Below are 115,343 nucleotides of genomic sequence, written 5' to 3'. Positions count from 1 at the left end.
GGCGAGCGCGCCGCCGCACTCGACGCCGCCGACCCGCTCGCCGCCCAGCGCAAGCTCTTCGTCCTCGACGACGGCGTCTACCTCGACGGCAACTCGCTCGGCGCGCTGCCCGTCCATGTCCCCGCCCGGGTGCAGGACGTCCTCACCCGCCAGTGGGGCGAGCTGCGCATCCGGTCCTGGGGCGAGAGCGGCTGGTGGACCGCGCCCGAGCGGATCGGCGACCGGATCGCCCCGCTCGTCGGAGCCGCCGCGGGCCAGATCGTCGTCTCCGACTCGACCAGCGTGAACGTCTTCAAGGCACTCGTCGCGGCGACCCGCCTCGCGGGCGAGGGACGCGACGAGATCCTGGTTGACGCGACGACGTTTCCCACGGACGGGTACATCGCCGCCTCCGCCGCCCGGCTGACCGGCCACCGCATCGTGCCGGTCGACCCCGCCGGCGTGCCGGGCGCGCTCGGGGACCGTACGGCCGCCGTCCTCCTCAACCAGGTGGACTTCCTGACCGGCCGGCTGTACGACCTGCCCGCCCTGACCGCCGCCGCTCACGCGGCGGGCGCGATCGCCGTCTGGGACCTCTGCCACAGCGCGGGCGCCCTGCCGGTCGGCCTGGACGAGCACGGGGTGGACCTGGCCGTCGGCTGCACCTACAAGTACCTGAACGGCGGCCCCGGTTCGCCCGCGTACCTGTATGTCGCCGAGCGCCACCAGGCCGCCTTCGACTCCCCGCTGCCGGGGTGGAACTCGCACGCCGACCCGTTCGGCATGACCCCCGACTACACGCCCGCGGACGGTTCCGCGCGGGGCCGGGTCGGCACGCCGGACATCGTCTCCATGCTGACGCTGGAAGCGGCGCTGGACGTGTGGGACGGGGTCTCCGTGGACGCGGTCCGGGCCAAGTCGCTGGCGCTGACGGACTTCTTCCTGGAGTGCGTCGAGGCGTACGTACCGGCGGGCCGGGTCACCTCGGCCACCCCGGCAGCGCACGCCGAACGCGGCAGCCAGATCGCCCTGCGCTGCGCCGGGGCCGAGTCCGTGATGGGTCGCCTCATCGAGAGGGGCGTCGTGGGCGACCTGCGGCCGCCGGACGTGCTGCGGTTCGGCTTCACCCCGCTGTACGTCGGGTTCGCCGACGTGGAACGGGCGGCGCGGGTCCTGGCCGAGGTGCTGGAGGAGACCCGGCGGGACTGACGGATCGTCAATGCGTCCACGGCCGGGCGGGGACGGTGCCGATCACTGGTACCGTCCCCGCAGGTCAACCCAGTTGGGCACCTGACACAGGCACAGGGCACAGCCACAGGACACAGGCATAGGACGGTTGAGCAGCATGTCGGATTCTGCCGCGCGTGATCGGGACGAAGCCGAGACCGGGTCGGCGTTCGCGCATCCGGCGGTCGCCCCCGACCGGACCGCCGCCTACGGCGACCACCCCGACCAGGTCATCGACTTCTACGCCCCGCGCGACGGCCGCACCGCCGCCCCCTCGTCGTCCTGCTGCACGGCGGTGCCTGGCGGGCCCCCTACGACCGGGCCCACGTCTCCCCGCTCGCGGACTTCCTGGCCCGGCGGGGGTTCGCCGTGGCGAGCGTGGAGTACCGGCGCGGCGGCGAGGACGGCGGTCAGGCGCCCGGTGCCGACCCCGTGGCGGGGCGCTGGCCGGAGACCTTCGACGACGTGGCGGCCGCGCTCGACGCCGTACCGGCCCTCGCCGCCCGGGAGCTGCCGGAGGCCGACGTGCGCCGGATCGTGGTCACCGGACACTCCGCCGGCGGGCACCTCGCGCTCTGGGCGGCGGCGCGCCACGTGCTGCCCGAGGGGTCGCCGTGGCACCTGCCCGCCCCGCCCCCGTTGCGCGGGGTGGTCGCGCTCGCCCCGATCGCGGACTTCGCGACATCGGTGGAGCTGGGGGTGTGCGGTGGTGCGATCACCCAACTCCTGGGAGCGGGCGTGGAGTCGGCGGATCGTACGGCCCAGGCCGACCCCGCCGCCCTGCTGCCCACCGGGATCGCCACCGCCATCGTCCACGGCGAGGAGGACACCGTCGTCCCGCTGGCCGTCTCGGAGGCGTACGTCGACGCGGCGGCGAAGTCCGGCGAGATGGTCGGGCTCACGCTGCTCGGGGACGTCGGACACTTCCCGCTGATCGACCCGGCGGCCGACGCGTGCGCGATCGTGGCGGAGGAGATCACGCAGCTGGCTTGGTGAGCTTCCCCGCAGCCCCCTTCGTCGCGGACAGTAGCTGACCGCGAGGGTCCCCACGTTGGTCGATGCCGAACCGAACGAAGGAGACCCGCAATGACGATCCTGGTGACCGGAGCCACGGGAACGGTCGGCCTTCGAGTGGTCGAACAGCTCCTGGAGCGCGGCGAGCACGTCCGGGCCGTGACCCGTGACCCGGCACGCGCGGAGTTCCCCGCGGGGGTCGACGTCGTCCGCGGCGACCTCGCCGACCCGGCCTCGCTGGAGAGCGCGCTGGAGGGAGTCGCCGGGCTGCACCTGATCACCTTCGACGGCGGCCTCTCCGCCCCGCTGACGACCGGCGAGGAGATCATGGAGCGGGCCCGCGCGGCGGGGGTGCGCCGGGTGACCGTCCTCAACGGGGGCGGGGACATCCCGCCGGAGGGGAGGGCCGTGATCGACACCGTCGAGAAGGTCACCGGCCGGCCGGCCCGGACGTTCGCGCGGTGGGCCGGGGAGCACGCGGAATTCTTCCGGTCGTGAGCCGGACGGAATTCTTCCGTCCGCGAGCTGGTGAGGGCCCCGTGGCGGCGGTCGGGGGGCGCCGCCACGAGGCGCGGGCAGGCCCCGTAGTCCTTGAGAGGGATGCCCCGGAATCCGCACCGGTAGGGACGACCCGCACTCCGCCCCCGCCTACCGTGTAAACGTGACCGAGACCCAGACGAAGACCAGTAGCCCGGAGCTCCGGGCAGCCGAAGGCGCGATGGAAGGCCTCCGGGAAGACCTCTTCCGCCATGTGTTCGCCTACCGCCCGCTGCCGCCCCTCTCGCCGGAGGGCCGGTTCATACGCCGGCTGCCCGAGGGGGTGCGGCGGCTCGTCGTCTGGACCCCGCACGCCCTGGTGCTGGGCGCCGCCCTGATCGTGCTGTTGGCGGGGCTCGCCAACTGGCACTTCCGGTTCCTCATGGGCCTCGTGCCCGCGATCGCGGTCGCGATGACCCTGGTCAGGCCGGTCGCCGCGTTCTGGGGGTCGATGCTCGCGGCGGTCTTCTGTGCGGTCCTGGGCAGCGACGGGCTGTGGGGGCCCAGCGCCTTCATCGCGCAGGTGGTGGTCATGGTGGTCGTGGCGGCCAGGACCCGGCCGCGCACGGGGGCCTGGATGTGGCTGATGACCCTGCTGTTCGGGCTGCTGCTGGAGGGCGGGGACCCGTCGATCACCGCGCCCATGGCCGTCCTCTCCGCCTTCGCGCTGCTCGTCGTCGCCATGCTCCAGGTCCGGCGCGACGCCGCGCAGGAGGTCCGCGAGGCCGAGCGTGAGGTCACCGTGCAGCGCACCGTCACCGCCGTGGAGCGCGACCGGCGCACGCTGCTGGAGGAGCGCACCACCATCGCCCGCGAGCTGCACGACGTGGTCGCCCACCACATGTCGGTCGTCGCGATCCAGGCGGAGGCCGCCCCCTACCGGGTGGAGAACCCGCCGCCGGAGCTGGAGCAGGCCTTCGTCACCATCCGGGAGAACGCGGTGGCCGCGCTCACCGAGCTGCGCCGCGTCCTCGGTGTCGTACGGGCGGAGGACTACGAGGCCCCGGACGCCCCGCAGCCGACCCTCGCCGTCCTCGACGGGCTCCTGGACAACGTCCGCGAGACCGGCCTGGAGACGGAGAAGGTGGTCACCGGGGCCGTCCGCGAGCTGCCCCAGGGCGTGGAGCTGTCGGCGTACCGGATCATCCAGGAGGCCCTGAGCAACACCCTGCGGCACGCGCCCGGCGCCACCGCACGGGTCGAGATCGCCTACGTACTCGGCGGGCTCGGGCTGCGGATCGTCAACGGGCCTCCGAGGGGGCTGGTGAAGCCGTCGCCGGGGGCCGGGCACGGGATCACCGGGATGCGGGAGCGGGTGGCGATGCTGAACGGCGAGATGACGGCGGCGACGACGGAGGACGGCGGGTACGAGGTCGCGGTGTTCCTGCCCGTACCGCCGGCGGAGGGTGAGCCGGACGCGCCGGCCGCCGACCTCCTGCCGTACAAGAAGGCGGACGGGGCATGAGCGACATCCGCGTCCTGATCGTGGACGACCAGATGATGGTCCGCGAGGGCTTCTCCGTCCTGCTCAACGCCATGCCGGGGATCACCGTCGTGGGGGAGGCGGTGGACGGCCGGGAAGCCATCGACAAGGTCACGGCCCTCTTCCCGGACGTCGTCCTGATGGACATCCGGATGCCGGGGATGAACGGCATCGACGCCACCCGCGAGATCGTCGCGCAGGTCGTGGACGCCAAGGTGCTGGTCCTGACCACCTTCGACCTGGACGAGTACGTGTACCAGGCGCTGCGGGCCGGGGCCTCGGGCTTCCTCCTCAAGGACGCCTCGGCCCGGCAGCTCGCGGACGGTGTACGGGTGGTGGCCTCGGGCGAGGCGCTGCTCGCGCCGACCGTGACCCGGCGGCTGATCACCGAGTTCTCCAAGCTCGCGGAGGCCCCGAGACCGCCCGCGCTCGCCCGGGTCGGGGACCTCACCGAGCGCGAGACGGAGGTGCTCGTCCTGATCGCCCAGGGGCTGTCCAACGCGGAGATCGCCTCGCATCTGATCGTCGCCGAGTCCACGATCAAGACGCATGTCAGCCGCATCCTGGTGAAGCTGGGGCTGCGCGACCGGACGCAGGCGGCGGTGTTCGCGTACGAGGCGCGGCTGGTCACACCGGGGTAGCGCGGCGGATGTGTGCGGGCCTCCTGCCCGGGCGGGGGTCGCTCGGTGGCCGGGGCTCCCGGGTCCCTTGCGGTGGCGAGAGGGATGGGTGCGTGCCCCTTGCGGTGGCGGCGGGCGCGGGTAGCGTCGGGTCATGCACGTGTCCTTCGATCCCTGGTCGCCCGCGTTCGTCGCCGATCCCTACCCCGCCTACGCCGCCCTGCGCGCCGCCGGTCGCGCGCACTGGTTCGAGCCGACCGGGCAGTGGCTGATCCCGCACCACTCCGACGTGTCGGCCCTGCTGCGCGACCGCCGCCTGGGCCGTACGTATCTGCACCGCTTCACCCACGAGGAGTTCGGCCGCACCCCGCCGCCCGCCGCGCACGAGCCGTTCACCACGCTCAACGGGCAGGGGCTGCTGGACCTGGAGGCGCCCGACCACCCCGCATCCGGCGGCTCGTCTCCAAGGCCTTCACCCCGCGTACGGTCGAGAACCTCGCTCCGACCGTACGGCGGCTGGCGGCCGGGCTGGTCGACGCGTTCGTGGCCGAGGGCGGCGGCGACCTGCTGGCGGAGGTGGCCGAACCGCTGCCCGTCGCCGTGATCGCGGAGATGCTGGGGGTGCCGGAGGAGGACCGGGGGCCGCTGCGGCCCTGGTCGGCGGCGATCTGCGGGATGTTCGAGCTGAACCCGTCGGAGGAGACGGCGAAGGCGGCCGTGCGGGCGTCGGAGGAGTTCTCCGCGTATCTGCGCGGGCTCATCGCCGAGCGGCGCACCGACCCCGGCGACGACCTGATCTCGGCGCTCATCGCCGCCCACGACGACGGGGAGCGGCTGACCGGGCAGGAGATGGTCTCCACGTGTGTGCTGCTGCTGAACGCGGGCCACGAGGCGACGGTGAACACCACGGTCAACGGGTGGCGGACCCTCTTCCACCACCCCGAGCAGCTCGCCGCCCTGCGGGCCGCGCCCGCGTCGCTGCCGACGGCTGTGGAGGAACTCCTGCGCTACGACACCCCGTTGCAGCTCTTCGAGCGGTGGGTGCTGGACGACATCGAGGTCGACGGGCAGCTGATCGGGCGCGGGGCGGAGGTGGCGCTGCTGTTCGGCTCGGCCAACCGGGATCCGGAGCGGTTCGCGGAGCCGGAGAGGCTGGATCTGACCCGGGCCGACAACCCGCATGTCACGTTCGGTGCGGGCATCCACTACTGCCTGGGGGCGCCGCTTGCCCGGCTCGAACTGGAGGCGTCCTTCGGGGAGTTGCTGCGGAAGGCGCCCGCGATGCGGCTGGTGGCGGAGCCGGAGTGGCAGCCGGGGTTCGTGATCCGGGGGCTGACGGAGCTGGTGGTGGAGGTGTAGGGGTCCGGCAGGGTGGGCCGCGGTCCTGCGGTGCCGGCCCCAGGGGGCAGCGCCCCCGGACTCCCGCTCCGCGAACGCCGGAGGGGCTGGTTCGGGGCCCCGGCTCTTCGCGTGCCACGCCCGCGATCTCCTCGCCCACCCGCTGCTGGTCCTCGTCCGAGGGTGGCGGCCGGCGCAGCCGTGGGCGCGTACCCCGCTACCCCTCCCGCAGCCCCGTCCGCGCTCGCGGGGGCCGCCGGGACCGGGCGGGATCAGCTCGCGGGCACCGGCAGCATCAGCCCCCAGGCACCCGCCCGCACCGTCCACGTCCGGGTCCGGACCGGGCCCCCGGTCTGTATGTCGGCCCGGTAGCGGAAGTCCGCGCCGGAGACGGTGACGGCCTTGGCCTCCACCGTGACGTCCTCGCCGTCCGAGGTGCGGACCACCACGTCGGCCAGGCCCCCGTCGCCCTGGGAGAGCACCGAGACGCCCCGCACCGGCGCGTCCAGGTCGCTCAGCAGCACCCCGTCCGCCTCGACCCGCAGCCGGTGCGTCCCCGGGGGCGCGGTGGCTCCGCCGGGGGCCGCGGGGCGGACCAGGGACGTCATCAGGGAGCGGCAGGTGTCCCAGACGGCGGTGACCCCCGTGTGCGGGGCGTCGGCGAGCAGGGTGGGGGCGGGGATGCGCAGCCGGCCGAGGACCACGCCGTCGCTGTCGTCCACCAGCAGGTCCAGCCGCCGCACCGCCCCGTCCAGCGCTGTCCGCGCGGCCGCCACCGCGCCCCGGGGCACCCCGAGCGCATGGGCCACCTCCAGGGCGTGCGCGGCGCCCACGGGGATCAGGGAGAGGACGCCCGCGGCGAGCTCGCGCTCCCGGTGGAGCTGGGCCACGGCACGCAGCAGCGCGTGATCGTCGCCGACCACCACCGGGCGGCGCGCACCCCGCCGGGACAGGGCCCGGGCGAACTCCTCCGGGGTGTCCGGAAGGCAGATCTTGGCGTGCGAACCGGCGCTCAGCACGTCCTTCGCGATCCGGACGGACTCGCCGTCGGTCCGGCGGGCGACCGGGTCGATGACCACCAGAAGCTGGTCGCCGCCGTCGCCGGGGGGCTCTGCAGCCGACACCTGGGTCCTTCCTCGGGTAGCATCTTGGTGCAAGAGCCCCTTGCGCTATTGCGCCAGGGGCTTCGTCTATTCCGGGGCACCCGGTTCGACGGCTCAGGCTTTGCCGTACATCGTCGTGCGGCAGGTACGACCTTTACGTACGCCCCCTGACCTTGGACATGCCCCGCCCGGAAGGGGTGTACGCCTGTGCCCGCACTTGTGCTGCTCGGTGCTCAGTGGGGTGACGAGGGCAAGGGGAAGGCCACCGATCTCCTCGGTGGATCCGTGGACTATGTCGTGCGATACCAGGGCGGTAACAACGCCGGTCACACGGTCGTCGTGGGCGACCAGAAGTACGCACTGCATCTCCTCCCCTCCGGAATCCTGTCGCCGGGCTGTACCCCGGTCATCGGGAACGGTGTCGTGGTCGACCCGGCGGTCCTGCTCTCCGAGCTGAGCGGTCTGAACGAGCGAGGCGTCGACACGTCCAAGCTTCTGATCAGCGGCAACGCTCATTTGATCACTCCGTACAACGTCACGGTCGACAAGGTCAGCGAGCGCTTCCTCGGGAAGCGCAAGATCGGTACGACGGGCCGGGGCATCGGCCCGACGTACGCCGACAAGATCAACCGGGTGGGGATCCGCGTCCAGGACCTCTACGACGAGTCGATCCTGGAGCAGAAGGTGGAGGCGGCCCTGGAGCAGAAGAACCAGCTCCTGGCCAAGGTCTTCAACCGCCGGGCCATCGAGGCCGGCAAGGTCGTCGAGGACATGCTCCAGTACGCGGAGCAGATCAAGCCGTTCGTCGCCGACACGACCCTGATCCTGAACGATGCCATCGACGAGGGCAAGGTCGTCCTCTTCGAGGGTGGCCAGGGCACGCTCCTCGACGTCGACCACGGCACGTATCCCTTCGTCACCTCGTCGAACCCGACGGCGGGCGGCGCCTGCACCGGGGCCGGTGTCGGGCCGACGAAGATCAGCCGCGTCATCGGCATCCTCAAGGCCTATACGACGCGTGTCGGCGCCGGTCCGTTCCCGACGGAGCTGCACGACGAGGACGGCGAGGCGCTGCGGCGCATCGGTGGCGAGCGCGGTGTCACCACCGGCCGTGACCGCCGCTGCGGCTGGTTCGACGCCCCGATCGCGCGGTACGCGACCCGGGTCAACGGCCTGACCGACTTCTTCCTCACCAAGCTGGACGTGCTCACCGGCTGGGAGCAGATCCCGGTCTGCGTGGCGTACGAGATCGACGGCAAGCGCGTCGAGGAGCTCCCGTACAACCAGACCGACTTCCACCACGCGAAGCCGATCTACGAGAACCTGCCGGGCTGGTCCGAGGACATCACCAAGGCCAAGACCTTCGACGACCTGCCGAAGAACGCCAAGGCGTACGTGAAGGCGCTGGAGGAGATGTCGGGCGCCCCGATCTCCGCGATCGGCGTCGGCCCCGGCCGGACCGAGACGATCCAGATCAACTCGTTCCTGTAGGCGGTACGGAGCGGTACGCGAAGGGCCCCGGACCCTCATCGGTCCGGGGCCCTTCCGCGTAGGCGCAGGCCGACACTCCGCTCAGTCCTCGCCGCAGACCCGCAGACCCTTCGGGGTCGCGCACGGCAGGTGGCCGTGGATGTGGATGACGTCCTGGCCGCGCCCCCGGCTCAGATAGCCGAGGAAGCTGGAGGCGAGGGAGTCGGCGGGCGGGCGGCCGTAGGTGTAGGCGTACTCGATCTCCCGGTACGGGTAGGGGCTGGTGCCGATCGTGTCGACGGACGGGTGGGCGCCGTCGATCGAGATCCGGTGCAGGCCGCGCGGCTCGCTGCCGGCGCGCAGTTCGCTGTAGCCGAGGGCGCCGTCCAGCCGGGCGACGGTGGCCAGGACCTGGTCGGTGCCGTCGAGTTCGCAGCGGACGACCGGGGCCCGCGGGTCGTCCTTGGTGGCGCAGTCGCGGGAGGACTGGGCGGGCTCGTTGCGGTCCAGCACCCGGCGCTGGAACACCTCGCGGGTGCCGGAGTTGGCGTCCCGGCTGACGAGCAGGATCTCCAGGTCCGGGCCGCCCAGCTCCCGCCAGTTGCGGATCTCGCCCGCGTAGATGCGGCGGATGTCGGCCAGCGCCAGGTCGCGCACCGGCACCCGGTCGTTGACGACCAGGGAGAACAGCGACACGGCGACGCGGGTCTCGCGCAGCTCCGGGTGGCCCGGCGGTTTCGGGCCGTCCGAGAGGGCCACCAGCGCCGGAGAGCCGCCCTTCGCGGACCGCGCGCCCTCGTCCGAGAGTTCGCGGATGCCGGAGTTGCTGCCGTGCGGGTCCACCTCGATGCGGGAGCCCTCGCACTCCTTCATGTACGTCGTGGCCAGCTCGCGTACGACGGGGGCGAAGGCGGTCGATCCGGTGACCCGCAGTTGGCCGCGTGCGCAGTCCAGCGGCGGCGGGGTGTCGTCCCGGACCAGGATGATCGCGGCGAGGACCACGACGCAGACGGTCAGGGTCACGGTGATGAGCCGGGCGGCCCGGCCGAACAGCGGCGGTTTGTCGTCGGGGCGGGCGGCGCGGTTGACCATCACCTCACCGTCCCGGATGCCGCCGGTGATCCGGATCGGGCTGCCGACGTCCCCGCCGGTCAGCAGCACCAGCAGTTTGAAGTGCTCGCCCCGGTTCAGCGGGACGCGGGGCAGCCGGATCAGCGAGCCGGTGTGCCGCACCCCGGCGGCCGGGGTGAAGTGCTCCATCAGGTGCACGGCGCCGGGGGGCTGGGTGACCGCTATGCCGCGTACCGTGCGCCCGGTGAACTCGGCGGTCAGTCCATGCAGTTCGCGCCCGGTGTAGTCGCTGTCGACGATGGACTGCGAGCCGTCGTTCTCGACGCGCAGCAGGACGAGCGTGGCGTCCGACATGTCGGGGGTCTCGCTGAAGAGACCGAGGCGTACGTTGGCCCGGCCCTGGCTCACATCGCTGCCGATGGGCGTGTCCATCTGGACGCGGTAGCCGACGCGTTTGCGGCGGGGCACCCGGCGCTCGTACCAGAGCACGCCGATCGAGGCGAGGACGCCCAGTACGGCGGTGAGCACCGCCACCACGTTCTCGGCGCTGAACCACTCCACGGCTGCCCCCCCGGTCCCCGTGCTCGCGCGCCCGGCCCCCGTGCCCGCGCGTCGGTGCGAGTCACCGTAGGCGGAGCGGGAGGGGCGGGAGAGGAGTGACGGCCGTTGTTCTCCCTTTGTTCAGGCAGCAGTTGGGCTCCTCGCTCGGCCTCGCGGCGAAGGGTCCTACCGGGGTCCCGGCACCGTCGCCGCCGGGGGGCTCCAGCGGCCGGTGCGGGCGGGCCCGGACGGGACGCCGTACTCCTTCTTCAGGTGCTCGGGGATCGCGTAGTGCATGACGCGCCCCCGGGTGAGGGAGGACAGCTCCAGGACGGTGGTGAGGTGGCCGATCCGGTCCAGGGCCCAGGCGCCGAGGGGGGAGCGGTCCTCGATGGTCTCCAGGACGCCGAGCAGGTGCGGGACGGCCTTGGCGACGGTGTCCCAGGGCGTACGGGGCACCTCCAGCCAGTCCGCGCAGGTGTCGCCGACGAGGTGGCGGATGAGGGCGGAGACGATCGGGTCGAAGAAGGTGCCGGGGACGACCTCCTCGTAGAGGTCGATGAGCTGCCGGGTCAGCAGCGCGCCCTCCGGGGACGGACCCATGTGCCGGATCATGTAGAGGTCCAGGAACTCCCGTGCCTCGGCGAGGGACTTGGGTACGGCCTTCTGGTCGACGCCCAGCATCGCGCCGACCACCCGCCATGCGTAGTAGTAGGCGTCCGCGCCCTCCTCGGACATATGGATGCCGAGCCGGTGCAGGCTGTCCAGCACCAGCATCGAGAAGAACATCTGCCCGCCGATCATGTCCTCCTGGCAGATCGGCATCCCCGCGCCCTCCGTGTCCCAGGCGCCCTCGCGCCGCAGGTGGTGGCGGATGGAGGCGTGCAGGAGGCGGACCTTCTGCGCGGCCGGGATGAAGCGGCTGCCGGCCTCGAAGGCGTCGGGCTGCATCAGGTGGACGGTGAACTGGCCGGTCTCCGCCATCCGTTTGGACGGGTAGTTCAGCCCGTGCGTCGCCGACAGCAGCTTCGCCACGTGCGGGACGACGTAACAGGCGGGCATGGCGGCGAAGGAGAGGGCGGTGGAGATGTGCACGTTGTTGTCGATGAAGAAGAGCCGGGCCTTCTCCATCTCGCTCCAGTCCACCCAGGACGGCGGTGCGGCGGTGGCGTTGAGGTAATCCCGGGCCACGTCGGGCAGGCCGTCGGGCAGCGGGGCACCGGCGGTGGAGACGTACCGCATCAGGGTGTTGAAGGTGCCGACCTCGCCGCGTTCGAAGAGGGTGGCGACTGTGGCGTCGGCGAGTTCGTCGCCGCTCTGCCGCAGGGCGTCCAACGAGGCCTGGGTGTAGGCGGGGGCGGAGGTCATGGCGGGGCCTTGCCTTTCTGCCGGGTGCGTGGTGGGGCCGGGCGTCAGTGGCGGCGGACGGCCGCCGAGTGCGCCAGGGCGGTGAGCGCGGTGACGGCGGGGGCGGGCAGGTCCAGCTCGTCGAGTGTGCGCAGCGCCTCCTCGGCCCGGGCGGTGATCATGGACTCGATCCGGTCGGGGGCCTTCAGGCGGCGCATGATGTCGCGCACGGCGTCGGCGGTGCCGGTCGTACGGGTATCGGTGCCCGGCGCGAGCAGGGTGCGCAGGCGGGCCCGGTCCTCCTCTCCGGCCAGCCGCCAGGTCTCCGCGAGCAGGGCCGTCGGCCGATGGCCGCGTACGTCGTCGGAGCCGTCCTTCCCCGTGAGCGCGGGGTCCCCGAACAGGCCCAGCAGATCGTCCCGCAGCTGGAACGCCTCGCCCAGCGGCAGCCCGTACGCTGAGCAGCCCGCGCGCAGCGGCCCACCCGCCCCGCCCAGCAGCGCTCCGATCAACAGGGGCTGTTCCACGGTGTACTTGGCGGTCTTGTAGCGGACGACCTTGAGCGAGGTCGCCGTATCGGGCACGGCGGCCCCGGTGTGCAGGATCTCCAGGCACTCGCCGGCCACCAACTCCCGGGCCAGTGAGGCCCAGAGCGGGCGGGCTCGGCCGAGATAGCCGGCGGGCAGACCGCTGGTGACGAAGAGCTGCCCGGCCATCGACATCAGCAGGTCCCCGGCGAGCATCGCCAACGAGCGAGCCGCCGACGTGGGTTCGGGATGGCCCCGCACCGCCTCGCGCAGGGCCAGATGGGCGGTGGGGCGCCCGTGCCGCAGCGGGCTGTCGTCGATCAGGTCGTCGTGGACCACGGCCGCCGCGTGCACGAGCTCCATCGAGGCCGCCGCCCGCACCAGGGCGTCGCTGTCGGGCTGCCCGGCCGCTCGCCAGCCCCAGTAGCAGAACGCCGCCCGCAGCCTTTTGCCCTCCGCCACGGCCGTCTCCACCGCGTCCGCCACCGGGCCCAAGGAGGCGTCGATCGCCGTGAGTTGCCCGGCCTCCCCGGCCGCGAAGCGGTGGAGCACCTGGTCCACCCGGGCCTTGAAGGCGCCGGGCTCCCACCCCTCAGACACGTTCGCCGTCGCGCTGGGCGATCACATGGCGGGCCAGCACCTCCAGGTGGGCCGGGGGCGTGGTGGCGTACCGGTCGAGTGCGAGGCGGCCGCGCGCGATCAGGTCCTGCTCGGCCCCGGCCGCCAGCTCGGCCGTGTCGGAGCGCCGCAGCAGCCCCCGTACGGAGGTGAAGGCGGCGCCCACCGTGGTCACGGCCAGATCCGCGAGGCCCGCCGCCAGCAGCACCGCCTGTCCGCCCGGTCCGCCGATGCCCTCGCGGGTGTCCGTCGCTCGTTCCACGCCATCCCCCAGCCGCAGTGTGTCCGGAACCGCAGGGGCCCGGTCGGCGCCGTCCGTCGGTCCGTCCGTGCCGTGCTGTCGAGTTTTGCCGGGGGTGTGTGCCGGTACCGGGGAAACTCACCAACGAGTGATCGGCGTCTTTCAAACCTGCGGACCGGCCGGCCCGGGTGTGTCCCGCATGGTGGACACACCGAAATCTTTTACCTTCCCGTCCAGGCCCTGCTCACGGCGTGATCCGGATCGACTCCTTCCGCAATCACGGCAGTTGAGGGCGCTGATGGCATCGTTGTCACGGGCGGGGGCGGGCCGCTCCGGGGTGGGCGGCATATTCACGGATGATGGTCTAGACCTTGACAGGTCCAGACCATCATCGCTTGAGTGTCGGCACCCCCACGGCGGCGCACGGCCGGACGTAGCGCCGCGCCTTAGGAGTGTGTTCACGTGATCAAACGTGCCCTCGGCCTGCTGGTCGCGCTCGCCGCTGTCGTCGCGGCGTTCGTCGTCCTCCCCGCCGCCACCGCACAGGCCGCCACCTGCGTCGCCGCCTGGAACTCCTCCGCCGTCTACACGGGCGGCCAGACCGCCTCGCTCAACGGCCGCAACTACACCGCCAAGTGGTGGACCCAGAACGAGCGGCCCGGCTCCTCCGACGTCTGGGCCGACAACGGCGCCTGCGGGACCGGCGGCGGTGACGGCCCGGGCCAGAGCAACGGGTTCGTCGTCAGCGAGGCGCAGTTCAACCAGATGTTCCCGAACCGGAACTCCTTCTACACCTACCAGGGCCTCACCGACGCCCTGAGCGCGTACCCCGCCTTCGCCAACAGCGGCAGCGACGAGATCAAGAAGCGCGAGGCGGCGGCCTTCCTCGCCAACGTCAGCCACGAGACCGGCGGGCTGGTGTACATCAAGGAAGTCAACGAGGCCAACTACCCCCACTACTGCGACGCCGGCCAGCCCTACGGCTGCCCGGCCGGCCAGTCCGCGTACTACGGCAAGGGCCCCATCCAGCTCAGCTGGAACTTCAACTACAAGGCCGCCGGTGACGCGCTCGGCATCGACCTGCTGAACAACCCCTACCTGGTCGAGCAGAACGCCTCCATCGCCTGGAAGACCGGCCTCTGGTACTGGAACACCCAGACCGGCCCGGGCACCATCACGGGGCACAACGCCATCGTCAACGGCCCCGGCTTCGGTGAGACGATCCGCTCCATCAACGGCGCCATCGAGTGCAACGGCGGCAACCCGGCGCAGGTCCAGAGCCGGATCGACAAGTTCACGCAGTTCACCCAGATCCTCGGCACCACCACCGGCTCGAACCTGAGCTGCTGATCCCCACCGCTTGATGCCCATCGTCTGATCCCCACCCGTACGGGGGGTGCGTCCGGCCACCGCCGGGCGGACCCCCCGTTTCGGCGTCCCGGGGCCGGACTCCGTACGGGGAAGTCCGGCCCGCCCCGGCCTACACCAGCGGCGGCCGCACCGACATCAGCAGGTGCCGGTGGGCCTGCGACCCCTCCCCACCCGTGATCATCGCCCGCTGCCCTGCCCCCATCATCAGCAGCCGCAGCGTCGGCTCCTCGAAGGAGGCCAGGGCGTCCGCGAGATACCCCGGGTTGAACGCCACGGTCATCTCCGGGGCGCCGTCCAGCGTCGCGGGCAGCCGCTGGGACGCCACGTCGTCCTCGTAACCGGCTTGCAGATGTACGGAGTTGTCGGCGGCCGAGAACGTCATCTGCACCGGGCCGTCCCCGTCGGCGACCACCGAGACCCGCTTGACGGCCTCCACCAGCCGCGGCCGGTCCACCACCGCCACGGCCGGGCTCTCCAAGGCGAACAGCTTGTCGTGGCGCGGGAGCCGCCCGTCCAGCAGCCGCACGGTGGTCCGCATCCCCGCGTGCTCGAACCCCGCCGAACCGGCGTCCAGCGCGACGCTCACCAGCCCGGACCGCCCCAGCGAGCGGGCGATCTCGGTCAACCGGCGGGCGGAGACGACGACATCGGCGCTCTCGTCATCCGCCGCCGCCTGCCACGGGAGGGTCCGCACGGCGAAGCGGTAACGGTCGGTCGCCGCGAGCGTCATCGTCCCGCTCTCCCCGTCGAGGCCCAGCCGGATTCCGGTGAGCGTGGGCAGGGTGTCGTCCCGCCCCGCCGCCACCGCCACATCGGCGACCGCCGCCGCGAACCGGTCCGCCTCCACCGCACCCCGCACCTGCGGCAGCGCCGGCAGCGCGGGGTAGTCGTCCAGCGGCAGCACGGAGAGCCCGAAGCGGGCGCCGTCCCCCGAGACGGTGAACCGGGACCCCTCCACAGCGCACTCCACCGGGCCCTCGGGCAGCACCTTGCAGATGTCCAGCAGCCGCCGCCCCATCACGAGCACCTTCCCCGGGCGCACCACCTCGGCGGCCGCCACGTCGATGCGCGCGGACGCCTCGTAGTCGAGACCGCTCACGCGCAGCCGCCCGCCCTCGGTGTCCAGCAGCAGCCCGCTCAGTACGGGAACGGGGGAGCGGACCGGCAGGACGCGGGCGGCCCACGCCACGGCTTCGGTCAGGGCACTGCACTCGATGCGGAACTCCACGCTGGGGCCTCTTCTCACAGGTCGTCCGGACCCGGACGACGTTAGAGGCCACCACTGACAACGCTCCCGTGGCGGGATGCCCCGGCCTCGGTGGCAGCGACCACCCCCGTGAGCCGCTGCGACCGGTACCGGAACACCACGTTCGGACCATAGATCGGCGGGTAGGGGCACGGGGAGGTTCAAGGCGCCCAGTGGGGCGCGGGTGGGGGTAACACTCCGCACAGTGATGCACAGTGATGATCGGGGGATCATGTGCGAACACCTCAACGGGCTGATGACCTGCTGCGGATGCAGCGGCTGGCGAGGAACGGCGGGTCGGCGGAGCTGCTGCGCTGGCTGGCGGGCCGCGCCGACGGCTGGGCCGGAATAGCCTCCTCCGACGGTACGTCGCTGAGCGCGTCGGGAACGGTGTCCGGCGGTGGGCCGGGAACGGTGTCCGGGGGAACGGGGTCGGCGACCGGTGGCGCGGGCGGGGCCGACGGGTTCGGCATCCCCGACGTGACCGCTCTCGTCGCCGAAGGCGTACAGGCGCTGACCGAGCGCGGGGCCCTGGCGTTCTCCCGCGACACGGGGGCGCACACCCTCCTTCTCTTCCCGCTGCCCGGGTACGACCCGCACGGCGAGGACCGCGCCGCCGCCCCTGTACTCGCCGTCGTCACGCCCCGCCCGGTGGCGGCCGGGCTCGCCACGCTGCTGGCCGATGCGCTGATGCCGCTCTCCCTGTGCTGGGAGGCCGAGGCGGTGGAGCGCAAGCGGCGCCGGGTGGACCTGGCGGAGTCGCGCGGCCGGGAGGCGGTGCTGCACCTGCTGATGACGGGCCAGCTCCCCATCGCCCAGCAGATGGCCGGAGCGCTCCGGCCCCGGCTCCCCGACCCCGTACGGGTGGGTGTCGTGGAGTGCCCCGGGGACCGGCGCGACGAGGTGGCCCGGGTCTGCGCCCGTGCGGACGGCGGGCGGTCCTGGATCGTGCGGTGCCCCGTCTACGCGCGCCACCTCATCCTCGTGATGCCGGCGGAGGACGGCCCGGACCAGGGGGCCGCCACCGACGAGGCCGTTGCCGCCCTGGTGGAGGGCTGTGTGGTGGGCGTCAGCGAACGCGTGCCGCTCGCCGACACAGCCACCGGCTACCGCCAGGCGTTCCACGCGCTGGCGGTAGCCCGTGAACTCCCCACCCGGCACGCCCGGTTCGACCTCGCCCCGGAGCCCGCCCTCGTCGTCGGGCACGTCGGGCGGCAGTGGGCCGAGGGCCTGCTGACCCCGCTCCTGACGCATGTCCCGCGCCGGGCGCAGGACCCGGGAAGCCAGGAGCTGGCGGCAACGGCGGCGTCCTGGCTGGCGTTCTCGTCGCACGCGACCGACCACCTCAAGGTCCACCGCAACACCCTGGCCGCCCGCCTCAGGCTCATCGGCGAACTGCTCGGCCTGGACCTCCGCCGGCTGGCCGACCAGTCGGCCCTCGACCTGGCCCTCCGGATCCGGTCCACCCCCGCCCCGGTCTGCACGACGGCCCCCGGAGAGACGGAACGTACAGCGTCCTCCGGACAGCGCGACGGCGGGGCGGCACGGGCCCTCGATCTCGATGAGGTCCTGCGCCGCCCCGCCGTCCAGGGGTGGGCCGCCCGCCAACTGGCCCCGCTGGCCGCCCCGGTCGGCGGACCGGCCGAGGAGACCCTGCGGGCCTGGCTGCGCTGCGAGGGCCGCCTCGGCCCGACAGCGGCCGAGCTGGGGATCTCCGTCCCCGGCGCCCGCAAGCGCCTCACCCGGCTGGAGACCGTGCTGCGGCGCTCGCTCCTCCGCCCCCGAGCGCCCGCTACGACCTGTGGCTGGCGTTGCGGGCGCGGGAGCTGGCGGCTGCTCCGTGAAGATGACGTCGCGGCCGCCGTCGTGCTCGTAGGCTGCCGGAGTGCCGAATCCACGACGGATGAGCCGCCGCGCATGGGTCCTCACATGGGCGGTGCTCTGCGTGGCCGGCCTGACCGCGACCGTCTGGCTTCGGGCCGCACCCGAGGTGCGGCCCGAGAGACACATCAAGGCCGAGTGCCGCGCGTACATCGCGGAGATCGAGGGCCGGATCCGCGCGGCCAGGAGCGGCAGCAAGGGGGAGGGCGGCATCGTGGCGTTCTCCCGCGACCGCACGGACTGCGCCGACGAACTGGACGACCTCCTCAGAGACGGTGGGTGACCGGCCCGGGCCTGGTGATCCGGGGACTTCGGCCCGTCCGAGTTGCCGGGCGGCCTGCCCTGCGACGGATCCGGTGCCGGCTTGCCGTGCGTGCCCATGACGGCCTCCGAGTCGGACGCGTACGTGGACGTCTCATCGTCCCGCTGAGCTCGCGTCCTCCGGGCCTGATCAGCGCAATCGACCCCATGGCCGTTTCGGTGGCTTGTCCGCTCACAGAGTGGTGATCCGGGCGATCGCCTCGACCGTCAGCGCGCGGTCGTGCGGCTCGGTCTCCAGGGCCCGGTGGATGGAGAGCCCCTCGATGAGCGCGTCCAGCTGGCGGGCGGTGGCGGGGTCGAAGTGCCACTCCAGGGCGCGCCGGCTGCGGCTCATCCAGGTGCGGGTCAGTTCGCGGTAGGCGGGCTTGCGGGCGGCGAGGGTGTACAGCTCGTGAGTGAGGATCAGCTCGCGCTGGTTGCCGCCGGAGAGGTGGTGGACCAGGTCGGCGACGGCCTCGCGGGCCTCGTCGGGGGTGGTGGCGGCACCGAGGCGGTCCTCGAAGACGGCGACGATCGTGCCGGAGAACCGGGTGAACGCCTCGTGGAGCAGCTCGTCCATGCTGGTGAAGTGGTACGTCATCGACCCGAGCGGAACCCCGGCACGGGCGGCCACCTTCCGGTGCGACATGCCCGCCACACCCTCGTCGGCGATGAGGTCGAGTGCCGCGTCGATGATGCGGTCCCGCCGGTCGGGATCGGTGCGCCCTGTCGCCACCCGGCGCCTCCTCGTTCGGCCTGGTCTCGCGTCGTATCTCGCAGCATAGAGCGCGGGGTGCGGGCGCGTGGTCGGTGGACGAGTTCGCTGAGTTCCACGTTGAGCTGCACTTTTCCGTCGGTCTCGGTCACGCCGACGCGGCTGGGGAATCCGCAACCGGAGCCCTCGTACCGCTGGTCCGGTACACCTGGGGCCCGGCCCTTCGGCCCCCCGGCCCCGGCCTCGCGTCGGGGTCAGGCGAACGTGCGGCGGTACGCGCGCGGGCTGACGCCGGTCGTTCGGCGGAAGCGGTCGCGGAAGGCGGTGGGGGAGCCGAACCCGACCTGGGAGCCGATCCGTTCGACGGAGTGGTCCGTGGTCTCCAGCAGGTGCTGGGCCTGGCGGATGCGGGCGCGGTGCAGCCACTGGAGCGGGGTGGTGCCCGTCTGTTCGCGGAAGCGGCGCATCAGGGTCCGCGTGCTCATCCCGGCGCGGGCCGCGATGTCGGCGAGGGTCAGCTCGGTGGCCAGGTTCTCCTGGAGCCAGGCCAGGAGGGGTTCCAGGGCGTGGCCCTGCGGGGCGGGCGCGTAGTCGTGGACGATGAACTGCGCCTGGCCGCCCTCCCGTTCCAGCGGCATCACCGACAGCCGGGCCGCGTCGGCGGCGACGGCCGAGCCGTAGTCGCGCCGGATCATGTGCAGGCACAGGTCCAGCCCGGCGGCGGCCCCGGCGGAGGTGAGGAGCCTGCCGTTGTCGACGTACAGGACGTCCGGGTCCACCTCGATCTCCGGGTGGGCGGCGGCCAGCAGGTCGGCCGCCAGCCAGTGGGTGGTGGCGCGCAGCCCGTCCAGGAGGCCGGTGGCGGCCAGCGGGAAGGTGCCCGAGCAGATGGAGGCGATCCGCGTCCCGGCCCGGGCGGCGGCCAGCAGCGCGTCGCGGACGGCGGGGGAGAGCGGGGCCGTGGGGGTGGCGGTGCCCGGCACGATGATCGTGTCAGCGCCGGTGAGCCCGTCGAGTCCCCAGGGCGCCCGCAGGGTGAAGGCTCCCGCGTCGACCTCCGGCCGCTCGGCGCAGACACGGATCTGGTAGCCGGGCCGGCCGTCCGGGAGACGGGTGCGGGTGAAGACCTCGATCGGGGTGGACAGGTCGAACGGGATCACCTGGTCCAGCGCGAGGACGGCGACGGTGTGCATGGCGAGAAGATACCTCCCCGGCGAGCGGTTTCTGTAGGGGTGGAGGGTGCGGTCTGCCTGTGGGCAGGCCTCTGATCAGCGACGATGGGGCCGCTGTGAGCCCTGGCGATATTCCGTTGAAAGCTGGCACTCCTGCCGCTGGGAGGAGGCCCGGCAGCCGCATAGCGTCGGAGCCGTGCCCGGTTGCTGCGACCGGGACCACCGCCCTCGTAGGAGCCCCGCCATGCATGCCCAGATCGTCCTGTTCGACGGCTTCGACCCCCTCGACGTGGTCGCGCCCTTCGAAGTGCTGCACGCCGGGGGCACGGCCTCCGGTGGCGCGGTGACCGTGAAGCTGGTCTCCGCCGAGGGCGCCCGTGAGGTGGTCAGCGGCGCCGGCGGCCTGACCCTGCGCGCCACGGCGGCCCTCGACCCGGAGCGGGCGGATCTGGTGCTGGTGCCGGGCGCTTCGGGGCGGGTGGGTGAGCCGGAGGACGGGGAGGTGTCCGGTGAGGCGCCGACGTACGGCGGGGTGGCCGCCGCGGCACCCGGCGAGGTGATCGACCAGCCCGTCCCCGTCCTCCTCGGCCGCACCCTGGCCACCGACCTGCCCGCCCTCCTGCGTGCCGCCATGGACGACCCCTCCGTGACGGTCGCGACGGTGTGCGGCGGCTCGCTGGTCCTGGCCCTGGCCGGGCTGCTGGAGGGCCGCCACGCCACCACGCACCACCTGGGGATCGACCTCCTCGACGCCACCGGCGCCCACGCCGTCCGCGCCCGGGTCGTCGACGACGGCGACCTCGTCACCGGGGCTGGGGTCACCTCCGGACTCGACCTGGCCCTTCACCTCCTGGAGCGCGAGGCCGGTCCGCGGATCGCCCACGCCATCGAGGAGTTGTTCGCCCACGAGCGGCGCGGCACGGTCTGGCGCGCCCAGGGCCCGGTACCGGCCGCGCTCTGAACCCCGGGCCCCGGACCCCCTCCGGTTCGCGGGCCCGCCCCACCCACCCCCGTAACGAAGGAAGAAGCACCCGCATGACCACCACAGGACCCGTCACAGGGATCTGGGACCTCTCCATCTCCACCCCCATCGGCAGGATCGCGGCGGTCGTCGAACTCCACGACAACGAGGGCTCGTTGACCGGTTCGGCCCGGGGCGCGGGCGAGGAGGTCCCCCTCGACGGCCTCATCCTCACCGGCGACCGGCTCACCTGGAAGCAGGCGGTCACCCGGCCGATGCGCCTGAACCTCGCCTTCGACGTCACGGTCACCGGCGACACCCTCGCGGGCACCTCCCGGGCCGGGCGGCTCCCGGCCTCGCGGGTCAGCGGCGTACGGCGTACCGACCGGGCGGCGGAGACGGTTCCGGGGCCCCGCTCGTGACGAAGTTCTTCCTCTCCCTGCACGTCATCGCCGCCGTTCTGGCCATCGGCCCGGTGACCGTCGCCGCCAGCATGTTCCCCAAGGCCCTCCGCCGCGCCCATGCGGCGCCGGAGGACCGGGAGGCGTACGCGGCCCTGCGGCTGCTGCACCGGATCTGCCGGGTCTACGCGGTCGTCGGGACCGCCGTACCGGTCTTCGGGTTCGCCACGGCGAGCAGCCTCGGCGTGCTCGGCAGCGCCTGGCTGGTCGTCTCGATCGTCCTGACCGCCGCGGCCGCCGCCGTACTGGCCCTGCTGATCCTCCCGGCCCAGGACCGCGCGCTCACCGCGGCGAGCCCCCCGGAGGCGGACGTCTCCGTGCACCGGGTCGCCGGCCGACTGGCCATGCTCACCGGTGTGTTCAACCTGCTGTGGGCCACGGTCACGGTCCTGATGATCATCCGGCCCGGCTCCACGACGGGAGCGTGAGACGGGGTGTGTACGAACGTACGCTTTAGGCGTACGATCGTACGCTCCACGTCCCGTCCGCCCCCTCCCCGTCTGCCGAGGCACCCTGCTCATGAAGGCCACGCCGGTCATCGACGCCCGCACCCGCCGCTGGCGCGCCGCGCTCTTCCTCTTCATGCTCGCCACCGGGGTGAGCATGGCCTCCTGGGTGGCCAGGACCCCCGCCGTACGTGACGCGCTGGACGTGTCCACGGGGTCGATGGGCCTGGTGCTGTTCGGGCTCTCGATCGGTTCGATGGCGGGCGTGCTGGTCTCCGGCGGCCTCGTGCGCAAGCACGGCGGACGCGCGGTGATCACGCTCGGCGCGGCGCTGCTCGTCGCCGGGCTGCTGGTGGTCGCCGGGGGCGCGGCGCTGGAGGTCTCCGGCGGGGTCTTCGGCGGACTGGCCCTGTTCGGGGCCGGGATGGGGCTTGCGGAGGTGGCGTTCAACATCGAGGGCGCCGCCGTGGAGCGGACCGTGGGCCGCCCGGTCCTGCCGGTGCTGCACGGCTGCTTCAGCCTCGGGACGGTGGTGGGCGCGCTGCTCGGGATGGGGCTGACGGCGGTGGGTTTCCCGGTCGGCTGGCACCTCGCGGCGGTGGCCGCGGCGGTCACGGCGGCCGGGGTGTGGACCGTACGGGCGGTTCCGGCGGGCACAGGCCGCGAGGCGGCGGACACGGCGGTGGGCGAGCGGGCCGGGGGCGGTGGGTGGCGCGCGCAGGTGGAGGTCTGGCGGGACCGGCGGCTGGTGCTGATCGGGCTGATCGTGCTGGCCATGGCGTTCGCGGAGGGGTCGGCCAACGACTGGCTGCCGCTGCTGATGGTGGACGGCCACGGGACGAGCGCGACGGCCGGTTCGCTGACGTTCATGCTGTTCGCCGTCGCGATGACGACGGGCCGGTTCGCGGGCGGGCCACTGCTGGTGCGGTACGGGCCTGCGGCCGTGGTGCGGGCCAGCGCGCTCGTGGCGGCGGCGGGTGTGGCGCTGGTGGTGTTCTCCTCCAGCGCGCTGCTCGCCGGGGCGGCGGTCGTGCTGTGGGGGCTCGGCGCCTCGCTGGGCTTCCCGGTCACGGTCTCGGCGGCGGGCGAGGGGAAGGGGGAGCGGGAGGCTTCGGCCCGGGTCGCGGCGGTCTCGACGGCCGGGTACGCGGCGTTCCTGGTCGGCCCGCCCTCGCTGGGCTTCCTGGCCGACCGCGTGGGGCTGCGAGCGGCGATGATCGTGGTGCTGGTGCTGCTCGGGGGCGCGGCGCTGATCACGGGGGCGCTGCGGCGGCGGACGGCCTCACCGGTGGCCGAAGTGCCCGCGCCTCACTCCGACCTGGTGTAGATCAGGCTCTCGCCCGATCCGGTCGTCGACCGGCGCAGGGTGCCGTCCGGGAGGAGGGTCAGCCGGGTGGCCTTGCCGGGGGAGCAGGAGGCGGCCGGGCGGCCCGCGGAGACGGTGGAGGGGCCGATGAGGACGGGCCCGCCGTCGTCGGGGCGGGTGGCCAGGGGTGCGGTGAACTCGCAGTGGTACGTCGCGCCCAGGGCGAGGGGGCCTTCGGCGGTGAGGGAGAGGACCTGGTCGCCGACGTCGCCCTGGCGGATGGTCAGCTTCCGGCTGGACGCGCCCCGGTCGCCGGGGATGGAGGCGGTCCAGGTGCCGAGGTAGTCATCCGGTACGCCGCCCTCGTCGGTCCCCGCCGGGTCCCCCGAGGCGGAGGAGGACGGGCCGGGGGTGGGGGTGTCGCCGCCCTTGTTGTTCATGAACGCGTACACGGAACCGCCCGCGCCTATCGCCACGACGAGCGCGACGGCGACGAGCGCGATGGTCGCCCCGGCGGAACGGCGCGCGGGGGCGGGGGCCGGGGCCGGCGTGAAGTAGGCCGGTGGGAGGGGGGTGTTGTAGGTGGGGCCGGTGTGGGGGGCGTAGCCCTGGTGGTGAGCCCGGCTGTAGGAGGGGTGGGGGTGGTTCTGTTGCTGGGTCTGTTGGGTGTACGGGTGCGGGGGCTGTTGGGCGTACGGGGGTGGGGTCGGGGCCGGGCCCGGCGCGGGAGTCGCGGGGGCGGCCTGGGTGGGCAGGGCGTGGACGGGGGTGTCGGGGTGCTGGGGGTGGGCCGGGCGGGACGGGGTGGTCGGCCGCTGCGGGGTCTGTGGCTGTCCCTCCGGGGTCTCCGGGCCTTCCGGGTCCTCCGCGTCCAGCAACCCCACCGCGTGGCGCCCCAGTTGGGCGATGAGGGTGGCGGGGAGCCAGGGCTCGTCCGCCCGCGCCTCGCCCAGCCGGTCCAGGAGCTCGTCGGTGGAGGGCCGCGCGGCCGGGTCCTTCGCCAGGCAGTCCCGGACGACCCCGGCCAGCTCCGCCGGGACGTCGGTCAGGTCCGGGTCCTCCTGGGTGATCCGGAACATCAGGGCGTGCACCCCGCCGCTCTCGGCCGCGCCGAACGGGAGGCGGCCGGTCGCCGCGTACGCGAGCACGGAGCCCAGGCAGAACACATCGCACGCCGTCGTCACACGCTCGCCGCGCACCTGCTCCGGGGCCATGAACCCGGGCGAGCCGATCATCGCGCCCGTGCGGGTCAGGTCGCCGTCGGCCAGGGACTCCAGGGCGCGGGCGATGCCGAAGTCGATGACCCGGGGGCCGTCGATGGTGAGCAGGACGTTGGACGGCTTCAGGTCGCGGTGGATGAGCCCGGCGCGGTGGATGTGCTGGAGGGCGTGGGCGAGCCCGGAGCCGAGGAGCTGGACGGAACGTATCGGCAGGGGGCCGTACGCGCCCGAGTCGGCGAGGGGGGCGCCGGGGCGGCCGGAGACGATGCGGTGGAGGGAGGGGCCGGCGACGTAGCCGGTGGCGACCCAGGGGATCGGGGCCTCGGTGTCGGAGTCCAGGACCGGGGCGGTCCAGGCGCCGCCGACCTGGTGCGCGGCGCGGACCTCCTGGCGGAAGCGGGCGCGGAACTCGGGCTGCTCGGCGAGCTCGCGGCGGACGAGCTTGAGGGCGACGGTGCGGCCTCGGTCGGAGCGGGCGAGGAAGACCTGGCCCATGCCGCCTTCTCCCAGGCGGGCGCGGAGTCGGTACGCGCCTATGCGGTGCGGGTCGTCGGGCCCGAGCTTGTCCATGTGCGCTTCCTCCCCTGCGGCCCGCACGAGAATAGCCCCGCCGCCGCGCCTTTCCAGCCGGTCCGGCGTTCGAGGACGGAACCGTTGTGGTGGTGGGGGGCGCACTCTCCCCGCCTGGCTCCTGGGGGGCGCCGCTCATGCCCGCGCACCCGACCCGTGCTCGCCGCTTCCGCCCTCCGTCGCCGGGCGGCCTCGAGCGGGCGCCCAGCACCCCCACCGGCCGTGCGGCGACTTCGCGTGGGGCGGGTCTGTCCGGGACACCGCCTCGCGCCCCGCCCCCGGGGAGCACGAGCAGCGCGCTCTCCCCGGGCCGCGGCTCGGCCGGCGCGAGACCGGGCTGGATGCGCAGCCCGCCCAGGGGGGTGACCGCCTCCCGCTCCGGCCCCACGGTCCGCACGGTGCAGCCGCTCCGCGCGAGGAAGGCGCCGGGACCCGACACCCTGCCGACCCCCGCGCCCCACGCCGTACAACATGGCCATGGAGACCAACCCCCACCAGCACCTACGCTCCCCGCATGACCCCTCATGCCCCTCATGCCCCGTACGCCGACCCCGCGGCCGGTGCGGCCGTGAAGGCCGCGGACCGCGCGCACGTGTTCCACTCCTGGTCCGCCCAGGGCCTCATCGACCCGCTCGCCGTCGCCGGCGCCGAGGGGTCCTACTTCTGGGACTACGACGGCAACCGCTACCTCGACTTCACCAGCGGACTCGTCTACACCAACATCGGCTACCAGCACCCCACCGTGGTCGCCGCCATCCAGGAACAGGCGGGCAGACTCGCCACGTTCGCGCCCGCGTTCGCCATCGAGGCGCGCTCCGAGGCCGCACGCCTCATCGCCGAGCGCACCCCCGGTGACCTGGACAAGATCTTCTTCACCAACGGCGGGGCCGAGGCCGTCGAGAACGCCATCCGCATGGCCCGGCTGCACACCGGCCGTACGAAGGTGCTCTCCGCCTACCGCTCGTACCACGGCGCCACCTCCACCGCGATCAACCTCACCGGCGACCCCCGCCGCTGGCCCTCCGACAACGGCTCGGCGGGCGTCGTACGGTTCTGGGCGCCGTTCCTCTACCGCTCGCCGTTCCACGCCCAGACCGAGGCCGAGGAGTGCGCCCGCGCGCTCCAGCACCTGGAGGACACCCTCGCCTTCGAGGGCCCGGCCACCATCGCCGCGATCATCCTGGAGACCATCCCGGGCACGGCCGGCATCATGACCCCGCCGCCGGGCTACCTCGCGGGCGTCCGCGAGATCTGCGACCGGTACGGGATCGTCTTCGTCCTCGACGAGGTCATGGCCGGCTTCGGCCGCACCGGCGCCTGGTTCGCCGCCGACCACTTCGACGTCGTACCGGACCTGCTGACCTTCGCCAAGGGCGTCAACTCCGGTTACGTACCGCTCGGCGGTGTCGCCATCAGCGCGGAGATCGCCGCGACCTTCGAGACCCGCCCCTACCCCGGCGGCCTCACCTACTCCGGCCACCCGCTCGCCTGCGCGGCCGCCGTCGCCACCATCGGTGTGATGGAGGACGAGAAGGTCATCGAGAACGCGGCCCGGATCGGCGAGACCGTCCTCGGCCCCGGCCTGCGCGAACTCGCCGAGCGCCACCCCTCCGTCGGCGAGGTGCGCGGCCTCGGCGCGTTCTGGGCGCTGGACCTGGTCCGCAACCGGGAGACCCGCGAGCCCCTCGTCCCGTACAACGCCTCCGGCGAGGCGAACGCCCCGATGGCTGCCTTCGGGGCGGCGGCGAAGAAGCAGGGTCTGTGGCCGTTCATCAACATGAACCGCACCCACGCCGTCCCCGCGTGCAACGTCACGGAGGCCGAGGCCGAGGAAGGTCTCGCGGCGCTGGACATCGCGCTCGCGGTGGCCGACGAGCACACGGTGTAAGCGAACGGACACTCTCGCGCACTCCTCCCGCCCCCGCCGTGCCCGAAATCGGGCACGGCGGGCCCCTGGCTTAAGGTGACCCGAGCCGAAAGACGGCTGAAGCCGGACCACGGCTGAATACGGCCGCTGACATACGGCTGACGAACGGGAAGGGTCGTCCATGGGTCCGAGCGGAGGCGTGACCCGCAGTACGCTGCGCCAGCAGATCGCCGACGCGCTGCGCGACGAAGTGCTGGCCGGGCGGCTGCGTCCGGGCCGGGAATTCACCGTCAAGCAGATCGCGGAACAGTACGGAGTCTCCGCGACCCCCGTCCGCGAGGCGCTCTTCGACCTCTCCGCGCAGGGGCTGCTCGCCTCCGACCAGCACCGCGGCTTCCAGGTCCACGAGTTCACGATCTCGGACTACCGGGCGATGGTCGAGGCCCGCTCCCTCGTCGTCGAGGGCATCTTCCGCGGCTCCGCCGACCAGGTGGCCGTCCGGCCCGAGGCACTCGCCCCGATCCGGCGCCGGGCCTCGGAGGCCGTCCGCGCGGCGAAGGGCGGCGATCTCGACGTACTGATCGGGTACGACCTCCGCTTCTGGCGGGAGCTCGGGGCCTTCGTCGCCAACCCGTACATCACCGCCTTCCTCGCCAAACTCCGCGTCCAGGCCTGGGTGTTCGCCGTCCACCGGCTGCGCGGCGAGCACGCGGACGAGCATGTGCTGTGGTTCGGCCACGAGGAGCTGGTCGAGGCCATCGGGGCCGGCGACCGGGACGGGGTGCTCACGGTGATGCAGTCGTACTACGCCCACGCGCTGTCTTGGGCGGACCACCTGGAGGCGCAGGAGGCGGGGGAGACCCGGGGGCGCCCGCAAGAGTAGGAACCCACGCACTGTGCGCGGGGTTCGCCTCGCATTACGCTGTTCCGACGATCGCCGAACCCCGTTGGAGAGCGAGACTTCGTGGCCTGTGACCTGTGGCTGGTCCCCCTCGTCGATGTGCTGTGCCACAGCCCCGACAATCCGTTCGCCGAAGAGATCGCCGTCTACGACCGGGCGCTGAACGACGCGGGCCTGCCGCCCGTCCCCGTCTTCGCCTACATGCCGGGCCTCAACGGAGACGTCGCCCCGGTGGCGGGCTTCGACTACGACGCCCTGCACTTCCTGCGCCGCGCCTACCTGCTCCAGCTGAGCGGTCTGGCGGTCACCCCGGTCGAGGGCCTCGGCGGCGACTACGAGCAGCTGCTGGAGATGTTCGAGCAGACCGCGCAGCAGTCGCACCTGGTCTGGCACTACGACCACGCCGGGGCGTACGTCCCGGTGGACTTCCCGCACCCGCTCTCCAACGACGCCCTGCTGGAGGGCGGCGGCCCGCTGGGCTCCTCGCACGGCCTGCTGCGCGAGCTGGAGTACGTGGCCCCGGCCATCGGTATCGACCCGGCCAACCCCCCGGCCGCCCCGCAGCCGCCCCCGGGCCCCACGACCCTGGAGGAACCGGCGACCCCGGTCCCGTACGACGACGGCCCCTTCGCCAGGGAACGCCACGTCTGGCTGGGCCTCCACGCGGCAGCGACCCGCTCCCTGGCCCAAGGCTCCATGATCATCTTCAGCTGACCCCCCCCGAGAACCCAGCCCGCCCACGCCCACTTCCAGCCCGTGCCGCGCCACTCCCTGCCCAGGCCGGGCGACTCCTAGCCCCAGGCCGCGCCACTCCTAGCCCAGGCCGGGCCACTCCCTGCCCGACCCGCGCCACTTGCGTCCGTCTGCGGCGCTTCCTGCCCGCTCGCGTTCCACCCGTCCGGCACCATTTCCCGCCCGCCCGCGGCACTTCCAGCCCGGGCCGGGCCACTCCCAGACCAGGCCGCGCCACTCCCAGCCCGTCCGGCGTTTGAGGACGGAACCCTCGCCGGGGGGCTCCCGGGCCGGGCGGGCACTCCCAGCCCGTCCGGCGCTTGAGGACGAAACCCTGACGGGGGCTCCCGAGCCGGCGGAGCAACCAACCCCAGCCGGTCCGGCGCTTGAGGACACCCGCCCCAGGCCCACCTACCGCGGCGCCTCCGGAGGCCGCTGCCGAGGCATATTCGGCCGAGCGGCAACGGACGGCATCGAGAACCGCCCCGGCACACCCCCCGGCTCGGCCCGCCCTCCCGCACTCCCCGACACCAACGCCTGCGTCCCCATGGGCGCGGGCCCCGCCCGGAACTCCACCATCCAGTCCGCCGTCTCCGACCGCACCAGCTCCGTCACGTCCTCGGAGAACCGCCGCAGCACCCCCAGGCACCGCTCCGCCGCCTCACTGGCGGTCCCCTCGGTCGGCCCGAGCATCTCCCGTACGCACTCCGACGCCCAGTCGAACTGGAGCACCTGGAGCCGCCGCTGCACGGCCTGCGCGGTGGCGAGGTTCCTTATCCAGCCGGAGGTGAGCCCGAAGTAACGGTCGCAGGCCATGCAGGCGGCCCCCAGCAGCAGCGACAGATACCCCCACCCCGCCGACCCGCTCAACGTCCCCGTCAGGTCCAGCAGCGGCAGCGCGGCCCCCGCGACGACCCCGAAGGCGGTGCCCAGCCGCAGGGCCCTCGCTCCCCGGCGCTTCCAGACGCGGTCGTTCAGATACCAGTCGGCCGTCGCGAGGGCGCCGGACTCGACCCAGCGGTACAGCTCGTCGAGCCGCTCGGCGGGCTCGCCCCAGTCCCCGAGGGGAAAGGGCCGCCCGGTCAGATCGCGCCCACCGGCCCCGGACCCGCCCCAGGCCCCACCGGCCCGGGGAGCCCCACCGCTGCCCCCGGACCCGGCTCCGGTCCCGCCGCTCCCCGCCCCGTCACGCCCCGCGGCGCCACCGCTACCCACCCCACGCCCCCCGTTGCTCCCCCCGGGTCCACCGACTCCACCGGCATGGGAGCCAGAAGCGGAACGCTCCACTCCGATCTCACCGGAACCCGCATCGGACTCCTTGCGGGGCGGCCCCTCGGGCTGCATCTCCGGCTGACTCACCGGGGCACTCCTTCGCACTCTGACGGACGGAACGGACGCTCGGGGCTTCCTCACGGGCGATGCGGGTAACTCTGCGTCACCACGCATGCGCGCAGGCGTACCGATGTGCATGCCCTTCCTACCGCCGAATGGTGGGCCGCGGAGTCGAAAACGCGGGATTCCCGCCTGCGCAGGGCCCCTGGTCAGGTATAGGAGCCTTCACGGCGGTTGACGAAACTCACCCGAAAGAGTTGGCCCCCGGCGGGTGGAGCGCGGTGACCGGGGAGCACGTAGGCTCGGCTTACCGAAACATTCGTCGTCGAAATGCCAGGAGTGACCGTGATTCCCGGTGGTGGCCAGCCCAATATGCAGCAGTTGCTCCAGCAGGCCCAGAAGATGCAGCAGGACCTCGCCGCGGCCCAGGAGGAGCTGGCGAGGACCGAGGTCGACGGACAGGCGGGCGGAGGCCTCGTGAGGGCCACCGTGACCGGCTCCGGCGAGCTGCGGTCCCTGGTGATCGACCCCAAGGCCGTGGACCCGGAGGACACCGAGACGCTCGCCGACCTCGTGGTGGCGGCCGTCCAGGCGGCCAACGAGAACGCGCAGGCGCTCCAGCAGGAGAAGCTCGGCCCGCTGGCCGAGGGCCTGGGCGGCGGCGGCTCCATCCCGGGCCTGCCGTTCTGATCCTGCCCGTCCGATCAGGCCCGGGGGCCTACTGGTACCGACCCGTACCCACTACGGTACGGAGCAGGAAGCGAAGAAAGGCGTTCCGTTGTACGAAGGCGTTGTTCAGGACCTCATCGACGAACTGGGCAGGCTGCCCGGCGTCGGTCCCAAGAGCGCGCAACGGATCGCCTTCCACGTCCTGCAGGCCGAGCCCACCGACGTACGCCGTCTCGCCCATGCCCTCCTGGAGGTCAAGGACAAGGTCCGGTTCTGCGCCGTGTGCGGCAACGTCGCCCAGCAGGAGGAGTGCGGGATCTGCCGCGATCCGCGGCGCGACCGGAGCGTCATCTGCGTGGTCGAGGAGCCCAAGGACGTCGTGGCGATCGAGCGGACGCGGGAGTTCCGCGGCCGGTACCACGTCCTGGGCGGCGCGATCAGCCCCATCGAGGGCGTCGGCCCGGACGACCTGCGCATCCGCGAGCTGCTGGCCCGGCTCGCGGACGGCTCCATCACGGAGCTGATCCTGGCGACCGATCCCAACCTGGAGGGCGAGGCCACCGCGACGTACCTGGCGCGGATGGTCAAGCCGATGGGCCTGAGGGTGACCCGGCTGGCCAGTGGCCTGCCGGTCGGCGGCGACCTGGAGTACGCCGACGAGGTCACGCTGGGCCGCGCGTTCGAGGGAAGGCGGCTCCTGGATGTCTGACACCGTCTCCCGTCGCCCCCACACGCGGGCCCTGTCGGCTGCTTCCCCGTCCGCTTCACCGTCTGTGACCGCGCCCACGGGAGGTCCCCTCGATGTCTGACGCCACGCTGAACTCCGTCACGCAGGACCCGGGCGACTTCGCCGTCCAGATCGCGGACCAGATCAAGACGTTCATCGTCGCGGTCACCGAGGTCTCCAAGGTCGAGGAGCCGGAAGAGGCTGTTCCGGTCCTGCTCCTCCAGGTCTCGCAGCTCCTGCTGGCCGGCGGCCGCCTCGGCGCGTACGAGGACGTCCTCCCCGACGAGCGGTACGAGCCGGACCTCGGCCCCGAGCCGGACGCGGACGGCCTGCGCGAGCGGTTCGCGGCCCTGCTGGAGCCGATCGACGTCTACTCCGAGGTCTTCGACCCGTACGAGCCCCGCAAGGCCCCGGTCCCGCACCGTATCTCCGACGACCTCGCCGACCTGGTCACCGACCTCGGCCACGGCCTCGCCCACTACGAGGCGGACCGCACGGCCGAGGCGCTGTGGTGGTGGCAGTTCTCCTACTTCTCCAACTGGGGTTCCACCGCCTCCGCCGCCCTCCGCGCCCTCCAGTCCCTGGTGGCCCACATCCGCCTCGGCCAGCCCCTGGAAGAACTGGACGGCCTGGACACCGACCAGGACCCGGGCGAGGACGACCTCGCCGAGGAGGCGGGCCGCGTGATGCTCCAGGAGATCGCGGGACCGCTGGGCCTGCGACCGGTGAAGTAGCCGGTACGGGGCTCCGCCCTCGCGAGCCGGCGCCGGTCACCGGAAGACCCGACCGCCGGGACCGGTCACCGGAAGACCCGACCGCCGGGACCGGTCACCGGAAGACCCGACCGCCGGGACCGGTCACCGGAAGACCCGGCCATCGGGACCGGTCACCGGAAGGCCTGGCGTTCTCCTCGGCCCACCGTCGGTACGGGCGGGCGGGCGAGCCGGTGATCGGGGCCACGGTGTGGTGTCACGTACGGCCGGAAACTCGTCGTTGACATCGCCGCCCATGAGGTCGAGGACACCGTCCGCGACCTCGGCCCCCGTCATCGCGGCCGGTGACCCGTACGCCGCCTCCCGCCCGACCCCGACGCAGGCCACCTTCCGCCCCAGCTCGCCGGCCAGCTGCCGCGGGGTGATGCGTTCCGGCCCGGTGAGTGGGTACGTCCGCCCCTGGTGACCCGGTCCGGTCAGCGCGACGCGGACCCCGAAGCGTTCCTCAGCGGCTTCCGCGATGACGCCATCTGGACCACGGCCCACGGGAAGAGGCTGACCGGGCTGCCGGAGATCGGCGCCTTCACCCGCAAGGCGCTCCCGCCGCGGGCGGGGTCACCGGTGGTCGCGACGTACACCGTCGACCTCATCCTCTTCATCCGCCCCGACGCGGCGGCGGTCAAGATCCGCCAGCGCCCGGCCACCCGCGACGGAGGGGAGTGCCTGGAGGAGGTCTTCCGCGGCCAGGAGAACCCCTCCGAACTCGTCGCCGCCCACCCCGTGTCGGTCTCCGGCGCCCCGACCTACGCCCTGGCGAAGGACGACGGCGTCCGGCGTCGCGGCCGCGCAGAACACCTTGGTCACCGACCCGGAGACACTGGCGGCGGGGTGAGGCCGGCCGTGTGCCGCATCGTCACCCCGGACGGTGCAGGCGACGCGGAGCACCGTACCGGCGGCCCCCGGGGCGGCGGTGGCGCACAGTGGTGCGTATGACGACGACGCCACCCGCGCAGCCGACCCCCGCAGAGCTGCTCCGCTCCCTCGCCCGCACCCGCGCCTCGCTGGACGGTGAGGAGGTCACGTACTGGTGGTCGGGAGACGTGTACTCCTGGGCCCCCGACGAGCCCTACCGGCGCGTCTTCGGCTTCGAGGGGCTCAACGTCGCCCGCCTGGTCCAGGACGCCGATGCCGGGCCGGACGCGTACCAACTGCTCACCCGGGAAGCCGCGTTCTACCTGGACCCCACCAGCCGCGAGATCCTGGAGACCTGGGAGGACCGGCCGGTGGTGCACGTCTGGAACGACCCGGCCAACCAGAAGTGGCGCCCCTTCCCGGTCCCCACGACCGAGCTCGGCGGCCAGGTCTGCTTCAGCCTGGAGATCCCGCTCGCCTACCCGTCGCCGTTGCCGGTGGCCCAGTACCCGGAGCACTCGGCCGGCGACACCTACAAGGCGCTGGAGCTCTTCCAGTTCTTCGCCGACCGCGCCGACCTGGCCGGACCGGCGCCCGGTGTCCCCGCCACCATGTCGTGGTCGCGGATGTCGCCCTGGCTGCCGTGGATGGCCCAGGGGCAGCGGCCCGGCGGGCTGACCTTCCACTGCCGGGGCCGCAAGCTGGGCTCGTACGACGAAGTCCCGGAGCGGACCCGCACGTACATCGCGGACCACCACCCCGAGTTCGCCCACGCCCCGGAGAAGTGGAGCGAGCCCAACGAGACGAGCTGGACGTACTTCCGCAAGCTCCACCCTGTGCCGTGAGTCATCAGGCCCTGCGCTATAAGCCGACAGGCCCTGCGCCGTGAGCCGACAGGTCCTGTCCCGTGCCGTCAGGGGGCGTCCCCCGGCCGGTGCCCCCCGGCTCGCGCATTCCGCCCCGAGGGTGTGGGCTGGGACACAAAAGGGAGTGCGGTCCTCCGGGATGGGCAGCAGCCTCGTACGAGCAGTTCGGGTCGACACGCCGTATCGGGTTGTGAGCGGGACATCTCACCATCTGGTAAGGACGGGTCGATTCCGGACTGCTCGTTAAACTGAGCCGACCGCAGTAATGACTGAGCGAGGAGCGCACGTGGGCCTTGTCGTGCAGAAGTACGGAGGCTCCTCCGTAGCCGATGCCGAGGGCATCAAGCGGGTCGCCAAGCGAGTCGTCGACGCCAAGAGGAACGGCAACCAGGTGGTTGTCGTGGTGTCCGCGATGGGCGACACGACGGACGAGTTGATAGATCTCGCCGAGCAGGTGTCCCCGATGCCTACCGGCCGGGAATTCGACATGCTGCTGACCGCGGGTGAGCGGATCTCCATGGCGCTGCTGGCGATGGCGATCAAAAACCTGGGCCACGAGGCCCAGTCGTTCACGGGCAGCCAGGCCGGTGTCATCACCGACTCGGTCCACAACAAAGCGCGCATCATCGACGTCACGCCGGGCCGCATCCGGACCTCGATCGACGAGGGCAACATCGCCATCGTCGCCGGGTTCCAGGGTGTGAGCCAGGAAGGCAAGAACATCACCACCCTCGGCCGCGGCGGGTCGGACACGACCGCCGTCGCGCTGGCCGCCGCCCTGGACGCCGAGGTCTGTGAGATCTACACCGACGTCGACGGCGTCTTCACCGCGGACCCCCGGGTCGTGAAGAAGGCGAAGAAGATCGACTGGATCTCCTTCGAGGACATGCTGGAGCTGGCCGCGTCCGGCTCCAAGGTGCTGCTGCACCGCTGCGTCGAGTACGCACGCCGTTACAACATCCCGATCCACGTCCGCTCGTCCTTCTCCGGACTGCGCGGAACCTGGGTCAGCAACGAGCCGCAAGGGGACCAGAAGGTGGAGCACGCGATCATCTCCGGAGTCGCCCACGACGTCTCGGAGGCCAAGGTCACCGTCGTCGGCGTCCCGGACAAGCCGGGCGAGGCGGCCGCGATCTTCCGCGCCATCGCCAACGCCGAGGTCAACATCGACATGGTGGTGCAGAACGTCTCCGCCGCGTCGACCGGCCTGACGGACATCTCCTTCACCCTCCCCAAGTCCGAGGGCCGCAAGGCCATCGACGCCCTGGAGCGGGCCAAGGGCCCCATCGGCTTCGAGTCGCTGCGCTACGACGACCAGATCGCCAAGATCTCCCTGGTCGGCGCCGGTATGAAGACCAACCCGGGCGTCACCGCCGGCTTCTTCGAGGCGCTCTCCGACGCGGGTGTGAACATCGAGCTCATCTCGACATCCGAGATCCGCATCTCGGTGGTCACGCGTGCCGACGACGTCAACGAGGCCGTGCGCGCCGTGCACACCGCCTTCGGCCTCGACAGCGACTCCGACGAGGCCGTCGTCTACGGGGGCACCGGCCGATGACCGCACGCCGCCCTTCGCTCGCGGTCGTCGGTGCGACCGGGGCGATCGGCGGCGTCATGCTCCGGATCCTTTCGCAGCACGCGGACGTCTGGGGCGAGGTCAGACTCGTCGCCTCACCGCGCTCGGCCGGCCGGAAGCTGGTCGTGCGCGGTGACGAGAGTGAGGTCCTCGCGCTGGGCGAGGACGTGTTCGACGGCATCGACGTGGCCCTCTTCCTGGTGCCGGACACCGTGTCCGCCCACTGGGCGCCGATCGCCGCGTCCAAGGGTGCCGTCGTCATCGACGACTCGGCGGCCTTCCGGCTGGACGACGACGTACCGCTGGTCGTCCCGGAGATCAACCCGCACGCCGCCCGGCTCAGACCGCGGGGGATCGTCGCCTCCCCGAACTGCACCACGCTCTCGCTGATCGTCGCGGTCGGCGCACTCCACGCGGAGTTCGGGCTGCGTGAACTGATCGTCTCCTCCTACCAGGCGGTCAGCGCCGCGGGCCGCGACGGCGTGACGGCCCTGCGCGAACAGCTGTCGCTGGTGGCCGGTACGGAGCTGGGCACCCACCCCGGTGACGTACGCCGGGCCCTGGGCGACGACGCGGGGGCGCCGGCAGTCCGTTCGCGGCGCCCGTGGCCTTGAACGTCGTGCCCTGGGCCGGTACGGACGCCGGGGACGGCTGGTCCTCCGAGGAGCTCGCGATCCGCGAGGAGACCCGCAAGGTGCTGGCCCTGCCGGGGCTGAAGACCACCGCGACCTGTGTGTACGTCCCCGTCATCGCGACGCACTCCATGTCCGTCCACGCGCGCTTCGAGAACGAGGTCGCCGTCGACCGGGCCCACGAGATCCTGGCGACCGCACCGGGCGTCGTGCTCTTCGACAGCCCGGCGTCGGGGGATTTCCCGACCCCGTCGGATGTGGTGGGCACCGATCCCACCTGGGTCGGCCGGGTACGGCGTTCCATGGACGACCCCCGGGCCCTGGAAATGTTCATTTGCGGCGATAATCTCCGTAAAGGTGCGGCTTTGAACGTCGCACAGATCGCGGAATCGGTGGCTGCGGAAATCACCGTGTCCTGAGCAAAACCGCTTCTGCCCTGCTCGCCCCGCGGATTGATCGAACCTGTTTTGTAGGATTCGTGAACGCCCTGTGAGCAATTACCTGGTCTAAACCTCTTGAGCTGGGGCGTTGTCATATCCGACGATGATCTCCCGGCCTTCTGCAACCGCACGTCGGCCGGGCGGCGTCTATGCCGTCACTTCTTGCGTGACGGGGACGCATTTACGGGGCATTTGGGGAAGAGCAGGTACGTATGAGGGCATGTCGCACAGCGCCGAACGTGGCGCCGTACGCGTACAACCCTGACGGGGGGCAGCGTGTCCAACAGGCGTGGCAGAGGTTCTCGACATCACAGTGGTGGGCCCGTTGCGAGGCGCGACCGTGCGTCCGCTCCGGCGGCCCCGCGCACCCGGCGGCATGCCGGTGATCGCGCCCATGCCCGCTGCACGCCCGGCCCAGCTGCCGTCGCAGCGCGGGGGTGCTGACGAGACGGTGGCAGCAGGAACCACAGTCGACCATCTCACCGAGACCTACCGCGCCCACTACCGCTCACTGCTCGGCCTCGCTGCCCTGCTGCTGGACGACACCGCGTCCTGCGAGGACGTGGTGCAGGAGGCGTTCATCCGCGTGCACTCCGCGCGCAACCGCGTCCGGGAGCCCGAGAAGACCCTCGCCTACCTCCGCCAGACCGTCGTCAACCTCTCGCGCTCCGCGCTGCGCCGCCGCATCCTCGGCCTCAAGCTGCTCTCCAAGCCGATGCCGGACATGGCGAGCGCGGAGGAAGGCGCCTACGACCAGCTGGAGCGGGACGCCCTGATCAAGGCCATGAAAGGGCTCCAGCGGCGCCAGCGCGAGGTGCTGGTGCTGCGCTACTTCGCGGATATGACCGAGGCCCAGGTCGCGGAGACGCTGGGGATTTCGCTGGGTTCGGTGAAGGCGTACGGGTCGCGCGGAATCGCGGCGCTGCGCGTCGTGATGGAGGCCCAGACATGAGCGGGCCCGAGCTGGACCGGCACGAGCACAGGCACGAGAACGACCCGACGGGAAACGGAATGGTGAACCACGGGCCGGAGAAGACTCCGCGCAGCGATCCGGACCGACCGGACGGTCCGGGCACCCGACCGGACGGGCTGGACGGCCCGGACGGTACGCAGGACGAGGGCGTCTCCAGCGAGCCGGACGAGAGCCTGGAACCCGGGCCGTCACCGGCGCCGCCGAGAGCGGACGGGGACGGGGACGGGGACGGGGCTGAGGGGGGCGCCGAGGGCAGCGCCGACCGGGATGCGGACCGGGCCGGCCGCGTCGGGGGCCTGGCCGAGGGCAGCGCCGACCGGGACAGGGGCAGCGCCGGCGGCGACGGCGGCGCAGACGGGGAGAGGGCTGGCGGCGACGGAAGCGTCGCCCACGCCGGGGGGAAGGCTGACGCCGACACGGAGCTCCGGGCAGCCGACGCGGGTCCTGCCGACCCCGCCGACCCGGCAGGTACGCTCACCGACCTCTTCGGCGGCGGCAGGGGCACCCGAGGCGGATCGGGTGACGGCCCGGGGAGCGGTGACGGCTTCGGGAGCGGCAACGCCCCTGGTAACGGCTACGGCTTTGGCGACGGCCCCGGCGACGGCTTCGGCCCGGCTGGCGGCCCCGGCTTCGCCGGTACGGGCGACGAGCTGGACGAGGTCACCCTGCGCCGGATGCTGCACGGCGCCGTGGGGGACCTCGAACCCTCCGACCGGACCCTGGAGCATCTGCAGCGCGCGGTGCCCGCCCGGCGCGCCCGCCGGCGACAGGCCGTCGTGGGGGCGGCCGCGGCGGCACTGCTGATCGGCACCGCCGTACCTGCCTTCGTGCACGTGGCGAACTCGGACGGCACCTCCACCGCATTCCCCGCCATCGCCGGACACGGCGAGCAGGCGCACGGCGGTAACGGGGAGGAGCCCGGCCCCCAGACACCAGACGGCCGGAGCATGGAGCCCACCGACCACGAGAGCCGGGGCGGCGTCGGCGAACCGGACCCCTCCGGCTCCCCCTCGTCGAACCGCGCCGAGGACCCGGAGGGCGGCGGCGCGACGGGCGGTGCCTCCGCGCCGCCGCACGTCGACCTCGCCTCCCTGCCGGCCTGCGACCCGGGCCAGCTCGGTGTCGCCTCCGCGGGAGCGGGTTCCCGGGGCGCCGACGGCACGGTGTACGGCAGCTTCAGGATCGCGAACGTCTCCGGTACGGACTGCACGGTCAGCAGCAACGGCACCGTCAGCTTCACCGCTCTCGGCGCGGCGGACCCGCTCAAGATCAATGTGGTCCAGCACACGGCGGGCGACGCCGCCCCCGGCCTGCCCGACCCCTCGCAGGAACCGGGCACGGTGCTGCTGAAGCCCTCCATGGCCTACGAGGTGCAGTTCGCCTGGGTGCCTGCCGACACCTGCCCGACCGTGCCCCCGTCACCCACCCCCACCCCGTCGTCGGACGGCACCGGGGGATCGACGGGTGACAGCTCCGGCCAGTCCGGCACGGACACGCAGTCGCTGCACCAGGACGGCGGCACGGCGGACGGCAGCATCGCCGTGACGCACACACCGGAGACGGGCGCACCGACGGCCGAGACAAAGATCAACAACGCCTGCGCGGGCACGATCTACCGAACGGGAGTCCTGCCCACCTCGTAACTCAGCCGAACCCGGGACGGCAACAGCCCCGAATCAGTGCGAGTGACCGTCCCGCCCAGAAACATCCAGAGGCCGGTCGCCCCGCTTAGGAACCCTGCGCGGCCGACGAAGAAGCCCCTGCTTTGGAAGAACCAGGAGCACCGGCGGCATCGGGAGCGCCGGGGGCACCAGCGGCACTAGGAGCACCGGGAGTACCAGCGGCACCGGGGGCACCAGCGGCACCAGGAGCACCGATGGCATCGGGAGTACCAGAAGCACCAGCGGCATCGGCAGCGCCGGTAGCCTCCGGAGCATCCTCGCCGCTCCCACGGCCCCCGCCGTCGCCATGGCCCCCACCATCCCCGCCATCTCCACCGTCCGCGCCGTCCGCGCCCTCCGGGACCAGCCCGAGGGCGACATCGCGGACGGCCTCGGCCTCGCGGCGGACCAGCCGGAACCACATGAAGAGCACGAAGCCGGCGAAGACGAACCACTCGCCCGTGTACCCCAGGTTCTGGAACGCCTTCAGATCCAGTCCGCTGCCCTGCGGGGCCGCAGCGGGCACCGGCTTCATCGCGTCGTCCGGGCCGGTCGCACCGCCCGCCTCCGCCTCCGTCTCCGGAAGCGTCACCCAGGCGTCGTACACGTCATAGTCGACCAGGTTCACCAGGGACGCGGCGCTGATCATGCCGAGCTGGCCCTCGGGGAGCCCGCCCCGGGTGTTGACGCCATCGCTGTGGATGTTCTCGGAGGCCTGGAGGTCCCCGGTCACGGTGACTTCGCCTTGCGGTGCGGCGGGCACCCGGGCCTCGCTCGCGGAACCGGGCAGCCAGCCCCGTACCACCGGCAGAGCCTTGCCGCTGTCCGTACGCAGGAGGTTCAGGACATAGAAGCCTCGGCGGTCGTCCAGTTCACGGCCCGGAACCAGGAACTGATCGGCGTACGTCCCGGTCGCCGTGGCCGGCCGGCCGGACGTCACCTTGTCGACGGGCAGCAGCTCGTCCAGCGGTTCGGCGGCCCGGGTGCTCGGATCGGGCTGCTTCGCAGCCTGCTCGTGCGACTGCACACGGTCCTCGAAGCGGCCGAGCTGCCAGGTGCCCATGAACACGCAGAACGGGATGGCCAGCACGACGAAGAGGTTGATCCCCCACCATCGCGGGGTCAGCAGGAACCGATACACCCCACCAAGGTACGGTTCCCCGCTCCGCCCCCACGGAGCGGGGTCACCCCTTTATCCGCCTCTTACGCCCCCAGGGGCGCCCCACCCCCCAGATACTTCAGGGCGAACTCCAGCTCCAGCCGGACCTGCTTGATGCGCTCCTCCACCACGAGCGAGCCGTGACCTGCGTCGTACCGGTAGACCTCGTGCACCGCGCCGCGCGCCGCCAGACGGTCCACGTAGTTCTCCACCTGACGGATGGGACAGCGCGGATCGTTGACGCCCGCCGAGATGTAGACGGGAGCGCGCACCGCGTCGACGTACGTCAGCGGGGACGAGGCCTCGAACCGCTCGGGCACCTCCTCCGGCGTACCGCCCAGCAGCGTGCGGTCCATCGCCTTCAGTGCCTCCATCTCGTCGTGGTACGCCGTGACGTAGTCCGCCACCGGCACGGCGGCGAGCCCCAGCGCCCAGGCGTCGGGCTGGGTGCCGAGCCCGAGCAGGGTCAGATAGCCGCCCCACGAGCCCCCGGCCAGGACCAGGCGCTGCGGGTCCGCGAGCCCGGACTCCACCGACCACTCCCGTACGGCGGCGATGTCCTCCAACTCGATCAGGCCGACCCGGTGCTTCAGCGCGTCCGTCCAGGCGCGGCCGTATCCGGTGGAGCCGCGGTAGTTGACCCGCACGACGGCGAACCCGTGGTCCACCCAGGCGGCGGGCCCGGAGGCGAAGGCGTCGCTGTCGTGCCAGGTGGGCCCGCCGTGAATCTCGAAGACGGTGGGGAACGGGCCCTCCCCGGCCGGCTTCTGCACGAGGGCGTGGATCCGTCCGCCCGGCCCCTCCACCCACGCGTCCTCGACGGCGACCGAGGCCGGGGCCTTGGCGCCCGGCGGGTCCAGGACCACCGCGCCGCTCGTCGACCGCACCACGGGCGGCTGCGCGGCCGAGGACCACAGGTACTCCACGGTGCCGTCCGGCCGGGCCGTGGCACCGGACACCGTCCCGGCGGGCGTCTCCACGCGCACGGGCTCCGGAGCCCCCGGCTCGTACCGCCACAGCTCGCTACGGGCCTCGAAGCTGTGATCGATGAGCAGGGCGGAGCCGTCCGGATACCACTCGGCGCCCACATCACCGGGCAGGTCGACGGGGAGCGCGGTCTCCGTCCTGGCGACCGGGTCCCAGATCATCGGCTCCCAGCGGCCACGGCGCTGGTGCCCGATGAGGAGCCGGGTGTCACCGGCCACCGGCGCGAAGCCCAGCACGGCGAGTCCTAGCTCCTTGCTACCGCCCTCGGTGTCGTCCAGCTCGGCCACTGTGGAGCCGTCCGGGCGCACCACGCGCAGCGCGGAGTGCATGGCGTCGCCGTGCTCGGTGTGCTCCAGCGCGATGAGGGTGCCGTCATAGGACAGGTCCCCGACCCCGGCGGACTCGCGATGCCGGTAGATCTCGACGGCTTCGCCCCCACTGCCGTCGCCACCGCCCGCAGGCGGCACCAGATGGATGGTCGTCCCGTCCTCATCGGTGGAACGGCCGATCACCGCGGACCCGTCGCGCCCGATGGCGAGGCCCGCCGGATACGAGGGCGCGAGGCCCGGGGCGGCGGGCTCGTCCTCCCCGCCGCCGAAAGGCTGGCGCATCCACACGCCGAACTCGTCGCCGTCGGTGTCGCTGAACCACCAGATGGCTTCACCGTCCGGCGTCAGGACGCCGTCGGTGGTCCCGTTGGGCCGGTCGGTCACCTGGCGCTGCCGCCCGCTCGCCCGGTCCCATGCGTACAGCTCGTAGGTCCCGGTGGCGTTGGAGACGAAGAGGGAGCGGTCAGGTGCGTCCTCGGCCCAGTCGGGCAGGGACACCCTGGGCGCGCGGAACCGCTGCTCCCAATCCGGCATGGTCGAGACGTTCTCTGATTCGCTCATGCCCTCCATCCAACCCGATCGCCCTTCCGACCGGAGAAACCTGTCCACAACCCCGGTGTGATGATCGGCCTGACACTGCCCGCCTGTGGATAACGGCTCGCGCCCTTCTCGCCCCCTGGGTAGCTTTCCGGATATGTACTCCCCGACTCCGCACGACTGGCAGGACGCCAACCGCGCGCGCTGGGACGAGCGCGTGCCGATCCACGTGGTGAGCGACTTCTACGACCTGGAGGCGTTCCGGGCGGGCAGGGACGTGCTGCGCCCGTTCGAGCTCGCGGAGGTCGGCGAGGTGACGGGAAAGACCCTGCTGCACCTCCAGTGCCACATCGGCCTGGACACCTTGTCCTGGGCGCGGCACGGCGCCACGCAGGTGGTGGGCCTGGACTTCTCCGAGCCCGCCGTGGAGACCGCCCGCGGCCTCGCGGAATCGCTGGGCCTGGGCCCGGAGCGCGCGGCGTTCGTGACGGCCGACGTGTACGACGCCGCAGCGGCCGTCCCCGACTCCTCGTACGACATCGTCTACACGGGCACCGGCGCGCTGAACTGGCTGCCCGACATGGAGCGCTGGGCCGAGACCGCGGCCTCGCTGGTCGCGCCCGGGGGTTTTCTCTACGTGGCGGAGTTCCACCCCCTCACCGACACTCTGGACGACGGCACGGGGTCGGTCGTCACCCACGACTACTTCAGCCGTGACGCCTGGGTGGACGAGACGCCCGGGACGTACGCGGACTTCGACGCGCCGACCATGCACAACCGCAGCGTCGAGTGGCAGCACCCGGTGAGCGAGGTGGTGACGGCGTTGGCGGCGACCGGCCTGCGGATCGAGTTCCTCCACGAACACGAGGCCACGCTCTTCCCGCGTTTCGGCACGCTGGAGCGCCACGCGGACGGCCACTACCGCTTCCCGGCGCACCGCCCGCGCATCCCGCTGATGTACTCGATCAAGGCGACAAAACCCAAGCCGATCCAGCCGTAACAGCAGCTCAGCAGTTTCTCGGGGGGCGATTGTCAGTGCCACGGGCCACACTCCTCCCATGACGTACGACACCAACAGAATCATCACCACAACAGGCCTGCGCACAGCGGTTGAGACGTACTGGGCGACGGCCGACGCCCGGGACTGGGACGCCTTCGCGGCGACCCTGGCGGACGAGGTGGTGTACGAGCTTCCGCAGACCAGGGAACGCATCCATGGCAAGGACCGCTACGTCCGGTTCAACCGGGAGTACCCGGGCGACTGGCATGTCCGGATCGAACGGATCGTCGCGGACGCGGAGGGCCGGCAGGCCGCCGCGCGGACCGAGTTCGCGGTCGGCCCGGAGGAGATGAACGCCATCCACTTCTTCACCTTCGACGACCGGGGCCTGATCACCGGAGTGACGGACTTCTGGCCGGAGAGGTACGAACCCCCGGCGGGCCGGGAGCACTTGGTGGAGAGGTACTGATCCGCCCGCGCTCCGCAGCACACGAAGACGGCCCACCGGACCACCGGTGAACCGCCTCCCCGTAAGCGGGCAGTGCCTTGTCTACACGACCGACCGGAAGGCAGGCAGATACCCGCCCGACTGTCCGGCGGCCGTCGGGTGGTACGAGTTGTAGACGGGCACGGTCACACTGTGGAGCCAGGAGTCACCGGAGCACAGCTCATGCCCGGTGAACTCGTCGACGACACTGGAGAAGGTGAACCCGGCATCGGCGGCGCGCTTGGCGAGAACCCCGTTCAGCACGTCCGAAGCGTCGTTGATCGCGGCCCGCTCGGCCTCGGTGAGCCCGGCGATGCAGTTGCCCGACAGCTGGTAGAAGCGCGGATACCCGAGGACGACGACCTGGGCGGCGGGAGCCCCGGCGCGAATGCTGCTGTACAGCGAATCGAGGCTGGCGGGAAGGGTGTTGTTCATCTCGGCGACCGCGGCGTTGACGCTGCTGATGCAGGTGGCCTCGCTCCCCAGCACGCAGTCCTGCATGACATCGGCGAACCCGACATCGTTGCCTCCGGCCGTAACGCTGACCAGCGCGGTGGACGCGTCCAGCGCCCCGAGCTGACCACTGGCGACGGAAGCGGTGGTAGCACCCGAGCAGGCGACGAAGGCGAACGAGGTGGGGGAGTTCGCCGCCGCCCACAGCTGTGGATAGGCGTTGGCGCTGCGACGGCAGTCACCACTGTCAGGAAGGTAGTCCCCGGCACCGACACCGGAGGAATAGGAGTCACCGAGCGCGACATAGCCGCCGGCCGCACCGGAGTCCGCCGCGACGGCGACCCCGGAGACACCGAGAGCGGCCACGGCGGCGAGTGCGAGAGTGGATAGGGATGCCCAGAACCTACGTACGGACATGGCTGCCGACCTTCGAAGTGTGGGGGGTGGGTGGGGGGTTGAAGGAGCGATGCAGTTTCTAGCAGCTCCCGGTACCCACCGGTAATGCCCGCGTAAGAAGTCGTCTGATATGCCCGGATGATCGCGCGAAGCCCCATGCTCCGCGCGTAGATAAACGCCCAACTACGTGTCGACCCAGCCAAGTTCACGAAAATGTTGTGTACCTGAACGCCCCTGTCCCGACGGCGATTCGACGTCGATGCAGGCCCGCTGGAGCCCCCTCCCGGAACCCAAGTCCAACCGAACGGCTCAACCGGGCCGCCCCCTGATTCGACGTGATCGCGGGGGGTCTGCACTGCGAGCCGGGGCGATGCGCGGGGGAGGAACCTGTGACAGATCCGTCGCGTGGTGATCACGTCGGCGGACGGCCCGCATGCGCCCCGGAGTAGTAGTCGCCGGAACAGTAGTCACGCGAACACGCATGCACACAAACGAAGCCAGAGGGCCGGTACTGAAATCAGTACCGGCCCTCTGACCTGGTGCTTAGCTGTCGGGGTGGCGGGATTTGAACCCACGACCTCTTCGTCCCGAAGCAACTTGGAACGCTCTCTGTCCTCGGGCTGCTGCGGCCATCACCTGCACGGTTGGTCCGCTGACGTCCACGGTTGTTCGTGGTCGTGCGTCGCGGTTGTCACGCACTTAGACACTCACCCCGCCGCATGCCCGGGGTCCATCGGAGGCTTAGCCACTAGTGGTGTAGTCCGTGTCGTCACGAACCGTTTTGTAGGTGTCCTCTCCCACCCAGTGGCAGTAGAGGTTTCTGCCCCTGATGGCGAGGCGTCGGCAGTGCTGGCCGTCGACTGACCATGCTGCGACCTCGGCTCGTGGCCTACCGCGGGAGGCCGTGAGCTCGGCCACATACTCAAGCGCAGGCTTGAGATCGGTGTCGGCCGACACCAAGATCCCGACGTCAAATTCGCCCCGGGTGGCCATGACGGCAAAGTCCATGCTCAGCTGGACATCTATGCCCTTTTCCTGGGCTCGTTCCTGAGGCCATGCGGACGGGTAGCGCAAAGGGCGAGTGACGAGTTTGACGAGTGGGTTGCGCTCCCACTGGGCGTGCTGCCGCCGCGAGGCCCCGTAGGAGCCGGGCTGTCTGCTTGCGTCAGGCTGGCCACGATAGATGCGTACCTGATGCAGGTGGCGATCATAAGGGCTGTCTGCGGCCAGGTGCTGGGCGAGAGCAACAGGGTCGAACTGTCCCTTGTTCCACCCCTCCCAGTGCTCGTGGTAGAGCCGTCGGGCTTGCATGTAGGTGTTTTGGTAGTCGTAGAAGACGACGACGCGATCGCTCAAGGTCCCCCCACGAACGAATAATCCCCGCCAGTGCGGGCTAGGCCCGGACGGCGGGGAGGAGTAGTTAGAAGCTAACGCGTCGCACCGCAGATAGCAACCCGACAGCTCGCAATTTAGTAGTTACCTTCTGTGACGGTCTCCATGGGTGAGACGTGTGCGCCAAGAGTTGCTCGGGATGTGAGCGCTCTACTGTGGAAGGGCCTTGGGGTTGGTGCTGGTGAAACCCTTGCCCTCAGGCCAGATGACGGCGCAGCCCTGCGTCTTGGCCAGGGCCAGGAGGTCTTCCCGCGGTTCGGAGGGGAGCAGGACGGCGCGGATGGTGTGGTCGACGAACCTGCTGTAGTCCGCGAGCTGTCCGATGGCCATGCGGACGTTCTCGCGGGTGACGCTGCCCTTGGCCTCGATCAGGAGTCCGAGTCCCTTGGCGTGGAGGTCGGTGAAGAGGGGACGGCTTTCACCGGGGGGCAGGATGCGCTGCCGGCCGGACTGGTGGCCGTTGCTGGTCAGGTAGTCGGCGAACGCCTTGACCAGGCGGGCTTCCTTGCGGTCGGCCTCGTAGGGCTCCTGGTTCGGGTTGACGAACGTGGTCTCGCTCTCGTTCCTCTCCAAGGGGAGATCGTCCACCTGGTTAGGGTGCGAGACGAGCAGCCGGCCGAGCTTGGTGGCGGGCTCCTGGGGTGCGGTGTCTACCGGGTTGAGCCGGAAGACGATGACCTTACGGAGAGGGCCGTCGTTGGTCTCGGGAGCATCCGCGGAGTACCACGGGTTCTCCTGGTCGACGGTGAACTCGCCGCGGTAGGTGACCGTTCCGCGGGCGCCCTGGAAGACGCGGAGCGCACGTCCTTCGGCCTGGTGGTTCAGGATGCTGGCGTTGCCGGAGATCATCCGCTGGTCGCCGTACTGGCCTTCTCCGCTGTAGTGGAAGCGGCCGTCCGGCATCCAGTCGTCGTAGTAGCCGTGCTTCTCGCCGGCGACGGGGTCCGTGAAGACGAAGACGTTGGGCGTCTTGGCCGACGGCCCAATGCCTCCCTGCGTCCGCCCCCCGAACTTGCTGTGCAGCGCCTTGCGTTCGATCTGATCGCCGGGCTTGAGCTGCCACTCCACGGTGTCCGATGCCGTCTCGCTCATGGGCCTCCTTCGAGAGCTGCCGCACCTCCGAGCGAGATGCGATCGTAAGAATCATGCGCGCGTGCGAATCGGATGTCAAATTTCCACATCCAATTTGGACCTACGACTCATCTGTACGCCGGCTCCGTGCATAGATGCGCCCCTATGTGCACTACCGCGCTGAGGTCTGGGCCGGGACGGTGGGCACGGTGCTGCTTTGGCGGGCGAGACGCCGGGGGAAGGGCGGTAGGCGATGAACGTGGTGACTCCGTGGGCCAAGGAGACATTCGGCGAGGTGGCGGGGGTGCTGGCTGACGCCATACCGGCGTGCCTGACGCGGGCCCACGAACGGGCTCGGAACGGTCACCAAGGTGTGCACACCCAAACGTTGGAGGCGTACGGACACGGTCTCCACGCCGTGCAGTACGAGGAGCTCGCCGCCGGCCTCGAACATCTCCCCGGCGCGACCGCGGTCCGCCTCCAGGCCCGAACCGTCATGATCGTCGCGGACCACGTGATCTACCCGATCCGCTACGCCAAGACGGACGTACCTGTCACCGCGGCGAGACTCCGACGAGCCACGGGCCTACGTGCTGACCTCATTCGACGCCACGGGCCGGAACCTATGCAGGGAGAGCTGGACCTCGGGCTTGAGGAACTCGAAGAACCCGAAGCCCACCGGGACCTCGGTCAGCTCCCTCCGGAAGTCGGCCTGGTCCTCGTCGCCTACGCCTGCTCCATGAACGCCGGCGTGATGAGAATGGAGTGGGGCGCCGCCGAGCTGCGCCGAGAAGACCGATACCTCATCTGGCATCACCACGAGCCCCTGACAACCGGTCCGGCAATGCCTTAACGGCTGAGTCATACCAAATGGGGCGCCACCCTGAAAACGAGCGGCGCCCCATTCGGGCTACCTAGAGCCTCATCCTTATCAGGTCAATCCATGAGCCCTCAGCGCAACGACAGCCCTTGCCCCGTCATGCGCCAGCCTGCTTTTGGTGTACGGCGAAGCTCGCCCGAGGCCGGCGGTGTTGGTGTCAGCCGCTGATGTCAGCGACAGCCGAGGGTCTGTAGAACCTGCCAAGTGCATGTGGACGGTACGTAGTTCGGTATAGCCATGGCCGGTGCGGTACCTCGTCAGCTTTGATGCTGGTGTGGATCCGAATCTAGTAAAGGCTCTGGTCGGCGGCATCGCTGTGGTGTCTGCCGCTGCTGTTACCGCAGTCCTTCAGTACGCAGCAAAGGTTCGAGAGGAACGTCGACTCCTTCGCGTCTCCCTCGTCGAAGCGGACACGAAGGTTGCAGGCGCATTTGGGGAACTCATCGGCCGATCCCATGGTCGTGGTAAGTCTGAGATGAGTGAAGCCTTGGTCCAAGCACTCTTCACGGAAGGAGAACTAGCCGACACCGTCAAGCAGACCTACGCAGAGTTGATTCGGACGGCCCCTGACAAGCCAGCGGCTCTCCGCGAGGTGCTCCGTAGCCTTCCGGTCACCCACCCAATCGGCACCGACGACATGGACGCCACTCTGCAGGTGTTGGCCGCCTTGGGGAGGAAGCACGACATCCTGACCCGCGCAGCGCTCGGAGCTGTCGAAGGCAGGGCTACTTGGAAGCCGCTACCAGGTGCTCCCGAGCTGATCGCAGACTTGAAGAAGCACGAGAAGTGGAATCGCATGGGCACAATCAAGCGGCTGTTGAATCCGCGCAGCCGCCCATAACCTGCCCAACCCACCACCCGCCCCGGCTCCCATCCCGTCCGCCTTCGACCCACACACCGTGGAGCGGTCGTGGTTCAGGGCGTCAAGGTGGAGCGCGCCACTGTACGAACGACCTTGACGCCCTGGGCCGCGACCGCTCGGCTCTGCCTGGGTCGAAGGTGGTCGGGATGGGAGCCCCACGACGCTCGCCCCGCTCCGGCCGGCACTCGCGAACGGTGCCCCGTCCATCCCGGAGTCTGAGCGCCCCCGCCGGAGGCATCGTCTTGGAGCCGCGGGCTTGGTTCTCGTCTCATGCCCTACGGGCCTATCCACTGCGGGCGCGCGTCGGCGGCGGCAGCGCCGAGCGGGCCGAAGGCAGGAGCGCGGGCGCAGCCAGAGCCGGGAAGCGCGCCCGGCGGAGCGGAGCGCAGCCGGGTGCCTTGATGAGGTAGAGAAACCTGTAACAACTCCGGGCGACGCGAGTATTCAGGTGCCCGGCTGGGGGCTGATCGCCTGGGCGATGGCTTGCATGGAGTCGGTAACCGCTTCGGCTCCTGCCTCGACGAAGAGTTGGTGCTTGCGCGGTTTGTTGGCGAAGCCGATGGCTGTACTGCCGATCGCGTGGGCGGCCTGGATGTCTGTCAGCGAGTCGCCGATCAAGGCGCACAAGGAGACGTCGACGTCCAAACGTTCAGCCGCTGCGATCAGCAAGTGAGGGTTCGGCTTCATCAGCTCCGGATGCCCTTCGGGCCTTCCAACGACTGTGAGCACGTGTTCCGACAACCCATGTCGATCAAGGAATGCCCTGACGGCCTCCGCGGAGTTGTTACTCACCACCGCCGCTCCCCTCCCCGACGCTCGAACTGCCTTTAGAGAGGCAACGGCCCCGATAACCGGGTCTCCAGCCACCCCTACAGCCTCTACCTCGGCTGTGGTGAGCGCTCTCTCGATTGCCAGTCCAGCGGCATCATCCGCTTCGTGCGTCAGCCGCAGGACCTCCAGAGGGTCATCGATGCCGGACAGCTTCCCTTCCAGCTCCGGGTTGCTTTCGGTTGCAAGCTCGGTGAGGTCCCTTGCAACCTGGTCCGCCGGGCGCCCCGCGAACACATCGCAGATGGGGCCGTCGAAGTCGAAAAGCACCACGGTAGTGCTGGCAAGCGCTGCGGCCAGGTCGTCAGTGTCCATCAAGGTTGAATCCCCTCGCGATGCTGTTCCACACGCTGTCGAACCACATTCCAGCCTGCTGGACCTGCTGCGTGCCGCTAGACGACTCGCTGTCGTTGACGGAGTGGTGGAAGAGGACGGTGTCCTTCCCAACCAGGTCCCAGATTTCGATGGGATCGCCCTGCGCCACAACCTTGTTGGGCTTGATCGGGTAGTAGCCGAAGAAGGCGTCTGCTCCATTGATCACGTACAGCTTGAAGAACTGCGTACCACTGTGGACTCGCACGTCAACGCTCGTCTCGGGGACCAAGCCCAGGTGACTCAACTCCGCCATTGAGTCACGGATGCTGCGGGCGTACCCGACCATGATGTCGTGCATGCGGGACCGGAGCCGTTCATCATCTCCGCAGTCCTCACGGCGGACTGGAGCTGCCTGGGGGATAGCCATGTCCGGAACGAGTATGCGGACCGTGATGCTTGCCGGTGTCAGCCTGCCGATCCGGATTTTGTCCAACGGCTCTTGCAGTGCTCCGTGCAGGGTTTCGCTGGAGAACCCGGCGAAGTCGATGGTGACGTCCGCGGAGGCAAAGGCCTGCTCTACGTAAGGGCGTAGCCCCGCCGGCCGTTCTGTCCGGCTGCGGACGAAGACTCCGCTTCCCTTGCGGGAGACCACTAGCCTTTCGTCTTCGAGGTCCCGCAGTGCGCGTTGAATGGTCGCGCGCGCGAAGCCGTAGTGCTCCGTCAGCTCCTTCTGCGACGGCAACTTCTCCCCTGGTGCGATCTTCCTCGTCCGGACTGCTGCTCCGAGGCTGCTCGCAACCTGCTCGTAGGGCGGCCGGTCATCGTCTGGGTCGAGGGGATCGGGAACGAAGGTCATAGGGCGATGGTACGCGGCGGCCCCGACATTGGGACAGCCAACAGTCAGGTGTTGACATGACGAGCCATGTTGCTTACGTTGGTCATGCAGCCAAGAAGGCTAGCCAAGTCAGTCACCTCTGTCTGAGGAGCAAGCTCATGCCGTCCTTCAAGATCGATGTTTCGACCGCTGTCGTGTTCGTGGCGACGCCTCCGACGCCGAAGCTCGTGAGCAAGCAGACCGGTGAGATCGCGATCGACCGGGAGACCGGTGCCCCGCTCGCGACGGTGGGTCTGCTGGTCGCGGACGAGGGAGAGGGCAACCTGTACCAGGTGACCGTGCCGAACACGGGCGTCCCGGAGAGCCTGGCCCCCGGCACCCCGGTCACGGTCGTCGGGCTCAAGGCCCGGGACTGGGAGAACACCTTCAACGGCCAGACTCGGCACGGCATTTCGTTCCGCGCGGTCGCTGTGACCCCGCTGGGGGCCTGATCATGTCGGACCTGTCCACGGTGATCGAGGTGGCGGGGGCCTTATCGGCCGCCGGTGGCCTCGGTTACGCGAAGGCCCGGTCTCCGCGGGTGTTCTGGTCGCTGGTGGGTGCCCCGGTCGCCCGGGTCCGGTTCTCGGTGACGTATCGGGCGACGATGGATGTGTGCGGGCTGACGGTCCAGCCGTCTCGCCTGAGGGCGTTCATGGTCCGCAACGTGGCCCGCCAGGAAGTCCAGCCCGTTCCCCCGCAGGTCCGCCGGGTCCGCTACTCCACCACGGGCATGCGGGCGACGCTTCGCCTTCCCGCCGGTCTGGAGCCTGCCGGCGTGTCCGCCGCTTCCGAACGGCTTCGCCACGCCTGGGGCGTCCACTCGGTCCACGTGGTGGAGGTGAAGCCGGGGTTCGTGGAACTGCGGATGACCGGCTACGACGTCCTGCGCCGCGTGAAGATGCCCCGCCGCCTCCCGCGCAATGTCACCGCTGGTCCGCTGGTCGTGCCGGTGGCGCTGAGGGAGGACGGTTCGGCGTTCGTCCGGGACTATCAGAAGGTCCCGCACGCCCTGACGGTCGGTGCGAACCAGTCGGGCAAGTCGATGTATCAGCGCAACCTGATCTCCGGCCTGGCCAAGCTTCCGGTCGGTCTGGTCGGGATCGACTGCAAACGGGGTGTGGAACAGCGCGGCTACGCGCCCCGCCTCTCCGCTCTGGCGATCACCCCGGACGAGGCTGACGGGCTGCTGGAAGCCCTCGTGGGTGAGATGGAGGAGCGCTTTGACCTCCTCAGCTCTCATGGTGTCTCGGACCTGTGGGGTCTGCCTGCGAAGGTGCGGCCGGTGCCGTTGGTCGTCCTGGTGGACGAGGTCGCGGAACTCTTCCTCGTGGCCGTGAAGAAGGACGAGGAGCGGCGGGACCGGATGGTGATGCGGATGATCCGGCTCGCGCAGATGGCCCGCGCGGTCGGGATCTTCCTGGAGGTCTGTGGGCAGCGTTTCGGCTCCGACCTCGGCAAGGGCGCCACTGCTCTGCGGGCTCAGCTCACCGGGCGTGTGGTGCACCGGGTTAACGACAAGCAGACCGCCGAGATGGCTCTCGGGGACATCGCCCCGGAAGCGGTCTTCGCCGCGACCACCATCCCGCCGGATCGTCCCGGTGTCGCGGTGGCCGGTGACTCCTCCGGCGGCTGGTCCCGCATCCGCACGCCCGCCATGACCCCCGCCCAAGCCGTGGCCATCTGCCACGAGTACGCGCACCTCACCCCGCACCTTGCCGCTCTGGCACCGTTCCGGCCGGCCGTTTCTACCGCCCCGGCCCCGGGCTCGCCGCTCCTCAAGCCCCGCCCGGCAACCAGCTAACTCCCCTCCCTGCAAAGCCAGTTGGCGTGACTGTCTCGCGCCAGGTCCCTACCCCGCCCATGCCCGGAACCGGAAGGAACCACTGCCATGGCACCTCGACGGACCACCACCAAGCCCCAGAAGAACGCCCCGCCCGCCCCGGTCGTGTGCTCGCCGTGTGACGGGTCCGGGATGGTCGCCGCCACGGTTCGCGTCGGCCGCAAGCGCCGCCCGGTCGGCCAGCAGGACGGCCTCTGCCTCAACTGCCTCGGCTCCGGCACCGCCCCCGACGCCTGACCACACCTCCCCGCTCCGGTGCCCGGCGGCGGCTCGATCCCCGCCCGGCACCGGCCCACCCCTGAAAGGAGGTGAACCCCTGTGTCCCGCATCCGCATTGACGCCGTGCTCGTCCAGGCCGTGATCGCTGGTGCTCTGTCCTTCGCGCACCTGCATGACCTGGCCGAAGCGGCCGGGCAGGACGGCTGGAAAGCCTGGGCCTACCCGATCAGCGTCGATCTGCTCCTGGTCGCGGCCTGGCGTCGCATGCGCACCACCGCCGACAACCGCGCCGCCTGGGCCTGGTTCATCATCGCCCTCGCCGCCTCGCTCGGCGCGAACGTCGCCACCGCCGGACTCCTCAACCTCAACGACGTTCCGGCCTGGCTCCGCATCCTCGTCGCCGGATGGCCCGCCCTCGCCTTCCTCGGCGGCACCCTCCTCGTCCACGCCCCCACCGCCGCGCCCGAGGTTGACCCCGAGCCCGTTCCGGTGCCCGCACCGCCGGTTGCTCCTGCGCCTGAACCGGCCGCGGACGTGACGGTGGAACGGGCTCCCGAACCGGCCCCGGAACTCCCTGCGGCTTCATCCGGCGAGCCCGCTCCACCCCCGGCTCCGGCGGTGACGGTTCCTCCGGCTCTGCTCGACCACGCCCAGAAGCTCTCCGACTCCCACCAGGCGGCGACCGGTGCCCGGATCGACGCGGCCACCCTGCGCGCCCGCCTCGGCGTACCCGCACACCTCGCCGATGCCATCACCGCCCAACTCGCATAATCCGCAAGGAGGTTCACGTCATGCCGCGTCCGAATCGCTTCACGAACGTGGTCCGCTTCGGCCCCGTTCAGGTCGGCACCTACTACGACGGCCGGGGCCGCACCAAGCACGTCGCCGCCTGCACCGCACCCCGCTGCGACTTCTCCGCCGACTACCTCAACCGCTCCGCTGCCGAACTCGCCGCCCGCACCCACCGCTGCAACCCCTGACAGGAGGAACCGTGTTCACCCCGAAGATCCCGCCGCCGGACACCGCCCCCATCCCGGGCACGTCCCTGGTCCCGCCGCTCACCGGCCTCGTGCACCCTCCGGCCTGCACCTGCCACGACAGCCCCAGCGCCGCCCCGGCTCCGGCGCCCGCACCGGCCGCTCCGGTCTCCCGGCCGGCCGTTCAGCTCACCCCGGGATCGCTCCTCGTCGCCGCCGCGGGCGGCACTGCCATGGTCCTGATCATCGGCACGGTCCTGGTCTCCATGCTCCTGGCGACCGCGATCACCGCCGCGTCCGTCGCCCTGTGCGCCGTGGTCCTGCGCTCGCTGCTCAACCGCCCGAACAACCGCTGACAGCCCCCGGGGCGGCCTCAACCGCCAAGTTTCCGCCGCCCCGGGCGCCCACCCCTTCCCGATCCAACGGACCCGAAAGGGAGATCCCATCATGCCCCAGCACACCCCGCCCCGGCTGATCTGCGGCCACTGCGACGGCTTCCCCACCGTCACCATCACCACCGGCCACACCACCCCCGACGGGCAGCGCCAGACCATCACCGCGAACTGCCCCGCCTGCCGCGGCACCGGCCACACCACCACCGCCGCCCGCACCCACACCCGGATCGGGGCCTGAGCGCCATGACCAACCTGACCCCCACCCCGGACCGCCCTGGCCTCCATGTCAGTAAGCCCTCTCCGAACACCCCGGCCACCGGCTCGGCCGTCTGCCACTGCGGAGCCTCGGCAACCGCCACGGGCGACAGCCAGGTCAAGGCCCTGGTCGAGGGCTACGCCGCGAACCACGGGTCCGCTCACAACCGGACGGGCCAGTGATGACCACGACACCTGACACCCTGCGCGTGTTCTCCTTCGGCGGAGGCGTCCAGTCCGTTGCCTGCCTCGTCCTCGCCACACAAGGCCGCATCGACTTCGACCGATTCCTCTTCGCCAACGTCGGAGAGGACTCCGAAGACCCCGCAACGATCACCTACTTCCGCCAGCACGCGGCCCCCTTCGCCGCCGCTCACGGGATCACGATCGAGGAGCTCCACCGCACCCGCCGTAACGGCAGCACCGAAACCCTCTACGGCCGTCTGACCCGCGAAGGCTCCCGTTCCATCGGCATCCCCGTCCGCATGGCCAACGGCGCACCCGGCAGGCGCAGCTGCACCGGCGACTTCAAAATCAAAGTCGTCGGCAAGCGTCTCAAGCAGCTCGGCGCCAGCGCCAGCAACCCGGCCCTTGTCGGCGTCGGCATCAGCGTGGATGAGATCCAGCGCGCCAATACCCGCCGCAGCGAGCCCTACGAGCAGATGACCTACCCGCTCCTGGACCTCGGCCTGCGCCGGACCGACTGCCACCGCATCATCCACGCTGCCGGGCTCCCCGTACCACCCAAGTCGGCCTGCTACTTCTGCCCGTTCCGCCGCCCGGAAGCCTGGCGCGAAATGCGCCGCACCACGCCCGACCTGTTCGCCAAGTCCTGCCAGCTCGAAACGCTCCTCAACGAACGACGCACCATGCTCGGCAAAGACCCGGTCTACCTCACCCGGTACGGCAAACCCCTCGACCAAGCCATCCCCGACGGCTGGGACACCCTCCCCTTCGACGAGTGGGACGAGACCGGCCTGTGCGACTCCGGGCGGTGCTTCACGTGACCGACACCGCCACCGCGGCGGGCCTGGACCCGGCCACCCTGAGCGATCTGCTCCGGGTAGCCGGGTCACCCGGCTTCGACCGCCTCACCGAACAACTCCGCCGCACCGGCGGCTGCTCCCAGCCCATCCACCTCACCGGCGCAACCAAAACCATCGACAGGGCCACCGGCACCCTGCTGCACCACTACTCGACAGACACCGAGCCCGGCGGCCGGTTACGGATCGCCTGCGGCAACCGCCGCGCCTCCCGCTGCCCCGCCTGCGCCTGGACCTACGCAGGCGACACCTACCACCTCATCCGCGCCGGACTCACCGGCGACCCCGACAAAGGCACCCCCACCACGATCCGGGACCACCCCCGGGTCTTCGCCACCCTGACGGCCCCCTCGTTCGGCCCGGTCCACAACCGGCCCGGCAACCGCCCCTGCCGCTGCGGTACCCGGCACACCGAGGACGCCCCGGAGCTGGGCACGCCGCTCGACCCGGACACCTACGACTACGCGGGGGCGGTGCTGTGGAACAACCACGCCTCCGACCTCTGGCGCTACTTCACGATCTACCTCCGCCGCGAAATCGCCCGCCGCGCCGGACTCACCCAGAAAGCCGCCCGCGAACAGTCCAAGGTCTCCTTCGGCAAGGTCGCCGAGTACCAGAAGCGCGGGGCCGTTCACTTCCACGCGGTCATCCGCTTCGACGGACCCGACGGCCCGGACACCCCGCCCCCGGCCTGGGCCACCCTCGACCTGCTGGACGACGCGATCCGCGCCGCCGCCGCCCGGGTCGAAGTGGTTGTGCCGGCCGTTCCGGAAGCCGGGATCACGCAGGGGTGGACGCTGCGGTGGGGCACGCAGCTCGACGTGCAGCCCATCGGCGCGTTCGGTAACGGCGAAGACCTCACCGAACGAGCCGTCGCCTCCTACGTCGCCAAATACGCCACCAAAGCCGCCGAGACCACCGGCACCGTCGACCACCGCGTCGGCAACAAGGAAGCCCTCGTCCTCCTCGACGTCCCCGAGCACCCACGGCGGCTAATCGAAGCCTGCCTGGACCTGCACCAGGCCTACCCGGAACGCAAGCTCCGCGACTGGGCCCACATGCTCGGCTTCCGCGGCCACTTCTCCACCAAGTCCCGGGCCTACTCCACCACCCTCGGCGCCCTCCGACAGGTCCGCGCCGACTACCGCGCCGCCGAACAACGCGCCGCCCTCGGCCTCCCCGACCCCGACGACCACCCCGAAGCCACCACGCTCACGCTCGCCCACTGGGCCTACGCCGGAAACGGCCACACCCCCGGCGAATCCTGGCTCGCCGTCAACATCCACCGCGACATCCAACACAACCGCGCAACCGCCCGCGAACACCGCGCCGAACTGCTGAGCGCTGAGGAGGAATGGTGACCGCACTCGACACTGGGGGACCGGCGATCCCTCCGGCTCTGTACCGCGTTCCCGATGCTGTGAGGGTGTTGGGGCTGAGCCGAAGCGTCGTCTACGACTTGATCCGTGCTGGTCGTCTCCGGACCGTCAAGGAAGGGCGGACCCGACTCGTTCCAGCTTCCGCCATCACTGATTACGTTGCGCTCCTGGAGCGGGAAGCTGGGGCTGAGCAGTGACCAAGCGACGCAGCCGCGGTGACGGCGGCCTCCACTGGGACGAGAAGCGGCAACGGTGGATCGCCACGGCGAACCTCGGCTTCGACCCGAGCGGCAAGCGGATCGTGAAGCGGGGGAGTGGCAGGACCAAGACGGAGGCGAAGAACAAGCTCAAGGAGGTGCTGCGCGACCACGAAGACGGTCTGGCCATCGCGCCGACCAACTACACCGTGAAGGACGCTGTCACGGACTGGCTAACCTACGGTCTGGCCGGCCTTGACCCGAGCACCGTCGCGACGACCACGCTCCTCAGCGAGAAGCACGTAATTCCGTCGCTCGGCGCCCGCAAGCTCCGCGACCTCAGCGCGGAGGACGTTGACCGCTGGCTGGCCAAGAAGTCCAGGACGCTCAGCACCCGAACTCTCCAGGGCCTTCACTCCTGCCTGAACCGGGCGGTCAAGCGAGCTATGGCCCGGGACAAGGTCAAGCGCAACGTCGTGGAACTGTGCTCGGTGCCTCAGGGGCAGTCCGGGCGCCCCTCGAAAGCCCTCACCTTCGCCCAGGCGGAGGCCGTTCTCCAAGGAGCTGAGGGAACCTCGATGTACGCCTACATTGTCGTCGCCCTCCTGACCGGCGCTCGCACCGAGGAACTGCGGGCCCTCACCTGGGACCACGTCTTCCTCAAGGGACGGCCCGACCTGGTCCCGCCGCAGCCTCCGCACATTGCTGTGTGGCGGTCGGTCCGGCGGAGTGGCGACACCAAGACCCGCAAGTCCCGGCGCACGCTCGCCCTGCCGTCACGCTGTATCGATGCGCTCTGGCGGCAGTACGAGGATCAGGGCTGGGACCGGCTCGCCGCCGGCAACGACTGGGAGGAACACGGGCTCGTTTTCTCCTCGGCCGTCGGCAAGCCGCTCGACGCCGCCAACGTCCGCCGCGCCTTCCGCCAAGCGCTCAAGGACGTCGACGGGGTCGACGCGGCCGAGTGGACGCCTCGGGAACTCCGGCACAGCTTCGTGTCACTGCTCTCCGACCGTGGCGTCCCCCTGGAGGAGATCTCCCGGCTCGTCGGTCACTCGGGGACGGCCGTGACCGAGGAGGTCTACCGGAAGCAGATCAGGCCGGTGATCCAGACGGGCGCCGTCGTCATGGACGGCATCTTCGGCGCGGACCCACGGAAGCCGTAGGCACGCAGGAAGCGATAGTCACGCAGATAGACACACAGCAACGCCAGAGGGCCCTTACCGATTCGGTAAGGGCCCTCTGACCTGGTGCTTAGCTGTCGGGGTGGCGGGATTTGAACCCACGACCTCTTCGTCCCGAACGAAGCGCGCTGCCAAGCTGCGCTACACCCCGATGCCCACCGGTCTCCCGGCGACATCGATTACTTTAGCCCACCTGCGGCCGGAGGCGAAATCCGCTTTCCCCGGACCCGGACCCGGCCGCTCAGCCCATCCTCATCCAAGCCCCGCCCCACTCCAGCCCAGCCCAGCCTGGCCCGGCCCCCACCCCACCCTCAGTCCCGCCCCACCAGCGTCAGCAGCGTGACCTCGGGGGGGCAGGCGAAGCGGACCGGGGTGTAGCGGTTGGTGCCGCAGCCTGCGGAGACGTGGAGGTAGGCGCGGTGGGCGCCCGCCGTGTGGGTGGAGAGGCCCTTGACCCGGTCCGTGTCCAGGTCGCAGTTGGTGACCAGGGCCCCGTAGAAGGGGATGCACAGCTGGCCGCCGTGGGTGTGGCCGGCCAGGATCAGGGGGTAGCCGTCGGCCGTGAAGGCGTCCAGGGAGCGCAGGTACGGGGCGTGGACCACGCCGATGGAGAGGTCGGCGCCGGTCTCGGGGCCGCCCTGGACCTCGGCGTAGCGGTCGCGCTTGATGTGCGGGTCGTCCAGGCCCGTGAACGCGATCTCCGTCCCGTCCAGCTTGAGCCGGCCCCGGGTGTTCGACAGGTTCAGCCAGCCCGCCTCGTCGAAGGCGTCCCGCATCGGCTCCCACGGATTGTGTACGACGCCCACCGCGGGCTCGTTGCCGTTGAGGCCGTGCTTGCCCTGGACCTTCTCCAGGAGGTAGCGGCCGGGGTTGCGCAGCTTGGGCCCGTAGTAGTCGTTGGAGCCGAAGACGTACACCCCCGGGAACTCCATCAGCGGCCCGAGCGCGTCCAGCACCTCGGGCACCGCCTCCGGGTCGGAGAGGTTGTCGCCCGTGTTCACCACGAAGTCGGGGCGCAGGCCCGCCAGCGACTGGAGCCAGGCGCGCTTCTTGCGCTGGCCGCTCACCATGTGGATGTCGGAGACCTGGAGGACGCGCAACGGACGGGCGCCGTGCGGGAGTACGGGGACGGTGACCCGCCGCAGGCGGAACGAGCGGGCCTCGAATCCGGCGGCGTAGGCGAGGCCGGCAGCGCCGACCGCCGCACCGACTGCCGTGACTTTCAGGGGTACTCCGTAGCGTGCGCGCATGTGTCCATCGTCGCAGACACGGTGCCGCGAGCGGAAAACCGGAGGGCGGCGGAAGCGCCGCACCTGTCACAATCACGGCATGACCACGCTCAAGTCCAAGCTCAAGGAAGACCTCCACACGGCCATGAAGGCGCGTGACGAGCTGACCTCGTCCACCCTTCGGCTCACCCTCACCGCGATCACCAAGGAAGAGGTCAGCGGCACGTCGGCGCGTGAGCTCTCCGACGACGAGGTGCAGAAGGTGATCGCCAAGGAGGCGAAGAAGCGCCGTGAGGCGGCCGAGGCGTTCGCCCAGGGCGGCCGGACCGAGCAGGCCGAGCGGGAGAAAGCGGAGGGCGAGCTGCTGGACGGCTACCTCCCCAAGCAGCTCACCGACGACGAGCTGAACGTGATCGTGGCGTCCGCCGTCGAGGAGGCGAAGGCCGCCGGAGCCGAGGGGCCGCGTGCCATGGGCGCCGTCATGAAGATCGTCAACCCCAAGGTGGCCGGTCTCGCCGAGGGCGGCCGGGTCGCCGCCGCGGTGAAGAAGCGTCTCGCGGGCTGAGACCCGTACAGACGGGGAAAGGGGGGGCGCCCCGGTCGACGGACCGGGGCGCCCCCCCTTTCGTACGGGCAGGTCAGGGGCCGGACCTGCCGCCGCCCTGCTGGTTCTGATCGCCGCCGCCACCGCCGCCGATCAGGCCGGGCGGGAGGTGGATGCCGCCGGGCCGGTTCCGGCCGGGCTTGCCATCCTCACGGCCCTCGTCGCCGCCGCGGTCACCGTCGCCGTCCCCCTTCTCCTTGTCGCCCTTGTCCTTCGCCCGGGGAACGGAGACTTGGTTGAACTGCGGAGTCTCGGAGGCGTCGAGCGCTCCGGTCATGGCGATCCGCCAGATCGGTCCGGGGAGGCAGCCACCGCAGACCTTGTCGTAGTACTGGCCGCCGATGGTGACGTTGAACATCGAGCTCTTCTCGCCGACGTCGTCACCGACCCACACCGCGGTGGAGAGGTTCGGCGTGTACCCGACGAACCAGGCGTCCTTGCGGTCGTTCGTCGTACCGGTCTTGCCCGCGTTGTCACGGTCGCTCAGCCCGGCCTGCGTGCCGGTGCCGTCCTCGACGACGCCCTTGAGCATCTGGTTGATGGTGTCCGCGGTGTTCTCGCTCATCGCCCGCGAGCACTTCGACCGCGGGACCTTGAGCTTCTTGCCGTTCGGGTCGGTGATCGACTCAAGGGCGATCGGCGTGCAGTACGTGCCCCGGTTGGCGAACGCGGCGTACGCGCCGGCCATGGAGAGCGGGGTGCTCACCTCACCGCCGAGGGTGATCGAGGGGTATTCGCCGATCTTCTTGCCGTCACCGCGCTCGTAACCGAGCTTCTTCGCCATCTCCACGGTCTCGCAGAGGCCGGCCTTCTGCTCCAGCAGCGCGAAGTAGGTGTTGATCGACTTGCCGAGCGCGCTGGTCATGTCCCAGGAGCCCTTCTCGGACTCCAGCTCGTTCTGCAGGTTCCAGTCCGCGTAGCCCGCCGGGGAGCCGGTGCAGTTCCGGAAGTCCTGCTCCTTGAGGGTCATCTTCCAGTCCGACGAGAACGACGTCGCCGGGGTGATGCCCTTCTCCAGCGCCGCCGCCGCGGTGAACGGCTTGAACGTGGAGCCGACCTGGAAGCCGTATGTGCTGCCGCCCATCCTGTTGCTGACGGAGAGGTTCAGCACCGTCTCGTTCTGCTTCTGGTCCAGGCCGTACGGGCGGGACTGGCCCATCGAGAGGATCTTGCCGGTGCCCGGCTGCACCTGCACCACGGAGGCCGCGAATTTGTCGTCCTTGTTGACCTTCGCGGTCGCCGCCTCGTTGGCGGCCTTCTGGGCGCGCGGGTCGAGGGTGGTCTTGACGGTGAGCCCACCGAGGTTCCAGAGCTTGGAGCGCTCCTCCTCGGTCTTGCCGAACGCCGGGTCGGTCAGGATCGTCTTGCGTACGTAGTCGCAGAAGAACCCGGAACCGCTGACAGCTGTGATGCAGCCGTTCTTCGGCTTGCTGACCTTCAGCTTGATCGGGGTCTCCATGGCCTTGTCGGCCTCGGCCTGCGAGATGGCGCGGGTGGCGGCCATCCGGGTCAGCACGGTGTTACGGCGCTTGGTGGCCTCTTCCGTGTCGTTGACCGGGTCGTAGCGGGTCGGCGACTGGACGATGCCGGCGAGCAGCGCGGCCTCCTCCACCTTCAGGTCCTTGGCGTGCTTGGAGAAGTACCGCTGGGAAGCGGCCTCGACGCCGTACGCCTGCTGGCCGAAGAACGTGATGTTGAGGTAGTTCTCCAGGATCTTCTTCTTGCCGAGCTCTTCCTCGACCTGGATCGCGTACTTCAGCTCACGGACCTTGCGGCCGAGTGTCTGCTGGGTGGCCTGCGCGACCTTCTCCTGGTCGTCGCCCGCCTCCTCGACGAACACGTTCTTCACGTACTGCTGGGTGAGGGTCGACGCGCCCTGCGCGGTCCCGCCCGACTGCACGTTGCGGTTCATCGCGCGCAGGATGCCCTTGAGGTCGACCGCCCCGTGCTCGTAGAAGCGGGAGTCCTCGATCGCGATGATCGCGTCCTGCATGTACGGGGAGATCTCCTTGAGCGGGACCACGGTGCGGTCGCGCGAGTAGACCGTCGCGATCGCCCCGCCGTCGCGGTCCAGGATCGTGGTCCGCTGGCTGAGCGGCGGAGTCTTCAGGTTGGAGGGGATCTCGTCGAACCCTTCGACCGTCCCCTTGGCGGCGAGCCCCAACGCTCCGGCTGCGGGCAGCGCGATGCCTGCCAGGACAGCTCCGGAGAGCGCGGCGACACCGAGGAACTTGGCGGCCTGCTGGGTCGTGGTGAGACCCCCGCCCGAGCGCTTCTTTGGCATGAGGGCAGCCTAATCCGTAGTTATGAGCGTTCTGTAGGAGCAGGGGCCTCTCGGAGCGTTCGAGTACCAGACCGTGACATCCGGGTGAGGGCGCGGGCCGGAGCGGGGGTGTGATCGCGGACCGGGGCCGGGGCGGAAGGCGGCACGCCTGGGACGGCGGCCTTACGGGCCGCTGGTCGGGAAAACGTGGGCGCACAGGCCGACAGGCGCACGTCAGGCGCCTACCTTCTCATTCGCCGGACAGGCGTGCAGGCCTTGGCCTAAGCTGCTCTCAACTGTCACAGCAGTCCGGTTCCGTATCAACCCCCCTGCCGCCCCATGCACCTCTTCTGGTCATTCTTCTCCCGGCCGACGCACAGGTGAACCGCACACACGGCGCCCCCGAAATCGCCCCGTGTGTCACTGAACGTCCATTGCCATTCGGGTGTACTGTCCCGTTTTCGCGGAGTTAGTCGCGCATGTCTTCCCCTCACTCCCTGGGTGATCTGCCGCATACGCATAGTCCGTTCGGACCATTCAAGATTGGGCCCGAAGGGGGTGTTGTGCTGTCCCCACCTTCCGTAACGTCCTCAACTGGCAGCGGTGAATATGCCGCTACCGCCGTGGGGGAGCCTCGATTCGGGAGAGGACGGCGCCGGCATGGGCTGGGTAACCGACTGGAGTGCGCAGGCAGCCTGCCGCACTACCGATCCGGATGAACTGTTCGTACAAGGGGCAGCGCAGAACAGGGCCAAGGCGGTGTGCACCGGATGCCCGGTGCGGACCGAGTGCCTGGCCGACGCGCTGGACAATCGCGTCGAGTTCGGCGTGTGGGGCGGAATGACGGAGCGGGAGCGCCGCGCACTGCTGCGCCGCCGGCCCACCGTCACGTCCTGGCGCCGCCTGCTGGAGACCGCACGCAGTGAGTACGAGCGGTCCACCGGCATGCTGCCCGCGGTGATCGGGCTGGAGGACGACGAACTGCACGAGACGTACGCCGCTGCGGGGTAGCGCCCCTGAGGCAGGCCGGGTCGCTCGGGCGGGGAGCTGTGGGGGCTACGCAGCTCCGGCCGGAGCCGGGTCGGAACCGGACGCCAGGCGGTCGCCGATGGCTCGCAGGCCGTCCAGGTCGTGCACATCGCCGGGCAGAGCGGCCACCGCGGTCACCAGGACCTCGGGGTGCAGCTCGGTGAAGCGGTCGCGTGTGTGCTGTTCACGCGCGACGACCTGCATACGTTCGGCGTGCAGGCGCAGCAGATCCGCCGTCAGTTCGTCGATGTCCGCAGGGGTTTCGGCGGTTTCGTCCGTCGTGTTCTTCGCATGCGGCTCGTGCGTGTCCTCGTGGCTGTGGTCGTGTTCTCCGGTGGTCCTGTGCTCGTTGCCGTGCCCGGGCTCGGGGGAGAGCGGCGGCGCGGCGGCTTCGGGGCGGGTGACCGCCGGGTCGGGGGCCTCCCGGTCACCAAGGCCAGCCTTCCCGGCCGTCTGATCCACAATGCGGGCGGCGTCAAGATTTTCTGCGGCGGCCAGCGCCTGCTCGGCGGAGAGCCGGGCGGCCTCGCTGCCGTGCGCCCGGTTGAGGACGAGACCGGCCAGCGGCATGTCCTCCGCCGCCAGCCGCTCCACGAAGTACGCGGCCTCGCGCAGTGCGTCCCGCTCCGGCGTCGCGACCACGAGGAAGGCCGTACCGGGGGCCTGGAGCAGCTTGTACGTGGCGTCCGCGCGGCTGCGGAAGCCGCCGAACATGGTGTCCATCGCGGCGACGAACGTCTGCACGTCCCGGAGGAACTGGCCGCCGAGGAGCTTGCCCAGCGTCCCGGTCATCATCGACATACCGACATTGAGGAACTTCATCCCGGCCCGGCCGCCCACCTTCGCGGGCGCCATCAGCAGCCGGATGAACTTCCCGTCCAGGAACGAGCCGAGCCGCTTCGGCGCGTCCAGGAAGTCCAGTGCGGAGCGCGAGGGCGGGGTGTCGACGACGATCAGGTCCCACTCGTCGCGCGCCCGCAGCTGCCCGAGCTTCTCCATCGCCATGTACTCCTGCGTACCGGCGAACCCGGCCGACAGGGACTGGTAGAAGGGGTTCTCCAGGATCGCGCGGGCCCTCTCGGCGTCCGCGTGCGCCTCCACGGTCTCGTCGAAGGTGCGCTTCATGTCCAGCATCATGGCGTGCAGTTCGCCCTCGCCCGCGATGTCCTCGACCCGGCGCGGGACGTTGTCCAGCTGGTCGATGCCCATGGACTGCGCGAGCCGGCGGGCCGGGTCGATGGTGAGGACGACGACCTTCCGGCCGCGCTCGGCCGCCCGTACGCCCAGAGCGGCGGCCGTGGTGGTCTTGCCGACGCCGCCGGAGCCGCAGCAGACGATGATCCGGATGCCCGGGTCGTCCAGCAGTGCGTCGGTGTCCAGCCCGGGGCCTGCTCCGGGGTGTCCGTGGCCTGCGTCATGCGTCCGCCTCTTCCCCTACGCCCTGTTTACGGAGCTCCGTGGCCAGGTCGAGCAGCGCGGCCGGGTCCACCCCGTCGCCGATCAGCGGCAGCTCGGCCGTCGGCAGGCCGAGCCCGGCCAGCACGGCGCGCTGCTCACGCTCCAGGCCGACCCGCTGGGCGTGTTCCGCGGCCTGCGCGATCAGAGGCCGTACGAGGGCGGCGGAGCCGGTCACCCCGGCGCGGGTCAGCGTCTTGGCGATCTCCTTGCGGCGGCCGGTGGCGGCGGTGCGCAGGGTCTCCTCGTCGACCAGGTGCGGGCGCACCATGTTGACGATGACACGGCCCACGGGCAGGTCGGCGGCGCGCAGTTCGGCGATGCCGTCGGCGGTCTCCTGGACCGGCATCTCCTCCAGGAGGGTCACCAGGTGGACCGCGGTCTGCGGGGACTTCAGGAGCCGCATCACGGCCTGCGCCTGGTTGTGTATCGGGCCGATCCTGGCCAGCCCCGCCACCTCGTCGTTGACGTTCAGGAAGCGCGTGACCCGGCCGGTCGGCGGGGCGTCCATGATCACGTAGTCGTAGACGAACCGGCCCTGCTTGTCCTTGCGGCGTACGGCTTCGCACGCCTTGCCGGTCAGCAGGACGTCCCGGACCCCGGGCGCGATGGTGGTGGCGAAGTCGATCGCGCCGAGCTTCTTGAGCGCCCGGCCGGCGCCACCGAGCTTGTAGAACATCTGGAGGTAGTCGAGGAGCGCCTGCTCGGCGTCGATCGCCAGCGCGTGCACCTCGCCGCCGCCCGGCGCGACGGCGATTCTCCGCTCCTCATAGGGCAACGAGTCGGCACCGAAGAGCTGCGCGATGCCCTGTCTGCCCTCGACCTCGACGAGGAGGGTGCGCCTGCCCTCGGTCGCGAGGGCGAGCGCGAGGGCGGCGGCGACCGTGGTCTTACCGGTACCGCCCTTGCCGCTGACGACCTGGAACCTGCTCACGTATTCGAGCCTAACCAGTCCGGCCCCGGGCTACGCACGGGACCGTACGTGCCAGGCGTTACAGTCAGGCCCATGACCAAGTGGGAATACGCGACCGTGCCCCTTCTCGTGCACGCGACCAAGCAGATTCTGGACACCTGGGGCGAGGACGGCTGGGAGCTGGTCCAGGTCGTTCCCGGCCCGAACAACCCCGAGCAGCTCGTGGCCTACCTGAAGCGGGAGAAGGCGTAGTGGCGGGCGCCGTCGAGGCTCAGCTCGCCGAGCTCGGCCTGACCCTGCCCGCCGTCGTGCCGCCGCTGGCCTCGTACCAGCCGGCCGTGCAGTCCGGGGTGTACGTGTACACCTCGGGCCAGCTGCCGATGGTGGACGGCAAGCTCGCCGTCACCGGCAAGGTCGGCGCCGAGGTGACGCCGGACGAGGCGAAGGAGCTCGCCAGGACCTGCGCGCTCAACGCCCTGGCCGCCGTGAAGTCGGTCGCCGGTGACCTGGACCGGATCAAGCGCGTCGTGAAGGTCGTGGGCTTCGTCGCCTCGGCCTCCGACTTCACCGGGCAGCCCGCCGTGATCAACGGTGCGAGCGAGCTGCTGGGCGCGGTCCTGGGCGACAAGGGGGTGCACGCACGCAGCGCCGTGGGCGTCGCCGTGTTGCCGCTGGACGCCCCGGTCGAGGTCGAGGTCCAGGTCGAGCTCGTCGACGCCTGAGCCGTACGCCGTACCGGCCATTCCCCGATGTCCCTCCCGATCCCGTCCGGTCCCCGCGACCGGGCGGGATCGTGTGTGTGGCGGGCGGGAGCGGGTGTGTACGGGGCATGTCGGGGAGCTGTGGTGATCACGGAGCCTCTCGAACATCGGCGCGGTTCCGGATAGCCTCCGGCCATGTCCCAAGGTCAGTGGTACCCCCCGGAATGGCCCGACCGGATCCGGGCGCTCGCCGCCGGTGAGCTGACGGCCGTGACACCCCGCCGGGCGGCCACCGTGATGCTGCTCCGCGATCCGGGGCCCGAGGCCCCGACGCCCGGTCCCGTGGTGCACATGCTGCGCCGGCGGACGTCCATGGCATTCGCCGGAGGCGCGTACGCCTATCCGGGTGGCGGAGTCGATCCGCGCGACGACGACCGGCTGATCGGGTGGGCCGGGCCCTCCCTGGAGCACTGGGCCGCCCGGCTCGGGGTGGCGAGCGTCACCGAGGCGCAGGCCGTCGTCTGTGCGGCGGTGCGCGAGACCTTCGAGGAGTCGGGCGTCCTGCTCGCCGGGGAGACCGCCGGCACCGTGGTCAGCGATACGACCGGGGCCGGGTGGGAGGCCGACCGGGAGGCACTGGTCGCCCGCGACCTGTCCTTCGCGGAGTTCCTTGACCGGCGTGGGCTGCTGCTCCGCTCGGACCTGCTGGGCGCCTGGGCGCGCTGGATCACCCCGGAGTTCGAACCGAGGCGGTACGACACCTGGTTCTTCGTCGCCGCACTCCCTCAAGGGCAACGCACCCGGGCCGTCTCCACGGAGGCGGACCGTACGGTGTGGATCGCCCCGGCGGAGGCGGCCCGCCGCTACGACCTGGGCGAGCTGCTGATGATGCCGCCCACCGTGTCGACGCTGCGGGCCCTGACGCCGTTCAGGACGGCCGCCGAGGCGCTGGGGGCGGCGGACGTCCAGGACCTGACTCCCGTACTCGCGCAGGCCCGTCTGGAGGGGGATGAGCTGGTGCTGAGCTGGCCGGGGCACGACGAGTTCACCAAGCACGTACCGACGGCGGGCGAGGGCTCCCCGGCGGGCGAGGGCGGAGGTGCGGTGTGAGCGACGCAGCCGCCCTGCCGGGACAGCCGCGCGGGATCGTGGCCTCCGGGCCCGCGACCGCCCGTACGGTCAACGTCCTCGCGCCGAACCCGTCCGCGATGACACTCGACGGCACGAACACCTGGATCGTCGGCGAGCCCGGCTCCGATCTCGCGGTCGTCATCGACCCGGGGCCCCTCGACGACGGACACCTGAGGGCCGTGATCGACGCGGTGGAGCGGTCGGGGCGTCGCGTCGCCCTTACTTTGCTGACACACGGGCATCCTGATCACGCGGAGGGCGCCGGACGGTTCGCCGAGCTGACGCGGACGAAGGTACGGGCCCTGGATCCGGCGCTACGGCTGGGGGACGAGGGCCTCGGCGCGGGCGATGCGATCACCACCGGCGGCCTGGAGCTGCTGGTGGTCCCGACGCCGGGCCACACCGCCGACTCGCTCTCGTTCCATCTGCCCGCCGACCGGGCGGTGCTGACCGGCGACACGATCCTGGGCCGCGGTACGACCGTGGTCGCGCACCCGGACGGGCGGCTCGGCGACTACCTGGACTCGCTCAGGCGGCTGCGCTCGCTCACGGTCGACGACGGCGTGCACACGGTGCTGCCGGGCCACGGGCCGGTCCTGGAGGACGCCCAGGGGGCCGTGGAGTTCTATCTGGCCCACCGCGCGCACCGGCTGGCCCAGGTCGAGACGGCGGTCGAGGCGGGTCACCGTACGCCGTCGGACGTGGTGGCCCGGGTCTACGCCGACGTGGACCGCTCCCTGTGGCCGGCCGCCGAGCTGTCGGTACGGGCACAGCTGGAGTACCTCGCGGAACACGGGCTCATCTAGCGCCCGCGTGAACACAAAGGGCCCCGCGCCCGCCGGAGCGCATCCGGTCGGCGCGGGGCCCTTCGTCCAGCAGGTCACATCACGGGAAGGGTCAGCGCGAGCGCTTCGCGAGGCGCTCCACGTCCAGCAGGATGACCGCGCGGGCCTCCAGCCGCAGCCAGCCGCGGCCCGCGAAGTCCGCGAGGGCCTTGTTGACCGTCTCGCGGGAGGCGCCGACCAGCTGGGCCAGCTCCTCCTGGGTGAGGTCGTGCACGACGTGGATGCCCTCCTCCGACTGGACGCCGAAGCGGCGCGACAGATCCAGGAGGGCGCGGGCGACCCGGCCCGGCACATCGGAGAAGACCAGGTCGGACATCTGGTCGTTGGTCTTGCGCAGCCGCCGGGCGACCGCGCGCAGCAGCGCGGTGGCGACCTCGGGCCGGGCGTTGAGCCAGGGCTGCAGGTCGCCGTGGCCGAGGCCGAGCAGCTTGACCTCGGTCAGCGCGGAGGCGGTCGCCGTACGCGGGCCGGGGTCGAAGAGCGAGAGCTCACCGATCAGCTCGCCGGGGCCGAGCACGGCCAGCATGTTCTCGCGCCCGTCGGGCGAGGTGCGGTGGAGCTTCACCTTGCCCTCGGTGACCACGTAAAGGCGGTCACCCTGGTCGCCCTCGTGGAAGAGCGCGTCGCCGCGCGCGAGGGTCACCTCACTCATCGAGGCGCGGAGCTCCGCGGCCTGCTCATCATCGAGCGCCGCGAAAAGCGGGGCGCGCCGCAGAACGTCGTCCACGAGTTCTCTCCTTGTCGGCCTGTTCAGGGAACCGTGGTCCCCATCATGCCGGACGGTAAAACAGTGCGATCAATCACAAACCAGTTTGACGCACGGGCGTGCCGGTCCCTACGGCAGGGGGCCGATCGGGGGTGGATATGCGGTGACCGGGGCGGTTGTCAGTGGCTGGCTCTAGGCTGGCCGGGTGTCCAGAATGCCGGGGAGCACACGGGCGGAGGGGGCTGATGGGGTGTCGGAGCAGCGTGTTTCCGCTGTCGGCGAACACTCCCCGGTTCGCCCGGAGAGTGCCGCAAATGGCTCCCTGGAGGGACCGGCAAAGCGGTCCGTGAGACGGCCAGGAGGCTCGCAGTGACATCGTCGAAGACCGGAACGGCACCCAAGGCGCCCAAAGCGACCAAGGCGCCGAAGATCCCCAAGGCCGAGTCGCACCTCGCGCTGGTCCGCCGCGCCCGCCGGATCAACCGGGAGCTCGCCGAGGTCTATCCGTATGCCCATCCCGAGCTGGACTTCCGTAACCCCTTCGAGCTGCTCGTCGCCACGGTCCTCTCCGCCCAGACCACCGACCTGAGGGTCAACCAGACCACCCCCGCGCTCTTCGCCGCCTACCCGACGCCCGAGGACATGGCGGCGGCCGTTCCGGAGGAGATGGAGGAGCTGATCCGGCCGACCGGCTTCTTCCGGGCCAAGACCAAGTCGCTCCTGGGCCTCTCCGCCGCCCTGCGGGACGACTTCGGCGGCGAGGTCCCGGGCCGCCTGGAGGACCTGGTCAAGCTGCCCGGCGTCGGCCGCAAGACCGCCAACGTGGTGCTGGGAAACGCCTTCGGGGTCCCCGGCATCACCGTGGACACGCACTTCGGCCGTCTGGTCCGGCGCTGGAAGTGGACGGACGAGGAGGACCCGGTGAAGGTCGAGGCGGTGATCGCCGACATCTTCCCCAAGAGCGAGTGGACGATGCTCTCGCACCGGGTGATCTTCCACGGCCGCCGCATCTGCCACTCCCGGAAACCGGCCTGCGGCGCCTGCCCCATCGCCCCGCTCTGCCCTTCGTACGGTGAAGGGGAGACCGATCCGGAGAAGGCCAGGAAGCTGCTGAAGTACGAGATGGGCGGCCACCCGGGCCAGCGGCTCAGCCCGCCCGCCGACTTCCCGGGCAAGCCCGCTCCCGCACTGGGAGCCGCATGAGGGGGCGCCGCACCGAGCACCTCCCGACGAACCACGAAATGGCTCGGAACGAAATGGCCGACGACAGACGTTGTGAAACCAGGGCGACGAGGGGGGTGCCGATGACGCACACGCATACAGACACACACGCGACGGACACCCATGCGGCCGGCACCCACGGGCCGGATCGCGCGACGGACGGCCCCGCGCCGGGCACCCGTGCGGTAGACGCCCAGGCACCGGGCAGCCGTGCGGCGGGCACTCCCGCAGCAGACACCCGTGCGGCCGTCGACGTGACCACCACGGGCCTGCCCGCCTGGCTGGACCCCGTGGCCCAGGCCGCCCGCAGCGTCCGCCCGCAGCAGCTCAGCCGCTTCCTGCCGCCCGAGAGCGGGGCGGGCAGACAGTCCGCCGTCCTGATCCTCTTCGGCGAAGGGGCGCGCGGCCCCGAGCTGCTGCTGATGGAGCGCGCCGGCACCCTGCGCTCGCACCCCGGCCAGCCGTCCTTCCCCGGGGGCTCCCTCGACCCCGACGACGGCGACCAGGCCACCACCGGGCCGTTGCGGGCCGCGCTGCGCGAAGCCGAGGAGGAGACCGGTCTCGACCCCCGGGGCGTCCAGCTCTTCGGCGTGCTGCCCCGGCTCTACATCCCCGTCAGCAGCTTCGTCGTGACGCCCGTCCTCGGCTGGTGGCGGGCCCCCAGCCCGGTCGGGGTGGTCGATCCGGGCGAGACGGCCCGGGTCTTCACCGTTCCCGTAGCGGATCTCACGGACCCGGCCAACCGCGCCACGGCCGTCCACCCGAGCGGCCACAGCGGCCCGGCATTCCTGGTCGAATCGGCCCTGGTCTGGGGGTTCACGGCCGGTGTGATCGACCGGATCCTGCACTACGCGGGCTGGGAACGCCCGTGGGACCGGGCCAGACAGGTGCCGCTCGACTGGCGCACATGACACGCTGGCTGTCCTGCTGCGCTGTACCGGGCCGGGCCCGGACCCCGTCACCCCCGACGGGCCAGGTGACGAAACTGCGAGGCTATTGACGGTGAACGTGCTGGACATCCTGCTGCTGCTCGCCGCCGTATGGTTCGCGGTCATCGGCTATCGACAGGGTTTCGTCGTCGGCATCCTGTCGGTGACCGGCTTCCTCGGAGGCGGTCTGATCGCCGTCTACCTGCTGCCGATCATCTGGGACCGGGTGACCGAGGGTGCGGAGGTCTCCACCGCGACCGCCATCGGCGCGGTGGTCATCGTGATCATCTGCGCCTCGATCGGCCAGGCCTTCACCACCCACCTCGGCAACAAGCTCCGCAGGTACATCACGTGGTCGCCCGCCCGCGCGCTGGACGCCACCGGCGGCGCCCTCGTCAACGTGGTGGCCATGCTGCTGGTCGCCTGGCTGATCGCCCTGCCGCTGGCCCGCACCTCGCTGCCGACCCTCGGCAAGGAGGTCCGCAACTCCTCGGTCCTCCTCGGGATCTCCCGGGTGATGCCCCAACAGGCCCCGCCGTGGTTCCGGGACTTCTCCTCCGTCCTCGCGCAGAACGGCTTCCCGCAGGTCTTCAGCCCCTTCGCCAACGAGCCGATCACCGAGGTCAAGCCCCCGGACCCGGCGCTGGTGGGCAGCCCGGTCGCCGCCCGCGCCAAGAAGTCCATCGTCAAGGTCGTCGGTACGGCCCCGAGCTGCGGCAAGGTTCTCGAAGGCACCGGCTTCGTCTTCTCCGACCGCCGGGTGATGACCAACGCCCATGTCGTCGGCGGCGTCGACGAGCCGACCGTCCAGATCGGCGGCGAAGGACGGCTGTACGACGCGAAGGTGGTCCTCTACGACTGGCAGCGCGACATCGCGGTCCTGGACGTCCCCGACCTCAGGGCCAAGCCCCTGGAGTTCACCGGCACGGACGACGACGCGCGGAGCGGCGACAGCGCGATCGTCGCGGGCTTCCCGGAGAACGGCGCCTACGACGTACGCTCCGCCCGCGTCCGCGCCCGTATCGACGCCAACGGCCCCGACATCTACCAGCGGGGCACCGTCCTGCGCGACGTCTACTCCCTCTACGCGACCGTGCGCCAGGGCAACTCGGGCGGCCCGCTGCTCACTCCGGACGGAAAGGTGTACGGAGTGGTGTTCGCCAAGTCGCTCGACGACCCGGACACCGGCTACGCGCTGACGGCCGATGAGATCCGCGAGGACATCGAGATCGGCCGCACGGCCAACCAGCAGGTCGACAGCCAGGGTTGCGCGCTCTGAGGCGGGCAGAGCCCTGAGTCAGATGGCCCCGAAGCGGCTGGAGCCCTGAAAACCCCCGCCGGTCAGCACCTGTGCGGATCGGCGGGGGGGGAGGGGTTGTCAGGAGAGATCAGCTACGGGGATGGCGCAGCCGCGCCGAGACCCAGCGGGCCCGGCGGCGGAGGATGCGCGAGATCCCGAGCCGGTGATGATGAAGGTCCTGCACATCGTGCACCCGGCCCAGGGGGCCGCCCCCCTCATGAGTGCTCGCACCTGCTGTCGCGGTGGAGCGGCGGTTGCGTGCTTCGTCAGTGAAGTCGTGCGTCCAGCCCATACCCCGACCTCTGCCCGTGACCCAAGGTCGGTAATCGTGCGCGAGTCAGCCAATTGGCTTATGCGGCAGGCAAGTGGCTGTTCATCGGACAGGTGTGCCCCGGGCGGGTGCGCGGCTACCGGTCGGGCTCAGGATCCTTGAGCCAGTTGATGAGTTCGGTGGAGAAGGCGATCGGGTCCTCCTCGTGGGGGAAGTGGCCGACACCGTCGAAAAGTCGCCACCGGTAGGGCGCCTCGACATACTGGCCGGACCCCGCCGAACTCCGGGTGCGGACCGCCGGATCGAGTGATCCGTGCAGGTGCAGGGTGGGCACGCGCACGGGCCGCTTCATCCGCCGGTTGAACTGGACCCCGTCCGGACGCGCCATCGACCGGACCATCCAGCGGTACGGCTCGATGGAACAGTGCGCCGTGGAGGGGATGCTCATGGCCTGCCGGTAGACGGCCAGGGTCTCCTCGTCGGGGAAGTCCGGCGTGCGCGGCCCGGCCCACTCCTGGACCAGCCGGCCCACCAGGGCGGCGTCGTCCGCGACGAGCTGACGCTCCGGCAGCCAGGGGCGCTGGAAGCCCCAGATGTACGACCCCGCCCGCGACTGCGCGAAGTCGGACAGCATCGAGGAGCGCCAGCGGCGCGGGTGCGGCATGGACGAGACGGCGAGCCTGCGCACCAGCTTGGGCCGCATCACGGCGGCCGTCCAGGCGAGATAGCCGCCCAGGTCGTGGCCGACCAGTGCCGCGTCCGGCTCACCGAGGGAGCGGATCACCCCGGTGACGTCGAGGGCGAGGTTGGCGGGGTCGTAACCGCGCGGCGTACGGTCGCTGCCGCCCACCCCGCGCAGGTCCATCGCGACGGCCCGGAAGCCCGCCTCGGCGAGCGCGGGCAGCTGGTGGCGCCAGGTCCACCAGAACTGCGGGAACCCGTGCAGCAGCAGGACCAGCGGCCCCTCGCCCATCTCGGCGATGTGGAAGCGCGCCCCGTTGGCCGCCACGTCGCGGTGGGTCCAGGGGCCGTCGAGTCGTACGGGGCCTCCGGAGCCGGCCGGGCTCGTCGATGGGCCCGCCGGGCCGGCCGAACCCGGGGGGTTCGCCGACCCCGCCGGGCCGAGTGCGCTGGAATCGGGAACCGTCATGTGGACGAGCGTGCCACAGCGGCGGCCTTGTCCTTACCGGGGAGGCTCTCGACGCCCGTACCCGCCGCGAGGCTGGAGCCGGAGCGCTTGAGGATCGCGTCGGCCTCGATCGCCGGGCGCGGGTGCGGCTTCGCCTTCTGCAGGACGGCGGCGGTCTGCTTGGCGGAGGCGATCGACTTCTCCGGCGGCTTGACCTTCTTGAACTTCAGCCAGCCGACCAGCCCGAGCAGTGCCGCCAGAAGGACGAATCCACCGGCGACGATCAGGAACGACCAGGCCAGGCCGAGGCCCAGATTGTGGATGCCGTACGCGGCGGCGAAGCTCAGCATCGGCATCGTGAACAGGAGCAGCACGCCCGCCACGATGAACGCGACACTGCCGATCACCCCGCGCTTGACGTCCTGGCGCACCTCCGCCTTCGCCAGGGCGATCTCGTCGTGCACCAGCGCGGACATCTCGGCCGTGGCCGAGGCGACCAGCTGCCCGATGCTGCGGTCCGCGCTGCCCACGTAGTTGCCGGGGTCGCTCATCCCTGACTCCCTCTCCGTCTTCGACACACCTGATGTCAGATCATGCCGGACTGTCCGGCTCGTTGCGCGTTGCCCCCGCCTGTTCGGCGCGACGGCGGTGTTCGGCCGCCTTCTCCTCGTGGATCGCGGCCATCCGCAGGTGGTACCCCGGATCGTCCTGTTCATAGACGTCGGGCACCCCGGATGCGTCCTCGTCCCGCTCCTCGGCCTCGTACAGCGCGCGGTGTCTGCGCACCCGGAGCCTGAGCAGTACACCGGAGAGTACGGCGGCGATCAGCGATCCGAGCAGTACGGCGGCCTTGATCTCGTTGACCGTGTCCGCGTCGCCGGTGAAGGAGAGCTCGCCGATGAGCAGCGAGACGGTGAACCCGATCCCGGCCAGCGAGGCGACCGCGAAGACATCCGCCCAGGCCAGGTCCTTGTTCAGCTCCGCCTGGGTGAAGCGGGCGGCGAGGTAGGTGCCGCCGAAGATGCCCACGGTCTTGCCGACGACGAGCCCGAGGACCACGCCGAGCGTCTCGGGCCGGGTGAAGACGCCCGCCAGCGCCTCGCCGTCGAGGGAGACCCCGGCGGCGAAGAGCGCGAACAGCGGAACGGCGACGCCCGCGGAGAGCGGGCGGACCAGGTGTTCGATGTGCTCGCCGGGGGAGTGCGCCTCGCCCTCGCGTCGGGTGCAGCGCAGCATCAGCCCCATGGCGACACCGGCGATGGTCGCGTGGACGCCGCTGTTGTACATCAGGCCCCAGATGACCAGGGCGAGCGGTACGTAGACGTACCAGCCCCGGACGCCGAAGCGCAGGAGCAGATGGAAGAGCGCCAGGCCCAGGACGGCCCCGCCGAGCGCCAGGAAGTCGAGGTCGTCGGTGAAGAACACCGCGATGATCAGGATGGCGAAGAGGTCGTCGACGACGGCGAGCGTGAGCAGGAAGGCCCGCAGGGCGGCGGGCAGCGAGGTGCCGATCACCGCGAGGACGGCGAGCGCGAAGGCGATGTCGGTGGCCGTGGGCACGGCCCAGCCGGCCAGGGAACCGCCGCCCACGACGTTGGTGACCGTGTAGACCAGCGCGGGCACCGCCATGCCGCACAGGGCCGCCACGATCGGGAGGGCGGCCGCCCGGGGATCGCGGAGCTGGCCCGCGACCAGTTCCCGCTTGAGCTCGGCGCCCACGACGAAGAAGAAGACCGCGAGGAGCCCGTCCGCCGCCCAGTGCGCCACGGAGAGGTCCAGGCCGAGCGAGGCGGGTCCGAAGTGGAAGCCGCTGACGTCCGCGTACGAGCCGCCGAAGGTGTTCGCCCAGATCAGGGCGGTGACGGCGGCGGCCAGCAGGATCAGGCCGCCGACGGTCTCGGTGCGGAGCGCGTCGGCCAGATAGGCGCGCTCGGGGAGGGGCAGCCTGCCGAGCAGGGTGCGGCGGGGCGGGGCAGGGGTGGGCGGTGCCACGAGGGGAACCTCCTGGTGGGGAACGGCATGATGCCATGGCTGATGATCGTGCCGACCAGACTTCCCGGCGCCCCTGTGAAGATTTTCCGCCACGACGGCGGTGTCGTGCCGCTACGACATCGCGGGCGGCACGTCCTTCACTGTACGGGAGCAGCGATGGGCATCCGGCGCGGTGCCGGATGCCCATCGGAGCCGTACAAGAAGATCTTTCTCAGATTTTCAGAAGGCTGCTCAGTCCTCGGAGGACGAGGACGGCAGCTGGGTGGTGATCAGGTCCATCACCGAGGAGTCGGTGAGCGTGGTGACGTCACCCAGCTCGCGGTTCTCGGCGACATCGCGCAGCAGGCGGCGCATGATCTTGCCCGACCGGGTCTTGGGGAGCTCGGCGACCGGCAGGACGCGCTTGGGCTTGGCGATCGGGCCGAGTGTCGTGCCGACGTGGTTGCGCAGCTCCGCGACCAGCTCGTCGGAGGTGGTCGCCGTGCCCCGCAGGATCACGAACGCGACGATGGCCTGGCCGGTCGTCTCGTCGTTCGCCCCGACCACGGCCGCCTCGGCGACCGACGGGTGGGAGACGAGGGCGGACTCGACCTCGGTGGTCGAGATGTTGTGGCCCGACACGAGCATGACGTCGTCGACCCGGCCGAGCAGCCAGACGTCGCCGTCCTCGTCCTTCTTGGCGCCGTCGCCCGCGAAGTACTTGCCCTCGAAGCGCGACCAGTAGGTGTCGAGGAACCGCTGGTCGTCGCCCCAGATGGTACGGAGCATGGAGGGCCACGGCTCAGTGAGGACCAGGTATCCGCCCCCGCCGTTCGGCACCTCGTTCGCCTCGTCGTCGACGACGGTGGCGGCGATGCCCGGCAGAGCGCGCTGGGCCGATCCCGGCTTGGTCTCGGTGACGCCCGGCAGCGGCGAGATCATCATCGCGCCGGTCTCGGTCTGCCACCAGGTGTCCACGATCGGGCACTTGTCGGCGCCGATGTTCTTCCGGTACCACATCCACGCCTCGGGGTTGATCGGCTCACCGACCGAACCGAGGACCCGGAGGCTGCTCAGGTCGAACTTGGCGGGGATGTCGTCACCCCACTTCATGAACGTACGGATCGCGGTCGGCGCGGTGTAGAGGATCGTGACGCCGTACTTCTGCACGATCTCCCAGAAACGGCCCTGGTGCGGGGTGTCGGGCGTGCCCTCGTACATGACCTGGGTGGCGCCGTTGGCCAGCGGCCCGTAGACGATGTACGAGTGGCCGGTCACCCAGCCGACGTCGGCGGTGCACCAGTAGACGTCGGTCTCCGGCTTGAGGTCGAAGACCGCGTGGTGCGTGTACGCCGCCTGGGTGAGGTAGCCGCCCGAGGTGTGCAGGATGCCCTTCGGCTTACCCGTGGTGCCCGAGGTGTAGAGGATGAAGAGCGGCTGCTCCGCCTCGAAGGCCTCGGGGGTGTGCTCGGCGGACTGACGGGCGGTGATCTCGTGCCACCAGACGTCGCGGCCCTCGGTCCACGCGGTGTCCTGACCGGTGCGGCGGACCACGAGGACGTGCTCGACGCTGTCGATACGGGAGACGGCGTCGTCGACCGCGGGCTTGAGCGCGGAGGGCTTACCCCGGCGGTAGCCGCCGTCGGCGGTGATGACGACCTTGGCGTCCGCGTCCTGGATACGGGTGGCGATGGCGTCGGCGGAGAAGCCGCCGAAGACCACCGAGTGCGTGGCGCCGATGCGGGCGCAGGCCAGCATCGCGACGGCGGCCTCGGGGATCATCGGCAGGTAGACGGCGACCCGGTCGCCCTTGCTCACGCCCAGCTCGGTCAGCGCGTTGGCGGCGCGGGAGACCTCTTCCTTCAGCTCCGCGTAGGTGATGGCGCGGCTGTCGCCGGGCTCGCCCTCGAAGTGGATGGCGACCCGGTCGCCGTTGCCCGCCTCGACGTGCCGGTCGACGCAGTTGTACGCGACGTTCAGCTTGCCGTCCGCGAACCACTTCGCGAAGGGCGGGTTGCTCCAGTCGAGGGTCTCGGTCGGCTCGGTGTCCCACGTCAGGCGGCGGGCCTGCTCGGCCCAGAAGCCCAGCCGGTCCGCTTCGGCCTGCTCGTACGCCTCTGCGGTGACGTTGGCGTTGGCGGCCAGCTCGGCAGGCGGAGCGAACTTCCGCTCTTCCCGAAGCAGGTTGGCCAGGCTCTCGTTGCTCACGACTTCTCCCAGTCCCAGGGTGTCCGTTGTGTCCCGGGGCATAGCTCATCAGGCGCGAGGCCGGGTGACAAGTGTCTGCCGGGAATTGGTTTAGACCTGTGTCTTCGTGTATGGAAGCATGATCCCGCTCCGCTGGTCAGGACAGCTTTACGACGCGTCTTCACGACGTATGGCGCAAAGTCGCCCTGCCGGTTCTGGCGCTCTGTGCCGCTTTCCTGCCGTACGGCGTGGAGTGGGGTCATCAGGTCTCACGGACCCGGGGGCTGTCCGGTTCAGCTGCCCCGGTGCGGCTGCCGTTGTCCCGCTGCTCCTGTCTCAGACGCCGGTGCGCTCCCGTTCTCCTGTGCCGACCCGGTCGAAGACCTCCTCGGGACCCGTCCCGGAGCTGGACTCCTCGGTGAGCAGATACGCCTGCGCCTCGCCGACGTGGAAGTACATGCCGTGCAGCTGGAGCGTCCCCTCGTCGAGCCGCCGGGCCACCGCCTCGTGCGCCCGCAGGTGCTCCAACTGCTGCACCACATTGGTGAGACAGAGTTGCTCCACCTCGTCGGCGGGCAGCCGGCCCGAGATCCGTGCCCAGGAGTGGCGGCGCGATGCCATCCGCTCCAGGCTCGGCAGGCCGTGGCGCAGCCAGCGCCACAAGGGGGTCCGCGGCTTCTGGGGACCGGCCTCCGGCTCGCCCTTGAGCAGCGCCTGCATGGCACCGCAGCCGGAGTGCCCGCAGACGGTGATGGACTCGACGCGCAGCACCTCCACCGCGTACTCGATCGCCGCGGCCACCGAGTCGTCGCCGCTCCCGCCCGACACGGTGGCGGGCGGGGGCACCAGGTTGCCGACGTTGCGCACGGTGAAGAGGTCGCCCGGCCCGCTGGAGGTGATCATGCTGGTGACCAGGCGGGAGTCGGCGCAGGTGATGAAGAGCTGGGACGGGGCCTGGCCCTCGGAGGCGAGCCGGGCCAGCTCGTCGCGGACCAGGGGCGCGGTGTTCCGCTGGAACGAACTCAGGCCGCTCAGCAGCCGATGGGCGCCGCCCTTCCGGCCGGCGCCTGGGGCGGGGGAGGCGCCGGGATCGCCCCTGGTGAGCGGGTCGGTGGTGGCACCGGCCTTGTCCGCGGGGCGGTCGTGGCAGTGGTGGTTGCGCCACGGGGTCCAGGGGCGGCAGCAGGAGTGGGCCGCGGCGGCGGGCTCGGCGATGCGGCTGCCGGACCGGCCGGTGAAGACGATCCGGCCGCCCATGGCGAGCTGGGTGCCGCGCCAGGACCGGATCGCCTCATAGGCGGCATGGTCCATGAAGAAGCCGTCCACCTCGACGGTCGCGTCGACACCCGGCGGCAGCTGCCCCAGGGTCCGGGTGAGCCGGGGGACGGCCAGGAAGGTCAACTGGCCGTGGACGGTGATCACATGGCGCCCGTCCTGCTCGGTCACGGTGATCTTCGTGCGGCCCAGCCGGTGCAGCGAGACGATCACGGCCACGGCCACCCCGAACGCGACGCCGGCCAGCGCGCCGAAGGCGACGACACCGGCGACCGTGGCCGCGTAGACAGGGAACTCACGGTGCTTATGGACGTTACGGATGTGCGCGAAGCTCACCATCTGGATCCCGACCACCATCACCAGGGCGGCGAGCGCGGCCAGCGGGATCCACTCGAAGACCGTGACCGGGAGAGCCGCCGCGATGAGCACCCACACGCCGTGCAGCACGGTGGAGGCGCGACCGGTCGCCCCGGCCCGCACATTGGCCGACCCCCGCACCACGCCCCCGGCCACCGGGAGCCCGCCCAGCAGCCCGGTCACCGCGTTGGCGACGCCCTGACCGCGCAACTCACGGTCCAGGTCGGACCGCTGGGGCCGGACTGTGGCGAGGGAGTCGGGCGCTGCGGGTGCGGCGGGGGAGGGCGTGTCGGGCGCGGGCTTGGGCTTGCGGGACGCGCTCGCAGGGTGGGGCTCGTCGCCCATGGGTGCGGACCCGTTCACGGGCGAGGGGAGGGGCTCCGGGGCTCCGGCGCGGTCGGCGGCCAGCCTGTCCACAGCCACCGCGGCGAGCAGCGATTCCAGGCCGGCCACCAGCATCACGGTGAACACCGCGGTGGCCAGGGCGAGAACGGGCCCGTGGGGCAGCTCCGGCAGAGCGTGCGACCGCCAGGACGGCAGGTCGACCCGGGCGAGCCCCGGCGTCGCCACGGCCGCCACCGCGGTCGCGATCACCACCGAGGCGAGCGCGGCCGGGGCCCTCCCCACCGTCCGGCCGACCCGACCCGGCAGCCGGGGCCACAGCAGCAGCACGGCGATGGTCAGCACCCCGATCAGCGGGGCTGCGGCACCGACCCCGGCCAACTGACGCGGCAGAGCAAGGGCGTTGGCGACGGCGGAGCTCTGGGGCGACCCGCCCAGCATGATGTGGAGCTGGGCGAGCGCGATGGCCACACCGATGCCGGCGAGCGTCCCGTGCACGATCGCCGGGCTGATGGCGAGCGCGTTGCGCGCGGCTCTCACGGTGCCGAGGAGGATCTGGAGCAGTCCGGCGCCGACGGTGATGGCGCAGGTGGTGCGCCATCCGTAGACCTGGATCAGCTCGGCGGTGACGACGGTCAGCCCGGCGGAAGGGCCGCTGACCTGGAGAGGTGTCCCGCCGAACAGCCCGGCGACGATGCCGCCGACGGCCGCGGCCACCAATCCGGCCTCCAGCGGGGCGCCCACGGCGAGGGCCAGGCCCAGCGACATCGGGACGGCGATCAGGAAGACGGTGATCGAGGCCGACACATCCGCGCCCGCGATCCGCAGGCGGCGGCCACCCGTCGGCGGCGGGCCGTGAGGACTCTTCGCCCCCGGTGCGCGGCGGGCGCGCGGAGGGTGGCGCGTGGGGTCATGACGAGTGGGGGCGCAGGTGGACATGTTCCCGTCTCCTCCGGAGGCAGCGCGGTCGCGAGGACGTAAGGGACGCGGCCGTGAGTCACGGCATGCAGCGGCGGGATTTCTCAACTCTCGGTAAATGAACGGTAATGGAGAGTAAAGTTCAGCGCCTCGCATTCCGGTCATTTGGGTCAGTGCATCACTCATTCAAGTGAATAGGCAGCTTTTCATTCGGTATGTCGCCCTCCTTCCTGCAGGGCTGCGTGCGAGTTTGGCCGCGCCGTGTCGGCACTCAACGCAAAAAACCTGCAAGGAAGAGGGTGGGCGGATGATGGCCGCCACGAAGAGGATCGCCCTGGGCGTCATGACCACGGCGCTGGTCGCCGTACTCGCGGGCTGTTCGGGATCCGGGGGTTCCGCGCCCGGCGGGGTCGGTGCTGGCGCGGAGAAGGGGGCTCACGGCGCGAAGGAGAACGCCCCGGAGGCCGCCCCGAAGAACGCCGTCAAGCTCATCGGGGACGGCTCCACCGCCTTCACCGGCGCCCAGCCGAAGATGCCTGCCGTGCAGCGCCTGGCGCCGGGTCAGAAGCCCCCGCAGTTCGTGGTGTTCTCCTGGGACGGGGCCGGAGAAGACAGCCAGAAGCTCTTCTCGCACTTCCGCGGCGTCGCCAAGAAGTACAACGCCAAGATGACGTACTTCCTCAGCGGTGTGTATCTCCTGCCTGAGGAGAAACGATCCCTCTACGCTCCGCCGCAGCACTCGGCGGGCCGCTCCGACATCGGCTTCAACGATGCCGAGGGCATTCGCAACACCCTCGCCGAGGTGCGCGCCGCCTGGAAGGACGGCAATGAGATCGGCACCCACTTCAACGGTCACTTCTGCGGCCCGGACGGCGGTGTGGGCACCTGGTCCGTCGAGGAGTGGGCGAGCGAGATCAGCCAGGCGAAGGCTTTCGTCAAGAACTGGAAGACCAACGCTCCGGAGTTGAAGGGTGAGGCCCCGCTCCCCTTCGACTACGACCAGGAGCTGGTCGGCGCCCGCACTCCCTGCCTGGAAGGGCAGAAGAACATGGTCGCCGCGGCCCGGAACATGGGCTTCCGCTACGACTCCAGCGGCGTCGGCAACCAGGTCTGGCCCAAGAAGAAGGACGGCGTCTGGGACATCCCGCTCCAGCTCGTCCCGATGCCCGGCCGCGCTTTCGAGACCCTCTCCATGGACTACAACTTCATGGTCAACCAGTCCGGTACGAAGACCCAGGGCGACCCCTCCCAGCACACCTACTGGGGCAACCAGATGCGTGACGGCCTGCTTCAGGCCTTCGACCGCTCGTACAACGGCAACCGGGCACCGCTGATCATCGGCAACCACTTCGAGTCCTGGAACGGCGGCACCTACATGCGCGCCGTCGAGGAGACCATCGCGAAGGTGTGCACCAAGCAAGAGGTCCGCTGCGTGTCCTTCCGGCAGCTCGCGGACTGGCTGGACGCGCAGGACCCGCAGGCGCTGGCCAAGCTCACCACCCTCGGCGTCGGCGAGGCGCCCAAGGAGGGGTGGAAGACCTACCTCGGCGCCCAGGCCGCCGCGGCCCCCAAGGGCGAGAAGGGCAAGGCGGCCGGTCCGGAGGCCGGAGAGCCGGCAGCCCGGAACGCGGGCTAGCCGCAGCCCCCTCCCGTGACCCCGGTTGTACGTCTGTACGTCTGTACGTCGCCGGGGTGACGGGAGGTGCGGTGCGGCCTGACGGGGCGGCGGCGCGGGGTGGGGCGGCTCGCAGGTCAGGCGGGTGCCGGGACGGTCGCTTCCGCGAGCCGCTCGCCGAGCACGAAGGACGGGTCCACCTGGGCGGCCAGGTCGGCGCCCGTCTTCTCGTTGCCCCAGCTCTCCGCGTTCTTCAGGTGGAAGTGCACCATCTGCCGGGTGTAGCGCTCCCAGTCGCGCAGCTCGTACGAGTCCTCGGCGGCGTCCTGGAGGGACTGCAGGGCCATCCGGTTGTCCGCCTCCAGCAGCTCGAACCGGGACGGCCTCCCCTTCTCCATGGACCGCACCCAGTCGGAGTGGCCCACCCCGATCAGCAGGTCGTCGCCGACCTCCGCACGCAGGAAGTCCAGGTCGTCCGGGCCCTGCACCTTGTTACCGACGACCTTCAGCGCGACGCCGAAGTCCCGTGCGTACTCCTTGTACTGGCGGTACACCGACACTCCCTTCCGCGTCGGCTCCGCGACCAGGAACGTCATGTCGAAGCGCGTGAACATTCCCGAGGCGAACGAGTCCGACCCTGCCGTCATGTCCACCACGACGTACTCCTCCGGGCCGTCGATCAGATGGTTGAGGCAGAGCTCCACGGCCCCGACCTTGGAGTGGTAGCAGGCCACCCCGAGGTCGGACTCCGTGAACGGTCCGGTCGCCATCAGCCGGATGTCCCCGTCGTCCAGCCGGACCGTACGGGCGCAGGCGTCGAAGATCGGGTTGTCCTCGCGGACCCGCAGCAGCCGTGAGCCCTCGCCCGGCGGAGTCGTCTTGATCATCGTCTCGGCGGAGGCGATACGGGGGTTGGTACCGCGCAGATGGTCCTTGATGAGGGGCAGGTGCGCCCCCATGGCGGGCAGCGCGGCTGCCTCCGCCTCGTCGAGGCCGAGGGCGGCCCCGAGGTGCTGGTTGATGTCGGCGTCGATGGCGATGACGTGGGCTTCGTTGGCGGCGAGGTGGCGGATGAAGAGCGAGGACAGCGTGGTCTTTCCGCTGCCGCCCTTCCCGACGAAAGCGATCTTCATGTTCACCTAGGGTAGCGGGTCGATCGCGCTGCGCTGTCGAAGTTCGTGAAGATGGCCACTTGGGGGCGGTCCGGGTGTAGGGGGCGCGTAGCCTCGCTACTTATGAGTACGACTGCCTCAGACCCGCTCGCCACGCTCGGTTCCCTGCCCGGGGTGCCCGATGCCGTGGACTCCGTACGCAAGGCCGTCGACCGCGTCTACGGTCACCGCGTCATGCGCCGCCGCAGCAACGAGATCACGGCCGAGGCCGCACTGCGGGGCTCCCGGGGGTCGGCGGCGCTCGCCGGTGCCGTCTGGAACCTGGAGGAGGTGCGCCGGCGCACCGACTTCAGTGGCGAGGACGAGGCGCGGGTGGTCGGAGCCGCGCTGAGGCTCACTGCGGAGGCCGGGCAACTACTCTCCATCTGGCGGCAGTCGCCGCTTCGGGTGCTGGCGCGGCTGCATCTGGTGGCGGCCGGCGGGGCAGCGCCCGACGATGCGGTCGGGCGCCCGCGGCTGGCCGGGGAACCCGTCGACGAACCGCTGATCGAAGCGCGGCTCCCCGACGCCGACGAGGTGGCCGGGCGGCTCGAAGGGCTGTCGCAGCTGATCATCGCGGGTACCGCCGCCCCCGCCCTGGTGACGGCCGCAGTGGTGCACGGCGAGCTGCTGGCGCTGCGCCCCTTCGGCTCGCACAACGGCCTGGTGGCGCGGACCGCCGAGCGCATCGTGCTGATCGGCAGCGGACTGGACCCGAAGTCCGTCTGCCCTGCCGAGGTGGGGCATGCGGAACAGGGGGGGCGGCATACGTCGCGGCCTTCGAGGGGTACACGTCGGGGACCCCGGAGGGCGTGGCCGCATGGATCGCGCACTGCGGTCGGTCGGTGGGGCTCGGAGTGCGCGAGTCGACGGCGGTCTGCGAGGCCCTGCAGCGCGGCGCGGCTTAGGAGTCGGCGCTCCGGCGTGGGTCGCGGTGGTCCGGGTGGGTGACGGCAGGCGGGGTCGGTGACGCCGGGGCCGTCCCCGGTGGGTGACGGGTCCGGGGGAAAGGTTGCGGCGGTACCGGAATGCGGTACCGCCGCTGGCACGTCCGCCCAGTTACCAAGCGTCCTCGTAAATTGCCCATCAGGTCGGGTGCTTTGCCCGTCACCTGGTGCGGCTGGCCCGTAATCGACGGGTCGACGTCGCGTGGGTGCTCGGCTTTCGTGCGCGGTCCGTGGGGCCTTCACTGCGTTACAGGTCATCCTCACGGATGTCCTTGGTCTCGCGGGCCGTTGACTCCTTTGTACTCCGGGAACAGGGGAAGGGGAAGCCCTGGCTCCACTTCTTTACTTTTAGGTTCAATCATGGGCGAATCGGGCGGTGGTGCCCATGGGTCGGGCGCTCCGCGTCGGTCGTCCTCTGCCCGCTGGTGGCCGGCTGCCCGTCGGCTCAGCTGGGCAGTGCCGCCGCCCCGGCGGCACGCCGACGGCTGGCGTACCAGACGAGTCCCGCGGTGACGGCCGCGGCTCCGACCGCGGCGGCGGCCACGAGTGCCGGGCGAGGCGGCATCGAGAAGGCAGGCAGCCGCTGCTTCAGCCGGACCGGACGGTTGAAGACGAGAATCGGCCACTCGCGAAGGGTGGCTTCGCGGCGCAGCGCGCGATCGGGGTTGACCGCGTGCGGGTGGCCGACCGCTTCCAGCATCGGTACGTCGGTCGCCGAGTCGCTGTAGGCGTAGCAGCGCGAAAGGTCGTACCCCTCCGAGACGGCGAGCGCCCGCACTGCCTCCGCCTTGGTCGGCCCGTAGGCGTAGTACTCGATCTCTCCCGTGAAGCAGCCGTCGTCGCCGACGACCATGCGCGTGGCGACGACACGGTCGGCGCCCAGCAGCTCGCCGATCGGTTCGACGACCTCCGCACCGGAGGTCGAGACGATGACCACGTCGCGGCCGGCCGTGTGATGTTCCTCGATGAGGGTGGCCGCCTCGTCGTAGATGATCGGGTCGATCAGGTCGTGCAGGGTCTCGGCGACGATCTCCTTGACCTGCTGGACGTTCCATCCCTTGCAGAGGGCGGAGAGGTAGGCACGCATCTTCTCCATCTGCTCGTGATCGGCGCCCCCGGCCAGGAACACGAACTGCGTGTACGCGGTCCGCAGTACGGCGCGGCGGTTGATCAGTCCGCCTTGGTAGAAGGACTTGCTGAAGGTCAGCGTCGATGACTTCGCAATGACCGTCTTGTCCAGGTCAAAGAAGGCTGCTGTGCGCGGCGAGAAGCAGTTTTCCACAACGCTGAGCATAGGGGGCCGCCATTCGGCGTAAAGTCCGGCGCGTGGGTTTGCCTGAGAAGGCCCTCGGGTACACCATGGAAGTCACGGATCGTTCGCGACCGTGCTAACCCCGGTCCGGCTCCTCCCCCCCCGAGTCGGCCGTGGGGACGACCCCCGCTCTCCCCCCCGGCGGGGGTCGTCGCATGTCCGGATGCATTTCTGACGCCCGGGCCCAGCCCTTCCCTCCCTCCCCGGCCCCGTGAGGCCCGCTCGTGCCAGGCGTCGACGCGATACCCGTCTCGTCACAGTGTGTAGCAGCGAGGCTGCGCTCCGGAAGTCGCTGGTTCGGGTGACGGAGATATTCACAACGCTGAAGTTGTCCACAGTTTTCGAGCAAGATCCACATGTTTTTCCGTGGTGCTGCACGTTGATTCCTCCCGCGAAGTCCGCGGGTACCGGAATCGCGCATCTCGGAAACGCTCCGAGATCGCCGCGAACCGCACTGAAGGGGCTGGGAGAAGGGGGCGGAGATCGTGGCTGGATCCCTCACGCGGGAAGGGCTGACGGTTGCCGAAGGGCGACGCGGCGGACCGCTGATCGTGACGGAGGACGTGGAGCTGCTCGATGACCTGCTGCGGCTCTGCGCGGCGGCCGGGGCGGACCCGGAGGTGCATCACGGGCCGCCAGGGCGGCGGGGCGGCTGGGATCAGGCGCCGATGGTCCTGGTGGGAGACGACGCGGCCGCACGGTGCCGCGGGGCCACCCGCAGGCGGGGGGTGATGCTGGTAGGGCGGGACCAGGGCGACCCGGACGTCTGGCGGCGGGCCGTCGAGATCGGGGCCGAATACGTGTTGCGGCTGCCGGACTCGGAGGGCTGGCTCGTCGACCAGATCGCCAATGCGGCCGAAGGTGTCGGCAGGCCGGCGCTCACCGTCGGGGTGATCGGCGGCCGGGGCGGCTCCGGCGCATCGACGCTGGCCTGCGCCCTCGCCGTCAGCGCGGCGAGGTCCGGCCGGCGGACCATGCTGATCGACGCGGACCCGCTGGGCGGGGGCATCGACGTCCTGCTCGGCGGGGAACGGGCCGAGGGGATGCGGTGGCCGGATTTCGCCCACTCGAAGGGGCGCCTCGGCGGTGGGGCCCTGGAGGACTCGCTGCCCGCGCTCCACGGACTGCGGGTGCTGAGCTGGGGCCGGGACGACGAGGTGGCCATCGCGCCGCAGGCCGTGCAGGCGGTCCTGGCCGCCGCGCGCCGGCTCGGCGGGGTGGTGGTCGTTGATCTGCCGCGCCGGATGGACGAGGGCGTCGCGGAAGCCCTGGCCCAGATCGACCTCGGCCTGCTCGTGGTGCCGGGCGAGCTGAGGGCGGTCGCGGCGGCCAAGCGCGTGGCGTCCACGGTTCGCATGGTGCTGGACGACGTGCGGGTGGTGGCTCGGGGACCGTACGCGGCAGGCCTGGACGAGAGCTGGGTCGCCCAGGCCATCGGCCTGCCGCTCGTCGGCGAACTGCCCCTGGAGCCAGGCCTCCTGGCCGACCAGGACGTCGGAGCGCCACCCGGCGGCAGCGCCCGCACCCCACTGGCCCGCTTCTGCGCGGAGTTCTGGGAGCGGGCGGCCGGGGCAGCCGGGGAGCCGGGTTCCGCAGCGGCTCCGGGCGGGGGAGGCGCACCATGACTGATGCGCTGCTGGATGCCGTACGTCAACGGCTGGCGCGCAGTGGGGACGCGCCCACACCTGCCGGAGTGGCGGCAGCACTTCGGGCCCAGGGGCGGCTGCTGGGCGACGCCGAGGTGCTCGGGGTGGCGGCCGAGCTGCGCGGTGAGCTCGTCGGAACGGGCGTCCTGGAGCCGCTGCTCGCGGACCCCGAGGTGACCGATGTGCTGGTCTCCGCGCCCGATCGGGTGTGGGTGGACCGGGGCGGCGGGCTCCAGCTGACGGGTATCACCTTCCCGGACGCGGCGGCGGTGCGGCGGCTGGCCCAGCGGCTCGCCGCCGTCGCGGGCAGGCGGCTGGACGACGCCCGGCCGTGGGTGGACGCGCGGTTGCCGGACGGGACGCGTATGCACGCCGTGCTGCCCCCGGTCTCCGTCGGCTCGACCTGCCTCTCCCTGCGGGTGGTGCGCCCGCGCGCCTTCTCGCTGGCGGAGCTGGTGGCGGCCGGGACGGTGCCGCCGGGTGGCGACCGGATCCTTCGGGCCATGGTGGAGGCCCGCCTCTCCTACCTGATCAGTGGAGGCACCGGGGCGGGCAAGACGACCCTCCTCGCCAGCCTGTTGGGCGCCGTCGGTGCGGACGAACGGATCGTCCTCGCCGAGGACTCCGCCGAACTGCGACCCGATCACCCCCATGTGGTGCGCCTGGAGTCCCGCCCGGCCAACCAGGAGGGCGCGGGGCGGGTGACCTTGCGCGATCTGGTGCGCCAGGCGCTGCGGATGCGGCCCGACCGACTGGTGGTGGGTGAGGTCAGAGGGGTTGAAGTGACGGAACTGCTGGCCGCCCTGAACACCGGTCATGAGGGTGGCTGCGGCACCGTCCACGCCAACGCCGCCGAGCACGTTCCCGCTCGGCTGGAGGCGCTGGGGACTGCCGCAGGGCTGGACCGGGCCGCTCTGCACAGCCAGTTGGCGGCCGCGCTCTCGGTGGTCGTCCATCTGGTACGGGACCGGGCCGGACGCCGACGGATCGCCGACGTGCACGTGCTGGAGCGTGACGCGGCCGGCCTGGTGTTCACGGCGCCGGCCCTGAGCTGGGGCGCTGACGGCTTCGTCCCTGAGCGGGGCTGGGCGCGGCTGGAGTCGCTGATCGGGGGTGCGCTGTGACGGGGGTGGCGGCGGGTCACGCGGCACATGTGGCGGCTCTCTTCGCGGGCGTGGCGGTCTGGCTGATGGCGATGCGGGAGCCCGGGGTTCGGCGGGCGAGGGTCCTGTTCGTGGACGGGCCGGTTGAGCCATGGCGGGCGTGGCGCGGGTGGTCGTGGCTGCTCAAAGCCCGGGGGCCGGCCGTGGAGCGGCGCGAGTGGTGGTGCGTTCCGGTGGCGGTGCTGCTGGCCGTGCTGGGGGCGTCGGTACTGCCGCTGGTCGCAGGGGCCGTGGCGGTGCCTCTGGTGCGGAGGTGGCTGCGTGGTCGTGCCAGGCGGCGGCAGTGTGAGCGGGCGGCGGACATGGTGGCGGCGTTGTGCGGGGCCGTGGTCGGGGAGCTGCGGGCCGGACAGGAGCCGGGCCAGGCCCTGTTGGCCGGGCTGCGGGAGTGCGCGGCGGAGGGGGAGCCACAGGTCAGGGGCGGGACGGGAGGCCGGGGCGGTACGTGGCTCGGGGACGCGGAGGCCGCTGTGCTCGCGGCCGCGCGCTTCGGGGGCGATGTCCCCGCGGCGTTGCGGCAGGCGGCGGATGGGCCGGGGCTGGGCGGCCTGTCCGGGATGGCCGCGTGCTGGCGGGTGGCCGTTGACGGCGGGGCCGGTCTCGCGGCCGGCCTGGACCGCCTGGAGAGGGCGTTGCGGGCCGACCGGCGGAGACGGGAGGAGCTGCGGGCCCAGTTGGCGGGAGCCTGGTCGACCGTCGTGGTGCTGGCGCTGCTGCCGGTGGCGGGGCTGGGGCTGGGCGCGGCGCTCGGAGCGGATCCGCTGCGGGTGCTGCTGCACACGCCCGGCGGGCTGTTCTGCCTGGCGGTGGGGGGATGTCTGGAAGCGGCGGGACTTCTTTGGGCCTGCCGGATCGTGCGGGGAGGGGAGGCTCCATGAGCGCGTCGGGAGAAGTTCTCCACAGGCTGGGGATGCTGGCGGCGCTGTCGGGTGCCGCGGTGCAGCTTGTACTGGGCGTGGCCGCGGGGCGCCGGAGACGAGCGGTGCGTGGCCGGGGCGCACTGCTGCTGGAGGCCGCACCGGATGCAGGAGCCGGCTGGTGGTCCTGGACGGCGGTGGTGCGGGGCTGGACGGACCGCTCCACGTGCACCGAGGGCGGGGTCCGGGCGGGGAGTGGCGCCCGGACGGGTGGGGGCGCTTGGCCGGGTGGTGGTGTCCGAGCGCGTGGGGGTGCCCGGGCGGTCAGTGGGTCCGGTGCCATTGGTGGTGCCGGGGCCAGCGCTAGTGCCCGGGGCAGTGCCGGTGCCGCCGCTGGGGCTCGCGGCGACGTCATGCGGTGGGCTGCTCCGGTGGGGGCCTGGCTGTCCGGGTGGATCCTGATCGGCGGCCTGATGGGGTGTGCGGTCGGTTCGGCGGCGGCGTACGGGACATGGCGCTGGCAGTGTTCCCGGCCCCGGCCCGGTTCGGGCGAGAGCCGTGAGGAGCGGGCCGCGATCGCCGGGCAGCTTCCTCTGGCCGCCGACCTGCTGGCGGCCTGCGTGGCCGTGGGCGCCGGGCCCCGCGAGGCGGCGGAGGCGGTCGGCGAGTCCATCGGTGGCCCGGTCGGCGACCGGCTGGCCGGGGCCGCTGCCGAGATCCGCCTGGGCGGGGAGCCCGCCGAGGCGTGGGGGCGGCTCGGGGAGATACCGGGCGCTGGGCCGCTGGCCCGCTGCCTGCATCGGGCCGGATCGACCGGGGCCCCGGCGGCGGAGCCGGTCTCCAGGCTGGCCGAGGCCATGCGCGCCGAGCAGGCCGGTGCCGCCGTGGCCCGTGCCCAGCGGGCCGGGGTCCTGATCACCGCACCGGTCGGGCTGTGCTTCCTCCCCGCCTTCCTGGCGGTGGGGGTGGCGCCGGTGATCATCGGCCTGGCCGGCGGACTGCTGGCCACGGGCTAGCCGGCCCGGCTTCCACTCGCGGGCGGTCCGTTCGGACGCCTGCTCGCTATCGATCGACGCCCATCGGGGGACGACATGAACAAGAAGTTCGATGAAGTGACGGAGCAGATGGAACACGAGGGGGGTGCGGTGGGCGCATCCCGCCGCAGGCGGCTGCCGAAGGGGCAGCCGAGCCGGTCGGCCGCATGGTTCGCACGGTGGTCGGGAAGGCCGGGCCGGTCGTCCGACTGCGGGATGACCACTTCCGAATACGCGGTGGGCACCATCGCCGCGTGTGCCTTCGCCGCCGTGCTCTACAAGGTGGTCAACAGCGGGCCGGTGATGTCGGCTATGCAGTCCATGATCGAGAGCGCACTCGATGCGAAGTTCTGAGGCCGGGGCCGGTCACCGGAGGAGGGGGCCTGAGACCGGGGTCCGGCCTCGGAGCAGAGCCAGGGGTTCCGAGACCGGGATCCGGCGCCGGAGAGCGTGGGGGCTTCGGGACCGTGGGGCAGTTACGGCGGAGGCGGCCGTGGTCATTCCGGTGTTGGTGGCCTTCGCCATGGCGCTGCTCTGGGCGTTGGCGGCGGCCTCGGCCCAGATTCGGTGCGTGGACGCGGCGAGGGCGGGGGCCCGGGCCGTGGCCCGTTCGGAACCGGAGGCGGCGGTGCTGGCGGCCGCGCGCGATGCCGCGCCCGGTGGGGCCCGGGTCTCGGTGGGAAGGGCCGGGGAGATGTGGCGCGTAACGGTGGAGGCGCCGACTCCGGGGCCGGCGGCCCTGGCCCTGACGCTGCGTGCCGAGGCGGCTGCCTTGGCCGAGGACACGGTGGGAGGTGTTGTGCTGTGAAGCCGATGAGCCCCGGCCGGGCGGGTGTTGGCCGCGCCGCCGGGAGGAGTTCTGGGACCGGTTCCGCACCCCGGCCCGGGGTGGGCGGCCGGGTGGAGGGCGGCCCTGGGGAGGGGATCGGGGGGTGGCCACGGTGTGGGTGGCTGTCACCACGGTGGCCCTGTGCGCGGTGTTCGCCCTCGTGCTTGAGCTGGGGCAGGCCGTGACCGCACGTCACCGGGCCGGTGGTGCGGCGGATCTGGCGGCCCTGGCGGCTGCGGACCGGGTGTTGGAGGGGCAGGAGGTCGCGTGCGGGGCGGCTTTGAAGGTGGCCTTGGCCCAGAAGGCGGTGCTCGTCCGCTGCGCGGTGCACGGGGGTATCGCCGACGTGGTTGCCCGGTCGGACTTCGGGCGCTACTCACCGGCTGTCCGGGCTCGGGCCGCCCCTCCGGCCGAGCCCCTCCTGAAAGGGTGATGCCGCGGGTGTGAAGCGATCTCTGGCGCCTGGTAATGGCCCGCGCTGACGTCAGAGACGGGCGGTACGGTAGAAAACGATCTCTGGCATCACCAGGCCACAGGCGTCTGCTGGTAGGGAGCGGAGATCAGGGAGGGCCGGAATGACCACACGGTCCGAGGCAGTGGAAACACCTTGTCCATACCTGGGTACGGGGCAGGACCCCAGGAGCGCCGCATGGCGGTTGGAGAGCCTCACCGACCGGGAGAAGGAAGTGCCTCTCCAGCTCGGTACGGGCCTGGGCAACAGGCAGTTGGCGCGGGAGCTGGGGATAGCGGACAGGACGGTCAAGGCGCATATCGCGAACATCGTGGGCAAGATCGGTCAGGAGACGCGGACGCAGGCAACGATCGTGTCGGCTCTGGCGCATGACGTGCTGTGTGACGATCCCTCGTGCTCGCGACACCAGGGGGCGGCAGCTGGCCGTCACCGGGGGCCTGCTGCCGCATGAGGGCGGCCGCCGCACCCGTGCCGTAGCAAGGGCGGGCGCGGGCATGGCCGGTTCGGTGCCGCCTTTCGGGCGGTGCGCGACAGGAGGAGAGTTCAGGTCGCCTCGGAGTGGTGGGAGTTCGCTACGACCGGATGCACTCCGAGGTCTGCGGTATCGGTGCTATGAGGGCCGAGAGCTCCACGAGGACCTCGTCGGCCGCCTTCAGGGAGTGGGTGACGGTGACCTCGGTGGCCGGGGGCGGCCATAGGTGACGATCACCTTCTTGTTGTCGCTGGATCGCGCGGTGTCGACGACCCAGTCGACGCCTTCGGCCGCGAAGCAGGGGTCCACGGTGGGCCCGAGCCCGGTCACACCGCAGCGCATGGGGGTCTTTCCTCCGTCCCTTTGAGGCAATGCCCCTTTGGACACCTCCCGAAAGGACCTGGTAACGGAATGGAGTTCACCCCTAGTTTCGGACGCTCAGTCTTTTGTTCCTGCATGAAGGGGGGGCCTCGATGCGTAAGGCGACCGGATCGCTCGTACCGGCCGCGCTCACGGCAGGGTCGTTGGCGGCCCTTTCGGCACCCGCACAGGCCGCTGCGCCCCAGGCGAAGGACCCGTACGCGCACACTCGGCTGGAGCGGGTGTAGGCCGGGCAAATGCCTTTCCACGAGCGGCGGCAAGAAGAACAACGCTCGGCTGGTGCTGGCCAAGTGCGCCAAGAGCAGGCGATGGCCTTGCCCGCCGACCTGCTGGAGACCTTCGAATCGCCGATAGGCCCACTGGTGGCTCTTCTTCGCCGAGTTGCAGGTGCTCTGTAGCAGTCGGCTCTTGGCGCCGACGACCAGGCACTTCCCGGACTTGTCGTTCTTGATGGTGAACAGCGACTTGTTCTTGGAAAGCCGCTTGAGCGTCCACCGCTGCGTCTTGTCGTGCGGAGCCCGGAGGCGACGGTGGCATCATCGGCGAGCGTGAAAGCGCTACGAGCCTCATGTGCGGCGGTCCTTCTCCTTGCCGCGCTGGCGGGATGCTCGGCCTCCCCTTCGCCGGTGGACGACGCCCGCAGGCCCGGGCCGCTGAAGTCCTTCGCCCCTGCTGACCGTCCGGCGATGCCGGAGCTGGCGGGTGAGCGCGTGGACGGCGACGGCCGGGTCAGCCTCAAGGGGCTGCGGGGCAAGGTTGTCGTGGTCAACGCCTGGGCGTCGTGGTGCGGCCCGTGCCGTGCGGAGGCTCCCGGCCTCTCCCGGGTGCACGAGGAGCTGCGGGCCAAGGGGTTGCGGGTGGTCGGGGTCAACGCGGATGTCTCGGTCGGGGCGGCGCGTGCCTTCGAGAAGGACACCGCGCTCGTCTATCCGAGCCTGCACGACCCGCAGGGGCGGCAGCTTCTCCGCCTTCCGAAGGGCGTGGTCAGCACCGTCGGCTACCCGTTCACCATCGTCGTCGACCCCGAGGGGCGGATCGCGGCGACCCGGATCGGGGCGATCGGCGAGGCGGAGCTGAAGAAGCTGGTCACGCCGCTGTTGCCGGCCTGATCCGTGCTGCCGTTCCGGGCCTGTGCTGTGCCGTTCCGAACCGTCGGATCTCAAGTCTGAACCGTGAGGGCCCGGGACCTGACGGATCAGGTCTGGTCCGTCAGGTCCCGGGCCGGTCCTCCTGCTGCGCCTCTGGTGGCGCTTCCGGTGGAGCTCCGTTGAGGAGTTCGGTGAGCAGGCGTACGGCGCCGCGTTTGTGCAGGGGTTCGTTGCCGTTGCCGCACTTGGGGGACTGGATGCAGGAGGGGCAGCCCGCCTCGCACTCGCAGGAGGCGATGGCTTCACGGGTCGCCGTCAGCCACGTACGGGCGGTGTGGAAGGCGCGTTCGGCGAATCCCGCGCCGCCCGGGTGGCCGTCGTAGACGAAGACCGTCGGCAGCAGGGTGTCCGGGTGGAGCGGTATCGAGACGCCGCCGATGTCCCAGCGGTCGCAGGTGGCGAAGAGCGGGAGCAGGCCGATCGACGCGTGCTCGGCCGCGTGGAGGGCGCCGCCGAGGATCTCCGGGTTGATCCGGGCGGCGTCGAGTTGGTCCTCGGTGACCGTCCACCAGACGGCCCGGGTGCGCAGGGTGTGGGGCGGCAGGTCGAGTTTGGTCTCGCCCAGGACCTCACCGGTCATCAGCTTGCGGCGGAGGAAGGAGACGACCTGGTTGGTGACCTCGACGGAGCCGTAGCAGAGCCGCCCCTGGCCCCAGGGGATCTCGGTGTCGGTCTCCAGGACGGAGATGGCGGTGGTGTCGCGGGCGACGGTGGAGTACGGGGGGTCTGCCTGTTCGACCAGGGCGACGGAGTCCTCCAGATCCAGTTTCCGGACCAGGTGGGTGCGGCCCTGGTGGAGGTGGACGGCGCCCTCGTGGACGGCGGTGTGGGCCGCGGCCGCGTCGACCGTGCCCAGCAGGCGCCCGGTGGACTCCTCCACGATCTGTACGGGGCGTCCGCCCCCGCCCCGGATGTCGGTGAGGTCGGCGGCCCGCTCGCGGCGGGTCCAGTGCCACCCGGACGCCCGCCGGCGCAGCAGCTTCGCGGCCTCCAGCTGGGGCAGCAGCTCAGGCACGGCGGGTCCGAAGAGCGCGATGTCGGGCTCGGTGAGGGGCAGCTCGGCGGCGGCCGCGCACAGATGGGGGGCCAGGACGTAGGGGTTGTCCGGGTCCAGCACGGTCGACTCCACGGGCTGCCGGAACAGCGCCTCCGGGTGGTGCACCAGATAGGTGTCCAGCGGATCGTCCCGGGCGACGAGCACGGCCAGGGCGCCCTGCCCCGACCGGCCGGCGCGCCCCGCCTGCTGCCAGAGGGAGGCCCGGGTGCCCGGGTAGCCGCAGATGACGACGGCGTCGAGGCCGGAGACGTCGATGCCCAGTTCCAGGGCGGTGGTGGCCGCCAGCCCCAGGAGCTCACCGGAGTGCAGGGCCCGTTCCAGGGCGCGGCGCTCCTCCGGGAGGTAGCCGCCACGGTAGGCGGCGACCCGCTTCGGCAGGGAGCGGTCCACCTCCGCCAGACGTTCCTTGGCGATGACCGAGATCAGTTCGGCGCCGCGCCGGGAACGTACGAAGGCGACCGAGCGGACCCCCTGGACGGTCAGATCGGTGAGCAGGTCGGCGGTCTCGGCCGTGGCGGTACGGCGTACGGGCGCGCCTTTCTCGCCGTGCAGATCGGTCAGCGGAGGCTCCCAGAGGGCGAAGACCAGCTCGCCGCGCGGGGAGGCGTCGTCGGACACCTCCCTGACCGGAAGGCCCGTCAGGCGCCCGGCGGCGACCGATGGGTCGGCCGCCGTGGCGGAGGCGAGCAGGAAGACCGGGTCGGCCCCGTAGCGGGCGCAGAGGCGGCGCAGCCTGCGCAGGACCTGGGCGACATGGGAGCCGAAGACGCCCCGGTAGGTGTGGCACTCGTCGATCACGACGAACCGCAGCGCGCGCAGGAAGGAGGACCACCGGGGGTGGGACGGCAGGATGCCGCGGTGCAGCATGTCGGGGTTGGTCAGGACGTAGTTCGCGTACTGCCGCACCCACTCGCGTTCCTCGACCGGGGTGTCGCCGTCGTAGACCGCAGGCCGTACAGCGTTGCCCAGGGGCGCCGCCAGGGCCTTCACGGAGCGCCGCTGGTCGGCGGCCAGCGCCTTGGTGGGGGCGAGGTACAGAGCCGTGGCCCCGCGGCCGTTCGGCGCCTCGGAGCCCGCCAGCAGGGTGCTGAGGACCGGGGCGAGGTAGGCGAGCGACTTGCCGGACGCCGTGCCGGTGGCGATCACGACCGATTCGCCGTCCAGCGCGTGCTCGGCGGCGGTGGCCTGGTGGGCCCACGGATGGTCGATTCCGGCTCTTTCGATCGCCGAGATCACTTCTGGCCGGATGCGATCCGGCCAGATGGCATGGGTTCCCGATCTAGGGGGCAGGTGCTCCGTATGAGTGATGCGCGCGGCCCGGCCCGCCCCTGTGGCGAGCCGGTCGAGGATCATGGCGGGAGAGGGGCGCATGTCCCCACTCTCGGGTGGTCGTCCGGGACGGTGATTCTTGGCCATCGGCACCGAGTGTGTCACTGGCGTGACGGACAATGGTCCCAAGGCGTCGTGCATGGCTGCTGGTAAGTGATTGAATGCCATCGCGGCTGGCGATCCGTCCCCTGGCCTCCGTCGGGGAGACCGAGGGGCGACCGCTCGATAGCAAGGTGCTGGAGGATCCGTGGACCTGTCCCTGTCGACTCGCAATGTTGGCGACCGTACGGTTGTCGAGGTCGGTGGCGAGATTGATGTGTATACCGCGCCCAAGCTGCGCGAGCAGTTGGTCGAGTTGGTGAATGACGGCAGCTACCACCTGGTTGTCGACATGGAAGGTGTCGACTTCCTCGACTCCACCGGTCTCGGCGTGCTCGTGGGCGGCTTGAAGCGTGTCCGGGCCCATGAGGGCTCGCTGCGCCTGGTCTGCAACCAGGAGCGCATTCTCAAGATCTTCCGGATCACGGGCCTGACCAAGGTGTTCCCGATTCACACCACGGTCGACGAGGCCGTCGCCGCCACCGACTGAGGTCGGTTTTCCCGACCGGCCCCCGGGCCGGTCGTCAGGCAGTGAACGGACCGACAGCGGCAGCGACCGGGCCGCGGCGGGCAGACGGTCGGCCTTCGGGCCGGCTGTCGGCTTTGTCGATCTTGTCGGTTCCGGAGGAGAGCAGGGGTGCCGGGCTCAAGGCCCGGGGCCTCTGACGCGTACGCCCGAACGTCCCAGGGGGATCGCATGGCCACCGTTGAACTCCGCTTCAGCGCCCAGCCCGAACATGTCAGGACGGCTCGCCTCGTGGCGGCCGCCGTGGCGCGCCGGGCCGGCGTCGACGAGGCCGTGCTCGACGAGGTCAGGCTCGCCGTCGGTGAGGCGTGCAGCCGTGCCGTGGGGCTGCACCGCAGTCACGGCATCACCGCGCCGGTCAGCGTGGTGCTGACCGAGGAGGAGAAGGCGTTCTCCATCGAGGTCGGGGACGGTGTCCCCGACCCCGCGAGCGGGTCCGCCGCGCCCGGAGCGCGCAGCGGCGCCTCCGGAGGTCCGGACGAGCCCGAGGGCGACGGCGGCGAGGACGAGATGGGCCTCGCGGTCATCAGCGGCCTCGTCGACGACGTGGAGGTCCGGTCCGGTGCGGAGGGCGGAACCATCCGTATGAGCTGGCCGACGGCCCTGGCCGCGGTACGCCGCTGAGGCGTCCGCCCCAGCCTTGAGGCGTGTGGCCTGTCCTTGAAACGAGCGGGACCCGGCCTTGTTCGTGCGGCCCGCCCTTGAGGCGTGCGGGGCCCGGACCTGACCGTGCGGCCTGCCCGTGAGGTGCCCGGCCCGCCCTTGAGGCATGCGGTCCTGCGCGGCGGCGCCATGCAGGTGTCCGGTACGGCGGCGGCATAACGGCGACTCTCCGTTTACTTTTCCAGGCCCTGCTGAGCAGGGCTTTTCCCTGTGGTTCCGCGCTGCCTCTCCCGTAATGCGGCCGGGTAATGCGCCTGGGTAATGCACCTGCTCCGTTACTGCATTCGGGGAAATGCCTCCGTCGATCTTTCGGCGTTGGGAGGAGTGCGATCAATTCTCTTCCCGACCACTGTTTTGATCAGGTTCCGCTCCCTACAATCCGTCCACGTCTTGAGCGCTGAGCGTCAAGGAGGACGTATGGCGGAGTTCTTCACCACCCCAATGGCTGCACCGGCCGCAATGGCTGCACCGACGCAAGAATCCGCACTTTCCGACGGGCCCGTCTCCCTCGCGGCGGCGGTCCTCACCGACGACAACCGGCTGATCGTCATCATCGTGGCGGTCGTCGCCGTCGCCGCGCTCATCGTCGCCCGGCTGCTGGTGCGCCAGGTGCTGGCGGCCGGCGAGGGTACCGAGCGTATGAAGGAGATCGCCGCGGCGGTCCAGGAGGGCGCCAACGCCTATCTGTCCCGGCAACTGCGGACGGTCGGCGTGTTCGCCGTGATCGTGTTCTTCCTGTTGCTGGTGTTGCCGGCCGACAACTGGTCGCAGCGCGCGGGGCGTTCGCTCTTCTTCCTGGTGGGTGCGCTTTTCTCGGCGGTGACCGGATACATCGGTATGCGACTCGCCGTACGGAGCAATGTGCGCGTGGCCGCCGTCGCGCGTGAGGCGACGCCGGCGGAAGGTGAACCGGAAAGGGATCTCACCACCGTTTCGCACCGGGCGACGAAAATCGCCTTCCGTACCGGTGGTGTGGTCGGAATGATCACGGTGGGGCTCGGACTGCTCGGTGCCTCCTGTGTGGTGCTCGTCTATGCGGCCGACGCGCCCAAGGTGCTGGAAGGCTTCGGCCTCGGGGCTGCGCTGATCGCCATGTTCATGAGGGTCGGTGGCGGGATCTTCACCAAGGCCGCCGATGTGGGCGCCGACCTAGTCGGCAAGGTGGAGCAGGGCATTCCGGAGGACGATCCGCGCAACGCCGCAACCATCGCCGACAACGTGGGCGACAACGTCGGTGACTGCGCCGGCATGGCCGCCGACCTCTTCGAGTCGTACGCCGTGACGCTCGTCGCCGCACTCATCCTCGGCATGGCCGCCTTCGGCGACTCCGGCCTGGCCTTCCCCCTGATGGTCCCGGCGATCGGCGTCGTCACCGCGATGATCGGGATCTTCGCCGTCGCCCCGCGCCGCGCCGACCGCAGCGGGATGACCGCGATCAACCGGGGCTTCTTCATCTCCGCGGTCGTCTCCCTCGTCCTGGTGGCCGTGGCGGCCTTCGTCTATCTGCCGTCCTCGTACGCCGAGCTGACCGGGGTCGCCGACGAGGCGATCACCACACACGGCGGCGACCCGCGGGTCTTCGCCCTGGTGGCGGTGGCCATCGGCATCGTCCTGGCCGCGCTGATCCAGCAGCTCACCGGCTACTTCACCGAGACCGAGCGCCGCCCGGTCCAGGACATCGGGAAGTCCTCGCTGACCGGCCCGGCGACCGTGGTGCTGGCCGGTATCTCCATCGGCCTGGAGTCGGCCGTCTACACCGCCCTGCTGATCGGCCTCGGCGTCTACGGGGCGTTCCTGCTGGGCGGTACGTCGATCATGCTGGCGCTCTTCGCGGTGGCGCTCGCCGGGACCGGGCTGCTCACCACGGTCGGCGTCATCGTCGCCATGGACACCTTCGGGCCGGTCTCCGACAACGCCCAGGGCATCGCCGAGATGTCCGGTGACGTGACCGGCGCCGGGGCCCAGGTGCTCACCGACCTGGACGCCGTCGGCAACACCACCAAGGCCATCACCAAAGGCATCGCCATCGCCACCGCCGTTCTCGCGGCGGCCGCGCTCTTCGGCTCCTACCGCGACGCCATCGCCTCGGCGGTCGCCGACGTGGGGGCCGGGGCGGGGGAGCTGGGACTGAGCCTGGACATCTCCCAGCCCAACAATCTCGTCGGCCTGATCCTCGGCGCGGCGGTCGTCTTCCTCTTCTCCGGGCTCGCCATCAACGCGGTCTCGCGGTCGGCCGGGGCGGTCGTCCACGAGGTCCGGCGGCAGTTCCGCGAGCACCCCGGGATCATGGACTACACGGAGAAGCCGGAGTACGGCCGCGTCGTCGACATCTGCACCAAGGACGCCCTGCGCGAGCTGGCCACGCCCGGCCTGCTCGCGGTCCTGGCGCCGATCGCGGTCGGGTTCAGCCTCGGCGTCGGCGCGCTCGGCTCGTACCTCGCGGGCGCCATCGCCACCGGCACCCTGATGGCGGTCTTCCTCGCCAACTCCGGCGGGGCCTGGGACAACGCCAAGAAGCTCGTCGAGGACGGGCACTACGGCGGCAAGGGCAGCGACGCGCACGCCGCGACCGTGATCGGTGACACGGTCGGCGACCCGTTCAAGGACACGGCGGGGCCGGCGATCAACCCGCTCCTGAAGGTGATGAACCTGGTGGCGCTGCTCATCGCGCCCGCGGTGGTGCAGTTCAGCTACGGGGCGGACGCGAACCCCTGGATCCGGGCGCTGGTGGCCGTCTTCGCCGTCGTGGTCATCGTCGGCGCGGTCTACGTGTCCAAGCGGCGCGGCATCGCCGTGGGCGAGGACGACAGCGGGGCGCCGGGCGGCGGTGGCCCGTCGGTGCCGTCACAGGACCCGGCTGCCGCCTCCTAGGTCCGCGGCTCCGGGTGACGTCCGGTCATCATGCGGGCGGGTGGTGCGTGTTGACGTACCGCCCGCGCGTTCCCCCTGTGTGGGACCGGTGAGCGAATCCCGTCGTTCCGGTGAGTGACCGTACGGGTGTCGGACTGCCCGGCCGAGTGGCATCTCCCTCATTTCCCTTGGTGCAAATGGCTTCAAAAGGGGGTGCACCGGATGCCCGGCACCCGGATGGTGCCCCCTCGGCGTGTAAGTTCCGGGGCCGAGAGCCTTGGAAGGGACCAACCGGTGAACAAGAAGCTTGCAGCCGCACTGTCCGGCGGTGCGGTACTCGTACTGACGCTGTCGGGCTGCAGCGACGACAGCGATGACAAGGTGAACGACTGGGCCAAGAAGGTCTGCGACCAGGTCCAGCCGCAGCTGCAGAAGATCGCCAACGCCAACGCCTCCATCCAGCAGCAGACCGCTGACAACAGCAAGCCCGCCGACGTCCAGAAGACGGACTCGGCCGCCTTCCAGCAGATCTCCCAGGCGTACAAGTCGCTCGGCACGGCCGTGGACTCGGCCGGTCCGCCGCCGGTGGACGACGGTGAGACCACGCAGAAGGAGGCCGTGAAGGAGCTCAACGCCTCCGCCACGGCGTACGCGGGTCTGAAGACCAAGGTCGACGCACTGGAGACCAAGGACCAGGCGAAGTTCGCCGACGGCCTCAAGGGCATCGCCGACGAGCTGAACAAGATCAGCACCAGCGGTGACCAGGCGCTGAAGAAGCTCCAGTCCGGCGAAGTCGGCACCGCGATGTCGAAGCAGAAGGGCTGCCAGAAGCCGGCGCCCTCGACCGGGCCCGCCAGCCCCGGGGGCTCCGCGGCGCCGGATGCGGGTGCGGCGACCCCCTCGGCGTCGGCGTCGGAGGAGAAGAAGGCCTAGCCCTCGGCCCCTGAGGCTCCCGGGAGATCGTTTCCGGAGACCTGGGGGACCTGGCGACCCGGCGGCCCGGCGATTCGGGGGACCTGGCGACCCGGAACGACTCGGGGGCCGGCGACTCGTGAGAACCCGGCGTCCGGCGGCCCGGGACCCCCGGAGCTCTGCGGGCCGCCGGAAACGGCCTCGGTACGGCGGCCCAGACACCCTGTGGGTGGCCGGGCCGCTGCCGTTGTCAGTGGGACCGGACACAATGGTCGGGTGAGTGAGACCAGCCTTCCCGCACCCGACCACACCGCCGGCCTCCGTGAGGCGCTGCTCGCCGCGGCCTTCACCGCCGACGGCCTCCTCGACCGGCTCGGCGCCTCCGCCTATGCCGCGCTCGCCCGCAGCGAGACCGTGCCCGCTTTGCGTGCCACCCGGGGCGCGTCGCCACTCGACACGTTGGTCCGGCTGTTCCTCCTCCAGCGCCCCGTCCCCCAGGAGCAGGCCCGCGCCGCCCTGCCGCTGGAGGAGTGCGTCCGGGACGGCTGGGTGAGCGTCGAGGGCGGCCTGGTCCGCGCCACCGTCGACGTACGGCCCTACGGCGGTCCGGACGGTGAGGACTGGTTCATCGTCTCCGACCTCGGCTGCGCGGTGGGCGGTGCGGGCGGGATCGGCTCCCACGAGGAGGGCGTCGTCCTCGGCGTCGGCGGGGCCTCGACCACCCTCGCCTCCATCACCGTGCGTGCGCCGGTCGCCTCGGCCCTCGACCTCGGTACGGGCTCCGGCATCCAGGCGCTGCACGCCACCCAGCACGCCACCCGCGTCACCGCCACCGACCTCAACCCCCGCGCCCTGGAGTTCACCCGGCTCACCCTCGCCCTCTCCGGCGCCGCCCCCGCCGACCTCCGCGAGGGCTCCCTCTTCGAGCCGGTCGGTACGGAGACCTTCGACCTGATCGTCTCCAACCCGCCCTTCGTCATCTCGCCCGGCGCACGCCTCACCTACCGGGACGGCGGCATGGCCGGCGACGACCTCTGCCGCACCCTGGTCCAGCAGGCGGGCGACCATCTGAACGAGGGGGGATACGCCCAGTTCCTCGCCAACTGGCAGCACGTCGAGGGCGAGGAGTGGCAGGACCGGCTGCGCTCCTGGGTGCCCGCCGGGTGCGACGCCTGGATCGTGCAGCGCGAGGTCCAGGACGTCACGCAGTACGCCGAGCTCTGGCTGCGCGACAGCGGCGACCACCGCAGCGACCCGGAGGCGTACGCGGAGCGGTACGAGGCGTGGCTGGACGAGTTCGAGGCACGCGGCACCACCTCGGTCGGCTTCGGCTGGATCACGTTGCGCAGGTCCGCCGCCGCGGCCGCGGGGCGCCCGTCGATCGTCGTCGAGGAGTGGCCGCACGCCGTGCAGCAGCCGCTGGGCCGGGCCGTGGAGGAGCACTTCGCCCGCCAGGACTATCTGCGCGACCAGGACGACGCCGCCCTCCTCGCCGGGCACTTCACCCTCGCCACCGAGGTCGTGCAGGAGCAGGTGGGCCTGCCCGGGGCCGAGGATCCCGAGCATGTGGTGCTGCGCCAGCACCGCGGGATGATGCGGGCGACCAAGGTGGACGCGGTGGCCGCCGGGTTCGCCGGGGTGTGCGACGGTTCGCTGCCCGCCGGACGGATCCTGGACGCCATCGCCCAGTTGATGTCCGAGGACCCGGTGCTCCTGCGCGACCGCACCCCGCAGGCGATCCGGCTGCTGGTCGAGGAGGGCTTCCTGGAGCCGGTGGCGAGCCCTGTCGCGGGACAGGGGATCGGGTGAGCGCGGTGTGATCCGGATCGAGTCGGACGAGGCCTTACTCGGGGCCACCCGGATCGCCATCAGCCCGCTGTGGGACGCGTTCTGCAGCATGCACCTGGCGCTGGGACCGCACGCCCTCGGAGCGGTCCTCCTCAGCCCCGCCACCGGACTCCGCTCCGGATCGGCCGGGCTCTGCCTTATGTCCTCAGCGGCCTCCTCATCAGTGCCTTCATGCTCACCGCCGCCGCTCTCCTGCTCGGTCTGCGGATTCCGCTCGGCGCTCTGCCGGGGCTCGCGGAGGTGCTGCTCGCGGCTGCCGCCGGTGCTCGGCGTCCGGTCTGGCGCTGGAGGCGCTCGGACTCCGCTTGCGTGACGTGTTCCTGATCTCCAACGTGGCCGGATCCGTACTGCTCCTGCCGACCGGAGCCAACGTGCCACGCGCGGGCCTCCCCGAGGGGATGCGGCTGGCCGGCGATGTCCTGCCGCTGACCCACGCCATGGAGGCGGCCGGACGCGGGCTGCGGGCGGCGGTCTCGACGGGGGACCGATCGGGGCGGAGCCGCTGGTCGGAGCGGGGTACGCGCTGCTCGCCCTGGTGCTCCTGGCCGTCTTCGAGCGGGGCAGCCGCCGCCGCGCGCCCCTTGACGTCATGTGACGGTCCCGGTACTCCCGGTGGCTGTGCGCTGTTCACCCGGGGTTCGCGTCAGCGACGCCCCGGGGTGGCAGCCTCCCCCATGATCGGGCCGTACGACGGGCTCGGGCGGTACGACAGGGTCTAGGGGTACGGCATGGAGAGCGTCGCAGCAGTCTTCGCCGGTACGGCCTTCGGGCTGTTCGGCGCCGCGCTCCTCGTCTGGACCGGGGCGCGCGCCCTGCGCCGCGCGCCGGTGCTGCACGGTGTGAGCCCCGTCGCCTCCACCGCACTCACGACACTTTTCGGCGTAGTTTTCCTGGTCCTCGGCGTGTGGTGCTTCATGCTCGTCTGATCCCCGCCCCCGCCGGGGCCGCGCCCGGGTCGAGGGGGCGCCCGAGGGGCTCCGCGACCACCCCGGAAACGCCGCAGGCCCGGGCTTCGCACGGCGCGGACCCGACGGTCCGGGCGGCAGGAATGGCGGAAGTCGGGTTACCGTTCGAGTGGCCGTTGCGGGCTTTTGCCGTTTGACACGGGGGCGGGTTGTACCGTCACACTCCGCAGCGACAGCACCGCGGGAAGCGTTCCGACGCTGCCCGGATGCCCATCGAGTGTCGACCGGAGAGAAGAGCGAAGTTGTCCCCGACCAGCGAGACCGCACAGGGCGGCCGCCGACTCGTCATCGTCGAGTCGCCTGCCAAGGCGAAGACGATCAAGGGCTATCTCGGCCCCGGATACGTCGTCGAGGCGAGCGTCGGGCACATCCGCGACCTCCCGAACGGCGCGGCCGAGGTCCCGGACGAGTACACCGGCGAGGTACGCCGCCTCGGGGTGGACGTCGAGAACGACTTCCAGCCCATCTACGTGGTCAATGCCGACAAGAAGGCGCAGGTCAGGAAGCTCAAGCAGCTGCTGGCCGAGTCCGACGAACTCTTCCTCGCCACCGATGAGGACCGCGAGGGCGAAGCCATCGCGTGGCACCTCCAGGAAGTCCTGCGGCCCAAGGTCCCGGTCCACCGGATGGTCTTCCACGAGATCACCAAGGACGCGATCCGGGCTGCCGTCGCCAACCCGCGCGAGCTGAACCAGCGCATGGTCGACGCCCAGGAGACCCGCCGTATCCTCGACCGCCTCTACGGCTACGAGGTCTCGCCGGTCCTGTGGAAGAAGGTCATGCCGAAGCTCTCGGCGGGCCGTGTCCAGTCCGTCGCCACCCGCCTCGTCGTCGAGCGGGAGCGCGAGCGCATCGCCTTCCGCTCCGCCGAGTACTGGGACCTGACCGGAAAGTTCGCCACCGGCCGCACCGGTGACGCCTCCGACCCCTCGACCCTCACCGCCCGCCTCAGCGCGGTCGACGGCCGCCGCATCGCCCAGGGCCGCGACTTCGGCGCCGACGGGCAGCTCAAGGCCGGCTCGGCGCAGACCCTGCACCTGGACGAGGTGAACGCCCGCGCCCTGGCCGCCGCGCTCGCCGACACGTCCTTCGCGGTCCGGTCCGTCGAGTCGAAGCCGTACCGGCGCTCCCCGTACGCCCCCTTCCGTACGACGACCCTCCAGCAGGAGGCGAGCCGCAAGCTGGGCTTCGGGGCGAAGGCGACCATGCAGGTGGCGCAGAAGCTGTACGAGAACGGCTTCATCACCTACATGCGTACGGACTCCACGACCCTCTCGGACACCGCGGTCGCCGCGGCCCGGGCCCAGGTCACGCAGTTGTACGGCGCGAACTACCTCCCCGAGAAGCCGCGTACGTACGCCGGCAAGGTCAAGAACGCGCAGGAGGCGCACGAGGCGATCCGCCCCTCCGGCGACCGCTTCCGCACCCCCGCCGAGACCGGCCTCACCGGCGACCAGTTCCGGCTCTACGAGCTGATCTGGAAGCGGACCGTCGCCTCCCAGATGAAGGACGCCACCGGCAACTCGGTCACCGTCAAGATCGGCGGCCGGGCGAGCGACGGCCGGGACGCCGAGTTCTCCGCCTCCGGCAAGACGATCACCTTCCACGGCTTCATGAAGGCGTACGTCGAAGGCGCCGACGACCCGAACGCCGAGCTGGACGACCGCGAGCGGCGGCTGCCGCAGGTCGCCGAGGGCGACGCGCTCTCGGCCGAGGAGATCACGGTCGACGGGCACGCCACCAAGCCCCCGGCCCGCTACACCGAGGCCTCGCTGGTCAAGGAGCTGGAAGAGCGCGAGATCGGCCGCCCCTCGACGTACGCCTCGATCATCGGGACCATCCTCGACCGCGGCTATGTCTTCAAGAAGGGCACGGCGCTCGTCCCGTCCTTCCTCTCCTTCGCCGTGGTCAACCTGCTGGAGAAGCACTTCGGCCGACTCGTCGACTATGACTTCACCGCCCGCATGGAGGACGACCTCGACCGCATCGCGCGGGGCGAGGCCCAGTCCGTGCCGTGGCTGAAGCGCTTCTACTTCGGAGCGCAGTCGGGTGACGACACGGCTGGGGCCGGTGCGGCATCCGACGCGGGCAACGGCGACGGCGACCACCTCGGCGGCCTGAAGGAACTGGTCACCGACCTCGGCGCGATCGACGCCCGGGAGATCTCCTCCTTCCCGGTCGGCAACGACATCAAGCTCCGCGTCGGCCGCTACGGCCCGTACATCGAGCGGGGCGAGAAGGACGCCGAGGGCCACCAGCGCGCCGACGTCCCCGAGGACCTGGCCCCCGACGAGCTGACCGTGGAGCTGGCCGAGGAGCTGCTGGCCAAGCCCAGCGGCGACTTCGAGCTGGGCGCCGACCCGGCGACCGGCCACCAGATCATCGCCAAGGACGGCCGCTACGGCCCGTACGTCACCGAGGTGCTGCCCGAGGGGACCCCGAAGACCGGCAAGAACGCGGTGAAGCCGCGTACCGCCTCGCTCTTCAAGTCCATGTCCCTGGACACGGTCACCCTCGCCGACGCGCTCAAGCTGATGTCGCTGCCGCGCGTCGTCGGCGAGGACGCCGAGGGCGTCGAGATCACCGCGCAGAACGGCCGGTACGGCCCGTATCTGAAGAAGGGCACCGACTCCCGGTCGCTGACCTCCGAGGACCAGCTCTTCGACATCACCCTCGAAGAGGCCCTCGCGATCTACGCCCAGCCCAAGCAGCGTGGCCGGGCCGCGGCCAAGCCGCCGCTGAAGGAGCTGGGCACCGACCCGGTCAGCGGTTCGCCGGTCGTGGTGAAGGACGGCCGCTTCGGCGCGTACGTCACCGACGGCGAGACCAACGCCACCCTGCGGACCGGGGACAGCGTCGAGGAGATCACGCCGGAGCGCGGCTACGAGCTGCTCGCCGAGAAGCGTGCCAAGGGACCCGCCAAGAAGAAGACGGCGAAGAAGGCCCCGGCGAAGAAGGCGACGGCCAAGAAGACGGCCGCGAAGAAGACGACGGCGGCCAAGACCACGGCCGCCAAGAAGACCGCGGCGAAGAAGACGGCCACCAAGTCCGCGGCCGCCAAGAAGACGGCGACGGCGAAGAAGACAGCTTCGGCTTCGGCGTCGTCCTCGTCGGATGACTGAGTCCGAGAGGACTGAGCCGGGGGACTGACTGCCCCGGTGATCGCCCGCCCCGCTGCCCGGCACCTGGATCAGGTGCCGGGCAGCGGCGCGTCAAGAGGGCTCTCCGGAAGCTGGCCGGAAATGATCTACGGCCATATGTTCGGACGGGCCGACAGTCACCGCACCGCTGCCGATAGGCTGGGCGGATGACGCGAGCCGAGCAGCCAACGGTCGTGAGCCCCACCTCCGACACACTTGCCGCAGACTCACGCGAGCGCGCCGTACGAGCCCTGTTGCGTGTTCCCCCGCTGAAGCGGTTGTGGAGCGCCCAGCTCGTCGGCGGTATCGGCGATGCACTCGCCCTTCTCGTGCTGGTGCTGTTGTCGCTGCAAGCAGCGGTCCTGGAGGGCTCACTCGGGGCCGGATACCGCGGGGCGGCCTTCGCCGTCGCCGCCGTGTTCGGTGCCCGCATCCTTTCCACCGTGCTCTTCGGAGCCGTACTCCTGGGGCCTTTGACGTCGCTCACCGCGCCCGGCGGAAAACTGGACCGGCGATGGCTGATGATCGGGACGGACGGGCTGCGGCTCGCCCTGCTGATCATCGCCCCGCTGTGGATCGACTGGGTGCCGGACAAGGCACTCATGATCATCCTCATCACCGTCTTCGTGACCGGTGGAGCCGAGCGCCTGTGGGCGGTGGCCAAGGAGAGCGCCGCCCCGGCGCTCCTGCCCGCCCCGCCCATCGAAGGCGCCGCCGTCCGTCCGCTCCCCGACCACCTCGACGCCCTGCGCAGGCTGTCACTCCGTACGAACTTCCTCGCCGTCCCCGCCGCCGCGGTGGTGCTGCTGGTCGCCACGCTGATCGGCAACCTCCTCGGCACGGGCCTGGAGTGGTTCTCCTTCCACCAGGCGGCCCTGGGTTCGTATGTCGCGGCCGGTCTGTTCATGGCCTCCATCACGACCCTGTACTTCCTCGAACTGCCCGACACCCAGACCCCCCGGCCGCGCTCGCCCCTGGAAGGCCTGCGCCGCCCCACCACCGGCAGCGGCCCCGACAAGGGCCGCACCGGAGCCCTCCGGCTGGTCGTCGCCGTCTGCGCGGTCGTCGCCGGAGCGATCGCGGCGGCCGCCGCCGTGTCCGTCCTGCACGCCTACGACCTGGGCGGCGGACCCGTCACGTTCGCGCTGCTGATCCTGGCGCTGACCGGCGGCACCGCCCTCGGTATCCGTACGGCGCGGAAGGTGCTGCCCACCCTGTCGCGGCGCCGTCTGCTCGCGCTGGCCACCACCGTCACGGGTCTCGCGCTCCTCGCGCTCGGCCTGGTGCCGGACACCGCCACCGGCATCGCGATCGCGCTGCTGGCCGGTTACGCGGCCGGGGTCGCCGCCAGCATCGGGCACGCGATCATCGACCAGGAGACCGAGGCGCCCCGCCAGGCCCGGACCACCGAGCACCTCCAGGCCCTCGTCCGGGTGCTCGTCGCGCTCGGCGCGGTCGCGGGCCCGCTGCTGGCCGCCGCGATAGGGCAGCACCGGCTGGGCGGCGGCGACTTCGTCTTCGACCACGGCGGCGCGGCCTACACGCTGATGCTGATCGGCGCGCTGCTGCTGCCCGTCGCCGCGATCGTCCTCGCCAAGACGGACGACCGCTCGGGCGTACCGCTCCGCCGCGACCTGCGCGAGGCCCTGCGCGGCGGCGACCCCGCCGTGGGCCCTGCCGCCACCGGCTTCTTCCTCGCCCTGGAGGGCGGCGACGGAGCGGGCAAGTCCACCCAGGTCGAGGCGCTCGCCGACTGGATCCGCTCCAAGGGCCACGAGGTCGTCGTGACCCGCGAGCCCGGGGCCACCCCGGTCGGCAAGCGGCTGCGGTCCATCCTGCTGGACGTCGCCTCCGCCGGACTCTCCAACCGCGCCGAGGCGCTGCTGTACGCCGCCGACCGCGCCGAGCACGTCGACTCCGTGGTCCGCCCGGCGCTGGAGCGCGGCGCGATCGTCATCTCCGACCGCTACATCGACTCCTCCGTCGCCTACCAGGGCGCGGGCCGCGATCTGGCCCCGACCGAGATCGCCCGGATCTCGCGGTGGGCGACGAGCGGACTCGTACCGCATCTGACGGTGCTGCTGGACGTCGACCCGCAGACCGCGCGCGAGCGGTTCACGGAGGCGCCGGACCGGCTGGAGTCGGAGCCGGCGGAGTTCCACGAGCGCGTACGGTCCGGGTTCCTGACCCTGGCCGCCGCCGACCCGACGCGCTATCTGGTGGTGGACGCCGGGCAGGAGCCCGAGGCGATCACCACGGTCGTACGCCACCGTCTCGACCGGCTCCTCCCGCTCTCCGAGGCCGAGATCCAGGCCATCGAGGAGGCCCGCCGCAAGGCCGAGGAGGAGGCCCGGCGCAAGGCGGAGGAGGAGGCCGCCCGCAAGGCCGAGGAGGAGCGCCTGGAGAAGGAGCGCCAGGAGCAGCTCGCCCGGCTGCGCGCCGAGGAGGAGGAGCGCAAGCAGCGCGAGCTGGAGGAGGCGCGGCAGCGCGAGGCCGAGCGCCAGGCGGAGGAGGCCCGGCAGCGCGCCGAGGAGGCCCGCCGCCGAGCCGAGGAGGACCGCCGTCGGCTGGAGGCCGAGGAGCGGGCCCGCGAGGCCGAGCAGGAACGCCTCCGCAAGCAGGCCGAGGAGGAGGCGCGGCTGCGCAAGGAGGCCGAGGCGCTCCGGCTGGAGAAGCAGCGGAAGGCCGAAGAGGCGCTGGTACGGGCCGAGGAGGCGCGTCGGCGTGCGGAGGCCGAGGCGGCCGCTCGTACGGAGGCGGCTCGGGCCGAGGCCGAGCGGGCTGAGGCCGAGCGGGCTTCCCGTGAACCCCGGCCCGAGGCGTCCTCGCGGTCGGAGGGGCAGGGGGCGACCGTTCCGGAGAACGAGCTGACGGTGCCCACGCCGATCGTGAATCCGAACGAGATCACACAGCCGGTGCCTGCGGCGCGTCCGGAGGAGGGACCGGGTTCGGGCCCTGCTTCGAGGCCGGGCGCTTCGGGCTCGGGCTCGGGTTCGGGCTCTTCGGGTTCGGGCTCGGGTTCCGGGGATGACGAGACGGCGATGCTGCCGCGGATCACGGACGAGCGGCCGGGGCGCGACGCCCGGGACGGCCGTGACGCTCGGGCCGCCGACGAGACGGCCGTACTGCCGCCTGTACGCGGTGACCAGCCCTCCGACCGGGTGCCCAAGGGCTACTTCCGGGACGAGGGCCCGGCGGCGGAGAGCGAGAACGAGCGCACCCGGGAACTCCCGCAGGTCGAGGACCCGCAGGCCGCGGGCCGGGCCGACGCGTCCCGCCCCCGCCGCAAGCGTCCCCGTCCGGACTGGGCCGAGGAGACCCCGCTGGACGATCTGCCGACGCTGGCGGACGAGCTGCTCGGCGGGCACGACGAGGAGGACCCCACGGGCCGGGGACGTCGCCCGCGCGGCTGACCTGCAGGTCCGGAGTCCGGCCCGTCCGCCCCTGAGGGGTGGGTGGGCCGGACTTGTCAGTGGCGTCCCCCACAATGGAATCCGACAGGTGATCCGACAGGCCGGATCACCGGGAACCCCGTGATGGGAAGGGCGGTGACCGATGACCGTATGGGACGACCTGGTCGGGCAGGACCGGGTGAGGGAACAGCTCGCCGCTGCCGCCAAGGACGCCGATGCGCTGGTCACGGCCGTCTCCGACGGTGAGCCGCTGGAGCAGGGCTCGAAGATGACGCACGCCTGGCTGTTCACCGGACCGCCGGGTTCCGGGCGGTCCACCGCCGCCCGCGCCTTCGCCGCCGCGCTCCAGTGCACCAGCCCGGACCGGGCGCTGGGCGGGGAGCCCGGCTGCGGGTTCTGCGACGGCTGCCACACGAGCCTGATCGGTACGCACGCCGACGTCCAGGTGATCCGTACGGACCTGCTCTCCATCGGTGTGAAGGAGACCCGCGACCTGGTCCGCCGCGCCCAGCTCTCCCCGGCGGTCGGCCGCTGGCAGGTCATCGTCATGGAGGACGCCGACCGGCTCACCGAGGGCGCGGGCAACGTGCTGCTGAAGGCGGTCGAGGAGCCCGCGCCGCGCACGGTGTGGATGCTGTGCGCCCCGTCGCTCGAAGACGTCCTCCCCACGATCCGCTCGCGCTGCCGCCACCTCACCCTCGGCACCCCGCCGGTGGAGGCGGTGGCGGACGTCCTGATCCGCCGGGACGGGGTCGACCCCGAGCGGGCGCACGCGGCGGCGCGGGCCACCCAGGGGCACATCGGCCGGGCGCGCCGTCTGGCCACCGACGAGCGGGCGCGGACACGGCGGGCGGCGGTGCTCAAGGTTCCGCTGCGGGTCGCGGATGTGGGCGGCTGCCTCAAGGCCGCCCAGGAGCTGATCGACACGGCCACCGACGATGCCAAGCAGATGGCGGAGGAGGTGGACGTCAAGGAGACCGAGGACCTGAAGGCGGCGCTCGGCGGGGTGGCGGGCGGCCGGATGCCGCGCGGCACGGCGGGGGCGATGAAGGAGCTGGAGGACAAGCAGAAGCGCCGCAAGACGCGGACCCAGCGCGACAGCCTGGATCTGGCGCTCACCGAGCTCACCGGCTTCTACCGCGATGTGCTGGCGCTCCAGCTCGGTTCGCGGATCGCCATCGCCAACGTGGATGTGCACGACTCGCTGGACCGGATCGCGGAGTCCTCCACGCCCGCGCAGACGCTGCGCAGGATCGAGGCGGTCATCGCGTGCCGGCAGGCGATGGACCGCAATGTGGCGCCGCTGCTGGCGGTGGAGGCGATGACGATGTCGCTGCGAGCGGGCTGAGGCCGGGGCGGGAGCGGGGTGGCTTCCACCACTCCGCCGGGTGCTGCCAGGGGGCGGTCATCGGACGAGGGGAATGCCCTGTCAGAGAGATGTCGGCCGCGGGACGCTCCCGATCCGTCCGCCCGACGCTGTCTTGACAGGGTCTCCCTCTTGATCAAAACTGTCCGGCCTGCTCAAGCTTGTCTGCGTGATATCCGCAGAGGACACACGATCAGGAGTGGATGGCTGTGATCGCCAACCGACTGGACCTGCCCGCGCCCTGGACCGCTCACCCGCTCAGCGGCTCCACCGAGGAGGGCCGCCTGGTGTCCCGTTGGATGCGACAGGAGCATCTGGAGCGTACGTGGCACCAGCCATGGTCGCCGGAGCGCTGGACGGAGGAGTTACGCCGACTGCACGCACGCGACGGAGGCGGACCGTTCCGGATCACCTACGGCACAAGGCAGTTCGCCTACATCGAGGTGTACCGGCCCTTGGACTCCAACATCGCCACGTTCCACGCGTGGGACCGTCATGATCTGGGCTTCCACATAGCGATCACCGACGAGAACCTGATCGGACGAGGTCTGGGCACCGCCTTCGTCGGCGACCTGGTGCAGACCCTGTTCCGGTGCTCGCCCGAGGCGGGACGTGTCGCGGCGGAGCCGGACGTACGCAATCTCGCCTGCCGTACGGTCATGGAGCGGGCGGGGATGGCTCTGGTCAGAACGGTTCAACTGCCCCACAAGAAGGCCGCCTTGCACGTGTGTCCCCGCCCTCGGGCCCGGACGGTGACGGGCTCCGGCCAGGCGGAGGGACCACGCCGTGCGCAGTGATACCAGTGACCGGCCACCGCGCACCACGGCTGAGGGGCAGTCGGCCCGGATCGCGGCCAGCAGCGTCCTGCTGGCCCTCCACCAGTCCGGTGGCGTGGTGGTGCCCCTGCTGGTCGGCGCCGCGATCGACACCGCGTTGGGCGAGAGTCCGTCCGTGCTCCTGTGGTGGTGTGTCACCCTCGCCGCGGTCTTCGTGCTGACGGCGTTGGCCGGGGCGCTGGGCAGCGGACTGAACTACGCCGCGGAGCTGGCGTGGGCCCATGGTCTGCGGATCGCGCTGGTGCGGCGGATCCTGTCGCCACACGGCTTCGTCGCCCACGGCCACGGCGACGGCGGGCTGACCACCCTGGTCCTGAGGGACACCCGGCAACGGGCGGAGCTGGCGACCGTGGCCGGTACCGTCGTCCCGGCTCTCGTCTCGATGACGGTCGGCTTCACGGCCCTGCTGACGGTGTCCCCGGCACTCGCAGCGCTGCTGGCTGCCGGGATCGGGACCACGCTCGCGCTCTCCCGGCTGCTGTCCCGCCGGCTGGTCGCCCGGGTCGACGCGGAGCGCGGCGGCCTGCTGGACATCGGAACCCACGCCGAGGACCAGCTCACCGGCCTGCGTACGCTCAAGGGTTTCCACGCCGAGGCCGAGAGCATGGAGCGCTACCGGCGGCTGAGCCGGGACGCCGTGGAGGCGAGGGTGGCGGCCATCCGCTGGGAGAGCGCCTACCGGGCCGTCAACGCGGCGGCTTCGGGAGTGCTCATGGTCGGGGTGATCTGGTTCGGCGGCGCGGCCGTGCTGGACGGGACCCTGACCATCGGCGGTCTGGTGGGGGCCGTGGGGTTGGTGCAGGTGATCGCCACCGCCCTGGAACGGCTCACCTCCATGGGAACACTGGTCGCCCGCGCGTCCTCCTCCCGTATCGCGATCGACGAGGTGATGCACGCACCCGCCCGGGTGCCCGACGGGCCGCTGACGCCTCCTGAGCCAGGCCCGGGGGCGCTGCGCCTGAGAGGGGTGCGGAGCGGGCCGCTGCGCGGACTCGACCTGGAGGTCCCGGCCGGCTCCCGTGTCGGCATCGTGTCCCGGACCGACGGGGAGAGCGACGCTCTGCTCAGCCTGCTGGCGCGGGAGAGCGCTTACGAGGGGAGCGTGCTGCTGGACGGCGTGGAACTGCGCGAGTTGCCGCTGGTCGCCGCCCGGGAACGGGTGGCCGTGAGCCGGCACGACGCGGAGCTGTTCCCCGGCTCCGTGGTGGAGAACATCGCGTCCGGTCCGGACGCCGCCCACCGTGCGGCGCGCTCGATCCGGGCAGCCGGCGTCGACGAGGTGGCCCGAGCCCTTCCGGACGGTCTCGACACCGAGATCACGGAGCGGGGCCGTTCCCTCTCCGGCGGCCAGCGCCAACGGGTGGTGCTCGCCCGTGCCTTGGCCACCGATGCGCCGGTGCTGGTGCTCGCCGATCCGCTCAGCGCCACTGACGCGGCCACCGAGCACCGGGTCTCGCTCGGCATCCACCGGGCCCGCGCCGGACGCACCACGCTGCTGCTGACGAGCAGTCCGGCGGTGCTCGCCGGCTGCGACCGGGTGGTGGTGCTCGACAGCGGGCGGATCGGGTACGCGGGTACGCACGCTGAGCTGTCGCTCCATCCGGCCTACGCCGCGGCGGTGTTCGCGTGAGCGCTGCCGTGGAACTGCCGACCGCGGGGGTGAAGCAGACCTGGCAGGTGGTGCGGGAGTGCGGCCGGGGTCAGGCCCGTGCGGCCTGGACCGCGGTGATCTGCCTGGCGCTGAGTTCGGCCTCGGTGCTGGTGGTGCCGCTGTTGGTCGGACGGATCGTGGACATGGTCACCGGTTCGGGCGGCGGCCGTCCGCTCGGGCCGGCCGCCGTCGGAGCGCTCGTCGTGACGGCGGTCGGTGCTGTCCTCGCCGCGGTCGGCACCGGCCGTACCGCCCTGGTCTGCGAGAACGTGCTGGGACGGGTGCGTGAGCGTGCTCTCGGTGTGGTCTTGGGCCTGCCGTTGCCCACGGTGGAGCGGGTGGGACGGGGCACCGTGCTCAGCCGGACCGTCGGGGACGTGGGAGTCGCCTCCGATGTGGCCCGGGGGGCGCTGCCCGCCTTCCTCTCCGCGCTGCTGACGCTGCTGGTCACCGGCTTCGGGCTGTTGGCGCTGGACTGGCGCCTGGCCGTCGCGGGCGCGCTGCCCCTGCCGGTCTGGGCGGTGGCCACCCGGATCTACCTGCGCCGCTCGGGTCCGCAGTACGCCCATGAGCGCACGTCCGAGGCGCGGTTGAGCCAGTTGTTGCTGACCGGGATCTCGGGTGCCCGTACGCTCCGTGCGCTGCGACTGGAGGAGGTTCACCGTAGCCGGATCGAGGAGCGGTCCCAGGCGTGGTCAACGGCGGCTCTGCGTACCTGCGTGACCCGGATCCGGTTCTCGCTCCACCTCAACGGGGCCGAGCTGTTGGGCCTGTTGGCGGTGCTGCTGACCGCCTCAGCGCTGGTGCGGGCGGGATCGCTGTCGCTCGGCGCGGCCTCGGCAGCGGTGCTGCTGCTGATGCGGGTCTTCGAACCGGTCGGGACACTGCTCTACCTGCTGGACGAGGTGCAGTGCGCCGGTGCCGCCCTGGCGCGGCTGGCCGGCATCGTCGGATCATCCGAGGAACGCGTCGAGGACGCGGCACGCTCCGGTCGTGCGATGCCGAGCGACGGTGGTCTGACGGTGTCCGGTCTGGAGTTCGACTATGGGGACGGCCGG

At 71.3% G+C, this 115,343-nt stretch carries 101 protein-coding genes, 1 tRNA gene and 7 pseudogenes (2 of these 109 only partly in view); 74 read left to right on the top strand and 35 right to left on the bottom strand.

Features of this window, described 5'->3' with window-relative positions; genetic code table 11:
• The 6 genes and pseudogenes from kynU to D6270_RS15550 all read left to right on the top strand — a co-directional run.
• Positions 1-1,188, top strand: partial view of a kynureninase gene (gene kynU / locus D6270_RS15575; RefSeq protein WP_109164864.1) — the 3' portion only. 33 nt of this gene lie to the left of the window's left edge; 1,188 of the gene's 1,221 nt are visible here — the last part of the coding sequence; its start codon lies off the left edge, out of view; the stop codon is at positions 1,186-1,188.
• A gap of 136 nt (positions 1,189-1,324) precedes the next feature.
• Positions 1,325-2,202, top strand: a pseudogene (locus D6270_RS15570) (alpha/beta hydrolase family protein).
• Between the two features lie 90 nt (positions 2,203-2,292).
• A complete protein-coding gene (locus D6270_RS15565) occupies positions 2,293-2,718 on the top strand; it encodes an SDR family oxidoreductase (protein WP_109164866.1) in 426 nt (141 codons plus the stop codon).
• 163 nt (positions 2,719-2,881) lie between these two features.
• Entirely contained in the window at positions 2,882-4,222 is a 1,341-nt protein-coding gene (locus D6270_RS15560; RefSeq protein ID WP_109164867.1) for a sensor histidine kinase, read from the top strand.
• The gene (locus tag D6270_RS15555) at positions 4,219-4,881 is read left to right on the top strand and encodes a response regulator (RefSeq protein WP_109164868.1); all 663 of its coding nucleotides are present in this window, start codon (positions 4,219-4,221) and stop codon (positions 4,879-4,881) included. Before D6270_RS15560 ends, D6270_RS15555 begins: the two co-directional genes overlap by 4 nt.
• Before the next feature lie 133 nt (positions 4,882-5,014).
• Positions 5,015-6,219 (top strand): annotated as a pseudogene (locus tag D6270_RS15550) (cytochrome P450).
• A 251-nt stretch (positions 6,220-6,470) separates the two neighbouring features.
• Here the strand turns inward: D6270_RS15550 and D6270_RS15545 are convergent.
• Positions 6,471-7,322: a diacylglycerol kinase family protein gene (locus tag D6270_RS15545; RefSeq protein WP_109164870.1), complete on the bottom strand. Its 852-nt coding sequence runs from the start codon at positions 7,320-7,322 to the stop codon at positions 6,471-6,473.
• A 186-nt stretch (positions 7,323-7,508) separates the two neighbouring features.
• Between D6270_RS15545 and D6270_RS15540 the strand changes: the two genes are divergently transcribed.
• Positions 7,509-8,792, top strand: coding sequence for an adenylosuccinate synthase (locus D6270_RS15540; protein WP_109164871.1), 1,284 nt, complete (start codon positions 7,509-7,511; stop codon positions 8,790-8,792).
• Positions 8,793-8,873: 81 nt separating this feature from the next.
• Here the strand turns inward: D6270_RS15540 and D6270_RS15535 are convergent, their stop codons facing one another.
• From D6270_RS15535 to D6270_RS15520, 4 genes are all read right to left on the bottom strand, one after another.
• Positions 8,874-10,403 (bottom strand): substrate-binding domain-containing protein, encoded by a 1,530-nt coding sequence (locus tag D6270_RS15535; protein WP_109164872.1) that lies wholly within the window; start codon positions 10,401-10,403, stop codon positions 8,874-8,876.
• A gap of 165 nt (positions 10,404-10,568) precedes the next feature.
• Positions 10,569-11,750 (bottom strand): oxygenase MpaB family protein, encoded by a 1,182-nt coding sequence (locus tag D6270_RS15530; RefSeq protein ID WP_109164873.1) that lies wholly within the window; start codon positions 11,748-11,750, stop codon positions 10,569-10,571.
• 44 nt (positions 11,751-11,794) lie between these two features.
• Positions 11,795-12,856 carry a polyprenyl synthetase family protein gene (locus D6270_RS15525; RefSeq protein WP_109164874.1) on the bottom strand — a complete coding sequence of 354 codons (1,062 nt, stop codon included), beginning with the start codon at positions 12,854-12,856 and terminating at the stop codon, positions 11,795-11,797.
• Positions 12,849-13,136, bottom strand: coding sequence for a hypothetical protein (locus D6270_RS15520; protein WP_109164875.1), 288 nt, complete (start codon positions 13,134-13,136; stop codon positions 12,849-12,851). Before D6270_RS15520 ends, D6270_RS15525 begins: the two co-directional genes overlap by 8 nt.
• Positions 13,137-13,577: 441 nt before the next feature.
• Between D6270_RS15520 and D6270_RS15515 the strand changes: the two genes are divergently transcribed.
• Complete coding sequence (locus D6270_RS15515) at positions 13,578-14,465, top strand: glycoside hydrolase family 19 protein (RefSeq protein WP_109164876.1); 888 nt, start codon at positions 13,578-13,580, stop codon at positions 14,463-14,465.
• Between the two features lie 130 nt (positions 14,466-14,595).
• On the opposite strand, the gene dnaN is transcribed toward D6270_RS15515, so the two are convergent.
• On the bottom strand, positions 14,596-15,714 hold the full coding sequence (gene dnaN, locus D6270_RS15510; protein WP_109164877.1) for a DNA polymerase III subunit beta: 1,119 nt from the start codon (positions 15,712-15,714) through the stop codon (positions 14,596-14,598).
• Positions 15,715-16,002: 288 nt separating this feature from the next.
• Between dnaN and D6270_RS15505 the strand changes: the two are divergent.
• A pseudogene (locus D6270_RS15505) lies at positions 16,003-17,576 on the top strand (helix-turn-helix domain-containing protein).
• Between the two features lie 59 nt (positions 17,577-17,635).
• Complete coding sequence (locus tag D6270_RS15500; RefSeq protein ID WP_158650524.1) at positions 17,636-17,896, top strand: hypothetical protein; 261 nt, start codon at positions 17,636-17,638, stop codon at positions 17,894-17,896.
• Between the two features lie 210 nt (positions 17,897-18,106).
• On the opposite strand, the gene D6270_RS15495 is transcribed toward D6270_RS15500, so the two are convergent.
• A complete protein-coding gene (locus D6270_RS15495) occupies positions 18,107-18,649 on the bottom strand; it encodes a TetR/AcrR family transcriptional regulator (RefSeq protein WP_109164880.1) in 543 nt (180 codons plus the stop codon).
• Between the two features lie 233 nt (positions 18,650-18,882).
• Entirely contained in the window at positions 18,883-19,821 is a 939-nt protein-coding gene (locus tag D6270_RS15490) for a GlxA family transcriptional regulator (protein ID WP_109164881.1), read from the bottom strand.
• Between the two features lie 223 nt (positions 19,822-20,044).
• On the opposite strand from D6270_RS15490, the gene D6270_RS15485 reads away from it, so the two are divergent.
• From D6270_RS15485 to D6270_RS15470, 4 genes are all read left to right on the top strand, one after another.
• Complete coding sequence (locus D6270_RS15485) at positions 20,045-20,761, top strand: DJ-1/PfpI family protein (protein ID WP_109164882.1); 717 nt, start codon at positions 20,045-20,047, stop codon at positions 20,759-20,761.
• A gap of 74 nt (positions 20,762-20,835) precedes the next feature.
• Entirely contained in the window at positions 20,836-21,183 is a 348-nt protein-coding gene (locus tag D6270_RS15480) for a hypothetical protein (protein WP_109164883.1), read from the top strand.
• Positions 21,180-21,650 (top strand): DUF2269 family protein, encoded by a 471-nt coding sequence (locus tag D6270_RS15475; protein WP_109164884.1) that lies wholly within the window; start codon positions 21,180-21,182, stop codon positions 21,648-21,650. Before D6270_RS15480 ends, D6270_RS15475 begins: the two co-directional genes overlap by 4 nt.
• 91 nt (positions 21,651-21,741) lie before the next feature.
• A complete protein-coding gene (locus D6270_RS15470) occupies positions 21,742-22,995 on the top strand; it encodes an MFS transporter (protein ID WP_109164885.1) in 1,254 nt (417 codons plus the stop codon).
• Here the strand turns inward: D6270_RS15470 and D6270_RS15465 are convergent.
• Positions 22,977-24,764 carry a serine/threonine-protein kinase gene (locus tag D6270_RS15465; protein ID WP_109164886.1) on the bottom strand — a complete coding sequence of 596 codons (1,788 nt, stop codon included), beginning with the start codon at positions 24,762-24,764 and terminating at the stop codon, positions 22,977-22,979. The two genes, D6270_RS15470 and D6270_RS15465, sit on opposite strands and share 19 nt — an antisense overlap.
• A 514-nt stretch (positions 24,765-25,278) precedes the next feature.
• Between D6270_RS15465 and D6270_RS15460 the strand changes: the two genes are divergently transcribed.
• From D6270_RS15460 to D6270_RS15450, 3 genes are all read left to right on the top strand, one after another.
• Positions 25,279-26,652: an aspartate aminotransferase family protein gene (locus D6270_RS15460; protein ID WP_109164887.1), complete on the top strand. Its 1,374-nt coding sequence runs from the start codon at positions 25,279-25,281 to the stop codon at positions 26,650-26,652.
• Between the two features lie 160 nt (positions 26,653-26,812).
• A complete protein-coding gene (locus D6270_RS15455) occupies positions 26,813-27,514 on the top strand; it encodes a GntR family transcriptional regulator (protein WP_109164888.1) in 702 nt (233 codons plus the stop codon).
• 81 nt (positions 27,515-27,595) lie between these two features.
• Positions 27,596-28,246 carry a putative DNA-mimic protein gene (locus D6270_RS15450; protein WP_109164889.1) on the top strand — a complete coding sequence of 217 codons (651 nt, stop codon included), beginning with the start codon at positions 27,596-27,598 and terminating at the stop codon, positions 28,244-28,246.
• Positions 28,247-28,675: 429 nt separating this feature from the next.
• Here D6270_RS15450 and D6270_RS15445 read toward each other — a convergent pair whose 3' ends face one another.
• Positions 28,676-29,623, bottom strand: a complete 948-nt coding sequence (locus D6270_RS15445; protein ID WP_225976868.1) for an SLATT domain-containing protein — start codon at positions 29,621-29,623, stop codon at positions 28,676-28,678.
• Between the two features lie 318 nt (positions 29,624-29,941).
• Between D6270_RS15445 and D6270_RS15440 the strand changes: the two genes are divergently transcribed.
• The 3 genes from D6270_RS15440 (at position 29,942) to D6270_RS15430 (ending at position 31,726) form a co-directional block, all read left to right on the top strand.
• A complete protein-coding gene (locus tag D6270_RS15440; RefSeq protein WP_109167427.1) occupies positions 29,942-30,286 on the top strand; it encodes a YbaB/EbfC family nucleoid-associated protein in 345 nt (114 codons plus the stop codon).
• An 88-nt stretch (positions 30,287-30,374) separates the two neighbouring features.
• A complete protein-coding gene (recR, locus tag D6270_RS15435; RefSeq protein WP_109164890.1) occupies positions 30,375-30,974 on the top strand; it encodes a recombination mediator RecR in 600 nt (199 codons plus the stop codon).
• 92 nt (positions 30,975-31,066) lie between these two features.
• Positions 31,067-31,726: a DUF5063 domain-containing protein gene (locus D6270_RS15430; RefSeq protein ID WP_109164891.1), complete on the top strand. Its 660-nt coding sequence runs from the start codon at positions 31,067-31,069 to the stop codon at positions 31,724-31,726.
• Positions 31,727-31,820: 94 nt separating this feature from the next.
• Here the strand turns inward: D6270_RS15430 and D6270_RS33085 are convergent.
• Positions 31,821-32,194, bottom strand: a pseudogene (locus tag D6270_RS33085) (hypothetical protein); the annotation flags it as partial.
• Here D6270_RS33085 and D6270_RS15420 point away from each other — a divergent pair.
• The 6 genes and pseudogenes from D6270_RS15420 to D6270_RS15395 all read left to right on the top strand — a co-directional run bounded on the left by D6270_RS15420 (position 32,168) and on the right by D6270_RS15395 (position 38,747).
• Positions 32,168-32,698, top strand: a complete 531-nt coding sequence (locus tag D6270_RS15420; RefSeq protein WP_225976867.1) for an SgcJ/EcaC family oxidoreductase — start codon at positions 32,168-32,170, stop codon at positions 32,696-32,698. The pseudogene D6270_RS33085 and the gene D6270_RS15420 sit on opposite strands and share 27 nt — an antisense overlap.
• Positions 32,695-33,462, top strand: a complete 768-nt coding sequence (locus tag D6270_RS15415; protein WP_109164892.1) for a DUF1838 family protein — start codon at positions 32,695-32,697, stop codon at positions 33,460-33,462. Before D6270_RS15420 ends, D6270_RS15415 begins: the two co-directional genes overlap by 4 nt.
• Before the next feature lie 307 nt (positions 33,463-33,769).
• On the top strand, positions 33,770-35,041 hold the full coding sequence (locus tag D6270_RS15410) for an aspartate kinase (RefSeq protein ID WP_093690145.1): 1,272 nt from the start codon (positions 33,770-33,772) through the stop codon (positions 35,039-35,041).
• A pseudogene (locus D6270_RS15405) lies at positions 35,038-36,110 on the top strand (aspartate-semialdehyde dehydrogenase). The gene D6270_RS15410 and the pseudogene D6270_RS15405 overlap by 4 nt, the downstream one beginning before the upstream one ends.
• Before the next feature lie 310 nt (positions 36,111-36,420).
• Positions 36,421-37,083, top strand: a complete 663-nt coding sequence (locus D6270_RS15400) for a SigE family RNA polymerase sigma factor (protein ID WP_176727461.1) — start codon at positions 36,421-36,423, stop codon at positions 37,081-37,083.
• Positions 37,080-38,747, top strand: a complete 1,668-nt coding sequence (locus tag D6270_RS15395) for a hypothetical protein (RefSeq protein ID WP_109164894.1) — start codon at positions 37,080-37,082, stop codon at positions 38,745-38,747. The genes D6270_RS15400 and D6270_RS15395 overlap by 4 nt, the downstream gene beginning before the upstream one ends.
• Before the next feature lie 85 nt (positions 38,748-38,832).
• On the opposite strand, the gene D6270_RS15390 is transcribed toward D6270_RS15395, so the two are convergent.
• A complete protein-coding gene (locus D6270_RS15390; protein ID WP_225976866.1) occupies positions 38,833-39,906 on the bottom strand; it encodes an SURF1 family protein in 1,074 nt (357 codons plus the stop codon).
• Positions 39,907-39,968: 62 nt separating this feature from the next.
• Positions 39,969-41,810 carry a S9 family peptidase gene (locus tag D6270_RS15385; protein ID WP_109164895.1) on the bottom strand — a complete coding sequence of 614 codons (1,842 nt, stop codon included), beginning with the start codon at positions 41,808-41,810 and terminating at the stop codon, positions 39,969-39,971.
• A gap of 124 nt (positions 41,811-41,934) precedes the next feature.
• Between D6270_RS15385 and D6270_RS15380 the strand changes: the two genes are divergently transcribed.
• Positions 41,935-42,777, top strand: coding sequence for a class I SAM-dependent methyltransferase (locus D6270_RS15380; protein WP_109164896.1), 843 nt, complete (start codon positions 41,935-41,937; stop codon positions 42,775-42,777).
• Positions 42,778-42,835: 58 nt separating this feature from the next.
• Positions 42,836-43,246, top strand: a complete 411-nt coding sequence (locus D6270_RS15375) for a nuclear transport factor 2 family protein (protein ID WP_109164897.1) — start codon at positions 42,836-42,838, stop codon at positions 43,244-43,246.
• Positions 43,247-43,327: 81 nt separating this feature from the next.
• On the opposite strand, the gene D6270_RS15370 is transcribed toward D6270_RS15375, so the two are convergent.
• The 3 genes from D6270_RS15370 to D6270_RS15360 all read right to left on the bottom strand — a co-directional run bounded on the left by D6270_RS15370 (position 43,328) and on the right by D6270_RS15360 (position 46,597).
• A complete protein-coding gene (locus D6270_RS15370; RefSeq protein WP_109164898.1) occupies positions 43,328-44,134 on the bottom strand; it encodes an SGNH/GDSL hydrolase family protein in 807 nt (268 codons plus the stop codon).
• Between the two features lie 720 nt (positions 44,135-44,854).
• Positions 44,855-45,469, bottom strand: coding sequence for an NYN domain-containing protein (locus D6270_RS15365; protein ID WP_151414696.1), 615 nt, complete (start codon positions 45,467-45,469; stop codon positions 44,855-44,857).
• Positions 45,470-45,655: 186 nt separating this feature from the next.
• Positions 45,656-46,597: an SRA domain-containing endonuclease gene (locus D6270_RS15360; protein WP_151414695.1), complete on the bottom strand. Its 942-nt coding sequence runs from the start codon at positions 46,595-46,597 to the stop codon at positions 45,656-45,658.
• A gap of 232 nt (positions 46,598-46,829) precedes the next feature.
• Here D6270_RS15360 and D6270_RS15355 point away from each other — a divergent pair, with 232 nt between their 5' ends.
• Together D6270_RS15355 and D6270_RS32530 are read left to right on the top strand one after the other, a co-directional pair.
• On the top strand, positions 46,830-47,429 hold the full coding sequence (locus D6270_RS15355) for a hypothetical protein (protein WP_225976865.1): 600 nt from the start codon (positions 46,830-46,832) through the stop codon (positions 47,427-47,429).
• A 271-nt stretch (positions 47,430-47,700) separates the two neighbouring features.
• Positions 47,701-48,297 (top strand): hypothetical protein, encoded by a 597-nt coding sequence (locus D6270_RS32530; protein ID WP_158650523.1) that lies wholly within the window; start codon positions 47,701-47,703, stop codon positions 48,295-48,297.
• 465 nt (positions 48,298-48,762) lie between these two features.
• Here the strand turns inward: D6270_RS32530 and D6270_RS15340 are convergent, their stop codons facing one another.
• Complete coding sequence (locus tag D6270_RS15340) at positions 48,763-49,461, bottom strand: HAD family hydrolase (RefSeq protein ID WP_225976864.1); 699 nt, start codon at positions 49,459-49,461, stop codon at positions 48,763-48,765.
• Complete coding sequence (locus D6270_RS15335) at positions 49,451-50,317, bottom strand: GntR family transcriptional regulator (protein ID WP_151414693.1); 867 nt, start codon at positions 50,315-50,317, stop codon at positions 49,451-49,453. Before D6270_RS15335 ends, D6270_RS15340 begins: the two co-directional genes overlap by 11 nt.
• 137 nt (positions 50,318-50,454) lie before the next feature.
• Here D6270_RS15335 and D6270_RS15330 point away from each other — a divergent pair, with 137 nt between their 5' ends.
• The 12 genes from D6270_RS15330 to xerC all read left to right on the top strand — a co-directional run bounded on the left by D6270_RS15330 (position 50,455) and on the right by xerC (position 57,809).
• A complete protein-coding gene (locus tag D6270_RS15330) occupies positions 50,455-50,787 on the top strand; it encodes an SCO3933 family regulatory protein (protein WP_097892702.1) in 333 nt (110 codons plus the stop codon).
• Between the two features lie 2 nt (positions 50,788-50,789).
• The gene (locus tag D6270_RS15325) at positions 50,790-52,139 is read left to right on the top strand and encodes an FtsK/SpoIIIE domain-containing protein (protein WP_151414692.1); all 1,350 of its coding nucleotides are present in this window, start codon (positions 50,790-50,792) and stop codon (positions 52,137-52,139) included.
• An 87-nt stretch (positions 52,140-52,226) separates the two neighbouring features.
• Positions 52,227-52,415: a hypothetical protein gene (locus D6270_RS15320; RefSeq protein WP_151414691.1), complete on the top strand. Its 189-nt coding sequence runs from the start codon at positions 52,227-52,229 to the stop codon at positions 52,413-52,415.
• Between the two features lie 81 nt (positions 52,416-52,496).
• On the top strand, positions 52,497-53,168 hold the full coding sequence (locus tag D6270_RS15315; RefSeq protein WP_151414690.1) for a DUF2637 domain-containing protein: 672 nt from the start codon (positions 52,497-52,499) through the stop codon (positions 53,166-53,168).
• A gap of 20 nt (positions 53,169-53,188) precedes the next feature.
• Positions 53,189-53,377 (top strand): mobile element transfer protein, encoded by a 189-nt coding sequence (locus D6270_RS15310; protein WP_151414689.1) that lies wholly within the window; start codon positions 53,189-53,191, stop codon positions 53,375-53,377.
• A gap of 11 nt (positions 53,378-53,388) precedes the next feature.
• Positions 53,389-53,730, top strand: coding sequence for a SpdD protein (locus D6270_RS15305; RefSeq protein WP_151414688.1), 342 nt, complete (start codon positions 53,389-53,391; stop codon positions 53,728-53,730).
• Between the two features lie 91 nt (positions 53,731-53,821).
• Positions 53,822-54,007, top strand: coding sequence for a hypothetical protein (locus tag D6270_RS15300; RefSeq protein WP_151414687.1), 186 nt, complete (start codon positions 53,822-53,824; stop codon positions 54,005-54,007).
• A gap of 5 nt (positions 54,008-54,012) precedes the next feature.
• A complete protein-coding gene (locus D6270_RS15295; RefSeq protein ID WP_151414686.1) occupies positions 54,013-54,207 on the top strand; it encodes a hypothetical protein in 195 nt (64 codons plus the stop codon).
• Positions 54,207-55,031, top strand: a complete 825-nt coding sequence (locus D6270_RS15290) for a phosphoadenosine phosphosulfate reductase (protein ID WP_225976863.1) — start codon at positions 54,207-54,209, stop codon at positions 55,029-55,031. Before D6270_RS15295 ends, D6270_RS15290 begins: the two co-directional genes overlap by 1 nt.
• Positions 55,028-56,428 carry a replication initiator protein RepSA gene (gene repSA / locus D6270_RS15285; protein WP_151414685.1) on the top strand — a complete coding sequence of 467 codons (1,401 nt, stop codon included), beginning with the start codon at positions 55,028-55,030 and terminating at the stop codon, positions 56,426-56,428. The genes D6270_RS15290 and repSA overlap by 4 nt, the downstream gene beginning before the upstream one ends.
• Positions 56,422-56,643 (top strand): helix-turn-helix domain-containing protein, encoded by a 222-nt coding sequence (locus tag D6270_RS15280; RefSeq protein ID WP_151414684.1) that lies wholly within the window; start codon positions 56,422-56,424, stop codon positions 56,641-56,643. Before repSA ends, D6270_RS15280 begins: the two co-directional genes overlap by 7 nt.
• Positions 56,640-57,809: a site-specific integrase gene (xerC, locus tag D6270_RS15275; RefSeq protein ID WP_151414683.1), complete on the top strand. Its 1,170-nt coding sequence runs from the start codon at positions 56,640-56,642 to the stop codon at positions 57,807-57,809. The genes D6270_RS15280 and xerC overlap by 4 nt, the downstream gene beginning before the upstream one ends.
• Positions 57,810-57,904: 95 nt before the next feature.
• On the opposite strand, the gene D6270_RS15270 is transcribed toward xerC, so the two are convergent.
• Together D6270_RS15270 and D6270_RS15265 are read right to left on the bottom strand one after the other, a co-directional pair.
• Positions 57,905-57,978, bottom strand: a tRNA-Pro gene (locus tag D6270_RS15270).
• Positions 57,979-58,138: 160 nt separating this feature from the next.
• Positions 58,139-59,077 (bottom strand): metallophosphoesterase, encoded by a 939-nt coding sequence (locus D6270_RS15265; protein WP_109164899.1) that lies wholly within the window; start codon positions 59,075-59,077, stop codon positions 58,139-58,141.
• Positions 59,078-59,156: 79 nt separating this feature from the next.
• On the opposite strand from D6270_RS15265, the gene D6270_RS15260 reads away from it, so the two are divergent.
• Positions 59,157-59,621 carry a GatB/YqeY domain-containing protein gene (locus tag D6270_RS15260; protein ID WP_030718267.1) on the top strand — a complete coding sequence of 155 codons (465 nt, stop codon included), beginning with the start codon at positions 59,157-59,159 and terminating at the stop codon, positions 59,619-59,621.
• A gap of 73 nt (positions 59,622-59,694) precedes the next feature.
• Here the strand turns inward: D6270_RS15260 and D6270_RS15255 are convergent, their stop codons facing one another.
• Positions 59,695-61,944, bottom strand: coding sequence for a transglycosylase domain-containing protein (locus tag D6270_RS15255; RefSeq protein WP_109164900.1), 2,250 nt, complete (start codon positions 61,942-61,944; stop codon positions 59,695-59,697).
• A gap of 639 nt (positions 61,945-62,583) precedes the next feature.
• On the opposite strand from D6270_RS15255, the gene D6270_RS15245 reads away from it, so the two are divergent.
• The gene (locus D6270_RS15245; RefSeq protein WP_202418672.1) at positions 62,584-62,934 is read left to right on the top strand and encodes a WhiB family transcriptional regulator; all 351 of its coding nucleotides are present in this window, start codon (positions 62,584-62,586) and stop codon (positions 62,932-62,934) included.
• A 45-nt stretch (positions 62,935-62,979) separates the two neighbouring features.
• Here D6270_RS15245 and D6270_RS15240 read toward each other — a convergent pair whose 3' ends face one another.
• A complete protein-coding gene (locus D6270_RS15240; protein WP_151414682.1) occupies positions 62,980-64,332 on the bottom strand; it encodes an ATPase BagB in 1,353 nt (450 codons plus the stop codon).
• Positions 64,333-64,366: 34 nt separating this feature from the next.
• Positions 64,367-65,341: an ATPase BagA gene (locus tag D6270_RS15235; protein WP_109164903.1), complete on the bottom strand. Its 975-nt coding sequence runs from the start codon at positions 65,339-65,341 to the stop codon at positions 64,367-64,369.
• Between the two features lie 72 nt (positions 65,342-65,413).
• Here D6270_RS15235 and D6270_RS15230 point away from each other — a divergent pair, with 72 nt between their 5' ends.
• From D6270_RS15230 to D6270_RS15215, 4 genes are all read left to right on the top strand, one after another.
• Complete coding sequence (locus D6270_RS15230; protein WP_003967454.1) at positions 65,414-65,572, top strand: Sp36 family protein; 159 nt, start codon at positions 65,414-65,416, stop codon at positions 65,570-65,572.
• The gene (locus D6270_RS15225; protein WP_109164904.1) at positions 65,572-66,042 is read left to right on the top strand and encodes a RidA family protein; all 471 of its coding nucleotides are present in this window, start codon (positions 65,572-65,574) and stop codon (positions 66,040-66,042) included. Before D6270_RS15230 ends, D6270_RS15225 begins: the two co-directional genes overlap by 1 nt.
• A gap of 174 nt (positions 66,043-66,216) precedes the next feature.
• Positions 66,217-67,131, top strand: a complete 915-nt coding sequence (locus tag D6270_RS15220) for an NUDIX hydrolase (RefSeq protein WP_109164905.1) — start codon at positions 66,217-66,219, stop codon at positions 67,129-67,131.
• Complete coding sequence (locus D6270_RS15215; RefSeq protein ID WP_109164906.1) at positions 67,128-67,958, top strand: MBL fold metallo-hydrolase; 831 nt, start codon at positions 67,128-67,130, stop codon at positions 67,956-67,958. Before D6270_RS15220 ends, D6270_RS15215 begins: the two co-directional genes overlap by 4 nt.
• 91 nt (positions 67,959-68,049) lie before the next feature.
• Here the strand turns inward: D6270_RS15215 and D6270_RS15210 are convergent, their stop codons facing one another.
• Complete coding sequence (locus D6270_RS15210; RefSeq protein WP_003967450.1) at positions 68,050-68,724, bottom strand: Crp/Fnr family transcriptional regulator; 675 nt, start codon at positions 68,722-68,724, stop codon at positions 68,050-68,052.
• Positions 68,725-69,072: 348 nt separating this feature from the next.
• Here D6270_RS15210 and nth point away from each other — a divergent pair, with 348 nt between their 5' ends.
• The 3 genes from nth to D6270_RS15195 all read left to right on the top strand — a co-directional run bounded on the left by nth (position 69,073) and on the right by D6270_RS15195 (position 72,132).
• Positions 69,073-69,906, top strand: coding sequence for an endonuclease III (gene nth, locus D6270_RS15205; protein ID WP_382774997.1), 834 nt, complete (start codon positions 69,073-69,075; stop codon positions 69,904-69,906).
• A gap of 101 nt (positions 69,907-70,007) precedes the next feature.
• Complete coding sequence (locus tag D6270_RS15200; protein ID WP_109164907.1) at positions 70,008-70,835, top strand: NUDIX hydrolase; 828 nt, start codon at positions 70,008-70,010, stop codon at positions 70,833-70,835.
• 91 nt (positions 70,836-70,926) lie between these two features.
• Positions 70,927-72,132, top strand: coding sequence for a MarP family serine protease (locus tag D6270_RS15195; RefSeq protein ID WP_109167429.1), 1,206 nt, complete (start codon positions 70,927-70,929; stop codon positions 72,130-72,132).
• A gap of 109 nt (positions 72,133-72,241) precedes the next feature.
• Here D6270_RS15195 and D6270_RS15190 read toward each other — a convergent pair whose 3' ends face one another.
• The 6 genes from D6270_RS15190 to D6270_RS15165 form a co-directional block, all read right to left on the bottom strand.
• Positions 72,242-72,445 (bottom strand): hypothetical protein, encoded by a 204-nt coding sequence (locus tag D6270_RS15190; RefSeq protein ID WP_109164908.1) that lies wholly within the window; start codon positions 72,443-72,445, stop codon positions 72,242-72,244.
• A gap of 115 nt (positions 72,446-72,560) precedes the next feature.
• Positions 72,561-73,574: an alpha/beta fold hydrolase gene (locus D6270_RS15185; RefSeq protein WP_109164909.1), complete on the bottom strand. Its 1,014-nt coding sequence runs from the start codon at positions 73,572-73,574 to the stop codon at positions 72,561-72,563.
• Positions 73,571-74,104 carry a phage holin family protein gene (locus D6270_RS15180; RefSeq protein WP_109164910.1) on the bottom strand — a complete coding sequence of 178 codons (534 nt, stop codon included), beginning with the start codon at positions 74,102-74,104 and terminating at the stop codon, positions 73,571-73,573. The genes D6270_RS15185 and D6270_RS15180 overlap by 4 nt, the downstream gene beginning before the upstream one ends.
• Positions 74,105-74,144: 40 nt before the next feature.
• Entirely contained in the window at positions 74,145-75,545 is a 1,401-nt protein-coding gene (gene nhaA / locus D6270_RS15175) for a Na+/H+ antiporter NhaA (RefSeq protein WP_109164911.1), read from the bottom strand.
• A 231-nt stretch (positions 75,546-75,776) separates the two neighbouring features.
• A complete protein-coding gene (acs, locus tag D6270_RS15170; RefSeq protein ID WP_109164912.1) occupies positions 75,777-77,774 on the bottom strand; it encodes an acetate--CoA ligase in 1,998 nt (665 codons plus the stop codon).
• A gap of 273 nt (positions 77,775-78,047) precedes the next feature.
• On the bottom strand, positions 78,048-80,624 hold the full coding sequence (locus D6270_RS15165) for a SulP family inorganic anion transporter (protein ID WP_109164913.1): 2,577 nt from the start codon (positions 80,622-80,624) through the stop codon (positions 78,048-78,050).
• Positions 80,625-80,910: 286 nt separating this feature from the next.
• Between D6270_RS15165 and D6270_RS15160 the strand changes: the two genes are divergently transcribed.
• Positions 80,911-82,239: a polysaccharide deacetylase family protein gene (locus D6270_RS15160; protein WP_109164914.1), complete on the top strand. Its 1,329-nt coding sequence runs from the start codon at positions 80,911-80,913 to the stop codon at positions 82,237-82,239.
• 116 nt (positions 82,240-82,355) lie between these two features.
• On the opposite strand, the gene D6270_RS15155 is transcribed toward D6270_RS15160, so the two are convergent.
• Positions 82,356-83,351: an ATP-binding protein gene (locus tag D6270_RS15155; protein ID WP_109164915.1), complete on the bottom strand. Its 996-nt coding sequence runs from the start codon at positions 83,349-83,351 to the stop codon at positions 82,356-82,358.
• A gap of 102 nt (positions 83,352-83,453) precedes the next feature.
• Here D6270_RS15155 and D6270_RS15150 point away from each other — a divergent pair.
• Positions 83,454-84,277: pseudogene (locus tag D6270_RS15150) on the top strand (oxidoreductase).
• Between the two features lie 484 nt (positions 84,278-84,761).
• Here D6270_RS15150 and D6270_RS15145 read toward each other — a convergent pair.
• Positions 84,762-85,610: an HAD family hydrolase gene (locus D6270_RS15145; protein ID WP_109164917.1), complete on the bottom strand. Its 849-nt coding sequence runs from the start codon at positions 85,608-85,610 to the stop codon at positions 84,762-84,764.
• Between the two features lie 503 nt (positions 85,611-86,113).
• Between D6270_RS15145 and ssd the strand changes: the two genes are divergently transcribed.
• The 8 genes from ssd (at position 86,114) to D6270_RS15105 (ending at position 92,080) form a co-directional block, all read left to right on the top strand.
• Positions 86,114-87,253 (top strand): septum site-determining protein Ssd, encoded by a 1,140-nt coding sequence (gene ssd, locus D6270_RS15140; RefSeq protein ID WP_109164918.1) that lies wholly within the window; start codon positions 86,114-86,116, stop codon positions 87,251-87,253.
• Positions 87,250-88,398, top strand: coding sequence for a TadA family conjugal transfer-associated ATPase (locus tag D6270_RS15135; RefSeq protein ID WP_109164919.1), 1,149 nt, complete (start codon positions 87,250-87,252; stop codon positions 88,396-88,398). Before ssd ends, D6270_RS15135 begins: the two co-directional genes overlap by 4 nt.
• Positions 88,395-89,315: a type II secretion system F family protein gene (locus tag D6270_RS15130; protein ID WP_109164920.1), complete on the top strand. Its 921-nt coding sequence runs from the start codon at positions 88,395-88,397 to the stop codon at positions 89,313-89,315. The genes D6270_RS15135 and D6270_RS15130 overlap by 4 nt, the downstream gene beginning before the upstream one ends.
• Complete coding sequence (locus D6270_RS15125) at positions 89,312-90,310, top strand: type II secretion system F family protein (protein ID WP_109164921.1); 999 nt, start codon at positions 89,312-89,314, stop codon at positions 90,308-90,310. Before D6270_RS15130 ends, D6270_RS15125 begins: the two co-directional genes overlap by 4 nt.
• Positions 90,311-90,418: 108 nt before the next feature.
• Entirely contained in the window at positions 90,419-90,682 is a 264-nt protein-coding gene (locus D6270_RS15120) for a DUF4244 domain-containing protein (RefSeq protein ID WP_109167430.1), read from the top strand.
• On the top strand, positions 90,669-91,136 hold the full coding sequence (locus D6270_RS15115) for a TadE family type IV pilus minor pilin (RefSeq protein WP_204117115.1): 468 nt from the start codon (positions 90,669-90,671) through the stop codon (positions 91,134-91,136). Before D6270_RS15120 ends, D6270_RS15115 begins: the two co-directional genes overlap by 14 nt.
• 124 nt (positions 91,137-91,260) lie before the next feature.
• The gene (locus tag D6270_RS15110; RefSeq protein WP_151414681.1) at positions 91,261-91,590 is read left to right on the top strand and encodes an Rv3654c family TadE-like protein; all 330 of its coding nucleotides are present in this window, start codon (positions 91,261-91,263) and stop codon (positions 91,588-91,590) included.
• Positions 91,591-91,732: 142 nt separating this feature from the next.
• Positions 91,733-92,080, top strand: a complete 348-nt coding sequence (locus D6270_RS15105; protein ID WP_109164922.1) for a LuxR C-terminal-related transcriptional regulator — start codon at positions 91,733-91,735, stop codon at positions 92,078-92,080.
• 201 nt (positions 92,081-92,281) lie between these two features.
• On the opposite strand, the gene D6270_RS32525 is transcribed toward D6270_RS15105, so the two are convergent.
• Both D6270_RS32525 and D6270_RS34000 read right to left on the bottom strand, forming a co-directional pair.
• Positions 92,282-92,443, bottom strand: a complete 162-nt coding sequence (locus tag D6270_RS32525; RefSeq protein ID WP_158650522.1) for a hypothetical protein — start codon at positions 92,441-92,443, stop codon at positions 92,282-92,284.
• Positions 92,428-92,973, bottom strand: a pseudogene (locus D6270_RS34000) (hypothetical protein); the annotation flags it as partial. The gene D6270_RS32525 and the pseudogene D6270_RS34000, both read right to left, overlap by 16 nt.
• 135 nt (positions 92,974-93,108) lie before the next feature.
• On the opposite strand from D6270_RS34000, the gene D6270_RS15095 reads away from it, so the two are divergent.
• Positions 93,109-93,591 (top strand): TlpA family protein disulfide reductase, encoded by a 483-nt coding sequence (locus D6270_RS15095; protein ID WP_225976862.1) that lies wholly within the window; start codon positions 93,109-93,111, stop codon positions 93,589-93,591.
• 100 nt (positions 93,592-93,691) lie between these two features.
• Here D6270_RS15095 and D6270_RS15090 read toward each other — a convergent pair whose 3' ends face one another.
• Positions 93,692-96,184 (bottom strand): DEAD/DEAH box helicase, encoded by a 2,493-nt coding sequence (locus D6270_RS15090; protein WP_109164924.1) that lies wholly within the window; start codon positions 96,182-96,184, stop codon positions 93,692-93,694.
• A 79-nt stretch (positions 96,185-96,263) separates the two neighbouring features.
• Between D6270_RS15090 and bldG the strand changes: the two genes are divergently transcribed.
• The 12 genes from bldG to D6270_RS15025 all read left to right on the top strand — a co-directional run.
• Complete coding sequence (gene bldG / locus D6270_RS15085) at positions 96,264-96,605, top strand: anti-sigma factor antagonist BldG (RefSeq protein ID WP_093690221.1); 342 nt, start codon at positions 96,264-96,266, stop codon at positions 96,603-96,605.
• A 207-nt stretch (positions 96,606-96,812) separates the two neighbouring features.
• Complete coding sequence (locus D6270_RS15080) at positions 96,813-97,265, top strand: ATP-binding protein (RefSeq protein ID WP_109164925.1); 453 nt, start codon at positions 96,813-96,815, stop codon at positions 97,263-97,265.
• 456 nt (positions 97,266-97,721) lie between these two features.
• Entirely contained in the window at positions 97,722-100,175 is a 2,454-nt protein-coding gene (locus D6270_RS15075; protein ID WP_109164926.1) for a sodium-translocating pyrophosphatase, read from the top strand.
• 273 nt (positions 100,176-100,448) lie between these two features.
• On the top strand, positions 100,449-101,087 hold the full coding sequence (locus D6270_RS15070) for a small secreted protein (RefSeq protein WP_109164927.1): 639 nt from the start codon (positions 100,449-100,451) through the stop codon (positions 101,085-101,087).
• A gap of 255 nt (positions 101,088-101,342) precedes the next feature.
• Positions 101,343-102,875: a N5-glutamine methyltransferase family protein gene (locus D6270_RS15065; RefSeq protein WP_109164928.1), complete on the top strand. Its 1,533-nt coding sequence runs from the start codon at positions 101,343-101,345 to the stop codon at positions 102,873-102,875.
• Between the two features lie 767 nt (positions 102,876-103,642).
• Positions 103,643-103,840 carry a hypothetical protein gene (locus D6270_RS15055; RefSeq protein WP_109164929.1) on the top strand — a complete coding sequence of 66 codons (198 nt, stop codon included), beginning with the start codon at positions 103,643-103,645 and terminating at the stop codon, positions 103,838-103,840.
• Positions 103,841-104,121: 281 nt separating this feature from the next.
• Positions 104,122-107,001, top strand: a complete 2,880-nt coding sequence (gene topA / locus D6270_RS15050; RefSeq protein WP_109164930.1) for a type I DNA topoisomerase — start codon at positions 104,122-104,124, stop codon at positions 106,999-107,001.
• A gap of 185 nt (positions 107,002-107,186) precedes the next feature.
• Positions 107,187-110,432 (top strand): dTMP kinase, encoded by a 3,246-nt coding sequence (gene tmk, locus D6270_RS15045; protein ID WP_109164931.1) that lies wholly within the window; start codon positions 107,187-107,189, stop codon positions 110,430-110,432.
• Positions 110,433-110,574: 142 nt separating this feature from the next.
• Positions 110,575-111,780 (top strand): DNA polymerase III subunit delta', encoded by a 1,206-nt coding sequence (locus D6270_RS15040; RefSeq protein ID WP_109164932.1) that lies wholly within the window; start codon positions 110,575-110,577, stop codon positions 111,778-111,780.
• Positions 111,781-112,007: 227 nt separating this feature from the next.
• Complete coding sequence (locus tag D6270_RS15035) at positions 112,008-112,595, top strand: GNAT family N-acetyltransferase (protein WP_109164933.1); 588 nt, start codon at positions 112,008-112,010, stop codon at positions 112,593-112,595.
• The gene (locus tag D6270_RS15030) at positions 112,585-114,264 is read left to right on the top strand and encodes an ABC transporter ATP-binding protein (protein WP_109164934.1); all 1,680 of its coding nucleotides are present in this window, start codon (positions 112,585-112,587) and stop codon (positions 114,262-114,264) included. The genes D6270_RS15035 and D6270_RS15030 overlap by 11 nt, the downstream gene beginning before the upstream one ends.
• Positions 114,261-115,343: the 5' portion of an ABC transporter ATP-binding protein gene (locus D6270_RS15025; protein WP_109164935.1), read on the top strand. Its footprint extends 693 nt past the window's final position; only the first 1,083 of its 1,776 coding nucleotides appear in the window; the start codon lies at positions 114,261-114,263; the stop codon falls past the right edge of the window. Before D6270_RS15030 ends, D6270_RS15025 begins: the two co-directional genes overlap by 4 nt.

Source organism: Streptomyces griseus subsp. griseus (assembly GCF_003610995.1).
Lineage (GTDB): Bacteria > Actinomycetota > Actinomycetes > Streptomycetales > Streptomycetaceae > Streptomyces.
Note: the sequence above shows the minus strand (reverse complement) of the source record. Positions and strands in the feature narration are given on the sequence as shown.

What these genes read in the sequence shown, in the direction of transcription:
- D6270_RS15320 (WP_151414691.1), top strand. Translation starts at nt 52,227, where the DNA reads ATGGCACCTCGACGGACCACCACCAAGCCCCAGAAGAACGCCCCGCCC.
- D6270_RS15500 (WP_158650524.1), top strand. Translation starts at nt 17,636, where the DNA reads ATGAGCCGCCGCGCATGGGTCCTCACATGGGCGGTGCTCTGCGTGGCC.
- D6270_RS15080 (WP_109164925.1), top strand. Translation starts at nt 96,813, where the DNA reads ATGGCCACCGTTGAACTCCGCTTCAGCGCCCAGCCCGAACATGTCAGG.
- D6270_RS15490 (WP_109164881.1), bottom strand. Translation starts at nt 19,821, where the DNA reads ATGCACACCGTCGCCGTCCTCGCGCTGGACCAGGTGATCCCGTTCGAC.
- D6270_RS15220 (WP_109164905.1), top strand. Translation starts at nt 66,217, where the DNA reads ATGTCCCAAGGTCAGTGGTACCCCCCGGAATGGCCCGACCGGATCCGG.
- D6270_RS15395 (WP_109164894.1), top strand. Translation starts at nt 37,080, where the DNA reads ATGAGCGGGCCCGAGCTGGACCGGCACGAGCACAGGCACGAGAACGAC.
- D6270_RS15325 (WP_151414692.1), top strand. Translation starts at nt 50,790, where the DNA reads ATGTCGGACCTGTCCACGGTGATCGAGGTGGCGGGGGCCTTATCGGCC.
- D6270_RS15125 (WP_109164921.1), top strand. Translation starts at nt 89,312, where the DNA reads ATGAGCGCGTCGGGAGAAGTTCTCCACAGGCTGGGGATGCTGGCGGCG.
- D6270_RS15460 (WP_109164887.1), top strand. Translation starts at nt 25,279, where the DNA reads ATGACCCCTCATGCCCCTCATGCCCCGTACGCCGACCCCGCGGCCGGT.
- D6270_RS15380 (WP_109164896.1), top strand. Translation starts at nt 41,935, where the DNA reads ATGTACTCCCCGACTCCGCACGACTGGCAGGACGCCAACCGCGCGCGC.
- D6270_RS15300 (WP_151414687.1), top strand. Translation starts at nt 53,822, where the DNA reads ATGCCCCAGCACACCCCGCCCCGGCTGATCTGCGGCCACTGCGACGGC.
- D6270_RS15335 (WP_151414693.1), bottom strand. Translation starts at nt 50,317, where the DNA reads ATGACCTTCGTTCCCGATCCCCTCGACCCAGACGATGACCGGCCGCCC.
- D6270_RS15115 (WP_204117115.1), top strand. Translation starts at nt 90,669, where the DNA reads ATGCGAAGTTCTGAGGCCGGGGCCGGTCACCGGAGGAGGGGGCCTGAG.
- D6270_RS15200 (WP_109164907.1), top strand. Translation starts at nt 70,008, where the DNA reads ATGACGCACACGCATACAGACACACACGCGACGGACACCCATGCGGCC.
- D6270_RS15090 (WP_109164924.1), bottom strand. Translation starts at nt 96,184, where the DNA reads ATGGCATTCAATCACTTACCAGCAGCCATGCACGACGCCTTGGGACCA.
- D6270_RS15055 (WP_109164929.1), top strand. Translation starts at nt 103,643, where the DNA reads ATGGAGAGCGTCGCAGCAGTCTTCGCCGGTACGGCCTTCGGGCTGTTC.
- D6270_RS15190 (WP_109164908.1), bottom strand. Translation starts at nt 72,445, where the DNA reads ATGGGCTGGACGCACGACTTCACTGACGAAGCACGCAACCGCCGCTCC.
- D6270_RS15530 (WP_109164873.1), bottom strand. Translation starts at nt 11,750, where the DNA reads ATGACCTCCGCCCCCGCCTACACCCAGGCCTCGTTGGACGCCCTGCGG.
- tmk (WP_109164931.1), top strand. Translation starts at nt 107,187, where the DNA reads ATGACGCGAGCCGAGCAGCCAACGGTCGTGAGCCCCACCTCCGACACA.
- D6270_RS15245 (WP_202418672.1), top strand. Translation starts at nt 62,584, where the DNA reads ATGGGCTGGGTAACCGACTGGAGTGCGCAGGCAGCCTGCCGCACTACC.
- D6270_RS15485 (WP_109164882.1), top strand. Translation starts at nt 20,045, where the DNA reads ATGCATGCCCAGATCGTCCTGTTCGACGGCTTCGACCCCCTCGACGTG.
- D6270_RS15145 (WP_109164917.1), bottom strand. Translation starts at nt 85,610, where the DNA reads ATGCTCAGCGTTGTGGAAAACTGCTTCTCGCCGCGCACAGCAGCCTTC.
- D6270_RS15565 (WP_109164866.1), top strand. Translation starts at nt 2,293, where the DNA reads ATGACGATCCTGGTGACCGGAGCCACGGGAACGGTCGGCCTTCGAGTG.
- D6270_RS15120 (WP_109167430.1), top strand. Translation starts at nt 90,419, where the DNA reads ATGGAACACGAGGGGGGTGCGGTGGGCGCATCCCGCCGCAGGCGGCTG.
- D6270_RS15040 (WP_109164932.1), top strand. Translation starts at nt 110,575, where the DNA reads ATGACCGTATGGGACGACCTGGTCGGGCAGGACCGGGTGAGGGAACAG.
- D6270_RS15355 (WP_225976865.1), top strand. Translation starts at nt 46,830, where the DNA reads ATGAACGTGGTGACTCCGTGGGCCAAGGAGACATTCGGCGAGGTGGCG.
- D6270_RS15455 (WP_109164888.1), top strand. Translation starts at nt 26,813, where the DNA reads ATGGGTCCGAGCGGAGGCGTGACCCGCAGTACGCTGCGCCAGCAGATC.
- D6270_RS15160 (WP_109164914.1), top strand. Translation starts at nt 80,911, where the DNA reads ATGATGGCCGCCACGAAGAGGATCGCCCTGGGCGTCATGACCACGGCG.
- D6270_RS15280 (WP_151414684.1), top strand. Translation starts at nt 56,422, where the DNA reads ATGGTGACCGCACTCGACACTGGGGGACCGGCGATCCCTCCGGCTCTG.
- D6270_RS15480 (WP_109164883.1), top strand. Translation starts at nt 20,836, where the DNA reads ATGACCACCACAGGACCCGTCACAGGGATCTGGGACCTCTCCATCTCC.
- D6270_RS15255 (WP_109164900.1), bottom strand. Translation starts at nt 61,944, where the DNA reads ATGCCAAAGAAGCGCTCGGGCGGGGGTCTCACCACGACCCAGCAGGCC.
- D6270_RS15465 (WP_109164886.1), bottom strand. Translation starts at nt 24,764, where the DNA reads ATGGACAAGCTCGGGCCCGACGACCCGCACCGCATAGGCGCGTACCGA.
- D6270_RS15415 (WP_109164892.1), top strand. Translation starts at nt 32,695, where the DNA reads ATGACGACGACGCCACCCGCGCAGCCGACCCCCGCAGAGCTGCTCCGC.
- D6270_RS15185 (WP_109164909.1), bottom strand. Translation starts at nt 73,574, where the DNA reads ATGACGGTTCCCGATTCCAGCGCACTCGGCCCGGCGGGGTCGGCGAAC.
- D6270_RS15135 (WP_109164919.1), top strand. Translation starts at nt 87,250, where the DNA reads ATGACTGATGCGCTGCTGGATGCCGTACGTCAACGGCTGGCGCGCAGT.
- D6270_RS15165 (WP_109164913.1), bottom strand. Translation starts at nt 80,624, where the DNA reads ATGTCCACCTGCGCCCCCACTCGTCATGACCCCACGCGCCACCCTCCG.
- acs (WP_109164912.1), bottom strand. Translation starts at nt 77,774, where the DNA reads ATGCCCCGGGACACAACGGACACCCTGGGACTGGGAGAAGTCGTGAGC.
- D6270_RS15360 (WP_151414695.1), bottom strand. Translation starts at nt 46,597, where the DNA reads ATGAGCGAGACGGCATCGGACACCGTGGAGTGGCAGCTCAAGCCCGGC.
- D6270_RS15290 (WP_225976863.1), top strand. Translation starts at nt 54,207, where the DNA reads ATGACCACGACACCTGACACCCTGCGCGTGTTCTCCTTCGGCGGAGGC.
- D6270_RS15340 (WP_225976864.1), bottom strand. Translation starts at nt 49,461, where the DNA reads ATGGACACTGACGACCTGGCCGCAGCGCTTGCCAGCACTACCGTGGTG.
- D6270_RS15555 (WP_109164868.1), top strand. Translation starts at nt 4,219, where the DNA reads ATGAGCGACATCCGCGTCCTGATCGTGGACGACCAGATGATGGTCCGC.
- D6270_RS15430 (WP_109164891.1), top strand. Translation starts at nt 31,067, where the DNA reads ATGTCTGACGCCACGCTGAACTCCGTCACGCAGGACCCGGGCGACTTC.
- D6270_RS15260 (WP_030718267.1), top strand. Translation starts at nt 59,157, where the DNA reads ATGACCACGCTCAAGTCCAAGCTCAAGGAAGACCTCCACACGGCCATG.
- D6270_RS15375 (WP_109164897.1), top strand. Translation starts at nt 42,836, where the DNA reads ATGACGTACGACACCAACAGAATCATCACCACAACAGGCCTGCGCACA.
- D6270_RS15295 (WP_151414686.1), top strand. Translation starts at nt 54,013, where the DNA reads ATGACCAACCTGACCCCCACCCCGGACCGCCCTGGCCTCCATGTCAGT.
- D6270_RS32525 (WP_158650522.1), bottom strand. Translation starts at nt 92,443, where the DNA reads ATGCGCTGCGGTGTGACCGGGCTCGGGCCCACCGTGGACCCCTGCTTC.
- D6270_RS15265 (WP_109164899.1), bottom strand. Translation starts at nt 59,077, where the DNA reads ATGCGCGCACGCTACGGAGTACCCCTGAAAGTCACGGCAGTCGGTGCG.
- D6270_RS15180 (WP_109164910.1), bottom strand. Translation starts at nt 74,104, where the DNA reads ATGAGCGACCCCGGCAACTACGTGGGCAGCGCGGACCGCAGCATCGGG.
- D6270_RS15385 (WP_109164895.1), bottom strand. Translation starts at nt 41,810, where the DNA reads ATGGAGGGCATGAGCGAATCAGAGAACGTCTCGACCATGCCGGATTGG.
- D6270_RS15310 (WP_151414689.1), top strand. Translation starts at nt 53,189, where the DNA reads ATGCCGCGTCCGAATCGCTTCACGAACGTGGTCCGCTTCGGCCCCGTT.
- D6270_RS15370 (WP_109164898.1), bottom strand. Translation starts at nt 44,134, where the DNA reads ATGTCCGTACGTAGGTTCTGGGCATCCCTATCCACTCTCGCACTCGCC.
- D6270_RS15075 (WP_109164926.1), top strand. Translation starts at nt 97,722, where the DNA reads ATGGCGGAGTTCTTCACCACCCCAATGGCTGCACCGGCCGCAATGGCT.
- D6270_RS15470 (WP_109164885.1), top strand. Translation starts at nt 21,742, where the DNA reads ATGAAGGCCACGCCGGTCATCGACGCCCGCACCCGCCGCTGGCGCGCC.
- D6270_RS15105 (WP_109164922.1), top strand. Translation starts at nt 91,733, where the DNA reads ATGACCACACGGTCCGAGGCAGTGGAAACACCTTGTCCATACCTGGGT.
- D6270_RS15230 (WP_003967454.1), top strand. Translation starts at nt 65,414, where the DNA reads ATGACCAAGTGGGAATACGCGACCGTGCCCCTTCTCGTGCACGCGACC.
- D6270_RS15155 (WP_109164915.1), bottom strand. Translation starts at nt 83,351, where the DNA reads ATGAAGATCGCTTTCGTCGGGAAGGGCGGCAGCGGAAAGACCACGCTG.
- D6270_RS15330 (WP_097892702.1), top strand. Translation starts at nt 50,455, where the DNA reads ATGCCGTCCTTCAAGATCGATGTTTCGACCGCTGTCGTGTTCGTGGCG.